This is a genomic window from Paenibacillus sp. BJ-4 (assembly GCF_020404765.1).
Taxonomy (GTDB): Bacteria; Bacillota; Bacilli; order Paenibacillales; family Paenibacillaceae; genus Paenibacillus.
Genome location: NZ_JAIVEM010000167.1, coordinates 1 through 115,343, shown reverse-complemented (window position 1 = coordinate 115,343; position 115,343 = coordinate 1). Strand labels below are relative to the sequence as shown.

Here is a 115,343-nt window from a genome sequence, read left to right as displayed (position 1 = left end):
TTGCATAACAATATATGAAATCAACATGTAAAAGGTGGGGAGGGAACAAGGATGAAAACCGGCGCTCGTTGCAAAGCTGTGGTGGCTGCGGCACTGCTCGGATTGCTGCTGCTCAGCGGGTGCGCACCCAAAGGGGAGCAGACGATTGAGATCAGACTGGGCGAGGTAGCCCGCACGGTCTTTTATGCGCCGCAGTATGTAGCCTTGAGCCAGGGGATGTTTGCTCAGGAAGGACTGGATGTCCAATTGGCGACCATTCCTGGTGGTGATAAGGCAATGACGGCGTTGCTGTCCAACCAGGCGGATATCGCGCTGATCGGCGCGGAAACATCCATTTATGTGTATCAGCAAGGGGCAGAGGACCCCGTTATTAATTTTGCCCAACTGACACAGAAGGACGGAACGTTTCTGTTTGCTCGTCAAACGCAGGGCAGCTTTGACTGGGAAAAGCTGAAAAAACAAAATTTCCTGGGGCAACGCAAGGGCGGAATGCCACAAATGTCGCTGGAATTTACGCTGCGTAAGCACGGCATAGATCCTCATAAGGATCTGAAGCTGATTCAAAATATTGATTTTGCCAACGTGGCTTCTGCATTCGGCTCAGGGACAGGGGATTATGTGCAGTTGTTTGAGCCACAGGCATCTATTTTTGAAAAGGAAGGCCGTGGGCGGGTAGTTGCCTCCATCGGTGTTGAGAGCGGCGAGCTGCCGTATACGGTATATATGGCTAAGCAGAGCTATCTGAACACAAATGCCGAGACCGCGCAAAGATTTACAAACGCTGTATACCGGGCACAGCAGTGGATTGCTACACATTCACCTGAACAGATTGCCGAGGCGATTACACCCTATTTCAAGGATACAGAATTGGCGATTCTTACGAGTAGTATCAAGCGTTACAAGGAACAAGGTACCTATGCTTTGAACCCAATTATTGAGGAAAAGGAATGGAAGAATTTGCAGGATGTCATGACCTCGGCGGGAGAATTAGAAAGTCCCGTTGCACTGGATAAGCTGGTGAATTCGAGCTTTGCACAGCAGGCGATTTCGGTAAACTCTACCGAAAACACTGACTCGTCTGCGAAAGTGAGCGCGACCGAAGCTGTGGATGCAGATGCCGACATTGGAGGTTCGCTATGATCGGGGATCGAAGTGCTCCTCCTTCGGATGTAACCATCCCGATGGTGAGGCTGGAGCAAGTGACGCATGTGTATGTAACGGATCGGGAAGCTTCGCTGGCGGTTGAGCATATCGATTTTTCCGTTGCGACAGGGGAGTTCGTCAGTTTGGTTGGTCCGAGCGGTTGTGGCAAAACGACGATTCTGTCCATGATCGCCGGGCTGCTGCGTCCAGCAGCAGGCCAGGTGCTGCTGCAAGGACGACTGGTAAGCGGCCCGAGTCCGGAGGTCGGCTATATGCTGCAGCAGGACTATCTATTTCCGTGGCGGACGATTATGGATAACGCCTTGTTGGGTTTGGAGCTGGGCAAGAGAGTAGATGAGGCCTCGCGCGAGCGGACACGGCTGCTGCTGGAAAGCATGGGCCTGGGAGGGAAGGAGCATCTACATCCGTCTCAGCTGTCTGGAGGGATGCGCCAGCGTGTGGCGCTGGTGAGAACGCTAGCAACCAATCCAGGACTGCTACTGTTGGATGAGCCGTTCTCTGCGCTGGATTATCAGACCAAGCTGGAACTGGAAGACCTGATTGCCGAAACCTTGCGTGAGCGGAGGAAGACGGCTATTTTGGTTACACACGATTTGGCCGAGGCGATTGCGGTCAGCGACCGAATTATTGTACTGGGCCCTAATCCGGGCCACATCCGGCGTACTTTCGAAATTCCGGAATCCATTCGAGAAGCTCAACCTTTTTATGCACGCGAGCAGCCGGGCTTTAATGAGCTTTTTCATGAAATATGGGGTGAACTGGAGGCTTCGGGAGCAAAGGAGTGAGTTAAACCATGAGGGATGAAGCGGATCGGCTTGATGAACAGCGCTGGATTCAAGAATTGCATCAGAAGTATCGGCGTGGCAGACGTTCGCAGCGGCGATTGGTGACAGGTGTACAGACAGCTATTTTATTGCTTTTATTTGTACTATGGGAAATTGCGGGCCGGATGAAGTGGATTGATGTACTGTTGTTCAGCTACCCAAGCAAAATATTCACTCAGATTGGCAAGGATGCGGTCAGCGGTGAGCTATGGGGGCATGTCGGTGTTACGGTGGGAGAGACCATGGCAGGTTTTTTACTCGGAACGCTGTTAGGCACATTGCTGGCTGTACTTATCTGGTGGTCACCCTTTTTGTCGAAGGTACTGGACCCCTATATGGTTGTGTTCAACAGTATGCCCAAGGTGGCGCTGGGGCCGATTTTTATCGTCATGTTTGGGGCGGGATTTACGGCTATCCTCATGACGACTCTTTCCATTACTGTCATAATTACAACGTTGGTCGTGTATAACAGCTTTCAGGAAGTCGACTCGAATCTGATCAAGGTCGTTCGTACGTTTGGGGGATCGCGGCGCGATACATTCCAAAAGGTGATTTTGCCTGCATCCTTCCCCGCTATCGTTTCTACGCTGAAAGTGAATGTCGGTATGGCATGGGTTGGTGTGATTGTTGGTGAATTTCTGGTGGCCAAAAACGGGCTGGGCTATTTGATCATTTATGGTTTTCAGGTATTCAATTTTACGCTGGTGATGTCCAGTCTACTGATCATTGCCATCGTAGCTACACTGATGTATCAGGCGGTTGTGTATGTGGAGCATCGTCTGTTGGCCGGTCGTCCTCACCGATAAAATAAAATTCCTGAGCATTTGTGTAAAACGTGAAAATACAGTACCATGAAAATGAAAATACTAAAAATTTATGAAAACAGATTTCACCTAGAGAGGACAGAATTTTTTCATGGGCTTTCGTACAATTAAAACGGCTATTGCCGCATTAATGGCTGTACTCATTGCAGATGGTTTTGGCATTCATGGAGCTACATCGGCAGGGCTGTTGGCTATTTTGGGGGTGGATGTCACACGCAAGAGAAGCCTCCGTACCATTTCGGCGAGATTTTTTGCATCCGTTGTGGGGCTTCTTTTTGCTTGTGTTTTGTTTGTTGTTTTCGGATTCCATGATTGGGTTCTGGCATTATATATTTTGACGGCGTTCCCGGTCATTGTACGAGTAGGCTTCAAGGAAGGTATCGTTACGGGATCAGTTGTCGTTTTCCGTGTATTCAGCGGCGGTGTGATTGATATGGAGGTGCTTCTGACCCAGCTGGCCCTGCTGGTAATTGGACTGGGCTCCGCCATGGTTGTCAATTTGGCCTATATGCCGGGTTCCGATAACACGATGCAGCAAATTCGGCAGGAGGTTGATCGGACGTTTTCCGTGATATTCAGAAATATGGCCAATACGCTGCGCAGTCCGGCATACATATGGGATGGCAAGGAAGTTATTGAAGCGAACAGTGTCATCGCCAAAGGGGTAACTGAGGCGGGGCGTTCATTGGAAAATCAGATGCTTCGTCCCCAAGAGGGCTGGAATGTGTATTTTTATATGCGTAGGGAGCAGTTGGATTCGATTCAAAACATGATGCAGTTAATCGCGCAAATGTATCAGCATATGCCGCAGGCTAAGCTTCTGGCCGAGCTGTTCGACCAGCTTAGCAATGACGTTTTGGCCGGACATTATACGGGTCAGACTGAGAAGCTGCTGGAACAGGTTCGTGAGGAATTTAAAGAAATGGAGCTTCCTGCAACACGGGAGGAGTTCGAGATTCGTTCGGCACTATTGCAGCTTACACATGAGTTGGATCAGTATTTGAAAATCGCCAAAAAGGACAAGGCCCCTACTCCGGTCAAAAATTAGAGTAAAGGCCTTAAACGGCTACTGTCTAATGATGGACAGTGGCCTTTTCTTGTTCAGTAATGGCAGAGGCTGTAATCGACAGGGTGCGTTTGTGTCGAATACGTCCTGTGATCCATAAGGCAATGCTGATCAGGCAAGGGTACAGCATTGCCCACCCGACAAAGGGAAAAACGACCGCTGTTGAGATGAACGACACTGAGCTAATCGCGACACCCCAGCGACTGCCCCGTAGAAGCTTAATTCCCGCTGCACAACCGCCTAGGTAGGTCAGAATGAAGGTAGCGTTCGGGAACTGGATGAGGTTGGTGAGTGAAACGGCGCCACTACTGTACAGAGACATAATGATCACGAAGCAAACGGTAAGAAAAGCGATGCCCCCGATAGGGGTATGGAAGCGTCGGGATAACATGCCCATCCAGCGGAAGGCGTGTCCTTGCCGGGATAAAGCAAACGCAACGCGTGAAGCGGCACCAACATAAGCGATAATAGTAGCCGTACAAATAAAGATACCTGTCAAACCCGCGATTACCGCGCCCCATGGACCGATAGCCCGGCTGATCACCCATACAAGGGAAGCATCTGAGCCTCCGGCAAGATAACTTTGTGTCCCGACTGTAGCCAGTGCGGTCAGAAAATAAAGCAGCCCTACGATAACGGCTGCAATGGTTACACCTTTAACAGCGGCCCGCTGGGGGTTGGTGAATTCCTCTGACATATGGGACACGGCCTCCCAACCGATGAAGCACCAGAACAGAATCGCGGCCGCCTGTCCGACAGGGAGCCAGCCATGAGGCACGAAGGGTATGAAGTGTACGGGTTTCATCTGGGGAAGTGCTGCGGCAATAGCGAAAATCAGAACAGCGACGATAGCAATAACGACAGCAATCTGAATGCGTCCGGCCACCTTCATGCCGATCCAGTTGATCACCAGCCCCACAGCCAGCATGGCAGCGGCCAGCATAATACGGCTCTCCTCTCCCCAGCCCATGGCAGCGGTCATATAGCCAGCTCCGGTGAGTGCGGCAACAGGTGCCCCAATCGGAACGGACATGAGAAAAAACCATCCAATATAGGCACCGGCACGTGGTGAAAAGGCCAGTGTGACAAAATGCGATACCCCTCCTGCATTCGGGAATTTGGCGGATAGAAGGCCCATGGACAGTGCCATGGGCAGGATGAGCAGGGTCATAAAGCCCCATGCCAGCAGTGATGCCGGTCCTGCCATTTGGGCGGCAAGACCAGGTACAATTAATATCCCCGAACCCAGCACAGCTCCGATATAGAGCGCAATGGCCTGCGGAAGACCAATGGTGGATTGCAGTTTGTGTTCATTTGTCATGCAGAAAATCCTTCTTTCTCTTGTCATTTGCTTCAGCTTATCAGATAATTGATCTATCGGAAAAACGGAATATAATGATAGATTGCATCGGAAAAATCGATTGAAGGAGCGGATTATGGAATCGCGCCATTTGTTTACGTTTTTAAATGTAGTTGAAGCCGGCAGTTTTACACGAGCGGCGCGTATATTGGATTATGCACAGTCGAGTATCACTGCTCAAATCCAAACGCTGGAAACCGAGCTGGGTACGCCACTGTTTGACCGTATTGGCAAGAAAATCATGCTAACGGATGCTGGACGGCGTCTGTTGCCCTATGCACAGGAAATTTCCAAGATGCATGCCATGGCCAAGGATGCGCTTTGTTCAGAAACGGAGCTAACAGGCACGCTGAAAATTGGAGCGCCAGAGTCGCTGGCTGCTTTTCGGTTGCCGGGTCTGATTCGTGAGTACAGGGAGAGATACTCGAAGGTTAAAATCGTACTTAAGCCCGGCGAATGCTGGGAATTACGCGACATGGTCCGCTCCGGTGAGCTGGATTTGGCCTTTTTGCTTCAGCCTGAGACGGAAGACAGGGAACTGCATGTGACCACCCTCATTCACGAGCCAATGGCATTGGTCGCGCCACTTAAGCATTCGCTGGCTACTTATACAAGGGTAGAGCCTGGCGATTTGAAGGATGAAACCATTTTACATACAGAGTCTGGCTGTACGTACCGTATTCTTTTTGAGCAGTATTTGAATAGACACGGTATTTTTGCGGACCCGAGTCTGGAGTTTTGGAGCATTGAAGCCATCAAGCAGTGTGTCATGGCAGGCTTGGGGATTGCGTTGCTTCCGCTGGTTACGGTACAAAATGAGCTGCGTGAAGGGAAAATGGCACGCTTGGCGTGGGATGATAGTGAGCAACAGGTGGCTACTCAGGTCGCTTATCACACGAAAAAGTGGAAATCCCCGGCTCTCAGCGAATTTTTACAGATCGTAGAGCAGCATGTAGCACATTGGCGTGCATGAGTTCAAGCCATTGCGGCATAAGCTTATACAAATAATATTTTTTCCTTTTCGCCTATTCACTCAACATTCGCCCACAACCTGCATACATATGTATGGAATGATTGATTGTATGGAGGAGGTTCAAGAATGGCATTGAGTCATAAAAATCGTAGAGAGATTATTACTAAAGCGATCTGTGGAAAAGGTCGCAGATTCTCTACCGTAACCCATACCGTAACTCCGCCCAATAATCCGACCAGCATTTTGGGGGCATGGATTATTAACCACCAGTATGAAGCTGTGGCGGCTGGGGACGGCATTGAGGTCGTCGGGACGTATGACATCAATATTTGGTACTCATACGATAGAAACTCGCAGACCGATGTGGCTAAGGAAACGGTGTCGTACGTGGAAAATGTGCCGCTTTCGTATCTTGATCCGAAGCATCGGGCATCTACAGTGGAAGTATCCGCCGAAGCTACACAGGAGCCGAGCTGCGTTGAGGCTAGTGTATCTTCCGGGGGCGGCAGCGTAATGATCCGGGTCGAGCGGGAATTTGCGGTGGAGCTGGTGGCGGAAACGAAGATTGTTGTGGAAGTATTCCCGAATGGCAGTAGTGATGATTTTGAGAAGGATTATGATTTTGGAGCGGAAGAAGGGGACTATGAGGAGCTCGACCCCGACCTCATTGACGACGAGCTCTGACGGAGGTAAACAAAAAGAGGGCCGCTTTACTCTTTGCGCCGGCTGATTTCGCGCAGGGGGCAAAGGCCCTCCTTTTTGTTGTTATGCAGACATAATCCATACGTAAGCCATACGTGAGTCGTAGGGAGGGAAACATGATGCAGCAGCCAGGACAGGCGCTCAGACGCTTTAGACAGATGCCGAATGATGAGAAAAAGCGTAGACTGGAGCGTTCGGGGATATCGGTTCGTTGGCTGGATGGCAGCACAGCAGATTTTGCAATAGGCTATGCAGTGCAGATCCATCAATTACAGGTTCTGGAAATTCAAAGACGTACCATTGAAGGGCGTTCCGAAGTTCGTGCATATGATCTGTCTGCGCTGGATCGTAATTCACAGCTATATATTCGGATGGAGCGACTGGCAGTGCGTGCGCTGTACACGCTTGGTTTAGACAGCGGTGAGGTGGTGCTGACGCTGCTGGGGGAGCGCAGCTGTCAGGTGCGTGATGTTGCGGCACAGCCATGGCTGAACGATAGACGGTTGGATGCGCTTTATGAAGCCGCAGCGCGTGAAGAAGAGGTTCAGGAGGAGGGCTTTCTAGCAGAAAGCGGGACAAATCGACTGCTTATCGGCATGGACCCCGAATTTTTGCTGGTCCGAATGCCAGAGGGGCGGATTGTTCCGGCTTCAAGGTATTTGAGCCGCATTGGTGTGGCAGGCTGCGATGCCGTATCGCGCCGAGGACGGACGCTATATCCAGTGGCTGAACTTCGTCCTGCACCGAGTGGCGATCCAACCCTTCTGCTGAAGCATCTGCGTCAAGCTTTTGCAACAGCAGCCAGGCGCATTGCCGATCGAACGCTCATCTGGCAGGCAGGGGGGATGCCACAACCGGGCTTTCCGCTAGGCGGACATCTGCATTTCAGCGGGGTTCCGCTGAACGGGGCGCTGCTGCGGACGCTGGACAACTATTTGGCACTGCCTTTGGCGCTTCTGGAAGACAAGCGTGCGGCCCGGCGCAGGCCTCATTATGGCAATTTGGGTGATTTTCGCCGTCAGTCGTATGGGGGCTTTGAATATCGAACCCTGCCCAGCTTTCTTGTTTCACCTCAGCTGGCAAAAGGCGTGATAGGAATGGCTTTCCTTATCGCATCTCAATATCCGCGTCTGCAGCGTAAACCGCTGGGGGAGGAGGAGGCTCATCGAGCCTTTTATGAAGGAAACCAGATTTTACTTAAAGAGTATATGGAGCCTCTTATTCCCGATATCGTTTCACTGGAAGTATATCCGCAATATGAAGCTTATATCGATCCTTTGCTGGATAGCCTCCGCAAGGGGAAACAATGGGATGAGTCGCGGGATCTGCGCCCATTTTGGAAGCTTTCGTAAAATCAGCCGGCGACGACCGGGATGCTGTCATGTTATCGACTGTCATTTTTGCTATAATGTAAGTTAATACAAGTTTAGACGGAACAAAGTGTGGGGGTTAGCAAACGATGTCCAAATATACACCGATGATTGAGCAATATCTATCTATAAAAGAGCAGGCCAAAGATGCATTTTTGTTTTTCCGCCTGGGAGATTTTTACGAGATGTTTTTTGATGATGCCATTCTTGCATCCAAAGAGCTGGAAATTACACTTACCGGCCGTGAGGGTGGCGCCACGGAAAAAATTCCGATGTGCGGCGTGCCTTATCATTCGGCGGAAAATTACATACAGCGCCTTATTGAGAAGGGCTACAAGGTAGCCATCTGTGAACAAATGGAGGAAGCCTCAGCTACAAAGGGAATGGTGCGGCGGGATATCGTCCGCGTTGTGACTCCGGGTACGGTAATGGAAGGCAAAGCGCTGGGTGACAAGTCCAACAACTACATGGTCTGTGTTACGGAGACGGACGGGATGCTGGCATTGGCAGCGTGCGACTTGTCAACAGGTGAGCTGTATGTGACCTCCGTGCCGGATTCGAAAGAATGGTTACTGGATGAAATTAACATTTACGAGCCATCCGAGATGTTAGGAGATGGTCACTTGCTCGATTTCGTGACATCCCGTCTGTCGCCTGTTGGACGGCGAGTTGTCTATACGGCTTGGGATAAGTCCAAGGATGATCTTGTAAGGGACCAGTTTGGCGAAGCCACGTGGGCAAGGCTTACGGAAGAACGCAGACAGTGTGTATCACGTCTGATTGCTTATTTGAATGAAACGCAAAAAAGATCGTTAGGCCAATTGACCCAAATATCAGTGTATGAGCCGAATCACTTTATGATTTTGGATCCATTTACCCGTCGCAACCTGGAACTGGTGGAGACGGTCCGTGAACGCTCCAAGAAAGGCTCGCTGCTGTGGCTGCTGGATCGGACGGAGACATCGATGGGAGCGCGTCTGCTGCGCCGTTGGATCGACAAGCCGCTGCTGAACAGCCATATGATCGAGGAACGGCTGGAAGCGGTGGACAAGCTATACCACCAGTTCATTTTCCGTGAGGATGTGCGTGCTCAGCTCAAAGAGATTTACGATTTGGAGCGCTTGGTTGGGCGTATTGCCTTTGGTAGTGCTAATGCACGCGATCTGGTCGCTCTTAAGCTGTCGCTGGCCCGGATTCCGGCTTTGCGTGAGCTGTGCGCCGAATCGCCATCACAGACGCTGAGAAGGATAGCGCAAACGCTGGATAGCTGTACAGATCTGTGTGCGTTGATTGAGGAGGCAGTGACGGATGAGCCGCCAATCTCCGTGAGGGACGGTGGAATCATTAAGGAAGGCTACCATCAGCGCCTGGATGAGCTGCGTGAGGCAAGTGTGAATGGCAAGCGCTGGATCGCCGAGCTGGAGGCCAAGGAACGTGCAGCAACAGGCATCCGGTCACTCAAAATCGGATACAACAAAGTGTTCGGTTATTATATCGAGGTGACCAAATCCAATCTGGCCTCACTACCGGAAGGTCGGTATGAACGCAAACAGACGCTGGCGAATGCGGAACGGTATATTACACCAGAGCTGAAGGAAAAGGAATCATTGATTTTGGAAGCCGAGGATAAAATGGTCGACCTGGAGTACACGCTTTTCTCCGAGCTTCGCAGTAAGCTGAACGAGGAAATTCCCCGTCTGCAAAAGCTGGCAGAGCAGGTGGCTGAAATTGACGTATATCAGTCGATGGCATCCGTGAGCGCGGAGCGCGGCTTTGTGAAGCCTGAGCTGACAACGGGTTACGATTTCGTGGTTGAGCAGGGACGGCATCCCGTCGTGGAGGCTGTAATGAAGGATGGCAGTTTTATTGCCAACGGTACCGCACTGGAGGAAGCGGATGCCCATATTTTACTGATCACCGGTCCGAATATGGCTGGTAAAAGTACGTATATGCGTCAGGTCGCACTTATTGCAATTATGGCTCAAATTGGTTGCTTCGTCCCGGCTGCACATGCTAAAGTGCCGATGCTGGACCGTATTTTCACACGTATCGGAGCAGCGGATGATCTCATTGGCGGGCAAAGTACTTTTATGGTGGAAATGGCTGATATCCAAGTGATGACGGAGAAGGCCACTCCACGAAGCTTGATCATTATCGATGAACTGGGACGCGGTACGTCCACCAGTGAGGGGATGGCGATTGCACAGGCGGTCATCGAATTTGTCCATGATACCATTGGCTGTAAAGCGCTGGTGTCTACGCATTTTCATGAGCTGGCTCATTTGGAGCAAAGTCTGTCTTCGCTGCGGAATTACTCCATGGCCGTACAGGAAAGCGGCGACAAGGTGAACTTCCTGCGTAAGCTCATACAGGGAGCAGCTAGCAGCAGCTATGGCATTTATTGTGCCCGGCTGGCAGGTTTGCCAAGTAACATTATTGAGCGTGCAAATGGGCTATTGCATGGCTTTGAACAAGCTGCAGCTCAAGTTACGGCAGGCACTGAGACCATAGCGGGAGCGAAGGATGAAACAGCTCATCGTACACTCGCTGGGACGGAGGCTGTTTCTTCTGTGAATAAGGACAATTCAGCCCAGACTTTGCGAGAAAAGGGAGCAGCTGTATCACAGGCTCAGCCTCTATCGCAGCAGGCGACCCTTGTAAAAGAGGATACTGTGCAGGCTACGGGAGATTCCAGCGCGTTAGAGCAGGGAGCGACCGGAGTGATACAGCTGTCTATTTTCGGAGAGCAGGAGCTTGCCCCGGTCAAGTCGCAGTCAGATACGGTTGAGGCTAATCCGGTTGTGCGCCAAATTTTGCGCAAGGTGAAAAATGCTGATGTCATGAACATGACTCCCTTGCAGGCGATGCAGCTGTTAAATGACTTGAAAAATAAGGCCAACGGCCTGTAGTAAAAATAATTGACGTATTTAATTTCTTGTTTTTCATCACACTTTGAAGTCAGGAGGAGGTTCAAAGGATGTCGAAAATTCGGGTACTGGATGAGCATATTGCGAACCAGATTGCTGCTGGAGAGGTCGTAGAACGTCCGTCCTCCGTCGTGAAGGAGCTGGTGGAAAATGCGATTGATGCAGGCGGTACGCGTGTGGACGTGTGGGTAGAGGAAGGCGGATTGCAAAGTATCCGGGTTACGGATAACGGCAGTGGCATTGAGCCTGAAGACGTGGAAACGGCGTTTTATCGCCATGCGACCAGCAAAATTGGACATGGCCGCGACCTGTTTCAGATTACGAGTCTGGGCTTTCGGGGCGAGGCGCTGCCGAGTATCGCCGCTGTATCAAAAGTGGAGCTGCTTACGGCAGCCGGAGATGACGGGCGCGCGCGTAAATTGGTGATTGAGGGCGGCAAGCTGATGCTTCATGAGGATGCAGCTGCCCGGAAAGGGACGGATTTTACCGTTCGGGAGCTGTTTTATAATACGCCAGCACGGTTGAAATATATGAAAACGATCCAGACGGAGCTTGGTCACATTTCGGATGTACTGTACCGGATGGCACTCTCGCACCCAGAAGTAGCCTTTACCTTGCGACATAACGGTAATACATTGCTGCAAACGCTAGGCAATGGTGATCTGCTGCAGGTGATTGCTGCGATTTATGGAACTTCTGCGGCCAAGTCCATGCTGCTGCTGGAAGGAGAGAGCCTCGATTACCGTATAAGCGGCTTTGTCAGCCGTCCGGAGTGGACCAGATCGAATCGGAATGCGATTTCAACCGTAGTGAATGGGCGTTTTGTACGCAGCTACGGGCTCAATCAGGCTTTGTTGAAGGCTTATCATACCTTGTTGCCAATCAATCGTTATCCGCTGGCTGTGATCCAACTGGAGATGCACCCTTCATTGGTGGATGTTAACGTTCACCCCGCCAAGCTGGAGGTGAGGTTCAGCAAGGAAGCCGAACTGTTTCAGCTGGTTGAGGATTCGGTAAAAGCTGTTTTAGGCCAACAGGTGCTGATTCCTAAGGCTGTCAAACGCGAAATCGGCGGCAAGGATAGTGGCTCGTTCGTACAAGAGCAGTTCCATTTCTCGAAGGGACATGGTACTGGACATGGTACTGGATACGGCACGGGAAATAATCCGGAAGATTCTGCTTCTTCCGGCGAAGACCGGGGGCAGGCACAGCCGCTTTCCGGGGCCTCGCAAAAGGGACAGGACCCGTGTCAATCCAATCGCTTGAGTGGAAATGAAGAGAGCCGCAGAGTTAGCCTGGATCGTGAACAGCGTCCTTACAGGGATGGCGCTCCTGCTATTGATCGGGCAAAGGCTCTTTCAGGGACAAATGTCAGCGATGAAGAACTGGATGCAGATTTTGTGGATGAAAACAATGGAAGCGGGGGCGTGTCACTTCCTGATTCTGCTATGCAGTCTCCCGGTGCTCAAGAGATGCAAGGCGATGGGGCTGTAATGGGCACATCTTCAGAATACAGCGGAGGCGTTCAGGAAACGGCTGCTTCTGCTGCCTATCATGCTTCTGTGTCTCCAAGTGCGGGAAACGCTCTGGATTCACGCCATTTTGCCGACAAGAAGCCTCAGTCACGGCTGAATGCTGAGCAGCTGGCAGCGGTGTCTGGTGAAGCTCCCGAGCTGCCCGCTTTTCCTGAGCTGAATTTGATCGGTCAGCATCACGGAACTTATCTTATCGCGCAGAACGATCAGGGCTTGTATTTAATTGATCAGCATGCTGCGCATGAGCGGGTCAATTACGAGTTTTATTATGAAAAATTCGGCAATCCCGAATCTGTATCGCAGGAGCTACTCCTGCCGATTACACTGGATTTTACGCCTTCCGAGACGGAAAAGCTGAAAACGAGGCTACATTGGTTTGAACAGGCGGGAGTGTATTTGGAGCATTTTGGCGGTCAAACCTTCCGTGTCACCTCTTATCCATACTGGCTTCCCAAAGGGGAAGAAGCGGATGTCATTGAGGAAATGGCCGGATGGGTACTGGAGGAAAAGGCCATTGATCTTGCCAAGCTGCGCGAGGCAGCTTCAGTTATGTGCTCTTGCAGAGCTTCGATTAAAGCCAACCAGAAGCTGACCGATCGACAGGCCGTCGTTCTGCTAGAGCGTTTGGCAGCGTGCAAACAGCCATACACTTGCCCTCATGGGCGTCCTATCGTCGTTTCCTTTTCCACGTATGATTTGGAGAAGTTGTTTAAAAGAGTAATGTAAGGGAGTATAAATATGTTGCAGGATTGGGAAAACCGTGAAGAAGAGAAGCAGACGAGGCTTCGTGAGAAGCAAGCTGAATTACTGGTGACGACGGGAGATTCTCCCTCGGCTGAGGTTGTGCATCGAGCGGAGCTGCTTGCAGCCGAGCTGGGGGTGCTCTACGCCCCCCGCCGTGGCATATCGGTAGCTAAGCTAATCGCTGCACATAGAGTCCATCAGGCTCTGGTACTGGTGCAGGGCGGAGTGAGGCTGATTGGCCCGGAACAGCCACCGATGGCTTTTCACCCGAGTATGGGCTTCATTCGTGCTAAACGGGTATTAAAAGGTGAGCCTGACCCGATGTTGACTGCCGCCAGGCTCGTTCCGGGCGATACTGTGCTGGATTGCACCGCAGGACTTGGAACGGATTCCCTTCTGTTTTCAATTGGAACCGGAAGTTCAGGACAGGTAACTGCTGTGGAAAGCTCTTTCCCCGTCTATGCATTAATAAAGGGCGGAATGAGACATTACCGTTCCGGTAATTCTGCGGTGGATAAGGCCTTTTCCAGCATTGATGTTCGTTTTGATCATCATCTGCACTATTTGCGAAGCTTGCCGGATCGCAGTATAGATATTATTTATTTTGACCCGATGTTCCGCGATCCTTTGCTCGATTCCAGCGCAATCGGTCCCTTGAGAGGATTGGCTAACCCGGACGCGCTAGATGAGGAAAGTATTGTTCAGGCCAAGCGGATTGCACGGAAAACAATTGTATTGAAGGAAAAACGGGGCAGTGGGGAATTTGCCCGCCTCGGCTTCCATGTGGAGCAACGGGGCACAACGAAAACAGTGTACGGAGTGATTGATATTGACAGCGGCATCTAAGCCTAAACTACTTGTTCTTGTTGGCCCGACTGCAGTCGGCAAGACGAAACTAAGCATTGAGATGGCACGACAATTTGATGCGGAAATTATTTCCGGCGATTCCATGCAGGTGTACCGTCATATGGACATTGGAACAGCCAAAATTTCCAAACAGGAAATGGAAGGAATCAAGCACCATTTAATTGATATTCATGAGCCTGAATACCCATATTCAGTAGCTGCATTTCAGGAAGATTGCCGTCGTCTCATACCGGATATTCATGCCAGAGGAAAATTGCCGTTTATCGTAGGCGGAACAGGTTTATATGTGGAATCGGTCTGCTATGAGTATCAATTTTCCGAGGTGGGAGCAGATGAAGCATTTCGTCAGGAACAGCTTGACTATGCCGACCAGTTTGGAGCCGAAGCGCTACATGAGCGACTACAGGCGGTTGATCCTGAAAGTGCACGTCGTTTGCACCCCAATGACCGTCGTCGTGTCGTTCGGGCATTGGAAATTTACCATGTTAGCGGAACCACACTCAGCTCGCAACTGGCCAGCCAAAAAAAGGAATCTCCCTACCAATTGTGCATCGTAGGTTTGACAATGGATAGGCAAATGCTTTATAAACGTATTGAAGACCGAATCGACGGGATGCTCGATCAAGGGCTTGTTGCTGAGGTAGCCTCCTTAATGGAACGGGGAGTGCGAAGCGATGCCATCTCCATGCAAGGTCTAGGCTATAAAGAGATATCCTCCTGCCTGCGGGGAGAGGTGTCTTTGGAAGAAGCGGTGACTTGGCTAAAACGGGATACGCGTCATTTTGCGAAGCGACAGCTCTCGTGGTTTCGCCATATGAAGGATATCCAGTGGGTAGATGTCACTGATTTCGGAAATTTTTCTGCTCTTGCAGCCCAAATACACGAAATCATAGCAGGAAAGTTCCGGACAGACCTTGAATATACTTCAAAACAATCCAAATGATTATTGGGGGTACGGCTAAAATGAACAAGTCTATTAATATCCAAGATACGTTTCTGAATCAATTGCGCAAGGATTCTATACCTGTCACGGTATACCTCATCAATGGATTTCAGGTGCGGGGAACCATTAAGGCCTTTGACAACTTCACAATTGTTATCGACTCCGATGGGAAGCAACAGCTGATTTACAAGCATGCTATATCCACCTTTTCACCGCAACGGAATGTATCGCTTGTACAGCAACAGGATAATATCAGCGAAAACTGATTAGGGCTTGACGGTCGCCGGGATTGAAACTTTTCGAGCGTCCGTCTCGTCTAACTGTATAGGAATGTGACCGGGAGCAACCTGAACAGGGTTGTTCTTTTCATTCCGTTTTGATTTGATGCTGCCGACTGAAAGATACATGTTCGGCAACATATGATTATTCGCGAAAGGGAGTCAGGGGAATGCCAAACGATTCATTGTCCAGATCCGGCAATCGCAATAGAAACACACCTAAAGAGAAGCCGAAGGGCAAGAAAAAGAAAATTACAGGTAAGCGAATTGGGTGGACGCTGTTTATTACGGCGGCGTTAGCCATATTTTGCGCACTTGCCGGATACTTGTTCGTCATGGTCAATGGCGAGCAGATTTACAAAGCCAACAAGGATAAAATTACAGTTAATGAGACATCGAAGGTTTATGACCGCAACGGTGTGCTCATGGGTGAGCTATCCGTACAAAAAAGCGATCCTGTCAAAAGTGAAGAAATTCCAGATTTGCTCAAAAAAGCTTTTGTGGCAACGGAAGATAAACGATTTTACGAGCATCAGGGTGTCGATATCTGGTCCATTGGCCGGGCGGCTGTTAAGGATATCATAGCCCGTTCGGCAGTTGAGGGTGGCAGTACGCTGACCCAGCAGCTGGCCAAAAACCTGTTTTTGTCGCGTGACAAAACTTTTTTCCGTAAAGCGACCGAGGTATCAATTGCAATGGCGTTAGAGCGGAATTTGAATAAGGATCAAATTATTACGCTTTATTTGAACCGGATTTGGTTTGGACGCTCGTATTCCGGAATTAAAGCAGCGGCAGAAGGCTATTTTGGGCAATCGAACTTAAAAGAATTAAAGTTATGGCAGATTGCTACATTAGCGGCCATTCCAAAGGGACCTTCCAAGTATAATCCGATCAGTAATCCGGAAAACTCGAAGGCCCGGCGTGCGGTGGTTCTCCAGCTGATGTTCGAGCAGGGAATGATTGGCAAGCAGGAGATGGAAGAGGCAAAGGCTGTGAATTACGATTACAAACAGCCGGAAAAGGTTCAAAAATATCAGAGCTTTATGGAATATGTTATGGATGAGGCAGAGGATGCTCTGCCAGGAGTTAGCGGGAATGACCTGATTACTGGGGGCTATAAAATTCATACGACCATGGATGCCCAGGCTCAAAATGCACTGGATCAGGCGATGGCAGATGATGATATGTTCGAAAGAAGCCCAGACGATCAGCCTGTTCAAGCCTCCATGGTGATTATTAACAACCAGACGGGCGGAATAGCCGCAATGGCACCCGGACGGGATTACAAAAAGGGAACCTTTAATCGTGCGACACAAAGCCGTAGACAGCCAGGCTCGGCCTTTAAGCCTATTGTGGCGTATGCGCCAGCTCTCGAATCCGGCAAATTTACCATGGATACCCCTTTGAGTAATGAAAGACAAAGTTTTAACGGGTATAGCCCGAAAAACTTGCACGGCTACTCTTCGACTATTAGTATGATCGACGCGATTACAAAGTCTGAAAATATCCCGCCAGTGTGGTTGTTGAACCAAATCGGCGTGGAAAAAGGAGTTCAATTCGCGGAGAGCCTAGGCATTCCGATGGATAAGAATGATCACTCGCTTGCTATTGCATTGGGTGGATTAAGTAAAGGGACTAATACCCTTGAAATGGCGCAGGCGTACAGCGCTTTTGCCAATAAGGGACAATTTCAAAAGGCTTATTCCATTAAGCAAATTAACAATAGTGAAGATGAAGTGATTTATACTCATGAAGAGGAATCTAAACCTGTAATGAGTGAGAAAACGGCTTATGAAATGACACAGATGATGCAAAATGTAGTCAATAGCGGCACAGGCCGCAAAGCACGTATTGACTGGCCTGTAGCTGGTAAAACGGGGACGACCCAAAGTGGAATCAGCGGCAACAGTGGCAACCGGGACATCTGGTTTGTGGGCTATACGCCAGAGTATACCGGGGCCGTATGGATGGGATATGACAAGCCGGATAGCAAGCATATGCTGAGAAACTATAGCGGGCAGTCTGCAGCCTTTTTTGGCAAGGTTATGGGCGAGGCTCTCAAGGGGCATCCGGTTACGCAATTCTCCCAGCCGAAGGGATATGAGCCGCCGGTTCAAGAGAAACCGACTGATACTGTTCAGGCTGCTGCTCCAAGTGGTTTGAACGGATCTTATAGTCAGGAGACGCAAATTGTATCTCTATCCTGGACTGCAGCAGCGGGAGATAATGTACAATACCGTGTGTATCGTAAAGCTAGTTCAGATGCAGGCTTTACGCCGATTATGGAGGCTATGAAAGGTACGAGTGGTGAAGATACATCTCCTGTAGCAGGAAATACGTATGAATATTATGTAGTCGCCTATGGAGCGGATGGTAAAGAATCCGAACGTTCCAATACCATTAGTGTGGAAGTTCCGGCAGAGGCGACCCCGATAGATCCACAGCAGGGAACCGATCCGAATCAGGGGGAAACTTTACCGGACAACGGTGGAGTTACAGATGGCCAAAATGGCACGGATCAGGGAAATACATTTCCTGGTGGTAATGATAACGGCACCGGCACGGATCAAGTTCCGACGATTCCTGAGGACACCAGTGGAAATGGTACTGGGGGTACAGGCACCGGCGGCTCTGGTAACGGAAGTGATACGAACCAAGGGAATGGTCAGACAACTATACCGGATACAGGGACTACCAATGGTGAGACGACGGTGAATCCGAATGATATCGGTACATCTACTACAGGAACCCCGGTGGATGGAGGCCAGGAGAACAATTTCAACGGCAACTCCAATTCCAATCGTGGACATCGCAATCGAAATGAGTAAGCTTTGTTTGATGTAAGTTGACTTGTTTTTAAGCTAAAGGTATTTTCGGACCGTTTTACGGTCTGAGAATACCTTTTTTTGTTGTAGCAAAGGGTATCTTTTTTGAGTGTACAGTTTAAATATGGTAAGCTGGTTTTACCAATGTTGGAGAGGAACATCATTTATGAAGCGCAAATTCGGAGACCGGGCCAACTGGCGCAGAATAACGAATCGCAAGTTTGCTTGCCGGTATGTAGAAAGTGACGCGTTTACAGGATACGTGACCCTGTATACCATTGTGAGTCTCAAGGAGCCGTTGTGGAAAAGCTACGGTGGTCACACGTTTTGCATAGCCGATAAAGGTTATTCCTGGCTGCAATATTATCCAAAAGGTGAGCATTATGTAGTGACCGCTATGTTTGACAATCGAGAGCAGATCGTGGAATGGTACATTGATACCTGCCGAAATCAGGGTGTAACCGATCAGGGTGTGCCTTGGTTTGACGATTTGTATTTGGATGTCGTAGTGCTTAAAAATGGTGAAATCTTCTTGGTGGATGAGGATGAGCTGGAGGAAGCGTTACAACGTGGGCATATTTCAACGCAAGAGGCAGAATTGGCTAATCGCACAGCGGCTGATGTGCTGCGTCGGATAGATGCCCACATGTTCCCCTATTTTAAAATGTCACTGAAACACCGCGCAGAATGGTTTCACAACGGTGATTTCAAGAGGGATCGGTGAAGGTTTTGCAGTGGAATGGTAATATCGGGCCAAAACGCTCTGATCTTCACAACAGGCTAAGTAGCTCGGGGAAAAGATTTATCCTATTCAAGCGTCTCGTGCTTTGCTTACTGATTGTTATGCTGATCGGATTGGTATGGGCAGGCGCCCGAGTTTGGAAAATGAATACAGCTGCCTCTACGAGTCCACTTCAGCAAGCGCAAATCGGTATCGTACTGGGGGCTTCCATGTGGGGGGCAGAGCCCAGCCCCGGATTAAAGGAGAGGCTGGAAGAAGCCTTGCGGCTATACCGCAATGGGACTGTAAAGCGTCTGATTGTTAGTGGAGGACTGGATAAGCCCGATTTTCCGTATACAGAGGCCGAAGGCATGCAACGCTATTTGGTAGATAGAGGTGTCCCTGCCAAGCATATTGTATTGGAGAGCCATGCTACCAGCACCTATGAAAATCTGCTGTACAGCCAGCGAATTATGAAAGAGCATGGCTGGACCTCGACTGTGATCATTACACATAGCTATCATGGCCCTCGCGCGCTGGAAATTGCTCAATTTTTGAATTTCGATCATCCCCAGCTGGCTCTAACAGAATCCAAAGTGCTGAATATGCCGCTTCATCAATCGAGAGAAGTATTGGCTTACGCTAAATGGACGCTGCAACGGTGGTGGATCAGCGCTCAAACTTGGCTGGGATGAACGTGGAGGAATGCCCTGTGTGCATTCCCGTTACTTTTTTGCTAATAAGGACATGCCGGACCGAATACATTAATAGGGTAAGCTGTGCCTGAAGAAATGTTGAGGTGATGGATGCATGAACGGACGGGGAATCGCCGCGGGCAAGCGGTCGGAGGAGAGACCTTCCAGACAAATCAATGTCGTGCTGCGTAGCCCGGAGCCGACAGCTTCGGTGACTGTAGACGAGAAGGAAGCAGCAGCTTCAGCCAAGTCGCAGGCGCTACCGCAGTATCTCAGTCTTTATCAGGAAATTCAGAAAGAACTCGATCATCTCGTTGGCTTGGATAACATTAAAGACCTGGTATTTGAAGTATATGCTTTTTTGCAAATCACCCATATGCGCACAGATGCGGGATTGCTGAGTAATGCCCACGTATATCACATGATTTTCAAAGGGAATCCAGGTACGGGGAAAACGACGGTAGCCCGCATTATCGCTAAAATGCTGCAAAAAATGGGAGTGCTGAGCAAAGGTCATCTGATTGAGGTGGAAAGAGCTGATCTGGTAGGGGAGTATATTGGGCATACTGCGCAAAAAACGCGGGATCTGGTGAAGAAATCTCTCGGCGGGGTGCTGTTCATTGATGAGGCTTACAGTTTGGCACGTGGAGGGGAAAAGGATTTCGGCAAAGAAGCGATTGATACCTTGGTAAAGGCTATGGAAGACCAAAAAAATCAATTTATTCTGATTCTCGCTGGGTATTCGGGGGAAATGGACTTTTTTTTGCGAACGAATCCTGGTTTGCCTTCTCGCTTTCCGATCCAGTTGGATTTTCCTGACTATACCGTCGATCAGCTTATTCAAATTTCCGAGATGATGGCTAAGGAACGAGATTATATTCTTATGCCCCAATCCATACTCAAAATGAAGGAGCATTTGCTAAACGAGCGTAATGAGAGTCTTCATGCATTCAGTAATGCACGTTATGTCCGTAACGTGATTGAAAAAGCGATTCGCCATCAGGCTGTCAGGCTGCTCAATCAGTACAGAAGCGGGCAGCCCGGAAAGCAGGAATTGATGACGTTGCGTCCAGAGGATTTGAAATTGGACAAAAGATAGGCGATAATAGGAATCTGAATCTCTAAATCACATCGAATTGCACGACATTGAACGGGGCCGGCCTGAATATCAGGTCGGTCTCTGTTCGAGGGTTGATATGAAAATAAAGGAGCAAACAATATGGCGAACTCCACTCATGATACACAAACCGAAATACAGGATAAGGCGGTACTAGTCAGTCTAATTACGGACGAAGTTAAACGTTCTGGCATCAATACGGAATATTCGCTGGATGAGCTGGTGAAGCTGGCTGAGACAGCGGGAGTTGAAGTGCTGAGCGTCCTGACCCAGAATAGGGAGACCAAAGACTCCAAATGGTTTATTGGTAAAGGGAAAGTAGAGGAATTACGTGCGGTAGCCGAGGAACTCGGAGCAAATACAGCTATTTTTGACCAAGAGCTATCGGGAGCCCAAGTACGAAATCTGGAAGAAAGTCTGGATCTCAAAATTATTGACCGGACACAGCTTATTCTGGACATCTTTGCCCAGCGTGCGAAAACACGTGAAGGTATTATTCAGGTTGAGCTGGCACAGCTGTCATATTTGCTGCCTCGTCTGTCTGGACATGGTAAAAACCTATCACGGCTTGGGGGCGGAATCGGAACGCGTGGTCCTGGCGAAAGCAAGCTTGAAACAGACCGTCGTCATATCCGCGACCGTATCAGTGATCTGAAACGTCAGCTGGAAGAGGTAACCCGTCATCGTTATTTACACAGAGAGCGCAGACAAAAGAGCGGTATCGTGCAGGTAGCGCTGGTTGGCTATACTAATGCTGGCAAATCAACGCTGTTAAAGCAACTGACGGCAGCTGACGTATATATTGAGAACCAGCTGTTTGCAACGCTGGACCCTACCTCCAGAACGATGGAACTGCCGAGTGGCAAAGAGGTTATTCTTACAGATACAGTCGGATTTATTCAAAATCTGCCTCATGATTTGGTAGCTTCCTTCCGGGCTACTCTAGAGGAAGCTAATGAAGCTCATCTTATTTTACATGTCGTGGACGCTTCCTCCGATATGCGTGACGAACAAATGAAAGTCGTAGAGACGATCTTGCAGCAGTTGGGTGCTGCGGACAAGCCTCAGATTGTTTTGTTTAACAAAAAGGATGCTTGTACCCCTGAGCAATTGGAAATGCTTCCTTCAGGGGAGGGCTATTTGAAAATCAGTTCCTTCGATGAAGGAGATTTGCTGCGTATCCGTGAGCTGGTTCAAGAGCATTTGAGTGGGGATACACTGAGATTCCGCATTCCTGCGGAACGTGGCGACCTGACATCGGTGCTGTACCGAATCGGAGACGTGCTGCTGACAGAGTATGACGGTAATGATGTCATATATCAGGTAGAAATTCAAAGAGGCGAATATGAAAAGTATGGTCATGCGCTTAGCGAGTTCACAGAAGCTTAACATCTGATGACGTTTTTGGGTCGATAAATGATAAGAATGGCTCATCGTTTAAAGCGAGCAATAATATAACAACAATAGCCTAAGGCTGCGTAAGAGAGAGGGTCAAGAAGGTAAAATGGTAGTTTTCAGTCCGGAAATTCAGCAAATTCAGGAATCGGTAGAACGAAAAATACAGGAACGTATACAGCACATAGATCATATCGTTGATGCAAATCAGTGGAAGGTTATTCAGTCTTTCCAGCGGAAGCAAGTGAGTGATTTTCATTTTGCAGGTTCTACGGGATATGCTTACAATGACCGGGGGCGTGAGGTGCTGGAAGAGGTCTATGCCGATGTATTCGGTGCGGAGGCAGCATTGGTGCGTCCGCATTTTGCCTCAGGAACCCATACGATCGCCACGGCTTTATTTGGTGTGTTGCGTCCGGGGGATGAACTGTTGTATATCACCGGGCGGCCTTATGATACGCTGCACAAGGTGATTGGCAAGCCCGGCGATGGAACAGGGTCATTACAGGATTTTGGTGTTACTTATGGAGAAACAGCCTTAACAGCAGAAGGCAAAGTGGACTGGAAAGCGGTGGAGGCTGCAATTCATGCCAATACCAAGGTGATCGGTATCCAGCGTTCGCGCGGTTATGATTGGAGAGCTTCCTTTAGTGTAGCTGATATCGAGGAAATGACAGCGCGTGTAAAGGCAATAAAACCTGACGTGATTGTTTTTGTGGACAATTGCTATGGAGAATTTACTGAAAAACTGGAGCCTACTCAGGTTGGTGTCGATTTGATGGCAGGTTCGCTGATTAAAAATCCCGGTGGCGGCATTGCCGAAACGGGTGGCTATATCTGCGGTAAACAAGAGTATGTAGAACTGGCAGCCTATCGACTAACAGCACCTGGAATTGGTGGAGAAGTAGGAGCGATGCTGGGTACCACACGAGGTATTTTTCAGGGCTTATTCCTTGCTCCAACACTGGTTGGGCAGGCGGTTAAAGGCAGTGTATTTGCAGCTGCGGTTTTTGAAGAAATGGGCTTTGAGACTAAGCCGGCTTGGAATGAGGAGCGCACGGATTTGATTCAGGCGATCTCTTTTAGCGGACCAGAGCATCTTATTGCTTTTGTGCAGGGAATTCAGCGTGCCGCCGCCGTGGATAGCCATGTGGTACCTGAGCCGTGGGATATGCCAGGCTATGAGCACCCGGTTATCATGGCGGCGGGTACATTTATACAAGGGGGAAGTTTGGAATTATCTGCAGATGCACCGATTCGTGAACCCTATATTGGTTACATGCAAGGGGGCTTAACCTACTCTCATGTGAAATATGGAGTGCTTATGGCCCTGCAAACAATGAAAGAACGTAAATTATTGTGAGTTTTTCTAACATATCATTGACACTTTGCATCAGCTAAATGTACAATAAGGTGAATAATAGATCACTGGAAGGTTGATGACAAATGGGCGACGAAATTCGCAGAAATATGGCCTTATTTCCAATAGGTATTGTCATGAAGCTAACGGACTTGTCAGCACGTCAGATTCGTTATTATGAACAGCATAACTTGATAGTTCCTGCCCGTACATCGGGTAACCAACGTCTTTTTTCTTTTAATGACGTAGAGCGATTGCTTGAAATCAAGGCGTTGATTGAGAAGGGTGTTAACATTGCAGGAATTAAACAAGTCATGAATCCGGTTACCAAAGAATCGGAGGAGGCTACGGTTATTACTGCAGACACGGAAGTCAAACGCCGTGAAATGTCCGATACTCAGCTTCACCGCTTGCTGAAGCAACAGCTTGTGGCAGGCAAAAGACCAGGACAGGTATCCTTGATCCAAGGTGAATTATCACGTTTTTTTAATAAAAGATAATGCTATATCTTACATCTTGAACTTATCATCTAAGAAATTTATGGAACAACTGAATACTGTCGCTACAGAAAGGGAGAGGTTAGTGTGAGTTATACGAGAGAAGATATCCTTCGGATTGCGAAAGAAGAAAATGTTCGTTTTATTCGTTTGCAGTTCACAGATTTGCTGGGCACAATTAAAAACGTTGAAATTCCAGTTAGCCAACTGGAAAAAGCATTGGACAACAAAATGATGTTTGACGGTTCTTCCATTGAAGGCTATGTGCGCATCGAGGAATCTGACATGTACTTATATCCAGACTTGGACACATGGGTTGTATTCCCTTGGGTAACCTCAGATCGTGTAGCTCGTTTGATCTGTGATATTTACAAGCCGGACGGAGTTCCGTTTGCAGGTGACCCACGCGGCATTTTGAAACGTGTACTGAAGGAAGCAGAGGAGTTGGGATATACTTCGATGAATGTTGGACCTGAACCGGAATTCTTCCTGTTTAAAACGGATGAAAAAGGCGAGCCGACCACAGAACTGAATGACCAAGGCGGATATTTTGACCTGGCACCTATGGATCTGGGTGAAAACTGCCGTCGTGAAATTGTTCTTAAGCTTGAAGAAATGGGCTTCGAAATTGAAGCATCCCACCATGAGGTTGCACCTGGTCAGCATGAAATTGACTTTAAATATGCGGATGCGATCAAAGCTGCTGATCAGATTCAAACGTTCAAGCTCGTTGTCAAGACGATCGCACGTCAGCATGGTCTGCATGCTACCTTTATGCCAAAACCTTTGTTTGGTGTGAATGGCTCCGGTATGCACTGCAACCAGTCGTTGTTCAAGGATAATGAGAACGTATTTTATGATGAAACGGACGAACTCGGATTAAGTCAAACAGCCCGCCACTATATGGCTGGTATTCTCAAGCATGCACGTGCAATGGCCGCAATCACGAATCCAACAGTGAATTCATATAAGCGTCTCGTACCAGGTTATGAAGCGCCTTGTTATGTTGCTTGGTCTGCAAGTAACCGCAGCCCGATGATTCGGATTCCTGCATCTCGTGGCCTGAGTACACGTGTCGAAGTTCGTAATCCTGATCCGGCTGCAAATCCTTATTTGGCCTTGGCTGTGATGTTGAGAGCTGGCTTGGATGGCATCAAACGCCAGTTGCCTCTGCCAGCTCCGATTGATCGTAATATCTATGTTATGTCCGAGGAAGAGCGCATCGAAGAAGGCATTCCAAGCCTGCCTGCAGACTTGAAGGAAGCTCTGTCTGAGCTCATTCGGAGCGAAGTTATCTCTGACGCACTGGGCGACCATGCTTTGGCATACTTCTATGAGCTTAAAGAAATTGAATGGGACATGTACAGAACACAGGTCCACCAGTGGGAACGTGATCAATATCTGACGCTTTACTAAAATGTGAAATCCCTTGGCGCTCTAAGCGTTGAGGGATTTTTGCTTTTGTGGGTAGCTAATGAATTTTATAAAGTCGATCTATACTTGCCCCCAAATTGCCCCCAAACTTTTTATTACGAAATAAATTTTCAGTGAAAGACTCATAGTTCTCCATGTTATTCATCTCTATTTTTTGGATATATGTGCATAGATATCCGAAGTTATTTGGATGCTACCATGTCCCAAACGTTCTTGCACATACTTCATTTCAGCCCCAGCTTCTAGTTGCAATACTGCCTGAGTATGTCGAAGTGAATGGATAGGTAAGGGAGAAAGCCTTGTTCTTTTCAAAATTCTGGAAAATGAATTGAACAAAGACGATTTTGGGATCGGACTTCCGTCTGTATGACACATAATTAGATTAAGTTCATGCCTATATATTTCGCCTAAAGTGATCTTGTTTTGATTTTGAACATTTAAGTGATGCTTTAATAAGCCAATAATATGTTACTTATTTTCACAGTTGTTTTTGAGTCGAATGTTTTTGTATCGCCAAATAAATCATTAGGATTCTCCGGGATATCATAATTTAAAGTTTTACGTTTACTGTACCGTTCTTTAGATCAATGTCGGGCCACTGCAATGCTCTACTTCTTAATCCCACTGGTAGTCACACCCTCACACGGATGCTTGTCCAGTTTTCCGAGCGTAAGCGCGGGGTGGTAGCTGAGTAGATTGTCGGGCAGATTGGAAACTTTGTATCCTTGGTAATCGGTAGACGTAATAACGTAACCAAGATCAATACTAATGGATCAGTGCCGGCAACGACGATTATACGATTGCATCGTTCAGGGTAGATATGCAGGGCAACGTAGTTGCCAGATCAATCAAACAACAGGCCAAATTGACAATTCAGAAATGAATGCTTCAGATATCGGAGCCAGTACAGTTAATGTAAGTACAATACGAGGAAGTAAGTTAATCGGTAATGAGATTGAGGGAGGTATTATTACCGGGGCCTTGTTCCGCACAGTCAAAGAAGGTTGCCGTATTGAAATAAACTCTACTGGTCTTACTGCCTATAACTCCCGAGGTGGAGAGTCCATTTCATTAGGGCAATATAATGATGGAGCAGCCTTACTCTTTATGGATAATGGTTCACCAAGAGGGAGTGTATACGGAGATTCAGAGGGATTTCATTTGGGAAGCATGGCCTCTATTATTATTCGATCTGTAGACGATGCTACGTATTTCCAAGGGTGAAGTTGATTTCAATTACGCAACCGTAACCGGACTTGATTTAAATATGCAGAGCATATCTGGTTTGTCTGATAATTATCAGATATTGATAAGCGAATCTCAGAAATTTATAGCGAATTATTCACTGATATGATTACAAACGCATCATTCGATCCGTCAAGTCGAAATCTGAAACTGTACAGTGTCGCCCGCACCATAGCTACAGTGAATATACCAGCTGGAGGAAACTCTAGTAGTTCGACAACATGATGTTTACTGCACCTCCTACTAATGGTAATATTAGGAAATATATACTATGCAGGAGGTACGGATGATGAAAAACTGGTCTTATTTGCTTAGTGGCGTATTAAATGGTGTGATTGTCGCTACAGCAGGTAGTGCATTCGCGGATCAAATTAAGTCTATGATCGGGCAGACAGTGGCGGGGGAATATACAGTCAAGGTTAATGGCAGCTCATTATCAGAAAACGCAATTGTCATTGACGGGAAGGCGCACGTTCCTTTGCGAGCTGTAACCGACTCTTTAGGAGTGAACTTAAAAGTGGATGGAAAGACAATTCAAATTGATTCATCGAATAATTCTTCTTCACAACAAGCGAATGCTGAAGTGAAAACCGTTTCAGGTAAATACCAAGGATGGCCTATTTCCAAGTTGGAAGAGAGGAAATCTGAGCTTGAGAAATTTGTAACAGATACAGAAAGTGACAAAGGAAATATGGTGAAGTTTCTTGAGATTTCTTCTAAGAAGACGGAATCTACTTCAGATAAGTTTGCGGAAATTAGAGAAAAAAATATTGAAGAAACAAAGAAAAATATACAAGAAGCTGAAACTAATATAGCTAAATATAAGACTGATCTAGAAGAAATAAATAAAACTATAGCTTCACTGAAATAAAATCCGTAGTGTCACGGCATTATACGTAAAATAAAATAGAAACGAATAGACCAATAGCGAAGGCATTTAGATGAATAAAAAGATGTATCTGTTTATAGGTGCTTTACTCGGAGTACTGCTAGCTACTTCTGGTGGAGCTGCGGCAGATCAAGTGAAATCATTAGTTGGGAAGACTGTTGCAAGGGAATACAATGTGAGAGTAAATGGAACAACATTGTCTGAAAACGCTATTGTCGTCGATGGTACAGCGTATGTGCCTTTGCGCTCGATCTCAGACTCATTGGGGGCGAACCTTGCGGTGAAGGGAAAAACTATTGAAATTGCAACAGGAACTCCTTCTTCTAATGTGGTTGTTCAAGAGCAATCACAAGCAATAGCTTTGAAAGACAACCCATATGACAATTGGTCCTAGGAACTAATTGTGAAGCATATTGGAACCGTGGAGGAATTGATCGATATATATATAATAATGATATTAAAAAATATGAGAAGTCATTGACTGACACCGATAGAAGAATAGGTGCGGCGGGCGACGATCAAAGACTTATTGAACGCATTGAAAAAAGCGTCACTGAGACAGAGAAAGAATTACAAGAATCCAAAGACAGTTTATTTGAGCATAAAAAAGAGCTAGAACTACTTAATGCAGCATTAGCTACTAAATAAATATGTAGTAACCTAGTAATAAACAAACTATGTACTGTATAAACAAAAGCCCTCCATCCCTATTAAGGGGGCTTTTGTTTATATAAGGGAATAATTATTAGACTGCCTTCAATAATAGAAACAACGGCAGCCATGGGCGAGAAAAAAAAATCCTAGACTGCCGATGTTCTATTGAACTATCGTGTCCCTTTAGTTCAATCTCTTCCCTTTTCATAAAAGTTGTTGTGCAAAGCTTTCTGCCGTTGAAATCATGCCTTACTCCAAGTCACTTTGTAAAATTCTAATCCCTACCGAGTTCAATCGTTTTCGTGGCGACACGGTCATGAAATTCCCGATCATGCTCCACGAATATAATGGTCGGCGTGTACTCAAGCAGCAGCTCCTCAATTTGCATCCGGGAAATCACGTCGACAAAGTTGAGCGGTTCGTCCCAAATATGCAGATGAGCCTCCTCACATAGGCTTCTCGCGATCAGAACCTTCTTCTTCTGCCCGCCGCTAAACGCCGATATATCCTTCTCAAACTGGATGCGGGCAAAATCTAGCTTACGCAACACGGCCTTAAATAAGCTTTCGTCAATTCTGTACTCTGTTGCATAATCGGAAAGCGTTCCTCGCAGATGAGAAGTATTCTGGGATACATAGGAAACGCAAAGCTGCGGCTCCCGCTGAAACGTACCTGTATAGTGTAGCGCCTCAGCGTTGAGCAGGCGGAGTAAGCTAGACTTACCTGAACCATTTGGACCTGAAATTGCAATCCGATCTCCTGGTTCGATCGTCAGACTAACGTTCTTGCAAACCGCTCTTTCCCCGTAGTAAATCGTGACGTGATCCAGCATCGCCAGTTCCGATTTGGGATACACGAGCTGAGAGATCGCAAGGCTTTCTGACTGTTCGATATTTCGGAGCAGTTTCGACTTTTCCTCTAAAGCGGCGTGTTGCCGCTGTTCGATGGATTTCGAGCGTTTCATCATTTTTGCTGCCTTATGCCCGACGTATCCCTTGTCAAGCTTGGAACCGGAATTTCGTGTGCCGTTTTTTGATTTTTCGGTCTCGAAAGACCAGCCGCTAGTACGTTTAGCAGAAGCTGATAAACGCTGTATGTCTTTGTACAGCTTTTCGTTTTGTGCCATTTCAAACGTATCCTGGCGAGTTTTGTTCGTCCACCAGCTCGAGAAGTTGCCTTTTTGGATTTCGATATTCGTTTTGTTGATCGATAGAATATGATCCACGCAGCGGTCGAGAAAAGCTCGGTCGTGTGAAACTAGAATAAAACCGCGCTTTGTATTCAGATAATCGGCGACAAGCTTGCGTGCGTGCAAGTCGAGATGATTGGTAGGCTCGTCGATGAGCAGAAATCGATTGTCTTGGATGAATAGCACGGCCAGCAATACCTTCGTCTGTTCTCCTTGGGACAGCGATTCGAATGGGCGGTACAAAACGTCTTCTGAAACCTTAAGCAGGTTCAGTTCGCGCATCAACTTCCAGTTCTCATAGTTTGGCACGATCTCTTCGACGACGTCTAAGGTCAAATACTCCGGGTGTTTGACGGGAAACGGAAAATAATCAAAGGCGACTGGTGTGGAGATCGTACCGCTGTATTCGTACTTCCCCTGAAGCAGGTTTAAGAACGTCGTTTTCCCCCGACCGTTTCGCCCCGTAAAGCCCAACTTCCAGTCTGTATCAATTTGAAAATGAACATTTTTGAATATGGGGTCATAGCTGCCTGGATAGGCAAAAGTAAGATTGGTTACCTGAATGGCGGGCATGGCAATCATCCTTTCGTTTGGAAATAAAAAAGAGCCGCAAGAAAGGTGCTATCTTGCGGCTCTAATCCATACGAGGAAATACGGCCCCATTCTAAGGGGCCGTATGACTGTCCGGAGAGGGAGCGCAAACGAAACGCAGAGCTTTCTTGCAGAGATGAAATAAAACGACCACAGCCGATCGCTGAGTCCGTTATTTTCGTGATCTCGAAGCAAGAAAGTTCTACATGTATCCGTTCAACTCCCATCATCAAATTACATTCAGTTTATCACAATAGTAATTTAACTACAACCTGCGTAGTCCCGTTTAGGCTGAAGCCTCGCGTAGGTCGACATGCTCCTTAGATTGATTACTGTTATTCAACTATCATGCTCGTTCGTATTAGGTTAATAACATATGGGTTTTTAAAATCTGTAGCGTTATAGCAACAGAACCAATTTAAGATATAAGTATGAAAGCCTCTGATAACTCAGGGGCTTATTTTGAGTTCAAAGAAAGGTGAGATTAGCAATGATATACTTACAATTCACGGAGTACGAGGTTATATTTACAGCAATGGTACAGCATAATTGAATTTAGAGGATGTGTCTCGCGGACTAGGATTCACCGACGGTTCCAAAGGCACAGAGTATGTGAAATGGGACAGGGTGAGGCAGTATTTATCTGATTTAAAATTTTCGACAGAAGTGTCGAAAGATATTTTTATCCCTGAAAACATCTTTTATCGTTTAGCAATGAAGGCAAGAAATGAAACTGTTGAGACATTTCAGGTAAGAGTAGCAGATGAAATACTACCTTCCATTCGCAAGCATGGGATTTATGCTACGGATAACGTGATCGACAACATTTTCAATAATCCTGACTTTGGAATTGAGCTATTGACCAAACTTAAATAGGAACGAGCTGCCAGAGTTGAGGCTGAAAGAACAAATGCAATTCTGATGCATGTTAACAAAACCTATACTGCTACAGAGATTGCCAAGGAACTTGGATTCAAGTCAGCAATTGCGCTGAATAATGATTTAGGAAATCGAAAAATTCAATTCAGGCAGAATGACACATGGTTGTTGTATAGCAGGTATGCGGATTGTGGCTATGTTGAAATCAAACAAGAAGTTCTTGATAACGGTAAAGTTATCTATCACCGTAGATTTACTCAATTAGGACGTGAATAGCTTGTGAAAATTTATAATAAGGAGCAATTAAAGGCATCTGCAAACTAAAGGTGTCTTTTTTTTGTGTCTGAGGGAGATGATGAAACCCGTGGCAAAAATAAAATCTACATTGGATATACAACTGGATCTAACAAGGCCAGTTGAAGAATTGACCGAGGTCATTTCTGCAGTCATTGCTTCGCAACCAGCGCGCCGTAAAGAAATACTTAAAGGATTGGATATAGCAGTAGGAAATGCATTAGCAGAGATACAGGCCCAAGATGAACAGGATCAGAAAACAGACAATGATAGCTCAGGAAAAGTTTCCTGAACGGAGAGACGGGGGAAGAAGGTTGGATAAGTGGGAGGTTTTTAAGTCCAGCACTGCTTTAGGAAGCAGCGCTGTGACGCATTTCTATGGTGGGTGGTCGGGAGTATTGGAGGTGTTGCTTGCACTGGTCATTATTGATTATGTGACAGGGTTGTTCGCGGCAGGGGTCGAGGGTAAGAAGAGGACCGGACCCGGTTTAAAAAGCAAGATAGGTCTTGTGGGCATCGCTCGAAAGGCTTTATTTTTACAATGGTTGCTGTATCCCATCTAATAGATGGAGTCTTAGGCGATTCGCACCTTTTCAGGGATGCGGTCGCTTATTTTTATATGGCAAATGAGCTGCTTTCGATTCTTGAGAACGGCGGCAGGCTTGGAGCGCCAATTCCACCAGTGATCTGGCAGGCAGTGGAAGTTCTAAAAAGTAAAAGTGGTAATCAGGAAGGAGAGAAAGAGGATGCAACAACGAAACAGCCGTAATGCTCAAGGGATCGACGTATCCCGTTATCAAGGAAAGATTGATTGGAAGGCGGTCAAGGCAGATGGTATTTCATTTGCTTTCATTAAAGCAAGTCAGGGGCAACGGTACGTTGATCCAACATTTATCGCCAATGCAAAAGGGGCCAGAACAGCCGAGATATTGCTAGGGGCTTACCATTTTATTGATGCAACCAGTACTGAGGCAGCAAAAGCAGAAGCAAGGCATTTCGCTAAGGTTCTGGATCAGGTTGGCGGTGCGAAAGCGCTGAACCTTCCTGCGGTAATGGATTATGAAAACAACCCCGGTATGCTGTCTAAAACACTTATTAGTGCTGTGGCGTTGGCCTTTCTGCTGGAGCTGGAGCGACTTACAGGACGCAAGCCGATTATCTACACAGGCAATGCATTTGCAGCTAATTTTAACGCCTCATTAGGCGGCTACCCCCTATGGATAGCCCGTTACAGTGATACTCGCGTCCCGAGCGACACAGTGACGTGGAAACGTTGGGATATTTGGCAATACAGCGATAGCGGCAAGGTGGATGGGATAAAAGGTAACGTAGATCTGAACGAATTTGCCGGAACGACGGACGAGCTGCGTAAGCGATTTGGCGCTGTCACGCCTGCACAGGAGACAGAATCCGTTACACCCGGCACATTCCGCGTCAATGGCAAAGAAGCGGGGGAAGCGCTTCTGTATGGGTCCAGAAATTATGTACCACTTCGGTCTTTGGCAAATGTCTTAGGCTTGTCTTATCGTTGGGACAATACCTGCAAGGAAACCTATTTAAACGGGGCCAAGCTACAATCTGTCCAGCTTGTGGAGGATATAGCTTATGTACAACTTCGGCCAATCGCAGAATCTTATGGAGCTGAGGTTTCATGGGACTCTAAGAATAGAATTGCTGCTCTGAAAACGAAAGGGGATAAATAATCATGCAAACAATAATCGAAACTGTACAACCATATGTAAGTACTATTGCAACAGCAGTCGTAGGTGTGCTGACAACCATCATTTTGGCCGGCTTGAATACAGTAAAGGTAAAAGTAAATGGATGGTTGGATGCTCGAACCACAGCGGCTCAGAGAGAAGTAATCCATAAGATTGCTGGAGAAGGCTTCGCCTTTGCTCAAACAGCTTTTAAGCAAGCTGGAGGCGAGCGCAAGCTTCAGGAGGCTTTGCAATATGCTTCACTTACTCTTTCCAGTCAAGGTATCGTAGTATCCCAAGTTGAGTTAAGGTCTGCAATTGAGAAGGCATATCTGGAGTATAAGGCTAAAACAAAGACTGTGTTGGCTACTGAATCACTACCGAGCGAAGAGGTAACACAGGCAGCAGCTAAGGAAGCTGTACCTGGTCTGGCTGCAAAGATGAATGATTTCTTGGCACAAGCTACAGCAGAGGTGTCATCAGGTCAGGCACAGTCTGAGCCTGAGACCATTCCGGTACAAACGCCTGTTACTACGGAATAAGACTAATACGGCTACAGTTTCAAAGTAATTCACTAAAAAAGGACCCTGCTGGTTTGTGCTGTCAGGGTATTTAAAATGTGTTAATTAAGAAAATTAAATTATTTGCATATTATTTTATCTTTGTATCATTGTTAATTGAAATTTAAAGGTGGGCTGTATAATGTTTAATATACTAAGTGTTATAGTAATCACCTTAGGGTTATTTTGTTCTCCAACAGGCATGTTTAGTTTAACCAGTGGTGATTTCTACCAAGAAGTGAAAGTATTAAAGGTTGATAAGAATTATAGGGCATGGCAAGGTGTCGCTTCTGACGGAACACACATTTACATTACATCTGACCGTGATGAAAATTTCAAACTTTCCAATACGATATCTACGTACACAATGGACGGTACTTTTGTAACTGAGAAAACGAATGCTTATGCAGAAACAGATCAGAAAGGGCTTTTTATGTCTTTTGGGGACTGTTATATTACAGATGGGTACCTTTACGCAACGGTATACAATTTTAATTCGGGGCCATCAACAGAGGAACGAATAAGTAGAATAGTAAAGTATAGCCTGCCTGGTTTGAATCAGGTAGATGAGTTCAATATAGGATATGGCACAGCAGAGTCTTTAGCAGAATATAATAATACATACTGGATAGTTTACCATGACTTAAATGAGATCAGGCAATTTGATAAAGATTTTAATCTAATAAAGTCATACCCATTATCGGGAAACTTTGGGACTGACGGTGGTTATCAAGGGATCTTTTTTGATGGGGATGATTTATACGCTAACCTACATGGTTCTAATGAATATGGGAAAAATTATGCACAAGGATTGGATCACTACCATTTTAACGGAAAAGAGTTTAAATTTATTGAGCGGATAAAACCTCCTACATATGGAGCAGGTCAAGGCATTGAAAAAGTTGGCGAACTGTATCTATGGGCTGATCGCCCTGGAAATAGTATAATAGTTACCAAAAAGAATAAGAATTAATTATGTTTCAGTTTGCTAAGATGAATTGAGATGAAAATTTAAAGATATACAAAAAAATTACTAATAAATGTATAATCAGCACAGATACATACGGAAGCACCGTTGTGCAATCCGAAAGCATCGGTGATACCCTGCTGGCATACGCTGGTGGGGTGTATTTACGTTTAGGGGGATGAAATTTGAAGAGCATCAAAGGACTAATAGTAAGCGCAATATTGGCTGTGACTATGGGGTTAGTCGCCTATAACGGGATACCAGTCCCACAAGCTCACAAGGCTCCTGCGGCGTCTGAGCAATCGAAAACAGTGACAACGGGCGAAACAGTGCGATTGGAATTTCCGTCAGGAAAATACCCGGAAACAGCCCAACACATTAAAGAGGCTATAGCAGCCGGAATTCCTAATGTATGCACAATAGATCGTGGTGGTGTATTTAAAAACCGAGAAATATCATTAGAAACCGTGCCAGTCAAAAAGGGGTACAAGCGTGGTCAATGGTCGTTGGCAACTTGTACAGAAAGTAAAGTGGGAGCAGATGTAAGTTATATTAGCCCAAAGGATGATGAGGGGGCTAATTCGTGGATAGATCAGCATTTGGAAGATTACTCTGATGGGACCCGAGTGGAATTTATAATTAAATAGCAAATCCCCGCTTGCCTTAACTGGTCGCCGGGATTGTTTTGTTGAAGATTACCATACCGTTCACCGAAATATCTATCCTGAGGTGATCAGCATGAACCATACATATAAAGTGTTGAAGTCTGATATCGAGTTATTTGCAGCTGCATTAAGCCAAGTGAGAGTACATGTAGTACAGCCGTTGAGTGATTATATGGTGGAAGTTGTAGACTACCTGTTTGCCGCACCTGCGCCACAGCAACTTTTTATTTTGCATTATAAGGGGGAGTGGCAGCGTCGCTGTCATCAGGTGCAATATAGTAAATATATTTGGATTGACAGCACATTTGGACAGCAGTATGCTTGCTAGGGAAATATTGATGTCCTCGTTAGGTGAGGCTCCTATACGAACATAAGCCACTGCCCGGAAACATCGAAAGATGCCAATGGGTATAACAGGAATTGCCGGATTAAGGCTCTTCTTAATGTGGCTAAAGAACTTTGGTTCTTTTACGTCGTTTAGTGCCAAAGCTCAACTTGGGGGAATCGGATATTTGCATGCTTTTTATCTTGCATGCAGAACGACTCCCCTTCAATTGAGCTGAGGGGCGTTTTTATTTTAATGTGTTAGGCATTGTGACATGGTTCCAGTGTGATCAGTAAAATATGGAGCCAACAACATGATAATGGGAGAGGGGTTGAACCATTCTATGAGTAGTCGAAGTTCGTCTGAACCGGATCCAGAACCAGTGAGTCTATTGGCAGTCGGGTTAAAACTAGATACCGTAATTGAGTATGGTTGCAACTCCTCTCCTACGGGGGTAGTATTGGGCCTGACTGCCTTAAAACAAGGAGGCAGTCGACATGTCAAAAATGAATTTTTTTCAAAAAAAGCAGCAAAATAAAAGTACTACTCATATTCAAGGCTTTGATATTGAATTGAATCAGGAAAATACTCGTCGTATTGATCGGCTAGTCGATAGTTACGAAAATAGCATTCTTTCTCATTTAGATGAAGCGTACCAAAGAACGACAAGCTGGCAAGATCGTCTTGCGGATCGGATTGCATCATTCGGCGGTAGCTGGAGATTTATTACTTATTTCGCTATCTTTCTGACCATCTGGATACTCTTGAACAGCTTGCCGTTTACTCGCTTTCATTTCGATGAACCTCCATTTATCTTGTTGAACTTGTGTTTGTCCTTTATCGCAGCATTCCAGGCTCCGGTCATTATGATGAGTCAGAACCGCCAAGCTGCAAGGGATAAGCATGAATCGATCATTGACTTCGCGATCAACTACAAAGCTGAACAAGAGATTGACGATATGCAGAGCCACCTTCATCGGATCGAAGGTGAACTGATTGAGATTAAAAAACTCTTACTTGTTCTAAACAACCGAATGAATGAAGAACACAAATGACCCTTTGGATTATATGGAGGCTCCGTAGAAAAGTTATCGCCCGATATGATTAAGATTGCCGGAGTGTATTATATACGAAATCCGTTTGAATTTAGAGTAGATGTGAAAAAGGACTCCACTGGTATGTAACCAGTATGGAGTCCTTTGTTGTTTTTTTAGTTAAATACATGCTCATTTGAACGTGTATATCGTATTGTAGTTATACGGTCATTATGGATAGAATTGTTATGCCTTTCGAATTAATCAGGTTTGTAAATAGTACCTTGATAGTACGCCACGTATACATTATTTACTAGTGCAGTGTCATACAATGTTAACGATCCACCCCAACCAGTTCCGGGTTCTGTATAACCAATAGTAGTAGGGATTTTATCTCCTTTCTGATATTGACGCGTAATACCGGTTACATATTTCTGGGGAAGACCTTGTAGTGTAAATATAGACGATGTTTGACTATTCGTGGATATTTGATTATCAACGGGTGTTGAAGCAAACGCGGCTGACGAACTTCCTAACAAAGCTAATGACAAAAGGGAAGTGCCGACGATCTTATTCAACTTCGTTCAAAAACATCCTCTCGAATAATATTTGATTACTTATTCAATATATAGTATATATTGTTATTTTTAATGTGATATAAATCGCTTTTAATAAAAGAATTTATATTTGATTAGTGAGAATTAGGTTGACGTAAAGGATTCTGCTGAGTAACTGGCAAGTCTTTTTTTGTTTTGTGACAAGCTATGCGATACTTCGACATGACTCTCCAATTAGTATAGAGAAGATTTAAATACTATGGAGGTGTCGTATGATAAAAGGAATCGCAAGAGGATTAATTGTATTTTTACTGGCGGCTATCTTTTCCGTACAAGGTGTTTATGCAGAACCGACAGCAATCAGTCAACAAGCAGCTGGGTATACATTGGAGTTCCCAAGTTCACGTTACCCTGAAACCGGAGCACATATTAGGGATGCCTTGCAGCCGGACATTCTGCGGTATGTACGATTGACAGGGATGGGGCTGAGGAAAACAGGAAGGAGTCACCCAAGGGCTATCCAACTAAAAAAGGATATGATCGTGATGAGTGGCCAATGGTAATGTGTGCGGAAGGGAGCGCAGGTGCTGATATCAGATACATAACCCCTAGTGATAACCGAGGAGCAGGATCATGGGTAAGTCATCAGTTAGATAAATATGCTGATGGAATAAAGGTAAGATTCATAGTGAAATAAGGTGAGGCTCAAGCAGTGTAGAACTGTTATGAGCTTTTTTAAAACCAATAAAAATTAAATATGCAAAAATATAGAACATATTTATAGATTAGCAAGTTTATGTTTAGACATGATTCGAGGAATATATTACCTTAGTATCTGTTTAATAGATCGAATAGGGGGAATAAACTTTATAAAACAAAATTTAAAAACAAAAATCGGTATGCTGTTCGGAATGTTATTGTACATACTTATTGCCTTTTCACCAACACAAGTATCTGCTGCTTCGGTTGGGGAGGCTTTAACTACACCAGAAAAAGGTTGGATGCGTATTGATGATGCAGATATTAATGCCACTTATTCAAGCGGCTGGGGTGTATCAAGTTATGTAAGGCAAGGTTACAGTTTATATAAAGGTTCTGCTCATTATACTAGAGCCGAGGGAGCAAGTCTAAAATTTAATTTTTATGGAACAAAAATTCGTATTATAGATATTATCCAACAAAATAGAGCTTCTAATAACTCAATAACCATTGATGGAGTTACAGAAAAATATTCTGCTAATGGAGTGTCGGAAGTTAATCAAGCTATTGTTTTTGAAAAAATGAATCTGCCATTGGGATATCATACTGTAACTATTTCCAGCGGAGAATCCGGGTATTATTTACAAATAGATGCAATTGATATTGATGATAACGGTATATTTTTAAATATCAACACTCCAATGGATTTGAAAGCGAATCCGGGTGATAGTCTAGTAACACTAAATTGGAAGCCTGTTGATATTGCTGATAGTTATACAGTTAAATATGGAACAGAATCTGGAAAATACACGGAAACTGTAACGGCTGCAAAAGACGCTTTCGGTAACTTTGTTATTCCGAGTTTGACTAATGGAACAAGATACTATTTTGTTGTAAGTGCTACTGTTAAGGGTAAGGAATCTAGCGTTTCAAACGAAGCAATTGCAACGCCACAAGGTGGTAATCAACCTAATCCAGATCCAACGTCACCTGAGCCAGTATCACCTAATCCAACATCACCCGACATACCAACTACACCCCAAGAACCAGCAGGCAACCGTGCCATTCTGGTAGTCACCATGACAACAGGATTGGAGAAGGAATTTGATCTTAGCATGAAAGAGGTCAATGACTTCATTTCCTGGTATGAGGGCAAGCAGGCTGGTTCCGGATCGGCTTCATACGCCATAAATAAACACGATAACAATAAAGGCCCATTCAGCAGCCGTAAGGATTACATGCTGTATGATCGTATCCTGACGTTTGAAGTAAGCGAATACTCGAAGTAAAATGAAATACCCTGCTTATAGTGGCAGGGTATTTTTTGTGTGTTTAATTAAAATGATTGGCAGTTGATATAACTCAAGGTAATTGTCCAGTGCCTCTGTACTTACCATATTTAGCATCCCATTTGTATGTTGCAAGTGCTGAATCCCATCCACCTACAACTGGGCGGTAATTCTTCCAAAATTCTAAAATCTCACCATTTGGCTCTATACGAACTTCTAAATCACCCATAATAGATAGTTTTGCTTTCAATGTTCCATTTTCCAGTTTGTAGACATATAATTTCGTATTTGACGGATAATAATTATAAGTCACAGCTACATGTTTTTCATTTTTAGCGGGTGAAAATATTTGAATATTAGGTTCTTCAAAATCATCATCTGAATATATTTCATCCTGTATAAATACAATTATCCCTTTTGAGTTTATTAAATAAAGTTTTCCCGATTTCGTTAGAATAAAACTTTCGGTTTTCTTATCGGAATTGATATCTTCTGTTTTAATTAAAGCGATTTTTTCATTAGGGTACCTTTGATTAAACTGGGCTTTGGGATCGGAAGAAGCAAAAGCCCAGTTTGAAGATAATAGAAAAAAGGTAATGAAAATTAATTGGAAAATAGTGGTTCTCATAGTAATCTCCTCAATTTTAGATTGTTAGTTGATCAGCTTCGACAGAAAATTATGTTTTATAGTAGTCTATCAGACCTAGGAAAATTTTTCTATCTGAAATCTCTTGAACGGAACATTTGTTCGAATTATAATTTGTACATAACATTTCAGGAAGCGGATTCAGTTGGTAAAGAAGCTTGAGGGAACGGAATGTTCGAGAGTTCGCGGATCATCATTCCAGAGCACAAGGAAGCAAGCGCTTATAGGGTCCTACAACACACGTCAACCTGTAACACTGGTGGTTTTTAGCCCGTTCGATGACGAAGAACTCACAGGTGTAATCACGTCTACAAATACTGGTCGCAGGGAAGTAAAACTGTTTCGTGGCGAGGATGATTTTAGTTGGATCAAGTTGGAGGATATTATTTCTGCAAAGTACATAAAAAAGGCCCCCAGGTAACGGGGCCACTGAAAAAGTCCTTAAACCCAAAAGCGAGACAGTTCCTCATTTTTTGAGGCGATTGTCTCGTTTTTTCGTTATACTAAACGTATCCAAATAAAGGATGGTGGTACCGGTGCTTCCAACAGCAGCAAAGCATGATCTTAAGTCCATATGTTGAACTATACAATCTGTTGATTCCCAAGGACCACCTATTACGGAAAATGGACGAGTTGGTGGACTTTAGCTTTGTCTACCAGGAGCTAAACGAAAGCTACTGTCACGATAACGGACGCACAGCGGTAGATCCGATTTGGATGTTTAAATATTTGTTACTCAAATCCATCTTCGATTTGTCTGACGTCGATCTGGTCGAACGCTCGAAAACGGATTTGGCCTTCAAGTTTTTTCTACATATGGCTCCAGAGGAAGAGGTCATCGAGCCCAGCCTGTTGACCAAGTTCCGCAAATTGCGGCTCAAGGATATGAAGCTGCTCGATCTGCTGATTGGAAAAACCGAAGGTAATTATTCGCAGCAAAACCATTATTGTCGATGCTCCCCATACCAAAGCTCGCTATACTCAAAGGACACCGCAAGAGGTGCTCCGGGAACGTTCCAAAAAACTGAGAAAACCATATACACGCTGGATGAATCCTTGAAGAACGCTTTTCCAACCAAACCGGTCACGAATGGGATTGAGGATGAAATCCGCTATTGTGAGGAGCTTGTCGCCGCGATTGAACGGGATGAGCGTTTTGCCTTACTGCCCAAAGTGTCTGAACAGTTAAACCTGCTGAAAGAAACCATTGCCGATGACCTGGAGCATCTTCAAACTTCTGCGGACCCCGATGCCAAAGTGGGTCACAAAAGTACAGACTCCTCTTTTTTCGGGTACAAGACTCATATTGCGATGAGTGATGAGCGGATCATTACAGCCGCTACGATCACCACCGGCGAACAACCCGATGGCAAGCAGCTTCACGTCCTGATTGAAAAAAGCAAAGCCGCAGGCATGAAAGTGGAGACCGTCATTGGGGATACCGCTTACTCGGAAAAAGACAATCTGGCGTACATCGAACGAAATGAGATTGAACTCGTGTCGAATTTAAATCCATTGTTTACCCAAGGCAACCGGAAGAAAGAGGACGAGTTTGAGTTTAACAAGGATGCGGGCCTGTACGTGTGTAAGGCTGGGCATCTGGCAACGCGCCGGGCGAGGCAAGGAAAGAAAGGCCAAGGGGAAAACCAGACCGACACCTATTATTTTGACGTCGAGAAATGCAAACGCTGCCCGCTCCGGGAAGGTTGTTACAAGGAAGGCGGGAAAAGCAAGACCTATTCAGTCAGCATAAAAAGTCAGGAGCATCTGGCACAGGCCGCGTTTCAGGAAAGTGAGGCCTTTAAAGCCAAGGCCAAAGTACCTACTCTTTCTTCGCCAGCGGTCCATTTTTTGCGCAAAAATGGACCGCTGGCGAAGAAAAGAACAATTCAGATTAGGTTAATGAAATAATTCTATGGGGTTCCAGCTTGTCGATGCTGGATAATTAACAAAATAGGCAGGGGAATCCCTGCCTTTGGCGTGTTATAATTCTACTTCTGAGAAAAGCGGAGTGGACAAGTAACGCTCGCCTGTATCAGGTAATACGACCACGATTGTCTTACCTTTGTTTTCCGGAAGCTTCGCAATTTGTGTTGCTGCATAAACCGCAGCCCCAGAAGAAATGCCAACAAGCAGCCCTTCTGTTTTGGCAAGCAGGCGCGCAGTATCAAACGCATCTTCGTTTTTAACTTTGAAAATTTCATCCACATATTCTTCATTAAAGTTATCTGGAATGAAACCGGCACCGAGTCCCTGGAGTCGATGTGAACCTGGAGTACCGCCAGAAAGCACTGGTGAATCGAACGGTTCAACAGCTATCACTTTTACAGAAGGGTTGCGTTCCTTTAATACTTGGCCAACCCCTGAAATAGTTCCACCTGTGCCTACACCCGCGATAAAAATATCTACACTGCCGTCTGTATCCTGCCAGATTTCCTCCGCCGTAGTTTTACGGTGAATTTCTGGATTGGCAGGATTGTTGAATTGCTGTGGTATGAAAGAGTTTGGCGTTTGGGCAGCCAAGAGTTCAGCACGCTTGATAGCGCCTCTCATTCCCTCGGCGCCCGGCGTTAACACAAGCTCAGCACCATAGGCAGTCAAAAGCTTGCGACGTTCGATACTAAACGTTTCAGGAAGTGTAATTATAAGTTTATATCCAAGAGCCGCGGCTACGAATGCAAGTCCGATCCCGGTATTGCCACTGGTCGGCTCAATAATAACGGAGTCTTTATTGATTAAGCCTTTCTCCTCGGCGTCTTTTATCAAAGCATATCCAATACGGTCCTTAACACTACCAGCCGGATTAAAGTACTCCAATTTGGCTACCACGTTTGCCTCAATATTTTGGATTTGGCTGTAGTTCAACAGTGCTAACAAAGGAGTGTTCCCAATTAAATCTGTTAGTTTTTGGTAAATCCTAGTCAAATTTATCCCTCCAAACAATTAATTCGTATCTACTTACTCTGATATAGATATTATCACGAATTTTTCCACATAACCATGTCCTGTTTGTAATGTATAAGGAGGGAGGAGTTGGAGGATGTAACAACCTCTTATACAATGCGTCCCCCGATACGTGAAAAGCAATGATATAATAAGAACATACGTTCCGGTTGAGTACTCCGTATGCATTATATTAATGAATGACATAGTCGTGCATAAACAGAACACAGATTCACCAATGGGAACATGATCAATATCTGACGCTGTATTAAAATGTGAAATCCCTTGACGCTCTAAGCGTTGAGGGATTTTTGTTTTGAGGATAGTAGATCTAAAGGTTATTTGTGTTGCAATAACCAAAGAAAGTCCCTTTTTTTAACCAATCTGAAATGCTTGACAAACAAAAGTGGAAATTTCATTGTCGGTTCTACAAGTCTTTTTAGTAGGACCTTTTTTACCGAGGAGCCGTGTCGAAATGTATTCCAATACATACACTTAGAACATGAAGAAGAACAGTATTAAAAAAATAGGAAAGTTCGTTTTGCGTAATCTAATATATATGTTTTAAAAATGTAGAATGGGGGAGATTTTTTGTGCCACGAGCTTCAGTTATACTGCCAGTTTATAATAATGCGGCTTTTGTTTTGGACGCAATACACAGTATTTTAGTTCAAACCTATTCGGATTTTGAGTTAATTATTATTGATGATGGCTCGACAGATGGTTCTGACTTTCTTATTTCACAAATATCAGACCCCAGGGTGATTAAAATCTTCCATTGTACTAATCAAGGGGTGATAGCTACTTTAAACGAAGGATTAAATAAGGCAACTGGCGAATACATCCTTCGTATGGATAGCGATGATATTTCTACGCCAGATCGACTGGACGTTCAAATATCATTTATGGATCAAAATCCGTTAATTGATGTATGCGGTGCTGCTTTTACTACTTCTAGTGGAGGAGTAATGAAGGTGAATCCGGCCAGTCATGACGAAATTAAAACATGGTTGTTATTTCATTGTTGTATGTGCCATCCTGCTATAATAATACGTAATAGCATGATCCATCGGCTAGGCATTCAATATGATAGTAATTATCCCCATGCCGAAGACTATGAGCTGTGGAACCGATTAGCTTCTCAGGTACAAATGGCGAACCTCCCCATAAACTTATTGTATTATCGTCAACATAATGGACAAGTGTCCAATCAGCATAAAGCAATACAGGACGCCACCGCTCGGAGAATTCGACAAAGACAGTTTAGCCAGATGGGCTTGGAATTGTCAGATGAAGAGAATCAGATTATGCTGGATATTCTTGAGTTTAAAATTAATCCCTACGATTATAATAGTTACGTTAAAGCTGCAGGGTTTGCAAACTGGGTGCTGAGCCAAAACAGTAAGTATTTGGTTTACAATCAGGAGCTATTAAACATGGCTTTTTCACGGTGCATATCCCATCTTCCATATTAACAAAGAGATCAGCAACCGACCCGAAATGGGTGACACCCTACTGGCTATGCCGGTGGGTGTTTTTTGCGTTTAGGAAGACGGACATTGAAGGATTAATTTAACAATTCAAACAAAATACTCCATCAAATATTGACTGAGTCTTTTGTTTGAATTGTTACAAGTACTTGTTTTTATGATGGAAAAGCGTTTCGGGATCTGCAGAACCGCCATCACCAAGCCAACGATTAGGACCTGCTAAAGAGAAAGTTTTCCGATCCCAGTTATTTTGATATTAGCGATTTTTCAACCTGGTTTATATCTAGACCCGTCAGTTCTAATAGTAATTTTTCTGATGTCGCCAAGGTTGCTGGTGCTAATTCTTGTTGTATCAGAATTTCCTTATTCAAAGCTTCCGTTGAGTGTAGCGGTAGCATAATCTCCATTAGCACCATACAGAGTTATAGAAATATTTGAATCTGTTCCAGCGTCTTTAAGATTGGCTGTATTAACAGTAGCAACGTATTCACATTAGCAGAAGGTGTAATAGACTCTATGCTTCATGAGCTTTGTATTCTATCTGTATGTGTCGGGTATTCTTATTTTTAATGAACTACGGAATGTTATAAATAATTATAGAAGGATTTTTTGTGTTGAGCAGGAATGAACAACCAGGGTGATCGTCATGAACCATACATATAAGATTTTACAAAATCACCCAAACCGTTGTACACTTTTAACAACACATACGGAAACACTATTGTGCCATTCGAAAGCATCGGAAGCACAAGATAGCATACTTTAGTGGGGTAGTTTTCTATTTAGGGGGAGTACGCACCAATGAAGCCAAATGTTAAAAATTTATATGTTGTGACTGAAAAATTTGAGCAATTTGGCATTAGTTATGCTTTAGGTGGAAGTGGCTTATTATATAGTTTGGGGTTAACAACCTCGGTTTCTGACTGGGACGTAATGACTGAAGCAACTAAAGATAGTGTTATGAATGCCTTGCAGAACTACGAAGTAGAAGAAACAATAAGTGGGGATTACCCTTATGGTACTGAGTATAAGCTATTAGTGCATAATAAAAATCCCAAAGTTGAAATAATAGGTAGGTTGGCGATACATACCAACAAAGGTCTTTGCAGAATGCCATCTATTTCAGTTTCTGAATGGAATGGCATTCAAGTTGCTAGTCCTGAAGTATGGTATGTTGCATATGCACTAATGAATAGAAAGGAGAAGGCGGACTTACTGCTTTCTTTTTTGAAGGGAAAAGGGGCAAATAAAGAAACTATTAAAATACTAATGAATGAACCACTCTCTGATGAGATCATTAAATAAATCGAATGTCTTAACCAAGAATAATCGTTGAAGCTATTATAAAATGATAAATAAAAGCTCTGCTAACCTTAAGTGGTCGATAGAGTTTTTTTCGTTATTATTCTACATTTCAAAATCATTTTATAGTTAGAATTTTATGACGAGATATTTTTACCTGTTTATTCTAATGCTGATTCCTCGAGTTTTCTTTCCTTTGCTAATTTTTGATCACTAGACAAGAGGTAAAGCAGGGTTAAATAAGGGATATTATATCGGCAAGCAAAAAAATCATCTAACAGACAAACAATTTATCCCAGATATAAATAATATTTGGATTGTCACGCATTGATAACAAATGTAGTATTAAAAGTGTGTTTGTTACCAATTATTATGAAGGGGATATGTGTTATGTGGGAGCCTATTAGGTTCTTGCTATTTTCTAGTGTCGAAACATTTGCGGCATTTGTATTAATGCTCACTGTTTTTAGAATCCGAGCTTTAGATTATGTCTGGCCTGCCTTGTTTATTGGCCTGATCATGAATTTGCAGAGTCTAGTGTTGAGAGAAGAGATATCGTTGTCTTTTTTTGCCCCGACCATAAACATTATATTGTTCACATTATTGATTACTACTGTTGTAAGGATGCCAATTATTTGGGCAGCTATTATATCCATGACAGGTACGTTTTTGTATACGTTATTCCAGGCAGTAATTATAGTGATGCTCTTTGGCACATTAACAACAGAAATGCAGAGCTCAGCGGAGGGCTCGTTGGCGCAAGCAGTAACCAGTGCATGGGTGTTAGCTGTTTCGTGGTTTCTATATAAATTTAAAATAGGATTTAAAGCTAATTATGAAAACCTGCGCTTTAGGTGGGAGCATACACTTGTGGTTGTCTTAATAATTGGTCTGCTAGCAGCTTGTACATTTATGTTTTACTTCAACGATTTCTTACTGAGTATTTTATTTATAGCACTAGCATCTGCTATGTTTTTATATTATGCGTTTAAAACGGAGCGTGATTATTATAAAAAGCCTTGACTCCATCGCTCTTGATATTGCAACACATATAAAAACTGTTGTCCCGGATCATCCATCCTCTATAAATGTTTTAAAATATGGAATAGCAGTGGTGATTAATACAGCCTCTATCATTTTTTTAACTATTGGTATTTCTTTTTTTACAGGAAGAGTGCAGGAAACTGTTAGGAGGAATACATTTAAAGAGTAGTGCGGTGTGTATCGTTGTGTCTACAAGTTTACTTACCGCCTTATCTTTCGCGAATTTTAATTATAATTGGATCGTTGTTACGTCGATATTAAGTATTATACTAGTCTTATTTTATGCGCCGTCTCGTATAGAGGGAAGAACTCGTATACCAAAACGGTATTACCCTTTGCTAAAATGTATTGGAGTTACTTTGGTTGCACTTAATTTGTGGATGGCTTTTCCAGTGGTGGCTGCTAGTTTTTTTGCTCAAAGCTTAACACTAATAGGAGGAGGTGTGAAAAATGAAAAAAAATAAGTTAAGTAAATTGAAAATTGGTATGTATTATAATGCCGCAGTTCTACTAACTTCGCTAGCAGTTGCTTCTGTGAGTACAGCAAGTCTAACATGGATTCACAGTCCAGAGCCACCAGAAGAATTGTTAAATTAAGTGGGGTATGATTAACTGGACGCAAGAGACCGTGTGATACGAAGGAATACTTTATGGATTATTAAAACCCCGGATTTTTTTCCGGAGTTATTTGATGTTAATTATAAATAAGTACTATACTGGCTAATAGCTGAGATGAGTTACCGAATATTTACTTAATTCAAAGCGAGCCTTTTATTGCTGACGACTAATAAGGTAACTGGCCTACAGGATGTACCGTTTCTATATTGATAAGCATAAATATTTTAAAAATATTCCAATCTGATTATGTCTAACCTCACACGTACGGAAGCACCGTTGCATCTAGTGACAATAAGATCTCAGCAATAATATAGGCCCATTCAGCAACCGAAAGGATTATATGTTCTATGACCATATCTTTACATTTGGGTAAGTGAATATGCTAAAATTGAAAAGGCTCTGCTAATCTATATAGGGCACCAGAGCTTTTTTGTTCAGTTATTTCTATAGCATTTTTTGAAGTATTCGATAAAATCCTCTACACATGCTAGATAAGCCGTTACCTTTTTCATCGTAAACCCTATAAGTGTGTTTTCTGCTCATTTACAATGTAAAACTTCGCTTCTTTGTAATCCTTGCTGAGATATTATTCATCATCTTTATTTGAAGTATTTATTGTTGTTTTCTCCCAAAAAATACACTTTCAGTATTACTAAAATGCGGTTTTTTGTAAATAAAAAAAATTTACCTTACACAAGTACAAAAATTACCAGTTTACTAGGTTATTTCATTGCCACATCTATTAGTAAAATATACAATAACAACAGAACGAACGCGAGGATGGTGTACCTTTTGTTATCTGCTTTATTATATATTTTACTCGGCATATTCGATGCTTTAGCGATGCTGGTTCTAATTTTGAAATTGTATAGAATGCCGCTTCTAAAATATAAGTATAGAATACTATTATTTGTTGTTTGTATATCAATAATTTCGTATGTGATAAGAGTTGTATTGCAAACACCTAAGTTAGATTTACCGCTTCAGTATGTATTCTTTTTTCTGTTTTTGAGATTCGGGATCCGCTTAAAATTACACTCGGGAGCATTTATTTCTGGCACGGGTATTTCTGCTTACATTACTATTCAACTTATATTATTTTATCTTCTAAATTTAGTTTTTAATATCGACCACAATGTTCTTAATGAAAATACTGGCGGATCGGTGTATGTCATTCAAATTATCTCAATCCTTTCGGCTTATTTGATTGCCGGTCTATTGAAAATTTACAAAGGTGGATTCTCATTTATCTCATATCCGCCTCATGATTTTAAGTTACAAGAAAACTATGGAACTAAAACAAACAAAATGTTACTCTCGGGGTCGATTCTCTCTTTTATTACTATAATTCTTATGGTAGTTATGCTATACGATAGGAATCCACTTATGTGTATATTTTTATCTTTGTTGACATTCGGAATCTCCTACTTTTTGTCGGACAGGGGTGACTACGAGGATGTTAGAGAAGCTATCGAATTATATCGCTACGGAAATAAAGAACGCTGATCCTCATGGTCCGGGAACTGTTGAGGTATTAGAGTATGAGTTGAGTAATCGAATAAATGTGGTAGCAATACTTGTATTGACTATTTTGTGGGGGTGGTTGCTAGGTCATCTTGGAGAATCACTTATTGCAATGCTATCTTTTGCAGTAGCCAGAAAATTCTCAGGAGGGGTTCACCTAAAGTCATTAACTTTATGTGCAATTGTATCTTCTTCTTTATTCGCCGTAATTCCTACAATTTCCTTAAATCAAATACAATTCATAATTTTAAACATAGTTACTTTCATTAGCTTTTTATGCTATGCCCCAAGAGATTTTGATGAACTTAATGTGCAAGTGAATCGAAATAAGACAAAGATATATGCATTACTTTCTTTCTTGCTTGGTTTGCTCTTTCTTTCACCACTTGTAACTCTTTCTTTTTTTATTCAGGCTTTAACTATTCTTCCTATTTGGAATTACTGGAAGGGGGGTGAGAAAAATGAATCATAAATTGGCGAGAATTTTATCAAACACTCTGAACAAGAGTGCAGTAAAGACTTCCAAGAAGCGGAAAAGTTTTATCGGTTCTAAGCCACTGCCGCTCGCTCTGAAAAAGAAGGGATAAGATAACATTTTGGAACCGAAAAGAAGTGACTAGATCCCTATTACTTGTTCGAGGATAGGGATCTTTACAGAATCCAAGTACATCAATGGGAACGCGATAATATGATACTATACCAAGGAATCTCTTGGCGCGCTGAGCGTTGAGGGATTTTTTTTGAGCAAGCACGATTTATGTGAATAGTAGCGTGAGGAGTCTGTGGCAAGGTGGAGAGGGTGACAGAAAAAAGCAGGAAGAATCCCTTCCCGCTTTTTTCTGACCAATGACTATTAGCGTCTGCGTTGTCTATCATTTACGTTAAACAGATTAACTGCCAATGCGTTACCTCTTGCACGCGCAATGGCTCTTTGATTAGACCGGATGTTTAATCTTCTTCTTCTCAAATCGCGTCTAAAATCTCTTCTGCTCATCATATCACCTCCCTTCAAAGAAATGAAGGTATCGTTAAGTCTTAGTGGTGTTTATGCTTACGCTTGGAAATTTTGATATTCAATGCATTGGTTGCTAGTGCATTTCCGCTTCCTGTTTTAGCAGCCGCGGCCTGAAATACTTTAACGACCAGATATTTGTTTTTGCCGATGCGATGCGTATACGTTTTGACTCTATTTCTGATCATCTGCACAACTCCTTTGCTTAGGTCTGCTTTATACATATGTCAATTGTGCTAGTAATGTATAAGCATAAATCTATTAAAAGCAAAAAGAAGCTAATACCTATGATTCTAAGATTTTATGAAAAAACTTATAGATGTAAAATGGGTGGAGAATCCTTTGAAAGAGGGAGGATTTTATAGCAGATAAAATGGTTTAAGCTATAGCATGCGGAAAAAGAAAAGAATAGTTGTTATTTATATGAATGAACATAAAACCAATACAAAACCGGCTTGCCCTAGGCAGCCGGTTTTGAGTTAGTGGATAGAATGACGTGGAAGAAAAAAACGAAAAATCAGTGGAAGTCCCGGAAGAGTCCTACAACCTTGCCCAAAATACTGACGTGTGTCAGGCGAAGTGGTTCAAAGGCTGGATTTTCCGGTTGAAGCCGGATATGGTCTTTTTCTTTGTAGAAGGTTTTAACCGTTGCTTCATCTTCATCTGTCATGGCTACAACAATGTCACCGTTATCGGCAGTCTGTTGCTGACGTACAATTACATAGTCACCATTAGCAATACCTGCTTCAATCATACTTTCGCCTACAACAGATAACATGAATATTTTATCCTCACCAACGAAATGTTGGGGAAGAGGAAAGTAATCTTCAATATTTTCTGTCGCTGTAATAGGAAGACCGGCAGTTACTTTGCCAACAACGGGGACACGACTAATGGAGTAATTAATCAAGTTGCTATTATCCGCCTCGTCTTGACCTAGTAACTCAATGGCTCGTGGTTTCGTTGGATCGCGGCGGATGAGTCCTTTTTTCTCTAAACGATCCAAATGACCGTGAACCGTAGAGCTGGAGGCCAATCCGACAGCCTCGCCTATTTCGCGTACAGAAGGGGGATAGCCCTTTAGACGCACTTCATTGCGGATAAATTCAAGAATGGCCTGCTGGCGGCTCGAAATCTTAGACATACCGTATCAACCCCATTTAGTAACGTTTGGGAAAATTATAGCATAGAACCTCCGTTCGTACAAACATAAGTTCTAAATAATCCCTAAAAATATTTACGAACTTTTGTTCCCTTTTCTATTGAACAAAACAAATGTTCGTGTTATATTGTGAAAAAATATAAGAACAAACGTTTGGAGGACGCTGCCAATGATGAGATATAGCACATATCAAAGTATTTTTCCGATGAATTTAGAAAATATGCAGGAGACTCAAAAGAAAGGGATGAAAGGTTTTATACAGATGATTGCCAATACTCTCTTACTCAAGCTTCTCATTCTAGTGATTGTCGTTTGGATTGCAGGTGCGGGCGTACTGACAGTTTTCGCAGCACCTTCAGTCTCAAAGCTGGAGGTAACTAAGTTGACGGTACAACCTGGGGATACCTTATGGCAGATTGCAGTCAAACATAAACCGGAGCGAATGGATACACGGGTATATATAGAAGGAATTGTGCGGATTAACGGACTGGAAGATCGGGGAGTGCAGGCAGGTCAGGTGCTTAAGCTTCCGCGCTTCTGATCTATACACTATTAGAGCTTGTCAGGGGCATGATGTGGGAACCTTGACAAGCTCTTTTCTACATGTCAAAGTGTATTATATCTTTGCATTTATGGAGGGGACACAATTTGGATATAGACAGCTTGGTACAGCGCATTAACGAATTAGCGCGCAAAGCAAAATCTGAGGGATTGACGGAAGAAGAAACTACAGAGCGCGCCAATCTTCGGGAAATTTATTTAGGTAACATTCGCCGTAATTTTCGGCAACAGCTTGAAACGATTGAATTTGTGGACGATGATACGTCGAAGGGAAATGACGGGCTAAAGCATTAATGTCGCTCAAGCGACTTAATCTATATAGATTAGCTTTCAGGCAATCGATTTGATGCAATATATATATGGGAAGGGAATTGAGAGATGGCCCGATCATTTGAAAGAAAAGTACGCAAAAACACAGCGCATTTAAACAAAACGCGCAAAAAACAAGGAATGCAAACCATTAACGGTACAGGTTCTGCAATGGACATTTTCCGTGGCCGTAATATTACTGTGCCTATCATGTTGGCTGGCCTTGCCGTATTATACATGCTCATGAGTTACTTTCTGACCAAGACCGGCATGAGAGGAATGGATTGGCTTGTATTCGGCTTGTACTTAATGTTGGCTGTTATCTTTTTCATCCGTCGTCCCTATTTGAAGGTCGGGAAGAACACACTGTATATGCTGAAAGGCGGCAGAGAACGTCCCATGACGGCAGAGGATATGAAAGCTATTAAAATAGAAAAGGGCTACGTAACGATTGAAAGAAAAGGTAAGGGCGGCAACTTTATCTTAACAAAAACACTGGGTCGCTATGACACAGATGCCATTGCAGAGCGACTTGAGAAGTTTGCGCTATCCAATCAGGTACAGGTTGACAAGAAATAACAGATATCACCTGTAGCTCTGTATGTAAGGCCGCAAGATGTTATTTCATATAACACGTTGCGGCTACTTGCTTAATATGGGCACATAATATCGGAATGCTTGTAAGCCGTAACTACGCAGAACAGGCGTACATATAACGTAGAAAGAGAGTGGATAATTCAGATGGCGATTCAGGCGGTAATGTTTGATCTTGATGATACGCTTTTGTGGGATGAACGTAGTGTAGAAGAGGCATTTGACGCAGCATGCCAAACAGGCTCCCGGGAAGCAGGTGTTGACCCGAAGGCTTTGGAGGAAGCAGTCCGCAAGGAAGCACGTGCTTTGTATGAATCCTATGAGACCTTTAGTTTTACTCAGATGATCGGCATTAATCCGTTTGAAGGGTTATGGGCGAATTTTACGGCAGGTGAGCAGCCTGAGTTCCGTCAGTTGGAACAGCTGGCTCCTGTTTATCGCAAGGAGTCATGGCGCAGAGGTCTTCAACAACTTGGGATAGATAATGAGGAGCTGGCACAAAAGCTGGCCACCCAATTTGCTGCGGAAAGACGCGCACGTCCCCATGTATATGAAGAAACATTTGAAATTCTGGAGCATTTAAAAGGACATTACAAGTTGTTATTGTTGACAAACGGCTCCCCTGATCTACAACAGGAAAAATTGGATGGAGTACCTCAATTAGCTCCTTTTTTTGATCATGTTGTCATTTCTGGTTCGTTTGGTAAAGGTAAGCCTGATCCGTCTATATTCCAGCATGCTTTAGGGCTTCTTGGTATCAAGCCTGAACATGCTTTAATGGTAGGGGACAAGCTGACAACTGATATTCAAGGAGCTTTGGCAGCTGGCGTGCACTCCGTATGGCTGAACCGAAATTCAAAAACCAATACCACAGAGATCAAGCCAAAGTTCGAAATCAAGCATTTGTCTGAATTGGACGGAATTATTCAATCTTTAAAGTAACAAATTCATAGTTTTTTCCATAGAAACGAGTATTAAAAAACTCCCTCTGCTCAGTATGCTCTGAGCAGAGGGAGTTGCTTTATCTACAGTAGGCTAAGTTCGCGTTATGCTTTAATAAATGACGGATCTTCAAAAGGTTCGGCAATCCATCCATTTTCTTCGATGAACAAGCGGATGGCGACGATCTTCTGATTTTCCATTAAGGTGAAGAAATGAGGGATATTTTCAGGCACGGAAATAACGTCACCTGGTGAAAGCTCTACATTGAAATAGCCAATCTCTTCAGGACCTTTAATGATGAAAATACCTTTGCCAGCCACGATCGCACGGATTTCATCCTCGGTATGAGTGTGAATTTGCTCAAATTTGGCTAGCAGCTCGTCCAGATTCGGCGTTGCTTCGGATAAGGTAATAACGTCCCATATTTTATAACCGCGTCGGGTAGCTAAATCCTTGATTTCAGGTTCAAAGGTTTTGAGAACAGCGGCTTTTTGCTCATCTGTCAGTAAAAAATTTTCTTGCAGTTCCCCGGACAGTTTGGATACGTCCCAATGTTCATATAATACTTCATGACTTTCCAAGAATTCACGAACCTGATCTTCACCGCTAATTCGTTCATTGGTATTGCGAATTAAGATCTTAGCCATGGATTTATCCCTCTTTTCCACTTGGTTTAATGTTGTATAAAGGATATCATGTCTTGAATCGTTGCACAATACAGGATTACAACATTTTATGCTGAACATGATTCTAGCTAAAAATACGGATTTAAGTACTCTTTTTAATGCTGTAAATTATAAAATAGATTTACAAGAGCGGTTATTGCAAAGAGCAGGCTGTATAAAACGTATGTTTTTACTTCAATCTATCTAAATGATACGGTTTCTGCTAAACTAGGATTTAACGTTTTGCGGGGGTGAAGAGATTTTGGACAAAATTAGCTTGCAGGAAGCATTACAAAAAAGAATACTTCTTCTTGACGGAGCCATGGGCACCATGATTCAGCAGGAGGACCTTTCCCCCGATGATTTTGGTGGGGAAGAGCTAGAGGGCTGCAACGAGATGCTGGTCTTAACGAGACCTGACGTCATTCAAGGTATCCATGAAGCATACTTGGAGGCCGGGGCGGACCTGATTGAAACGAACACATTTGGAGCTACATCCGTCGTTTTGGCGGATTATGATATACCAGAACGTGCACGAGAGATTAATCTGGCTGCGGCCAAGCTGGCACGTAACGCGGTGGATAAGTTCAACTCTGCGGACAAGCCCCGTTTTGTTGTAGGAGCGATGGGACCGACGACGAAGACCTTGTCTGTAACGGGTGGTGTTACGTTTGTGGAGCTGGTTGAGAGCTATCAGGAGCAGGCCTTGGCGCTTATTGAAGGCGGCGTGGATGCACTGCTGCTGGAGACATCACAGGATACGCTTAATGTCAAAGCGGGAAGCATCGGAATCCGCCAGGCTTTTGAGCAGACGGGTATTGAACTTCCGCTAATGATTTCAGGCACGATTGAGCCTATGGGCACGACGTTGGCCGGGCAAAATATCGAATCCTTTTGTATATCACTTGAACACCTGCATCCGGTATCGATTGGTCTGAATTGTGCTACAGGTCCAGAGTTTATGCGGGATCATATTCGTTCTCTTTCCGAGATGTCCTCTGCAGCTATTAGCTGTTATCCAAATGCCGGCTTGCCTGACGAAAATGGTCAATACCATGAATCGCCTGATTCATTGGCACGTAAAATGGCTGCATTCGCCGAAAAAGGCTGGCTCAATATTGCAGGGGGGTGTTGCGGTACCACACCTGAGCATATTCGGGTTATGAGTGAACGGATGGCACAATTTGAGCCGCGTCCGCTGGCAGGTCATCATCCCCCTGCTGTATCCGGCATTGAGCCTGTATATATTGAGCAGGATAATCGTCCATATATGGTTGGTGAGCGAACAAATGTTCTAGGCTCCCGCAAATTCAAGCGTTTGATCGTGGAAGGCAAATATGAAGAGGCATCTGAAATTGCTCGTGCTCAGGTAAAAAGTGGGGCACATGTCATTGATATTTGTGTGCAGGACCCGGATCGCGATGAAATGACGGATATGGAAGCATTTTTGAAGTTGGTTGTAAACAAGGTAAAAGTACCTTTGGTAATCGATACCACAGATATCAGTGTCGTTGATAGAGCGCTGCAATATTCGCAAGGTAAGGCAATTATTAACTCCATTAATTTGGAGGATGGTGAAGAGAAATTTGAGAAAATGGTCCCGCTTATTCATAAATACGGCGCGGCTGTTGTAGTAGGAACGATCGATGAACGTGGCCAGGCTATTTCGCGTGAGGATAAGCTGGAGGTAGCCAAACGTTCTTATGATCTGCTGGTGAATCGTTACGGTTTGGCAGCGGAGGACCTCATTTTTGATACGCTCGTATTTCCAGTAGGCACAGGTGATGAGCAATACATTGGTTCAGCAAAGGAGACGATTGAGGGCATTCGCATCATTAAAGAAGCCCTTCCCGGGGTTCATACCATCCTTGGCATCAGTAACGTATCCTTTGGTTTGCCGGAAGCGGGCCGTGAAGTGCTTAATTCTGTCTATTTGTATGAATGCACCAAGGCAGGTCTGGACTATGCGATTGTAAACACGGAGAAGCTTGAACGTTATGCATCGATTCCTGAGCATGAGCGGAAGCTTGCCGAAGACCTGATTTATAGAACGAATGACGATACTTTATCTGCTTTTGTGGCAGCTTTCCGTAACAAGAAAGTAGAGAAAAAAGAAAAGGTATCCAATCTTTCGCTCGAAGAACGCTTGGCTTCTTATGTAGTGGAGGGAAGCAAGGAGGGACTGATTCCGGATCTGGAGCAGGCACTCGCCAAGTATTCCTCGCTGGAGATTATTAACGGCCCACTCATGAAAGGGATGGAAGAGGTAGGGCGCCTATTCAACAATAATGAATTGATTGTTGCGGAGGTGCTACAAAGCGCCGAAGTGATGAAAGCGTCGGTGGCCTATTTGGAACCGTTCATGGAGAAAAATGAATCCTCGGTAAAAGGAAAGATTTTATTGGCTACGGTTAAAGGTGATGTACACGACATTGGTAAAAATTTGGTGGAGATTATTCTATCCAACAATGGTTACCAAATCGTGAATCTGGGTATAAAAGTACCACCAGAACGCATTATTGAAGCTTACCGTGAAGAAAAGGCCGATTTGATTGGCTTATCCGGCTTGCTTGTTAAATCGGCCCAACAAATGGTACTAACCGCCCAGGATTTGAAAAATGCAAATATTGATATTCCTATCATGGTTGGCGGAGCTGCTTTAACACGTAAGTTTACTAAAAACCGTATCCGCCCTGAGTATGATGGTCTGGTAGCGTATGCGAAGGATGCTATGGATGGTTTGGATATTGCCAATAAGCTGATGGACCCTGAGTCCCGAAAAAAAATGGCGGAGGAAATGGAGGCTGAACGAGAGGCAGAAGCGGCAACAGTCGTGGAAACCAAGCAACTCCCTAAGCTTACTCGGGCTGTGCGCTCTAACATTGCTCAGGATTTGCCGGTCTATATTCCACCGGATACGGATCGCCATGTGCTGCGCAACTATCCGTTAAATTATATATTGCCTTATGTAAATATGCAGATGCTGATGGGGCATCATCTTGGCTTGAAAGGAAACGTCGAGAAGCTGCTGACAGAGGGCGATCCCAAGGCGACCCAGCTCAAGGATACGGTGGATAGCATCATGTTTGAAGCTGTTACAGACGGAATTATTCAGGCACATGCCATGTATCGCTTCTTCCCGGCGCAATCGCAAGGAGATCAAATCCTGATCTATGACCCGTCTGATGTGAGCAAGGTATTGCACACCTTTACGTTTCCACGTCAGCAAGTGGAGCCATACCTGTGCTTGGCCGACTTCCTGAAGTCTGTAGAGTCTGGAGTTATGGATTATGTAGGCTTTATGGTTGTGACTGCCGGTCATGGAATACAGCAGCTCTCTACCCAGTGGAGGGAACAAGGAGATTACTTACGTTCTCATGCGCTTCAAGCGGTAGCGCTCGAAGTGGCTGAAGGTTTGGCGGAGCGACTTCATCATATAATCAGAGACAGCTGGGGCTTCCCGGATCCTGCCGATATGACGATGAAGCAGCGGCATGGGGCCAGATATCAGGGCATACGGGTATCCTTTGGTTATCCAGCATGTCCAGACCTGGAGGATCAGGGACCGTTGTTCCAGTTGCTAAAACCTGAGGACATTGGCGTTGAGCTGACGGAAGGGTTTATGATGGAACCGGAGGCTTCTGTATCAGCCATGGTGTTCAGCCACCCTCAGGCGCAGTATTTTAACGTCGAAAAGGTTTAACACCTCTATCAGATAGGATAGCAAAGACCCTCCGAGCTTCGGAGGTTTTTTGCTGGTCAGTAGGAAGAAGGGTTAAGTTATGGAATTTTATTTTCTCGGTACGAATGCAGGGGTGCCGACGATTCAGCGGAATGTAACGTCCATCGCTCTTCGTTTGCTGGAAGAACGAAGAAGCATGTGGTTGTTCGATTGCGGTGAAGGCACTCAGCAGGAGGTACTGCGTTCGCCGCTCAAACTTAGCAGGCTTGAAAAGATATTTATCACCCATTTGCATGGAGATCATCTTTTTGGTCTACCGGGCCTACTGTCGAGTAGGTCGTACCAGGGAGGCACGGCACCGCTGACAGTATATGGACCACCAGGGCTCAAGCAATACATTGAACTATCTTTAGGAATCAGCCAATCCCGGATCAATTACCAGCTGCATATCGTGGAGCATACGGGCGGGATGTTGTTTGATGATGGGCAATTCAGGGTGGAATCAGCTTTGCTGGATCATCGGATCGATAGCTATGGTTATCGAATTGTAGAGATGGATAAGCCAGGCAAGCTCAACCAGGCGTTGCTGGAGCGGTACGGAATCAAGCCCGGTCCGATCTACGGTAAATTAAAGCGCGGTGAAAGCGTGGAGGGGGAGGGTGGAGTCATTCTTCATCCTCAGGATGTTTTGGGTACACCGAAAAGAGGGCGCATTATCACAGTTCTTGGTGATACGCGACCTTGTCCCAATACAGTAGTGCTGGCTCAAGATGCAACAGTTGTCGTTCATGAAGCGACATTTCTGCATGAGCTGGCGGATACAGCGTACGAATATCATCACAGTACAGCGCTTCAAGCAGCGGAAGCCGCAAAAGCCGCAGGTGCGGGACAGTTAATTATGACGCATTTTAGTTCCCGATATAAAGATCAGGAACAGCTTGTGCCATTGCTGGAAGAAGCGAAGAGCATATTTCCCAATTCATTGCTTGCAGAGCAGCATTTGCTGTTACCAGTACCCGATATCGGCTAATTAACGCTTGGAGTGTAGATATGCATGTAGGGTGCCGGAGCTTGCTCCGGTGCCTTTGTTTTTCACCCGAAATTATTTTCCGGGAAAGCGCAGGATGCGACAAGAGACGAGAACAGCCACTTTTTGGAGTGAAGTGAATTTGGGCTACCACATATGGAGACGTGTTATATTTGATTTTCTATATATCGAATTTGAAGGATTCTATTTCTTTGAGAGGGTGAGGAAATACAGGGAAATTTCTTTGAAGATGTGATCACTTCGATGGATTTCGACGATGATGTAAGCTTATTTTATGTGAAAGAGACGGCTTTTATCGAGGAATGACACTATTTTGGACGGTTTACCAGCAATTTATAGACTTCATTAGCATTTTTGACTTAAGATAGATAAGATGAAATGGAGGTGCCAACTTATTTTATAACCTAAATGATTAAGGTGGTTAAATAAGTGGGGGGAACATTCTTCATGGGTTGAAATATCACTTTACAACGTTATGATGATTGATTTGAAGTGGGGGAGGGGATTACGATAAAATCGTTACTGATTGATCTGGATGGCACACTATATCATGGAGATCGGATGATCAAAGGTGCGGACCTATTTATATCCCAATTACGCACAGACCAGATACCCTATGCGTATGTCACAAACAATGCTTCACGCACACCCGAATTGGTAGCAGAGCATTTGGTTGGTATGGGAATTGAAGCAGTCAGCCATGAAGTATATACTTCGGCATTGGCAGCTGCACAATATGTTGCACAGCAAAGTCCGGGAGCACGTGTATATTGTATTGGCGAAACCGGCTTGCGCCAGGCGCTCACAGAGGCCGGGTTGCTGCTTGTTCAGGAGCAGCCTGATTATGTCGTACAGGGGATAGATCGTCAATTTACATATAAAACACTGACCGCTGCCATGCGCTGGATTCGGGAGGGAGCGACTTTTATTTTGACTAACCCGGATCTACAATTGCCTTCACATGATGGGTTAACGCCAGGAGCAGGGACGATTGGCGCTGCGATTGAAGCGGCTTCACAGGTCAAGCCAGTGGTTATCGGCAAGCCTTCGAGCGTGTTGATGAACTATGCGCTGGAACGCTTGAATATTAGAGCGGATGAAGCTCTGGTTGTAGGCGATAATATGCTTACTGATATTGCAGCGGGTGCAGCCGCAGGTTGTAAAACAGCTCTTATTCTGTCAGGTGTAACGACCCGCGCGAATATGGAAGAACATATGCGTGCTATTGGGGGAGAGCCTGACCTGATATTTGAAAATCTGGATGAACTGCAGGACTGGATCAAGGAAGAGTTGAAATGATAACCAACATACATTTGATAAATGGTGAGAATTAAAAGCTATGTAGCTACGAAAGGAAAGATGTTGATATGCCGGAACTTCCTGAAATGGAAAACTACAGAACGTTATTGTCAAAACAAATTTTGGACATTCCGATTACTGGAGTGACGGTTAACCGTGTAAAATCCATTAATACTGACGTGGACACGTTTGAAAAGCATTTGCTGGGAACGACTGTTGTATATTTAGAGCGCCGAGGCAAGCATTTGATTTTTCATTTAAACACGGGTGGGCGGCTTGTGCTGCACCTGATGCTGGGAGGATTGCTGTACCTGGGAACGGAGGAGCAGCGTCCGAACCGTACGGTTCAGATCGAATTGGATTTTAGCGGTGTGAAGCTTTATTTTATGGGGCTGCGCTTAGGTTACTTGCACTTGCTGACAGCTAAAGAAACAGATGAGGCATTGTCAGACCTCGGACCCGACCCGTTGGACCATCGCATGACGTTGGAAAAGTTCACAGCACGTCTAAAGGGACGACGGGGAATTTTGAAGACAACGCTAGTGAATCAACAGATATTTTCGGGTATTGGCAATTGTTATTCGGATGAAATTGCTTATATCGCCGGATTTACACCGGGCTCCAAAGTACAAAACATCGTACAGTCACCGGAAAAAGTGGAAAAGCTGTATCATGCCACTCAATCCGTACTTCGTGAAGCTACTGCGCAAGGTGGTTATATGGAAATGCCTCTGATGGAGGGAGATACATTAACGGGTGGCTTCGATCAGCAGTGCCGAGTATATGACCGTGAAGGTGAACAATCTCCAAGTGGCGGAAAAATTGTTAGGGTTGAGCTGGCTGGGAAAAAAGCATTTTATTGCCCGGTACAGCAGCATGATGCCTAAATTACTCATTGGCGCCCACGTGAGTACGCGTGGTGGCTTTTCCAAAGCTGCTATACGTGCACAAGAGCAGGGGGGACGTTCTTTTCAGTATTTCCCGAAAAATCCTCGCAGTCTCAGATTAAAAGAATGGAGTGCTACGGATGCTGCTGCTTGTAAAGCCTATTGTTCAAGGCACCAGCTTGAATCCATCGCCCATTCACCGTATCCTGTGAATCCGGCTCTTGGGCGTGAGCGTGGTCAGGAGCTTTATGAGCTGATGGTTGCCTCATTGCGGAACGATCTGGATATTGCTGAAGCCTGTGGCTCGAAAGGAATTGTTGTTCATTTCGGGCATATGCATTCGGCTGATCCACTGGAGGGCTACCGAAATATCATTGGCTGTCTGGACGATGTGCTGAAGGACTGGAAGGGAAATGCCAAAATACTGATTGAAAATCAGGCGGGGGATCACGGACCCATGGGAACTACGCTGGAGGAAATGGTGCAAATTCGCCAGTTGTGCCAATATCCTGACAGTATCGGCTTTTGTCTGGACACCTGTCATGCGTATGCAGCAGGATTGTGGAACGGCGGAACGGACGAGACATTGATTGAGAAAGGCGAGCGACTCGGCTATTGGTCAGCCCTGGGTGGAGTTCATTTGAACGATTCCAAATATCCGTATGGATCAAAAAAAGACAGGCATGCGCGTGTTGGGCAAGGCTGTATCGGTTTTGAGGGCATACGTTGGATGACAGAGCAGGAGTCTGTAAAAGGCATTCCTGTCGTCCTGGAAAGTGAAGCGGGAGCTGATGGGACTCATCGGGAGGATATTCAATGGATTCAAAGCTGGGGATAAATCAGGCTGACGAAATCATGGTTATCTTTGAAGCTTATACAGCTTACTTTAGGGGAAAAGGAGGAGATGTTGATGTATTTGTTTATGGACGATTACCGGCCTTGTCCTCCGGGCTTTAAGCTGGCAAGGGACGCGGAGGAGTGTCTGTTACTGCTTCAGGAATATCCGATTTCAGTGCTATCGCTGGACTATGATTTGGGTCCGGGTCAGCTCACTGGAAAAGATGTGGCTGCGGCCATTGCGGGTAAACAGTTATATCCGTCCGAAATTTACCTGCATTCCTCCAGTCCGGAGGGTCGGCGTGTCATGTATGAACTGCTTTATGCCAACAAGCCAGAAGGAGTCACCGTACATAACGGCCCGGTACCCGAGGAACGTATGCGCCAGATCAGAAAAGAGTCGAAACGATGAGGGAAATAGGGCAAAAAGAGGCACGTCGTGCCATATGGGAGGGATGCAAGCTCGCTTTGTTTGTGTACACTCCCATGTGCGGAACCTGCGCGGCTGCCCGCCGGATGCTGGAGGTAGCTGAGCATTTGCTTCCCGAAGGAGCAGTGGTGCAAAGCAACATAAACTATATTCCTGAACTAGTGCAGGAATACCGGATTTCCAGTGTACCTGCGCTTCTTGTATATAACGGCGAAAATGAAATTCCAGAAATCATCTACAAAATGGAATCTGTGGAACATTTGCTGAACAGGATAAGGAGCGTGATGGAGTGATTTCCATAAAGAACATCACATTGCAGCGGGAAGAAAATAAAATTTTGGACGATGTAAGTCTTGAAATACGGGAAGGCGAACATTGGGCAATTTTGGGGCGCAACGGTTCTGGTAAAACAACATTATTGGAAATGATGACAGGATACATGTTTCCAAGTCGTGGCACGGTCGAGGTGCTCGGCCAAACATATGGTCAATGTGACGTGCGGGAAGTTCGCAAGCAGATCGGTTATATTAGCCAGACATTGTTGGAAAAGCTAGCGTTAAAAGATCCGGTATGGGAAGTGGTCGCTACCGGTGCTTATGCTTTTTTGCGTTTTTATCAAGAGATTCCGGCAGAGACAAAGGAAAAAGCCGTATCTTTGTTGGAGGGTATGAATTTAGGCGCTCTGATGCATCAGCCACTAGGAACATTATCTCAAGGAGAGCGTAAAAAGGTTATGCTGGCTCGTTCACTGATGGCGGAGCCTCGTTTGCTGATAATGGACGAGCCTTGTGCCGGGCTGGATCTATTTGAACGGGAAAAAATGCTGGTTGAGATTGATCAGCTCCGTAAACGGGATTTGTCAGTGGTCTACGTAACTCATCACATTGAGGAGATTGTTCCCCTCTTTACGCATGTTGCGTTGATCCGTGACGGCAAGGTAGCAGCAGCGGGACCCAAAAAAGAAGTTTTGACGAAAGAATTGATAATGCACACGTATGAAGTTCCAGTTGAACTGGATTGGGATGGAGAACGTCCCTGGATTCGAGTGTGCACTGGAGGTTAATGTTACTTTGGAGGAAATAAACATGCGTACAGATGAACAGGGTGGGGCCACTCTATCATCGTCAAGATTTGTTTGCACGGCCAATCATGGCTTTGCACCCTATGCTCAAGAGGAGCTAAGAAGATTATTTGGCTCGGTGAAAAGCACAGTGATTGTACCTGGTGAAATTTTTTTGGTTACATTGCCTGCGGAAGCCAGTGAGGCTGTAGGGGCAATTACAGGCCAGCCGCCGATGTTTTTGCGGCACTTGTTCCCTGTGCATTTTCAGGAGGAAGGAACGGACTTGGCTCAGGTGCTGGAGCGACTGGTTGCATTTATCCGTAACCGCCGGGAACTGATAGATCAACGGGTTTCTTTGCAAGTGCGCAAAGGAGCTAATAGTAGCTGGACTGAAAGCGCTGGCGCGCTCAAGCAGGCTTTAAGTGAACAATTAAGCGATTTACCTATGGAACAAACAGTACAAGGGGCTGACGTTATTGTGTCCGTATTTGCGGATACAGATACTTGGTATGCAGGCGTATCACACCCTCAGGACAATCTTTCAGATTGGAGCGGAGGCGCGGTTCGTTTTCAGAAGGAGGAGGGGCAAATCTCTCGTGCCAAATTCAAGCTTTTAGAAGCAGAAGCGACGTTCGGCATTGATTTTGGTGCTTTCCATCAGGGGCTGGATATTGGGGCAGCACCGGGTGGCTGGACTTCCTTTTTACTGGAGCGAGGACTTAAGGTAACGGCGGTTGATCCGGCTAAGATGGAGCCCTCGCTGATGAAGTATGCCAATCTGACTTTTTTGCGCAAAAATGCGAGTGAAGTCAAATTTAAAGAGAACACGTTCGACCTGCTGGTTTGTGATATGAGCTGGAGTCCGAAGCAGATGGCAAGGCTCGTAACGGATTTACTGTATAGTTTGCGGAGTGGTGGTACGGCTATCGTAACAGTCAAGCTAATGCATAAAAAGCCTTTGGCGCTCATTCATGATGTGATGGCTTCATTCGAGCAGTCCGGCATGCAGATTCAGCGGGCTAAGCAGCTATTCCATAACCGAGATGAGATTACCCTGTACATGATCAAGTATGGAAAATAATACTTTACAATGAGCACAGGTTTGCTATATAATAAATCCAAATTGTTCCTTAAAAAATAATAATCACGTTTAAATAAAGGGAAAGCATCCCGCGAAAATCATTTTCATGGTGACATGGAGATTTTGTTTTGCGGCGGCTTTCCCTTTTTTTGCGTTGTTTGCTTATAGAAAGGAGGTAGAAGAATGATGCAGACGCCATCACGATTGGAATACGGGTCTATTGTCGGTGAGCGTTACCGAATTGTCCGCACGTTAGGGACAGGAGGAATGAGCCGTGTGTTCATGGCAGAGGATTTGAAGCTGCCAGGCAAGCAATGGGCGGTGAAGGAGTCGGTTGCCGAGCCGCAAATGATGAGGCTTATACGGACAGAAGCAGAAATGCTGATTTCATTAAGCCATCCACGCCTACCGAGAATTGTTGATTTCTTCGAGCATCCGCCATCGGGTGCAGTATTTCTGGTTATGGATTACATTGAAGGGATGACGCTGGAAGCGTATATGAAAGGTTACAAAGGCCATATTCCACAGGAGCAAATTGTTCCATTCGCTTTGCAGGTGCTGGATGTGCTGGATTACTTGCACACCCGTCAGACGCCTGTCATTTACCGTGATTTGAAACCGACCAATATTATGCTAACCCCGGCAATGGAATTTAAGCTGATTGATTTTGGGATCGCGCGGAGCTATAAGTCTGAACTGAATCAGGATACGGTCAAGCTGGGAACTGTGGGCTTTGCAGCCCCGGAACAATATGGAGCAGGTCAAACGGATGCTCGCTCAGACTTATACAGTTTGGGAGCGTTACTGCTGTATCTCTGTACAGGTGGAAAATATAGCGAGTGGACTGCGGGAGTAGAAGGATATATTCGCGGGGAACTGCCCCGCCATTTGATTCCAGTGATTCGAAAGCTGCTGCGTCAGCATCCTGAGGAACGATTTCAATCTGCCAGAGAGGTTATTGGAGAACTGCGCCGCAGTGCAGATTTTCAGCCTTCTCAACATAGAGTATCCGTTGGTGATACTTCAATTACTTCATTGGAATACGCAGGTACAAGGGTAGTGGCTGTGCTCGGTGTGTCTTCCGGTTCAGGTGCTACACATACGGCCATTGCGGTGAGCCACTATCTATCCCGAAGATCCCGTTCCGTAGCTTTGGTTGAGCTGCATAGTACAGCCAAAGCGTTTGCCCGACTTCAAGCGGTGGTGGAGGGCATACCTGCTGGACGAACGAATTCAAGTCGGCGTTTTGAGGTTGACGGAGTACATTATTGGCGGCAGACATCTCGTGCAGATGTCATTTCTTTGCTGGGCGGCTCTTATAGATTTCTCGTTCTGGATTTGGGGAGTGGGCAGGATAATGAGCGACTGGAAGAATTTTTGAGAGCCGATTACCCGCTGGTTGTTGGTTCAGGAGCAGAATGGAGAGCTCAGGAGATAATCGGGCTGGCCCGATCACTTCAGCGCCATCCGCAGCATAAATGGAATTACTGTTTGCCGTTGGCACCCTCGGAGGCAGTTCACAGGCTACGTAAGGAACTGGATCATGATAAAGTATTTGCGCTACCGTTCCATTCCGACCCATTCGAGCGAGATGATGAGGTGGATCAGGTGCTGGACGAGCTGTTTCGCGGAGCCATTCCGGATACCAGGAAAAAACGCTTCGGATTTCTTAAACGGCAGCGCTAAATCAAAGATATATATCAAAAAAAGGCAGGGGAGAAGCTGTGTGTCCAAGCTAAGAAAAAGCAGTAAGCAAAAGCTATACGCCGGTTGTGTTGGCGCGGGTATAGTTGGCATTATTTTTGCGGGCTACCTTATGATTAACACCCATCAAATGAATGAGGTGAGGAAACAGGCCGAAGTAGATGCAGAACTAAAATGGAAAGCGTACGAACAAGAGCAACGCACCGCGAAAAAAGGTTGGGCTGTTATTCGTGACATATCTCCGGGTGAACAGATTACATCTAATGATTTAAAGGCAGTTACGGTCCCTGGATCTCAGGCTCCAGCAAATTTGGTAGCAGATAAAAATAAAGCTTCTAGTACCACAGCCAAGATTGAGTTGAAAAAAGGGTCTGTACTTACGTCAGCTATGATGACTGATGATGAGCCCACACCTAAAGATTTACGAAACCGTGAGCTAAAGGTAGTGGTATTACCCAACAGCCTAAAGCAGGGGGACGAAGTGGATATCCGTATTCAATTTCCAACGGGTCAGGATTACATTCTATTATCCAAAAAGAAAATTTCAAGGCTGGAAGGTCCTATCGTCTGGGTTACCTTGAACGAGCAGGAGATATTGTCGTTTTCGAGCGCAATTGTTGATGCCTATCTGCATAAAGCATCCATCTATGCGTTGACATATGTCGATCCCCAATTTCAGCCCAAGGCGATCCCGACTTATCCGCCTAATGCCCAAGTGTTAGCACTAATGAATAGTGATCCGAATTTGATACAGGTAGCAGAACAAAAGCTGTCCAAACAGCTGCGGGTTTCTCTTGAAAGTGCAATTGATTCATCAAACAATGTGATTTCAACACCCATAGAAAGAAGTCTGAGTGAGGAAGTTGCAGCTCAGCAATCGGATACGACAATCGAAGATGCATCTGGCGGGAGTAAGGGGGCAGGGAATGGATATGGGGTCGGACAGGATCACAAAGAACAAGAGGAAATTTTGACGCAGGGCGGAAGCTCTGATCCGTATGCCAAATAAATAAAAGTAAAGGAACGGAAGTATGAAAACTTGGATATTTGCCGGACTTTGTGATAAAAGCGATACCTTGTTATACATCAGCAGTATATTAGCAGCTTCCGGCCAACAGGTACTTCTTGTGGATGCTACGCTGAAGGGGCAGTATCGGTACAGCATAGGAATGCTCGACAAACCACTTCCCATTACACAGTTTAGTGGTTTTGATGTGGCAACTGGTTTTACAGCATGGGAAGATTTGAGCATCGGTATGATGGCTGATCAAAAGACAGAGCATGCTTATGACATTGTTATTTTGGATGTAGAGTCAGCGGATTTTTGCCCAATATCTGTTTGGAAAAGGGCGGAACAGCGGATTTGGGTCAGTGATTATAGCCAAATGCAGATGCACAACGGACGGATGTGGCTTGAGCATTTGTTCGGTCAAACTGGATTCCCCAAAAACCTTGAATTTCACAAATTATTTTTACAGGCTGTGGATTGTGGGGTAGAGGAGCCGTACTTGTGGGAATACATGAACGGTTTTCCTGCTTCCTGGCAGCAAGAACCATATGTACTGCCATGGGATGAGGGAAATCTTGCCCTGAAACTGGAAAATGAGCATAAACATCAGCTTCAACTAAAACCGTTATCCAGAATGTATAAGAAAGAATTGTGTCGTTGCATTGGAGATTGGATGGGCTGGGAATTTAAAGAGAGCCGACGTGCGCTAAAGCGTGCGGAAAGGAGGAGAGTATGAGCACCGTTTTGTTTTGGAGTCCTATTAAAGGAGCGAGTGGAAGTAGCTCATTGGCGGCAGCTATAGCAGTTACCATAGGCAATCTATATAGAGGAAGATTACTATTGACCCATCTGGGGCGCAGACATACGGGAATTGAAGCAGGATTCCCCGTACAGGAGCATCGTATGGATGATCCAAGTCTGCGGCTTCAGGAAGGAGGTTGGGATGCTGTCGCACGGTTAGTTTTGCGAGGAACATTGTCTAGAGAAAATATTTGCAATTATACGACACCTGTTCTGGAACAGACTCTGGATGTGCTTGAGGGAACCTCCAGCTTTGGAGTTGCTCCACCACTGTTATCCCAGGGACTTGTACGGACAGTCTTGGACACGGCGGATCAATATTATGATTTGACGCTGGTTGATGCAGGAAGTGGAGCAGGGTGGGGATCTGTACAGCATGAAGCTTGTACGCGAGCCAAGCTGGCTGTTCTTTCGCTGACTCAGAATATGCGAGAGCTGGATGCTTTTTTTGAATCTGTGTCTCCGTTATCCACTTACTCGACATTGCCGTTATTGCTGGTGCTTGGGAAATATGATGTGTATTCTCAAGCAAATGTAGCGAATATCCGCAGGAGATATGGCTACAAGGGGGCACTACATGCGGTCCCTTACAGTACCGAATTTATGGACGCGTGAAACCGCAGGGATGTAGTAGGCCATGTGCAGCGTGGTGTACGAAGCGGGAAGGAGCCGCATCGCAAGCTTTTTACGCCTATCGAATGGGAGCGGAGCATACGGCAAATCAGTAAAGCTATTCTGGAGGCGGCAGAATCCGATCTTCGGCTCAAGGCTTTAGAAAGGGGCGCTTGATGCTGTCCGCTCAATTGATCAATGGAATAATACTTACTTGTATTGTGCTACTGGGTATCGTACTGATTATCGTTAAATATCGAGGAAATATTCACCCCCGTCATTCAATCTCACGAGTCGGTAAAGAGAATGAAGAGGCTACATTGGAGACTCTGATGGAGTATATCAAAAATGCGCTTCATGAACTAAGTCATAGCCAAATGGCGGATGCCGGGTTGCATGAGGAGGAATATAGAAGGCGTATCCATCAAAGAGCGGAGCTGCGCAGGGCACTAAAGGACTGTGCCAATGGCAGTAGTGGTGATAAACGTTTTGTTAAAAATCTGATGGTTGAGCTGCTGATTAATGGCTATGGCTTAAACGAGAAGATCGTAGATTCCCTCATGCCATTTTCCAGACCTGAATTGTTAAATATACAGGATCAATTCGAAATTGTATTTTACCAATACCAGCAAAAGTATGGTGCTGATGCCCTGTCACGTTTACTGGATACTTATGACTTGGCTGAAATGAGATATTCACAGCAACATGAAGAGGATGGAAGTTATCTCGTCACGGGAGAGGATATCCGCTATATCTACGACTGTGAATACCGCGCCCTTTCCTTTCTGGAGAAGGTGGATATTATTGTACAGCGGATTTATCAGCATTATAAAGGCTTTTCCGTCATTGATGATATACGTGATCAGCGGATTGACGGTGTAAGTGGGGGCGTTAGTGGCATGCCGCAAGGAGGTGCCCCAGTATCGGCGGACTGGCCTTCGGATCGGTATAGATTAGAACAGACAGCTGAACCTACTGCAAATGGTTATGAGAGCGTGTGGATTTTTTATAAAGGAAAAACGATTCATCTTTCATTTCTTTCTTTTGGCTCAGCGCGTGAGCTTAAAAGAGTGTGCCAAAATATTTACAAATACAAGTACCCGGGACAGCTTTCCGAGGCCAATGGTTATAAGGTAAACGAAATGAAGGATGGGTCACGAGTAGTGGTAGTCAGACCTCCTTTCTCCGAATCGTGGGCTTTCTTTGTCCGTAAATTTGATATTCAAAGCGCTTCGCTGGAGCAGTTAATTAAAGGTGAAAATGCTGATTTTCCGATCCAGCTCCTTTCTTATTTAATGAAAGGCAGCCGGATTACTGCAATTACAGGCGCACAGGGTTCTGGTAAGACGACACTATTGATGGCGATGGTTAAGCATATCTATGCTTCGTATACGCTTCGTGTACAGGAAATGGCCTTTGAGTTGCATTTGCGTAGCATCTACAGTCGACGTAACATTCTTACCTTTCGGGAAACGGACCATATTTCAGGGCAACAAGGGCTTGATTTGCAGAAAAAGACGGATGGAACCGTCAACATCCTTGGCGAAGTAGCGAGTGATGAAGTAGCCGCTTGGATGATCCAGATGTCGCAGGTTGCAAGTCTATTCACCATTTTTACTCATCATGCCAAAACATTTCGTGATCTTGTATTCTCACTTCGTAATTCATTGCTCAAAACTGGAGTATTTCAGCATGAAGGCATCGCTGAGGAACAGGTAGTTCATGTCATTAACTTTGATGTACATCTCAAGCGTGATGCGGAAGGGCGACGTTACATTGAACGGATTACAGAATGTGTGCCGTGTGACCCGGAACATGTAGATGCTGGCACGAATACTTTGTCGAATTATAGCTATCGGCATGTTATGGAATACCGGAATGGGTGTTATATACCGATGGAACCACTAACCGCAAAAAGCGCAAAGGAGATGTGTGAGCAGATGAATGCCAAGGATGCCAGTGGTTTCCGCAGTTTTTTGACCCGTTATTGGGAGGAAGAATATGAGTCTTAAAGAGGTATTATTGTGGATTTTAATCATTTCAGGTGGGGGCTTTGTACTTTTATATATAGCTTTGTGGTGGCTGCACAAACGCAATAATCATGCAATCCGCAGTGAACGAATTCATTCTGTGCGGGAAGGACGGAAGGGAAAAGCGGTACTGCAACGGGAGATACAAGCCTTATTGCACAAGCTATACACGCTGGGCATGGGAGTGCCTATCATATCAGAATACATTAAGCGCGTACGTAAGCGACTATCCGGTTTGCATGCCTACGATGAGTACAAGCTACGGCTACAGACTATGAAGATGACACTGCTCATCTGGGGGACTTTTATTTGCAGCGGCATTGTGCTGCTGATGATGAAACCCGGATTAGAGTTTGCTGTATTGGCCCTTTTATGTGGAGTGGTAATCAATAGCCTTATTTTAGATGTGGCAATTAGCCGGATGGAAAAAAGGCTGCTTGCTCAGATGATCGAATTGTTTGCCAATGTACGCCACCATTATCATCAGCATGGCATGGTAGAGGAGGCCATTTCTGAAGCGGCCGATGTGGCGGGAGCTGAGGCTGGAAGACACACACGACTCATTCATGAAGCGCTGACAGATGTTGATCCGCATGAAGCACTGGAAAGATACTATGAGTCTGCTCCTAACCGATTTTTAAAAGCCTTTGCTGGTATCTCATATATGGTGATGGAGTTTGGTGACCGGAATGAGGAGGGTGGCTCCATCTATTTGAAGGGACTTGGCAGTCTTGCGCGCGAAATCCAGCTGGAGCTGCTACGGAGAAATAAACTGGACTATTTGCTCAAAAGTTTGAACGTGATCGCACTGGCCCCCGTTTTTTTTACGATGCCGATCGAAAAGTGGGCGAGATCCAGCTTTCCATCCATGGATGACTTTTATCAGGGAAAATTGGGATATATTACTAAATCGACCGTCTATATTGTAATTATCGTATCTTACTTTCTGTTACAAAAGCTGCAACAGACCAACGAAACAGGTTATCGTGCGGGTAGGGGTCGTTATGTCTGGGAGCAAAAGCTATATCGTTTTCCTATCATTCATCATGTGGTAGATGCTTTAATTCCACGGCAGCAGGTATCCTCTTATTTCCAGATAATCCGACTGCTAAAGGAGAGTGGTGCGGAGATAAAACTGGAATGGCTGTACGTACGGAGGATTATTCTTTTTATTACAGGATTGGTGCTCAGCATCAGCACGGTACTTGTTTTACATGGAGCTGAGAAAACACATATTCTTTACGCTCCTGTCCAATCGGGTCAAATGTTTGGACGTTTAAATCCAACTGAAGAAAAAGAAGCTTTAAAGCAGAGTGAGGTTGACCGCAAAGTCATGCATGCACTGAATATGAAGGCGGGAAGCACATATGAGCAGACGTATGCAACCCTGGAGCTTAATGCAGGTGGCACAGCTACTGCGGATCAACTATCTAATAATACACGCCGCATCCTCCAAAAGCTAGAAGCGTGGAACGAGGAATATATCAAGTGGTGGGAGGTGCTGATCGGTTTGGTTGTTGGATATGTAGCCTACCAAATGCCGATGCTTCTGTTATATATGCAGCGAAAAATGCAACGTTTGGATATGAGGCATGAGGTGTATCAGTTTCAAACGGTCATTTCTATTTTGCGGGCCATGGAACGAGTGTCTGTCGAGGAAATATTGGAGTGGTTGAATCGCTTTTCGGTTATTTTCAAGAGACCACTGCAAAAATGCTTGCTTCATTATGAACACGGACCCGAGGCAGCTCTCGGTTTGTTGAAAGAAGAAGCGCCTTTGCCGGAATTTCAACGTCTGGTGGACAAGCTCCATTTGTCTTTGGGCAGAATTACGATTAGTGAAGCCTTTGACGATTTGGATTCCCATATGTTCTACTATTTTGAACAAAGAAAACAGGAGTATGAAAAAATGATAGACAGCAAAGCCATCTGGGGTAGGATGATTGGTTTTGCTCCAATGTACGGTCTTATCTTTTTATATTTGGTGATTCCATTGACCGGCATGAGCTTTGTTCAAATGGATAGCTATTATGAGCAAATACAAAAAATTCAGTAAGTAAGTTCTATTATGGCTAGTACGATATAACAAGCTAAGGAGAGAAGAATAATGAATAACGCATCAACTGCCTTAAAGGTAGCCGCCGGTATATTTTTGACCATCGCCCTCATTACCATTGTAGTCATTCTGTTTATTTCAGCACAGGAGGCGACTAAAACGGCACAAAATAATTTTGCTGATATTCAGACCGAATTGTCTCAAGCCTCATTTACAGTATATGACGGTACAACGATTAGCGGATCTCAGGTAACCAATGCGCTACGCAAGTTTCAGGGGAAAAACCAATTCGGTATTCAGATTAAAACCGGCAAAAATATGGCAGGCCAGTGGTACGGTAATGCTTTGAACATTAGCATGGACAGTGAACAGTATGGCGCAGTGAACGGTGGAAGTGAAAAGACAGGAAAAATAGCGAATACGCTGAATGAGAAAGAAAACGAATACGTGAATCCAAGCGGTAAATTCAAGGCTGAAATTGTCAAAGACAAATCGAATGTTGTACGTGGGTTGTTGTTTACCCAGTCCTAAGCACAAAAGTAAAGATCATAACGATTAGGAGATGGGCATATGTCTGATCACGCTTCAAGCATGCTGCGGCTTGGTGTGTCACTTATTTTGTTTATAAGTGCATGTACAACAGCAGCAGACTTGTCCAGTCAGATGAGTACCACACTGGAATTAAGATCGCAGCAGGAGGAGCATTCCGAGGGACGGATATCCCGTATTGCGGAGGTGGACATACCGGAACAGATTAAAGGGACTCAGGTCATTCAGGCAATTCGCATGAACTTACAGGATGGAATATCGGTTCAAGTCGACGGGACGGAGTACGATGTGTATTCCGAACCATTTGAGCCTGATGTATCGGCTTTGAATGCTTTCTCTTTATATTCCATGTACCCACAACGTAATCAACACGGAGAGATAATATCTGTACGTTTTAAGAAACTGGAGGAGGACTGAAGTGGTTCAATCAATATCCAAGCTGTTGGGGGCTCTGCTCGCTGTATTGCTTTTGTACATCGTACCTGCAGCTCAAGCCGCTGAACGGCAGGATGATATATCGGGGTTAAATGTGTATCACTCAACCGTACGTTTTGTTGATATGGTAAGAACCAAGGGCTACATTACACCGACGATGTATAACGATTTTATGCGTGAACTAGAGCTTACAGGCAATCAGTACGAGGTTGACTTGGAGCATACGCACAAAAAATATGTACCGGAATATGCAGATGCCTCGAAGCCGGACAGTTTTCTGGGCAATTATGAAACGGTATATGATGGGTACTACAATGCGCAAATCTTGCCTGTCCTTTTTCCTGACAACCAGCAGTCAAAGTCTGATCAGACACGTCGATATACTTTGATGTCCGGAGATTATTTTACAGTACGGTTACATAACACGAATCGGACTCCTGCGGATTTGTACAAATCATGGCTTCTGGGCGGGGCCGATAGCGGAAAGTCGGCAGTTACAGCTTCATACGGAGGCATGGTTCTGAATGAAGATTACTGATTTTGCAGTTATATTTATTCTGCTGTTTTTGCCCTTGGGTGTAATCGGTGACTTGAGGGTACAAAATCAGCGTGAAGTGCAGCAATTGGAAATGAAATACACATCGGCTCTCCATACCGCAGTTCAGGATGCAGGTGTCGTGCTCTCCCAGAACGAGCATCAGGAACGGGAGGCCGGGTATGGATCGGACAAGTTTTTTCGTGTCGATAAAGAAGAAGCGCTAAGTACGTTCCTGCATACCCTTTTTCTTAATGTAGGTATTGATGGGGATACAGTAGCACAACGCGCATTATTGGACTATATACCTGCCATAGTGATTCTGGATTATGACGGTTATTATACGTACGCCTCAGAAAGTTACACAGATGAGGATGGACAAGCTGCCATAGGTTCCAAATGGAGTGAAAAAAAGCCTTTTGCTTATGCCGATTCAGCAGGTAATAGTGTAGGATTCACCTTGGATAATTATGTACGTGCGTATGATGCGCAGAATCACAGGTGGGTGGAGGGCTTTCAAAAGGAGCTTCAGGGGCAAACCGGCATTTCGTTGCTAAATAACCCCAAAACTTTTGAGCAAGTACGACGTTCCACCATCGTTCATAGTGTTCAGGAGGACCTGGCCCGCCTGATTAATCTCCATAACCAGAAGGCAGCACGTAACGGCGTAGCCTATAGGTTTACACTGCCGACTATTCCGCAAGAAGAGTGGTATAACACGATAGATGATGTGGGGCTAATGGCGTTTATTCAAGGCATTCCGGTCGGTGACAGATTTTACAATAACTATGGGTTTGGTGGTGGAAGAGTCGTGAGAAAGCAAGCTATTATTGGTGGCTTACAACCGGATACCGGAATGAAATATTTCTACAGAGATTCCTGTCCAGCACCCTTTCAAGCGAGAGAGCGTTTTTCAGATGAAAAATCTGCGGCAGCTGCGGGATACTTTGAGTTTAAATGTAATAACGGTTTACAATAATCACTCTAATGAGTGGTTTTTCTTTTTTTATAGGCAAGTCCGCATTAAAAACATTAAAATTCGCTGTTTTCAATATTCCGATAAGGTTGCTGAATGTGCTACAATAAGGCTTTGAAAGAAAACAAATGATATATGAAATAACAACAGTCGGCATAGCCGATGACAATAAGGAGCCAAAAACAGCGTATGAGTTTATTGACTGTAGAAAATGTATCCCACAACTTTGGGGACCGCGCATTATTTAAAAATGTTTCCTTTCGTTTACTTTCGGGGGAACGTGTAGGTTTGGTAGGAGCTAACGGTGTCGGTAAATCGACACTCATGAACATTTTGACCGGAAAATTGCTTAAGGACGAAGGTAAAGTGGAATGGACTCCACGTGTACGTTACGGCTATCTGGATCAGCACACCAAGCTGACACCAGGCAAAACGGTACGCGATATATTGAAGGATGCTTTTCTTCCTTTGTTGGAATTGGAAAAGGAATTAATGCAGATTACGGATAAAATGGGAGATGCTTCTCCCGAAGAGTTAGAAGTACTGCTGGAACAGATGGGTGAAATTCAGGAGCAGCTGGATATGGGGGATTTTTACCTCATTGATGTGAAGGTTGAAGAAATGGCGAACGGGCTGGGTCTCTCGGCCATCGGATTGGATCGGGATGTCTCTGCGCTTAGCGGTGGACAACGGACTAAGGTGCTTCTTGCGAAGCTGCTGTTGGAAAAGCCAAACGTCCTGCTGCTGGACGAGCCTACCAACTATTTGGACGTAGAGCATATTGAGTGGCTTACGCGTTATTTGAAGGATTATCCCTATGCATTTATTCTTATTTCACATGATACGGAGTTCATGAACCAGGTCGTTAATGTTATTTATCACCTTGAATTTGCCAAGATGACCCGCTATTCAGCTAACTATGAAAAGTTCCTTGAAATGGCGGATCTGAACAAAGCGCAGCATATTGATGCTTATGAGAAGCAGCAGGAATATATTAAGAAGCAGGAAGACTTTATTCAGCGCAACAAGGCGCGTGCATCCACATCAGGCCGGGCGAAGAGCCGTGAAAAGCAGCTTGATCGAATCGAACGTATTGATAAGCCTGAAGAAGCTGCTAAGCCAACCTTTCAATTTAAAGAAGCACGTGCGAGCGGGAAAACGGTATTTGAGGGAATTGATTTTGAAATTGGCTATACTCATGCTCTGTTGCCTAAAATGACCATGACGATTGAACGTGGCGAAAAAATTGCGATTGTAGGCTGTAACGGTGTCGGTAAATCGACATTGCTCAAAACCATTTTGGGGAAAATACCGCCAATCAGCGGAAAAACCTATCAAGGCGATTTCTTGCAGCCGGCTTATTTTGAGCAGGAAGTAAAGGCGGGCAAAATTACACCGATTGACGATGTGTGGAATGAGTTCCCGCATTTGAATCAGCATGAAGTAAGAGCGCATTTGGCACGTTGCGGTTTAAAAAATGAGCATATCACACGTCCTCTATCCGCGCTTAGTGGTGGTGAGCAGGCAAAAGTACGTCTGTGCAAATTGTTAATGCGGGAAAGCAACTGGGTTCTGTTTGATGAGCCTACCAATCACTTGGATGTCAAAGCAAAGGATGAGCTTAAACGTGCTTTGAAGGAATATAAAGGGACTGTATTGCTTGTATCTCACGAACCGGATTTTTACGAGGATTGGGTAACAAAAACGTGGAATGTGGAAGAGTGGTCAAGTAAAGTCAACTAAAGTCAACTAAAGTCAACTAAAGTCAAAGAAATTCAGTTCTGTCATGCTTCACAAAAAAAGTGGGGTTTGCAGAATTAGAAAAATATGCTAAGCTATCTTTAGCTGATACAATATAATAGTCACACTAGGGGAGCCGCCCATGCGGCTGAGACGAAATAAATGGATTTCGGACCCTTTGCACCTGATCTGGGTTATGCCAGCGTAGGGAAGTGAGCGCCGTACAAGCAAGGTAACCACATCATTACTTTTGTTTGTACGTGGGACGATATACGTATACGGATATGATTGTCCGTTCGATTATTGGACGTTCGTAAAACCACTTCCTCTGGGAAGTGGTTTTTTTACGTTTCGTTCGGGTTTACCCGTCGAATCTCCGTATCCGGATTCACATATGATCTCCTTTCATTATTGCTGGTACATGTGACTGGCTCCGTAAGATATTTTGCGATAGGGGGCCGCAACAATATAAGTTCAGCTTATACGATTATTTTATACTACTAGTTCAATGTGAGGTGAACATGAAATCGAATTACACGTAATTACGATGGAAAATGACTCCCATGCATATGTAACCCAAGTGGCTGCTGCTATTTATCCGTATGTTCATTACGTGCACGCACGTCTGAAGCAGAAGGGTGCCTCGAAATTGCTCGGGTTGACCCGAAGCATGGTGGAGCAGGGGGTTCCTGTTCAGCAAATTGTAGTCAATGACCGTGTGGATGTAGCTTTACTTATCTTGGCTGGAGCTGTCCAGCTACCGGCTAATGGGCTACCTGCTCAGGATGTAAAGAGCCTACTTCCAAAGGGAACACGCTGTGGAGTGTCTGTGCATTCCTTGGAAGAGGCACAGATTGCCGAGCGGGCTGGAGCGGACTATGTACTCTATGGTCATGTATATGAGACCCACTGTAAGCCCGGTGTTGTGCCGCGGGGTACAGCTCAGCTTGAACGCATATGCAGGTTGTCCAACATTCCAGTGATTGCACTTGGCGGTATACAACCGGATCATATTCCGGAGCTTTATCATGCTGGAGCAAGTGGAATTGCAGTGATGTCCGGTATATGGGAAGCTGAGTCGCCAATCGCGGCTGCGATGGAATATAGACAAATGGTAGATCAGGTAGTCCGCAGCCGTTGTAAGGAAACGAGAGTAGAAGAATTTCGAAAGCAGTAAGGTCAGGTCAGTGGAGAGGAGATATAACATATGCCTAAAATACACACAGAGGCTACAGTTATAGGACATGCTGAATGCTTGGTTATAGGTGGAGGTGTAATTGGCAGTTCCATTGCTTATCATGTGGCTAGGGAAGGACGCAGCACAATCATGCTGGAGCGAATGATGCCGGGTGAAGGAGCCTCGGGAGCAGCGGCCGGAATGCTTGCAGCGGAGAGCGAAGAGTTCACCGACCCTGAACTGCAACAATTTGCTCGCACAAGTCGGGATGCATTCCCTGAGCTTGTTCGTGAGTTGGAGCGGTTGTCCGGTGTTTCAGTAGAATTTCGTACAGAAGGATTTGTAACTCCTTTCCGTTCGGAAGCTGAGGGTGAAAGACGCTGGAAAGCTGTTAAAACGCGTGAGGATTCTCAGCCTGAGTGGTGGGATGCCCGGGAATTGGCCAGGCGGATTCCGGGCTTGAATCGTCAAGCGATCGGAGCTATATACCGATCGAAGGAGACACAGCTCGTTCCAGTACAGCTGTGCCGTGCTTATGCGGGAGCAGCTACGGTGTTGGGAGCAACAGTATGGTCGGGTACCCATGCGGAGCAGCTGGTCATACAGAGTGGCCGAGTTTGCGGTGTAGTAACAGACAGGGGCTTTTTTTCGTGCAATCAGGTTATTATTGCCGGAGGCTTGGATAGCATGAATTTACTAGAGCAGGTAGGCTTTCATTACCCGCTTGATCCGGTCAAGGGTGAGGTAGTTGCCGTTTCCTTGAAGGATCACCCTTTGGAATATACCATTTATGCCGATGATATTTACCTTGTGCCTAAGCAGAAGAACGAGCTTTGGATAGGGGCCACGAGTCTTCCAAACCGCTATGACAAAGAAGTGACCGTAGAAGGTTTAGAGGGGCTACTGGCACGCGCTTCTGCCTGGCTGCCGCGCGTGCGTGAAGCTTCTTTTATACGCACTTGGGCGGGCCTGCGTCCGCAAGCAGCAGCCGGACGTCCTTTCATAGGGGCTGTTCCCGGTGTAGAGGGGGTATATGTTGCAGTCGGGCATTATCGCAACGGTATCCTGTTGAGTGATGCTACCGGGCGTGCGATGGCAGCTCTGCTTAAAGGGACTGATGCTGCTGAGCTTGGAATAAGCAAATTTTCTTCTACACGTATCAAGGAGGAAAGCTTATGAAGCTGATGATTAACGGCCAGAGCATGAGCTTCTCTAACCGGATCACTCATGTGGAACAATTACTGCATGAGCTTGATTTAAAGGTGAAAACCGTTGTGGTGGAGCTGAATCGCCACATATTGACTCGTGAAGAACATGAGGAAGCGATCCTGAAAGACGGAGACAGCTTGGAAATTGTACATTTTGTAGGAGGCGGTTGATTATGTTAACCATTGGAAAAGCATCTTTTACATCAAGGCTGTTACTGGGAACAGGAAAATTTTCGAATCTGGATATTCAATCCCAAGCTGTAGAAGCTGCTGAGACGGAAATACTGACCTTTGCCGTGCGGAGATTAAATTTGGAGGAACGGGATAAGCAACATTTTCTGGATACGCTAGATTTGAGCCGCTATACACTTCTACCCAATACGGCAGGAGCGACGACAGCGGAGGAGGCCGTTCGTATTGCAAAGTTGGCAAAAGCATCAGGTCTGTGCGATATGATTAAGGTTGAGGTCATTGGTGATGGCAAGACGCTGTTGCCTGATCCCTTTGAAACGCTGAAAGCAAGCGAAAAGCTGCTGGAGGAAGGCTTTATTGTGCTGCCCTACATATCGGATGATGTCATTCTGGCCAAGAGGCTGCAAGAGCTTGGAGTGCATGCCATTATGCCTGGAGCTTCACCGATTGGTACAGGACGCGGCCTGCTCAATCCGTTTGCATTGGAGTTAATTATTGAACAAGCAGAGATTCCGGTCATTGTCGATGCGGGTATTCGCTCACCGAGTGATGCGGCAATGGCGATGCAACTGGGAGCAGATGCTGTTCTATTGAACACAGCCGTTTCGGGAGCGAAGGATCCTGTAAAAATGGCAGAGGCCATGAAGCTGGCTGTTCGCGCGGGTAGATATGGTTTTGAGGCGGGGCTGATTCCCGTAAAACGTTATGCTTCAGCAAGCAGTCCGACAGAAGGTATGGTTCAGGCATGATGGAAACAGAAAAATCCTGTGAAGGAGTACAAGCAGGGGACCGCTATTCCAGACAGGAAAGATTCGCTCCCTTTGGGTCAGAAGGACAACGCCGGCTCGCTTCTTCTCATGTACTAATCATAGGTGTCGGAGCGCTCGGCACAGGTATTGCGGAAACGCTTGTCCGTGCAGGGGTAGGTACGGTAAGCATCGTAGATCGGGATTATGTGGAATGGAGCAACTTGCAGCGTCAGCAGCTTTTTCAGGAGAGTGACGCTGCAGAGAGATGCCCCAAAGCAGTGGCTGCCCAGCGAAGATTAAAGGAAATCAATTCGGAAACGGTCATACACGCACATGTATTGGATGTTGGGGTAGAGGAACTGGAAGAGCTGATCCAGGGAGTTGACCTGATGATGGATGCAACTGATAATTTTGATACCCGACTGCTCATGAACGATATGGCATTAAAGCATCGTATACCGTGGATTTATGGGGGATGTGTAGGAAGCTATGGTGTGACTTATACCATTTTACCGGGGCAAACGCCTTGTCTTCATTGTTTGCTGGGTACCGTTCCGTTTGGAGGTGAGACCTGTGATACCGCCGGGATTATACCACAAGCAGTACAAATGGTCACGGCCAATCAGACTACGGAAGCCTTCAAGCTTCTTGGCGGATATAAGAAAGAACTGCGAGGGAAGCTGTTTTCGTTTGATTTGTGGCGAAACGAGTATGCAGCGATAGCCGTAGACCGCTTGAAAAAAGCGGATTGTCCTTCCTGTGGCAGTCACCCGACGTATCCCTATTTGTCAGCCTCACATCGGCAGAAAACAGATGTGTTGTGCGGTCGCGATACCGTTCAGATAAGACCAGCCAAACCGTTACAGCTGAATCTTAAGGAAACAGCAGATCGACTTGCCTCTGTGGGAGAGGGAAAAGTAGAGCGGAATCCGTTTCTGGTTTCCTATAGTACGGGGGTACATCGCTTGGTCGTTTTTGCCGATGGGCGAGCGTTGATTCACGGGACAAAGGATGTGGCAGAAGCAAAAAGTCTATATCACCGTTATTTGGGCTAACTATAAAAAGCAGAAAACCATTCTTCCAGGAATGATTTTCTGCTTTTTTGTTACACTAAATATAAATATGTTTTAATGACTTACAAACAAATTGTTCTTATCCATATTACAATGCGATGTCCAAACCAGGTGGGTGAAAAGATGAGCCCGTTAATTTTACTTGTGGATGAAAATGAAGCGTCACCTGTAAATGTACATCTATTGGAGCAGGCAGGCTATCAGGTGGGTCATGTCCGAAATATGTCGGAGGGAAGCTCCTACGCAGCCGATCATCCTGTGAGTATGCTGCTTCTGAACGTTGATGAAGAGCAAGGGGATGCACAAGGAATGATTCGGACCGTGCAGCAAAACCATCCTCGTGTACCGTTATTCGTCTTGACCTCATCAGACGATGAGAACCATATCGTTTCCTGTTTTGAGCAGGGAGCACACGATGTGATGGTACTCCCCTTTTCTCCCAAAGTGTTTCTGGCCAGAGTAGCTAATTTAATGCGAATTTTTGGTGCTGCTCATGATGTAGCAAGGGTAATCGAGGCGGGTGATCTACATATAGACAATGCAAGCAGAATGGTAAGTAGAGGGGGACAGAAGCTGGAATTAACTCCAAAGGAATTCGATCTTTTGCTGCATCTGGCTATACATCTCGATCAGGTTTGCAGCAGGCAGCAAATTCTGAAGGATGTTTGGAAACATGATTATATCGTAGATACGAACGTAGTAGACGTGTATATCAGGCATTTGAGAGTTAAGGTAGATAAGGGGCAAAAATTCAAAATGATTCGCACGGAACGAGGCATTGGCTATTCTCTCAGAACACCACCTGAAGAAGAATAGCATGGAGACATATAAAAAAGCCGGGAACTGTTCGTCCCGGCTTACATATTTTAAACGAGTTTCATACTACAGCACGCGACGTGCTTTAATGTATGCTCTTTTCCAGTAGCTGGAGTTCAAATTGGAAATGGTAACACCAGGACTGCCGTAAGTGTGAAGAATCTTACCGCCGCCCATATAGACTGCTACATGGGTAATATTGCGCCCGGTAGAACGGCTACCGCTTGAGAAGAACACTAAGTCACCTTTTTTCAAATTAGACTTGGATACAGCACGTCCAACTTTTGACTGCTGGACAGAAGTGCGCGGCAAATCTACTCCGTATTTTTTGAAAATATGCTTCATAAAAGAAGAACAGTCAAAATAGCGGGTGGTGCTTGTAGAAGCTCCAAATCTATAAGGAGTTCCCATATATCTTTCGCCGTAGTCAATTACTTTTTGACCTACAGAAGTTGAAGTAGTAGCAGCTTGTGCCGTATTTGTTCCCTCAATTGCAAAAGTTCCAAAACCGATAGTGGCTGCGACTCCTGCGATAATTACCTTTTTTATGATCTTCTGCATGTTCATGATGTAAGTACCTCCAAAAATTGATTTGTGCAAAATTTTGCTGAGTTGCTAACTTGCTGACAGCGTTGAGTATAACAGCTTTGTAGCCACCTAATTGTTGGAAGAGTACTCTCAAATGCTTGAGGGACAAGACTTACATGGTGTTTATTAAAAAACGATTAAAAATTACAATTTGTAAAAAAATATAGCGTTTTATGAATCTGAATAAACGAAAAACCCCTTGTAAATCAAGGGGTTTGAGCATCAAAACAGTTTTTATAAAAGTTACAATAATGTCATAACTAATCTTTGCTTTGAATAACAAGCAGTAGTCCGCTTTCGATGGAAATTGTACCTTTTGAAGCGGTTAGCTTGTTGCTGACAGCACGTGATTGTCCCATCTTGAGGGTGGCATTTTGTAATGGGTACATAAATCCTTCCAGGTTTATCCCTGTTACCTCAGCAGTCATAGGAAGCAGCGATGTATATGTATAACCCATGGGCTTGATCTCCAGCGTGGACCCTGTGAGCTCGATATAGTTATGTGCGTCCATAATTGCGCAACTAATATGATGCTGCATCGCGCGTACCAATATTTGAACATTAGCCAGTGTGTGGTCCATTCTGGTGCCGGTCACACCAAGCATGAGTACATGATCTGCCTGTTCGTCTATAGCAATCTCCAAGGCAAGCTCCGTATCTGTCAGGTCCTTCAGTATAGGATCACACGCAAGCATGCGTTTGCTAGCCGATTCAACCCGTTCTTTTTCCTGTGGTGTTATTGAATCAAAATCACCTACAGAGATATGCGGTGTGATGCCATGCTCAATCAGAAAAAGAGCACCTTTATCCGCACCTATAATAAAATCTTCAGGTTGTATTTGTTGTAGATCTCCTTCGCTAAGACGACCACCGGAAAATACAATGGCACGCTTCTTCGTCATATCCAACATCCTTTCTTTCTGTCATACGGTCTATATGGTACCATCAGCTTTTAAGTATAACGCGTTAAATATGGCTTGCACAATTTTGGAGAGCGCGGCTACAATGAAACAGAAAAAGGTAGTGTAACGTGTAATTAGGAAGGAGAACAACATGATTAACGTTCTATTTGTGTGTCTGGGCAATATTTGTCGCTCTCCTATGGGAGAAGCGGTACTAAGACATAAGGTGCAGGAACGGGGACTAAGCGCGCAAATTCAGGTAGATTCGGCTGGAACAGGCGACTGGCATATCGGGAATCCCCCACATGAGGGAACACTAAAGCAGCTCAAGCTGCACGGCATTAGCGAGAAGGGCTTAAAGGCGCGGCAAATAGGGGGCCGTGATTTTGAGGCGTTTGATTATATTGTGTGCATGGATGATTCCAATGAACGAAACATGCGTAAGCTGGCAGGTGGAGCGGACGCTGACATTCTAAAATTCATGGACTTACTTCCCAAAGAACAGCTAAGAGAAGTGCCGGACCCTTATTTCACTGGGAATTTCGAAGAAACCTATCGATTAATGGATGCGGGGTGCGGGGCCTTGCTGGACAAAATCATAGAAGAAAAGCTATAATGTGAACGACAGAAGACGGCAATCATTGCCGTTTTTCATTATATAATTTTTGAAAGCGTAATCATTTTGTGAAAAAGAGGAAAGAGCATAACGACCCTGATCTGGTCGATCAATGCTCAATCCCCGATAGTTGTTTAGTCTTGAACAAGGATACTCATGCGCGATCCAAAAAATACATGAGCGCGTCAGGCAGCTCGTTTTGCCAAAAGCCCCACAAATGCTTGCCATCCTTTTCACGGTAGGAAACCTCGGCGTTCCGTTCGCGCAGTAAATCTGCGCATTGGCGGTTAAGCTCTACAAAGTTATTAATACCGGTATCGCTCTCAAATGCATCCTCCTGGAGGCCGACAATCATCCATATCCGCAGATGGGACAAATCCTTCTCACGGGCGATGATTTCCTGCGAAGCCTCATAGTAAGCGCCGGACAGGCTAATAATGCGGTTGAATAGCTGCGGATACAACAACGCCAAATGCAGAGACACACTGCCTCCCAGTGAATCCCCTGCCAAAATGCGGGACGATGCATCACTTCTTATAGGATACTTTTGTTCTACATAGGGAATAATCTCTTCTGCAAAACAGGCGGTGTACGCCTCGAAACGATGGCCAAAGGGAGCATATTCCTGGGTTCTGATTTTGGTGTTCACTTCGACGCCGACAATAATGAAGGGCTCGACGCCTTCATCGAGGATGAGACGGTTTGCATGAGTTGCAATGCGGCCAAAGTTGAAAAATTCTTCTCCATCCTGACAGTATACGACCGGGTAACTCAATAATTCATTATAGCCTGGCGGCAAGTAAATACGGAGTGTTCTGGTTTCGCCAAGAAAGCGGCTTTCTACTTCGTCTTTAAGGATGGTTCGTTTTAAATACCGGGAATCCGTCATTTTTCGTCACCTTTCTCGGTGTATTATTTTGCATTCGGGATCACAATAAGTTAAGATTACCCTGATTGCAATAGATGTTTAAAATTTCAATCATGTACTAAGCTGTTATAGTAAAAATCATCTCCTGTTACATACACAAAAATGTGGCAAACTCAAAAAAAATAACTAAATCTTTGACGCAAGCAATATAACAGGTGTATAATAATCCTATAACAGCGGAACTTGATATTCAAATTTTTTTGTTGAGGTGAAGAAAATGAGCAAGGTTCCTTATGAAGTGTACACAGAGGAAGTTGAGGCTCTGTCCGTGCTTTCTCCGGATGGTGAAATTATCAATAAAGATAAATTGCCTAAACTTACAGATGATCAATTGAAAGAAATTATGTATCGTATGGTATTTACACGTACTTGGGATGACCGTGCTGTTAACTTAGGCCGTCAAGGACGTCTCGGCTTCTACGCTCCGGTATCCGGACAAGAAGCAACAATGGTTGGTAGCGAATTTGCGCTCCAAAAAGAAGACTTTATTGCTCCAGGCTACCGCGATATTCCGCAACTCGTTTGGCATGGCCTGCCTTTATACCAAGCTTTCTTGTATTCCCGTGGTCATCAACACGGCGGTCAAATACCGGACGGCGTTAACGTATTGATGCCGCAAATCATCATTGGTGCGCAAATTCTACACGCTATGGGTATTGCGATGGGCTACAAACTGAAAAAACAAAAACAAGTCGTCATTACATATACAGGTGACGGCGGTTCTTCTGAAGGCGATTTCTACGAAGGTCTGAACTATGCTGGTGTATACAAGCTGCCAGTTATTTTCTTCGTGCAAAACAATGGCTACGCCATCACGACTCCATTTGCGAAGCAAACCGCTGCACTTTCGATCGCTCACAAAGCGGTTGCTGCTGGTATTAAAGGCGTGAAAATTGACGGTATGGACGTGCTTGCAGTTATCAAGGCTGTTCAAGAAGCCGCAGAGCGTGGACGCAATGGCGAAGGTGCTACACTGATTGAAGCGGTAACATACCGTTTCCGCCCGCATTCCCTTTCTGATGACGCAACGAAATATCGTACTAAAGAAGAAGAAGGCGAATGGAACGCAAAAGATCCAATTGCCCGCTTTGCGAAATACCTTGAGAAAAAAGGTCTGTGGACTGAAGAAGATACAGCTCGTGTAAAAGAAGAAGCTAAAGCGAAAGTGAACGAAGAGATCAAAAAAGCCGAGAAAACGGAAAAAATGACCATTCCTGGCCTGATCGACAGTATGTTCGAAAAAACGCCTAAGCATCTGGAAGAACAAAAAGCTGATTTTAAATAATTGAGCTAGAAAGAGACCGGGCGGCATCCCGATCCGGTCTGCTTTTTAATTGGACCTGAACTGAAACTGATCTGTCAATGTTTAAGGAGGAAATGAAGCAAATGGCACAAATGAACATGAAAGAAGCGATTCGTGACGCACTGCGCGTAGAGTTGAAACGCGACCCTAACGTCCTGCTTTTCGGTGAAGACGTAGGTCATGTAGGTGGTGTATTCCGCGCAACAGAAGGTTTGCAAAAAGAGTTTGGCGAAGAACGTGTATTCGATACTCCGCTGGCGGAATCCGCAATCGGGGGTCTTGCTGTGGGTCTGGGTATCCAAGGCTTCCGTCCTGTAGCTGAAATCCAGTTCGTAGGCTTTATCTTTGAAGCACTCGACCAAATGGCAATTCAAGCATCCCGTATGCGTTACCGTTCCGGTGGACGCTACAATTCTCCAATCGTATTCCGTACACCTTTTGGTGGCGGTGTTAAGGCAGCCGAGCTGCATACAGATTCCTTGGAAGGACTTCTGGCTCAAACACCTGGTATCAAAGTTGTTGTTCCTTCCAACCCTTATGATGCAAAAGGCCTCATGATTGCGTCTATTCGCGATAACGATCCAGTATTTTTCATGGAGCATTTGAACCTGTATCATGCATTCCGTGCTGAAGTTCCTGAGAATGATTACATTGTTGAACTGGGCAAAGCTAACGTGGTTCGTGAAGGCTCCGATGTGACGATCATTACTTACGGTATGATGGTACACACTTCGATTAAAGCTGCTGATGAGCTGGAAAAAACAAAAGGCATCAAAGTGGAAATCATTGATTTGCGTACGATTAGCCCGATTGACATTGATACGATCGTTGCTTCCATTCAAAAAACAAATCGTGCTATCGTTGTTCAGGAAGCTCAAAAGAGCTCTGGCGTAGCTGCTGAAGTGATTGCACAAATTAACGAAAAAGCAATACTGCATCTGGAAGCACCAGTTCTGCGTGTAGCAGGTCCAGATACCGTTTATCCTTTTGCTCAAATTGAAGATACTTGGTTGCCAACGCCAACACGTATCATTGATGCGGTTAATAAAGTATTGGAATTTTAATTAAAGCACACCGTAAATTTGGGAGGTTTTAAACGTGGCAAAATTTGAATATAAATTCCCGGAGCTGGGTGAAGGTCTTCACGAAGGCGAAATCATCAAGATGCACATTAAGCCCGGCGACAAAGTAACAGACGAAGATATCATCATGGAAGTACAAAATGACAAGGCTGTAGTTGAAGTTCCATGTCCAGTCAACGGCACAGTTCAAGAAGTGTTTGCCAAAGACGGAGACATCTTTAACGTAGGTCAAGTCGTAGCTGTAATCGATGCAGAAGGTGAACTTCCTGAACAAGAAGATGCGCCGGAAGCACCAGCTGCAGCAACTGCTAGCCCTGAGCCAAGTGCTGCTGCACAAGGCGGAGCTGCAGGTGCAGCTAGATTTGAATATAAATTCCCAGAGCTGGGCGAAGGTCTTCACGAAGGCGAAATCATCAAGATGCACATCAAGCCCGGCGACAAAGTAACAGATGAAGATATCATTATGGAAGTACAAAACGACAAGGCTGTAGTTGAAGTTCCATGTCCGGTCAATGGTACGGTTCAAGAAGTATTTGCCAAAGACGGAGACATCTTTAACGTAGGTCAAGTCGTGGCTGTAATTGCTGCAGAGGGTGAGCTTCCTGAACAAGAAGAAGCACCGACTGCTGCTAAACAAGAACAGGATGCTGCACAGGGCGGAGCTAACACAAAACCAGCTGCAACTCCTGCTGCAACAAACAAAGACGTGCTGGCTACTCCTAGCGTACGCAAATTTGCTCGTGAGCAAGGTGTAAACATCGCTCAAGTGAGTGGCTCCGGTAAAAATGGTAAAATCACTAGAGAAGATGTAGAAGCTTTCAAAAATGGTGGAGGCCAAGCGGCTGCACCAGTAGCGAAAGAAGCTGCAAAAGCACAAGAACCAGCTAAAAAAGAAGCGAAAGCTGCAGCGCCATCCGCACCAGCAGCAGATCCGCGTGCTGAGGAAGAGCGCATACCGTTTAAAGGTATCCGTAAAGCTATTTCCAATGCTATGGTTAAATCGGCTTACACGGCTCCGCACGTTACGATTATGGACGAAGTGGATGTAACTGAGCTGGTTGCTTTCCGTACTCGTATGAAACCAATTGCTGAGAAGAAAGGCACAAAAGTAACATACCTGCCATTCATCGTAAAAGCTTTGGTTGCAGCTTCCCGTCAATTCCCGGCCTTGAATGCCTCGATCGACGAAGAAGCAAACGAAATCGTCTACAAAAAATACTACAACATCGGTATCGCTACAGATACAGACAACGGCTTGATCGTTCCTGTTATCAAGGATGCTGATCGTAAGAGTATCTGGATGATCGCTGATTCCATTCGTGATCTGGCTGTGCGCGGTCGTGATGGAAAATTGGCTGCGAACGAAATGAGAGGAAGCACCATTTCCATCACTAACATCGGTTCTGCAGGCGGTATGTTCTTTACTCCAATCATCAACTTCCCTGAAGTTGCGATTTTGGGAACTGGTCGTATCAGTGAAAAAGCAGTTGTGAAAAACGGTGAAATTGTTGCTGCTCCAGTAATGGCTCTTTCTCTGAGCTTTGACCACCGTATTATTGACGGTGCAACTGCTCAAAACTTCATGAACTATATCAAACAGCTGCTCGCTAACCCTGAGCTGCTTGTTATGGAGGTGTAATCAATGGTAGTAGGAGACGCTTCTCTGGATATTGACACATTGGTTATCGGTGCGGGTCCTGGCGGCTATGTAGCTGCCATCCGTGCCGCACAATTGGGACAAAGCGTATTGATCGTTGACAAATCTGAGCTGGGCGGTGTCTGTCTGAACCGTGGGTGTATTCCATCCAAAGCTTTGATCTCTGCAGCTCACCAATACGAAGCCGCCAAACATGGCGAGTCCTTCGGTATTACGGCTGAGAATGTAAAAGTAGATTTCGCTAAAACACAAGAATTTAAAAACGGTGTTGTTAAAAAAATGACAGGTGGCGTAAGCGGCTTGCTCAAAGGCAACAAAGTTGAAGTTTTCAATGGTGAGTGCATGTTCATCAACGAAAACGAAGCACGTGTATTCAATGAACACGAATCACCACGTTACCGTTTTAAAAACGCAATTATCGCAACAGGTTCCCGTCCAATCGAACTGAAACCATTCCCGTTTGGCGGACGCATTCTGTCTTCTACAGAAGCTTTGAACTTGCCTGAAATTCCGAAAAGCCTGATCGTTATCGGTGGTGGATACATTGGTGCAGAACTCGGCCAAATGTACTCCAAATTCGGTTCCAAAGTAACCATCATTGAAGGTATGGATACTGTTCTTCCTGGCTTTGACAAAGATATGACTTCAATCGTTGCGAAAAGCATGAAGAAAACAGGCATTGAAATCTTCACTGGCGCTAAAGCGGAAAGTGCGGAACAAACAGATAAAGACGTAACCGTGAAGTTCTCCGTTAACGGCGAAAGCAAAGAAGTAACTGCGGATTACCTGCTTGTAACTGTTGGACGTCGTCCAAACACAGACGGTGAGCTGGGTCTGGATCTGATCGGCGTAGAACTGGATGAGCGCGGAATGGTGAAAGTTGATCACCAAGGACGCACTAGCATTCCTCATATCTTTGCAATCGGTGATATCGTTGCTGGTCTTGCTCTGGCTCACAAAGCTTCTTACGAAGGTAAAGTGGCTGCTGAAGCGATCGCAGGTGAGCCTTCTGTAGTGGACTACAAATGTATTCCGGCTGTTGTCTTCACAGATCCAGAATGCTCCAGTGTAGGCTACACAGAAACACAAGCCAAAGAAAAAGGCTACAACGTCAAAGTCGGTAAGTTCTCTTATGGAGCAAACGGCCGTGCCGTTTCCCTGAACGCTGCTGAAGGCTTTGTGAAAATCGTGGCTGACGCGGATACTGGTCTGGTGCTGGGTACGCAAATCGTAGGTCTGGAAGCTTCCAACCTGATTGCTGAGTTGGGTCTGGCGATTGAAATGGGTGCTACACTCGAAGATATCTCCCTGACTATTCATGCTCACCCTACATTGGGCGAAATCGTTATGGAAGCAGCTGAAGTCGTGCTGGGTCATCCGATCCATGCATTGGCACCACGTCGCTAATCCATTTCATTATCTCGTTTTTGGTTTTTCATACATCTTCAAGAGAGGCAAGGTGCGCAATAACTGCGTTCTTTGTCTCTTTTTTTCATGTTTTAGGATTATCAGGACTTCTATGAAAATTCAAACAGTACATGGTCAATGAAGTGCCGGACATGATAAACTAAATATAGCTATGGTGTAGAGCGAATTTTTCAAGATTAGATTCTAGCGCTGCTAGATCTTTAAAACATGTTTAAAGGGGAGAAAAGAAGTGCGCAACTATTTGGAATTGCTGGAGGATATTTTAGAGAATGGCGTAAAAAAAGAGGATCGCACAGGGACGGGAACACTATCTGTTTTCGGAAGACAGCTTCGCTTTGACCTGGCCAAGGGCTTTCCCTTGGTAACCACCAAAAGATTACATTTAAAATCGGTTATCCACGAGCTGCTGTGGTTTTTGCGGGGGGATACGAATATTTCTTATCTTAAGGAAAATGGAGTTACCATTTGGGATGAATGGGCGGATGAGCAGGGGAACCTGGGTCCTGTATATGGATCGCAGTGGCGCTCGTGGGAAACGACAGACGGGCAGCATATTGACCAGATTGCCAATGTCATTGAGTCGATTAAAAACAATCCGGATTCACGCCGACACATTGTCAGTGCCTGGAATGTGGCGCAAATCGAATCGATGAAGCTGCCGCCTTGTCATTTCGTATTTCAGTTCTACGTAGCTGGAGGAAAACTTTCCTGCATGCTGACCATGCGTTCAGTAGATACCTTTCTTGGACTGCCATTCAACATTGCAAGTTATGCATTGCTAACGCATATGGTTGCACAGCAATGCGGTTTGGAGCCGGGGGAATTTATTTGGTCAGGCGGGGATGTGCATATTTATTCAAATCATATGCAGCAAGTGCATACGCAGCTAGAGCGAGAGCCTTATCCGTTGCCTCAGTTGAAAATTTTACGCAAGCCGGATTCTATTTTTGATTACACTTACGAGGATTTTACTTTTGAAAATTATGAGTATCACCCAGGGATCAAGGCGCCTGTCGCTATCTGATTAGAGGAGGGAAAACATGGGGATTTCGATGATATGGGCAATGGCACAAAATGGTGTGATTGGCCGGGACAATAAGCTTCCTTGGCGTATCCCAAGAGACATGGCTTTTTTCAAAGAGCAGACGATGGGCAAAACTGTACTTATGGGACGTAAGACGTGGGAATCCTTTGGAGGAAAAAGCCTGCCAAACCGACGTAACGTGGTTTTAACCCGGGATCAGAACTACCAGGCAGAAGGTGCGGAAGTGATCCATTTACTCGAAGAGGGGCTCCGATTGGCAGCGGGAGAGGAACTGATGGTCATCGGGGGAGCAGAGATTTATTCACTTTTTTGGCTCCATGCTGATCGGCTGATCGTGACCCGGATTGAGGAGACTTTTGAAGGGGACACCACTTTTCCTGAGCTGGATTGGAATGGCTGGCAAGTAGTCAGTGAGACTCCTGGTGTCAAGGATGAAAGAAACCCATACGACTATCGTTTTGTCGTTTATGAGAGAACGAAGTAAGAAGGGGAACCATTTGACCTCACCGATTTGAAAATTTAATGAACCATATAAAAAATCCTTTTGGCTGTTGATGCAGAAAGTTGCATAAGTTTTCATCACTTTTGTGCTGTATTGTGATACAATAAATCAAATTCAACGAGAATAGACCCTTTCATGATACAAACAGACAAATTCGAATTTGACATAAATTCTGAATGGATGAACGGGGTTCATAAGCGAAGAGATGGGGGAACGTAACATGTCTACACCAACTGGATTTATGGAATACACACGGCAGCTTCCTACAGACCGGGACCCGGCAGAGCGTATTAAGGATTGGGAAGAATTCCATAAGCATATGTCTGAAGAAGAGCTGCGTACCCAAGGGGCACGTTGTATGGACTGCGGAACTCCTTATTGTCATACGGGGATGGATATCATGGGAGCAACTTTAGGCTGCCCGGTCCATAATCTTATTCCGGAATGGAACAATCTCGTATATCGTGGTTTATGGAAGGAAGCGCTAGAACGGTTGCACAAAACGAATAACTTTCCGGAATTTACAGGCCGTGTCTGTCCTGCACCATGTGAAGGCTCCTGTACAGTCGGCCTGATCGGGGAGTCTGTTACCATTAAGACGATTGAGGAAGCCATTATCGAAAAAGGTTTTGAGGAAGGCTGGGTTGTTCCTAATCCACCAGAAAAGCGTACAGGCAAACGAGTAGCTATTGTTGGCTCGGGTCCGGCAGGACTAGCTGCTGCTGCTCAGCTTAACAAAGCAGGACACAGCGTGATTGTATATGAGCGTGCAGATCGTGTGGGTGGATTGCTGATGTACGGAATCCCATCCATGAAGCTGGATAAGAAGGTTGTACAGCGTCGTGTGGATTTGCTAGAGGCGGAAGGTATCCAATTCATCACAAATACGGAAATCGGCAAAGATATCCCTACTGAGCAGTTAATTGCTGAGTATGATGCAGTTGTACTATGTGGTGGATCTACGAAACCGAGAGAATTCAATATTGAAGGCAGCGACTTGAATGGTGTTCATTATGCTATGGATTATTTGAATGGTACCATCAAGAGTTATCTGGATTCCAACCTCGAAGATGGCAACTATTTGTCCTCGAAAGATAAGGACGTTATTGTTATCGGCGGCGGTGATACGGGTTCGGACTGTGTAGCTACTTCTCTGCGTCATGGATGTCGGAGCGTCACTCAATTTGGTACACATGCTAAAGCTCCTTTGGAACGTGACCCGATTGCCAACCCTTGGCCACAATTTCCAAATGTGTACTCTCTTGATTATGCACAGGAGGAAGCAAAGGCGTTGTTCGGGGAAGATCCGCGTGAGTTCTCCATCATGACGACTAAATTTGCAGGTGACGAGAACGGGAATTTGAAAGAGCTGCATACCATCCAAATTCAACGTATTGTTGATGAAACAGGGCGTAAAATCTATCAACCGATTCCGGGTACAGAGCGTGTATTCCCGTCACAGATTGCACTTATTGCGATTGGATTTGATGGACCTGAGCAAACGATCGTAGAGGAAATCGGTTTGGAAACGGACCGTCGCTCCAACGTTAAAGCACGCTACGGGAAATATGTTACGAATGTGGAAAAGGTTTTTGCTGCGGGTGATATGCGTCGCGGACAAAGTCTTGTCGTGTGGGCTATCAATGAAGGTCGGGAAGCCGCGCGCGAAGTTGATAAATACCTCATGGGTGCTACCGTTTTGGTGTAAATCCAAGCTTTATCATTACGGATCATGTCAAAGCTCCATCTTCGGATGGGGCTTTGTTGTGTTTCAAGCTGTATAAAATCATGACCTGAGAGAACCGAGGTATCTATGGCATAATACATGTATAAAAAATTGCTCACTTAACACAACTGGTTAATACCTATAAAGAAGCGATGGATGAATTACGATTAGAGAATACCAAGTATTAGGAATTAATTAACCAACGCTTTGGACATATCGATGATTTGTGAAAAGCTTCATCCAATATTTCAAAATCGAACATATACGCCGCGTCCACCGCAACGAGCGGCTGAAACGTACTGCTGATTGACCAGATATCGTATTGTATGTTGAGACTTAAGTTTAATTTATGATAATAGGGGGTATTCAAAATGAAGATAATGATATGCTTGGATGGTGGCCCATGTCATTATTAAGTGATTCTGAACAAGTGGAGTTATTGATTTCAATTTTGGAAAAACATATTGATCAACTTCCTCATGAAGATGGTTTTGCAAATTATCTTGAAACAATACGATTTTTCTTGAAAACAAGGGCCCTTTATACAAAAGGCGGCTGTCTCTACTAGTGATACACTTATCGAAAATGTAGCTTATAATTTATGCACACAAATCAGCTTAAAGCAAACAGTAGGTGCACTAATAAGCGCTTTCGATAGGGTCGGGTATGCAGATGTAATGGATACAGCTGCCGTCATACTTACATTCGAGGAGCTTTTTGAGCTAATGTCTGAAGAGGAAGCTCAAATGTATATGTCGAACTCTCGGTAACTGATAAAGATGAGCTATCTAAAGGAGAGCTTATAGAGTACTTGGAATCTTATTTAGCCGAGCTCTGTTTGGAACTCCAGCATGATCCGGCTGATCAGTTTGTTCAAGGAAAAATGAAGAGTGTGCAGCATGCCTTGAAATTTGCAAGAATGCATATGGATGCAAGAAAAAACGGGTCAGTTTATTATAGAGCTCTCCAAACACCTGTTATCGAAGCTACTGACCGACCGTGTAAAAGAAATGCATAAGCTTCTCCACGATAGAGAAACAATGTCTGTTTACTCCGATTGTACCGCCATTATAGACCAAAACATTTTAGGTGTAGCAACTTGATTTGTTGAAGATTTTGAGGCTTTCATGAAGCGTTTCTACTCTTCCTATTGAGAATGAAACTGGGTGTGTAGAATAAAAGAAGCTACATGTGGACGATTACGTTACTAGTCGTAAATCGTCCCTTTTTTTTGAAGTCTGCGAAAGTACTGGTCCTATAAATTGAGCAAATATAAATATATGAGTGTGGGAGGATTCTATCTTGATTGCTGGAATAAGAGGCTACCTGTTTCTCATGTTCACTGAGATGGTGTCTGCTATCGGAAGTAGTTTGACAACGTTTGTACTAGCTTACTGGGCTTGGAAAACGTTTGATAGTCCAAGTGCCATTGCCCAAGTAACCATGTCCTTTTTTTTGCCAATGATTGTTCTATCCCCCCTTGTAGGTGTTCTAATCGATCGGTGGAACCGAAAAGCAGTTTTTGTCGTCACTAACATGATTTTGGTATTGATCCTGCTGTTGCTGACGGCACTGATGGCTTCGGATCAACTCCAGCTTTGGCATATTTACGTAACGGCTTTCTTCCACTCCTGCTGCACCACGTTCCGCAATCCAACACTTAACGCTACGCTGGGCATGATGGTCGACAAGGAGAAAATGACCAGAGTCAATGGTTTGACTCAATCTTTAAATGCTACGGCCTTCATCTGTGGTCCCTTAATCGGTGCGATATTGATGGGCCTTCATGGAAGTGCAACCTTGTTGCTGATTAATGCCGCGACCTTCTTAATTTCAGCTGTTGGTGCCCTGGTAGTCGCTATTCCTAGCCCGCCTAGAAGTGGAATAAAACTAAACGTATATAAAGAGATCAAAACGGGTGCGCAGTTTCTTTGGCAAAAACCGACACTTGTTTCATTAATTGCATCCAGCACGGTTTTCAACCTGTTTGGGTCTTTTCTCGTTGTACTCCTGATTCCCATGTCGTCAACTGTATGGCAATATAATCCGGATGCGTCTGTTCTATTACGTATGTTTGAGATAGTAGGGAGATCATCTGGTAATCTGCTTGATGCGCAGATTAGCGGGACTATGCAAGCCGTACTTTTTTTAGGTTCCATTTCAGGCGGTCTGTTGATTGCCAGTTGGGGAGGTTTTAAAGAACGAATTTGGAATGTTGTCGTCGCTTTGCTGCTAGCAAGTGCTTTTGAAGCTTGCGTGTCGGTGAGCAACATCTGGATTGCCGCTGTGTCGTTATTCTTCACTGGTCTTGCCGGGCCTCTTTACAATGCAACTGCTCAAGCTATCTATCTTAGTAAAACCCCCCCCGGAGTTGCAAGGCCGAGTATTGTCGCTGATTTCGCTACTGGCTCAGCTTACTTATCCGGTGGGGCTGTACATCGTTAGCGTATTAAGTGACTTCTTGAATCCAAGTCAGTTGCTGTTCGGAGCGGGAAGCTTGAGTTTCGTATGTTGCACCTTATTTTTTATCTTTTCTAAAGTACGCTATGTCGATCAGGAAGTGCCTAATCACGATGTGGACAATGTGAGTAAGCAGGCGACAGAACAGCGCAATGTTCAAGCTAATTAGTTCTAATCATGTTGTTTAGCGGTTAACTGATATTCCCCCCCACGTTTGTCGGCAACCAAGCGTGGGGCATATTTTGGGAAAGCAAGCTTATCGAAACGGCATAAGATAAAACATCGGGCAGAAGCTTGAATAAGTATTATGCAGAAGAAGGTACCTTGCATAACACAATAGTGTATGATAAGATGTTAAAAAAGGTTTATTTTATCATTCAATCCAATTAAATACTTAGCTTCGCGTTGCCCTATGCTTAGGTAATGTCTGTTTGAACCAACGATTTCCCGGATGCAAACGACTGTCAAAAAGCAGCAGGTTTACAATATCGAAAAGAGGTGAACACGGAGTGATGGAGTGGACTTCTCAGATAAGGAGAGGAATTCTCGAGCTATGTATTCTTCACTTAATTGAACAAAAAACAAGGTATGGATACGACATCTTGCATATTTTTCAACAATGGGGATCTCTCACTATTACAGACGGAACGATATATCCACTCTTAAGAAGATTGCAAAAAGAAAATTATATTGAGTCTTATTGGCAGCAGTCTAATTCAGGCCCGCCTAGAAAGTACTATAGGATTACCCCGTATGGAGTAAAATTAATGAATGAAATGACAAATGAGTGGGAATCAATCGTATCAGCCATCAATGATATTAAAAGCGGTAATTATAGGGGGGGAAAAAATGGATAAAAAACTTAGTTCTACAGCAGAAAAATATTTAAGAGAGCTAAATGATTATCTGCATAAACTACCAAGAGATGAACGAGAGGACTCTGTTAACGAAATCCGAAGCCATATTGAGGAAGGTTTACGTAAAGGGTACGAAGAACAGGTTATTTTTAAAAATTTAGGAAAGCCTTCCGATTTAGCTAGCTCTTTTATTTGGGGGGGCTACCTAAAACGGAATTCATCAAACCCGTTGGCAATATTGGGGAAGATAGGATTCTATTTTTCTGCAAGCTTCATAAGCATGTTTGTCATTCCTATTTTTACTACGTTAAGCATCGGATTTGCAGTTGGTTCTCTGCTAGTTGTTTTCGGAGGTTTAGCACGTACTTTTGGCGCAAATTGGGCGAATATGTCTTGGTTTGGCATGGAAGTTCCTAGACTGCTTAGTTTCCCCGTCTCCTTGCTAGTGGGAATACCACTCATGTTGTTAGCTTGGGGAAGTTGGTTTTTTCTGATTAATTATATGAAATATTTGACAACAAAACATCGGAGAATACGGTTCCGTTAAAGGAATATGCAAAGAGATCAGAGATAAACTGAAATCCCGAACTAAAGAGTCAGTCAAGGTGAAGCCATACTTCGACACCTTGACTGACTCTTATTCTAAACGTGAGCGTCAAATGGCCCCCGCCTAGCAGCGGGAGATGACCTCGGTTATGCTGTAGTTTATTTTTCTTCATCTGACAGTCGGCGGGAGGCGAGTCTGACCAGGGCAGGAAGGATTTAATCGCTTCGGCATCAAGCGAACCGGAAATCTGCGGCAACTGCTCGAAGACAAACGATATGAGAAAAACGGGTAGGGGAAGTGAATGATATTGCAAGAGAGCGATCAATTTGTAAGTCCGGAACGAGCCATGAGATTGTTCTCCACAATGTATAAAACAAACCATTTAATAGTTAAAGAAGTTGAGGAGCAGCTGCAGTTCTTTAATTTAACTCTTGGAAAGTTGTACCTGCTTGTATCGCTCAAGCGTCTTGGAAAGACTGCTCAGCCCTCTGAGCTTAGCGATGCTTTATCCTTAACTAGAGCCAATATAAGTGGTTTACTGAATACGTTAGAAAGTAATTGCCTCGTGAGTCGCAAGGTAGATAGTTCTAACCGCAGACGGATTCTCGTACAGATGACGGATGCAAGTGAGAAGTTGTTTGAGGATGTTTTGCCTGTATATGTGCAAACACTATCAAAACGCATACAAGCAAGATTATCTGACAAAGAGCAAGACCAACTGATTCTCTTGCTTAATAAACTAAGTTGAACTCATTCCTTCCTAAATGATCCTGAACAACTGGAGCAATAAAATAAAAGACTGGAACAGCAAGTTGCCGAACTGTCCATCAAGCTCAAATGGTAGGAGGAGCAGTTTCAACTGGCGCAGCAAAAGCGCTTTGGCGCATCCGGCGAAAGAGCGCATATGGATCGGTTCGAGTTGAATTTGGATCAACGAAGTCGAGGTGCTGGCGACGCCGCCGGGCCGAAGAGCCGCAATGGAGAAAGTGACCTATGAACGGCATACGAGGGCCCGCGAGCGCAAAGAAGACCTCTCGGACCCGCCTGTGGAGACGATTGTCTATATCCTCAAGGGAGGCGAGTAAACATGCACATGCTGCGGTGGATCGCTACATGAGAATCACCGAGTCGCGCAGCGAAATCTCCATCGTGCCATCACAGGTCAAGGTAGTTCGTCACGTGCGGCGGGTCTATGCCTACTGTCACTGTGAGTGCAACGAACTCACACGCCGATCGTCGACAGCGGCGCCGGGCAGGGGTGCAACCAGTCGTGCACGATCGAGCGCAAACTGGTGGAGGCTTCGTCCGAAGAACGCTGTGCCGAGCGGCAAAAGCAGAGTGTTCCGGTGCTGAAGGCATACGTTATGTGGCTGAAGCAGCAACGGTCTCGGACGTTGCCGCAGATTTCCGGTTCGCTTGATGCCGAAGCGATTAAATCCTTCCTGCCCTGGTCAGACTTGCTTCCCGACGACTGTCGGATGAAGAAAAACTAACAACAGCATAACCGAGGTCATCTCCCGCCGCTTGCTCCAGCGGGTAACGCTGGTCAATGACCGAACGCAGCTTGCCTTCCTCGATCAGCTCCTTCAATTACGTCAAATCTTCCGCATTTTCCTTCGATGCTCCGCCGATTACTTTCTTGCCGCTTGTTAAGTTGACCCATAACCCGCGAACAACCGGCAGCGGGCTAATATGTACCGCTCGCAGGTAGAAGCTGTTCGGTGCCATACGTTTGACGTAGGCCTGGAAAGAACTCTTCCCGAACGTCATCTGCGAACTTTTCCTTCGTATAATCTATGACCCGGTCGGCCCCCAGAGATTTCACTAACTCCACATTAGACGTGCTGCATACTCCGGTTACTTCCGCGCTAAAATGATTGGAGAGCTGAACAGCATATGTCCCCATGCTGCGGAAGATCCGTATATGAGGGCACGGCTTCCACGTTGGATGTTACCCTTCCGGAGAAATTGCAAGGCGGTATAGGCTCCGACCGGAACCACGGCCGCTTCTTCGAATGTCATGTTCGCAGGCTTGAGCGCGATTCCGCCGTCTTCGGGCAGGCATTTGTATTCAGCATACGCACCGAAGCCGATTCCCCTGGCTTGAACCGGGTAACATCGCTGCCCGTCGATTCGACCACACCCGCCTTTCGAAACCGAGAATCTTGATTCGCTTCGGTCTCCATAAACCGTTGAATAAACGCGACAGGAAAGGATCTGCCTTGCGAATGCGGCAGTAGCATAGATCTTGATCAACACCACCATCTTTCGGTAACGGTTTGGTGACCTCCCGCAGCTGCAGCACATCCAGCGGTCCGTATCGGTCGTATACAATCGCTTTCATACATTTCTCCCCCATTCAACTTTTGGTAAGTTACCGTTCTATACGATGCAATTTGAATAAGGTGCCGGAATTTCTGGATATTTTTACATTTTTCTGAATGAACATGCCCGCTAGAGTAATGACCTACAACAAGATCTGCGAGGATAATCAGAATCATCAGGGGTAATTATGTACGTATACAGGCCTGTTTACTATCCATAAAATGGTAGAAAAAAAGAACCTTTCCTGTAGACTCGTTTTTACCACCAAACCGATTCAAGAAAATAATCACGATTTTCCAGTCGGGATGAAGTGGAAAATGTCAAAAATAATTGTGAAAATAAACTTGCAAAGGTAAAGGAAATTGAGACCGAACGAAAAGAATTTCAACTTCCTCAACTCTTTAACTTATCTTCCTTGGCCGCAATTTCCACATGTGTATTCTCTCGATTATGCACAGGAAGAAGCGAAGGCGTTGTTCGGAGAAGATCCGCGTGAGTTCTCCATCATGACGACCAAATTTGTAGGTGATGAGAACGGTAATCTGAAAGAGCTGCACACCATTCAAATTCAACGGATTGTTGATGAAACGGGCCGCAAAATCTATCAACCGATTCCGGGTACAGAGCGTGTATTCCCTGCACAAATTGCTCTTATTGCTATTGGATTTGATGGTCCTGAGCAAACGATTGTAGAGCAAATTGGTTTGGAGACGGATCGTCGCTCTAACGTTAAAGCACGTTATGGAAAATATGTTACCAATGTGGAAAGGTTTTTGCTGCAGGTGATATGCGTCGCGGCCGAGAAGCTGCACGAGAGGTTGATAAATACCTCATGGGCGCTACCGTTTTGGTGTAAGTATAAATTTTATGTTACGAATCAGTCAAAGCTCCATCTTCGGATAGGGCTTTATTGTATTTCAAGCTGTATAAAATCATAACCTGAGAGAACCGTGGTATCTATGCTATAATACACGTATATTGTTGAAGCGTTAGACTGAATTAATTTACAAAGGAGCTTTCGTCGGGAGAAAGCTCCTTTTGCATGAGGCCATGCTACCTGTGTTTCCTGTACATCTCATGTATATGTATGATTCGTAGAAGGAAAACAGAAGGCCGTCAGGAAGGAATGGAATATGAATGAAGACGTTGATTATTGCTGAAAAACCGGATATGGGGCGGACGATTGCAGCTGTTATGGAGCCGCGTGCTAAAAATAACCGCACCTATTTGGAAGGGGAGAAATACATTGTAACCTGGGCAATTGGTCATTTGCTGGGTCTGGCTGAGCCGGATGCATACGATGCCAAGTACAAACGATGGAATATTCAGGATCTGCCCATTATCCCTGAGCAGTTCAAAATTGTACCGAATCCCAAAACAAAGGATCAGCTGAAAATGATTGGTGAGCTGGCCAAACGCTGCAATGCCATTGTCAATGCATGTGATGCCGGGCGGGAAGGGCAGTAAATGGGAAGTAAATAATGTAAATCTCGAAACCCCTTATCTTATCTATGGATAGGGGGTGAATTATTGTTGTCAGAATGCAACGTATTGTGTAGAATTAAAGAAAATTATGGAAACATAATTGAGGTGGGGGTGGTCCCTCTATACTCAACTTATACAGAGGAATGAATAAAAATGCTTGGGAGAGGGGGGGAGTGTGTGTATAAAGAGCTTCTGAGCATAGCACAGCTAATGGGGGAAACAATGCGATTGGTTGGGTATGCCCGATACTACAAATCCCTTAACATTGATGGTTTACATTACATACATCAAGTAGAAGGTACCCAAGTGATCGCTATTGTTAAACCAAATCATAGTACTCATCATGAAGCTACAACATTTTTAATGAATCTATTATTAACGGAAAAGCTAAAAATGAATACGGTTACAGGGCATGCCCAGAATCTGAAAAAGTTCTTGGATTACATGATGTTCTGGAGGCTAGAGGAAGATTTTGAACATATCCATAATATCGAAGTAAAAGCAGGTGGACCGTATCCTATTGAAGTAATATTACTGGGATTTGCGGATTACCTTCGATGTATTCCAAAAGGTTACAAGCCATTTGAAGATTTAAAGGTGGCGACTCACGGGATTCATTGGTCTATGTTAAAGAATATCCCCCTTAACAAACATGCAATGGCAGAAGGGAAGCTATCAACCGTAATTCGAAGCAGTCATAACGATTTAAAGAAAACCAACTGGTGTGAGTACCCGTCTGGTGCACTTGCTCCGATCATCTATACTGCATGTGCATATCTGAAGTTCTTGCGTGATAGAACAACAAGATTTAAATACCTGCCATTAGAGCAGGTTCCGAGAAAAGAAATAAGAGATAATCATTCATTAATAGCGGGTACTGCGGGTAGTAGGGTGCGGATAGTGTTTGATGTGGAAAATATTGCTCGAGATTCCGGTACTGCAGGACCTGGAGGAGGGAAGAGCAGGCAAGCCTCTCCCATTAACCACGACAAGGTCTTTAGTGAGACCGAAGCAGACATGTTCTTTGAATTGATCGATCCGTATGAAAATGCTTTGGATCTTCTTCTCTTTGCGATATTGCGTTACTTTGGATTACGCCCTGGTGAAGCAGCTGAGATTCGAATTGAGCCGTCAACAATTCCTTCCAACTTAAACGTGTATCATACAGCAAGAGAGGAATTAACCGAGTCTCTTTCCGGGAACTTGCAGTTTGTAAAAGAACGCGGGTTGCGGGGGAATTGGGTCATTGATACGGGATGGAAAACGAAGGCTTCCTGCAGGGACGTGGCGTTGATAACTCACAAAACAATTGATCCATTTAGCAGGAAAAATATCCGATTTCCAACACAAGAGGAGTTCACTGATCTTCTGTATTGGGCACTTCTTCAGCGGCGGGAACTTTTGTCTTATTACACAAGTGAAGATCATGGCTATCTATTTGTATCAGAGTCAAACAATTCAAAAGGGAAGCCATTAAGTAAGAAAGGCGTTTACAGTAAGTATAATAATTTGGCTGATGACTTATTTCAACGAACTGGGGGAAGCGTAGACCTACGTTCCTACTATCCACACACCTTCCGACACTTATTCGCGACATCACTTCTCCTAAGATATCGCAGATCAATCGAAGAGATCAGCAAGTGGTTGGGGCATTCTTCTGTTGTGATTACGCGCGATACATATATTCATTGGATACCTGAGTCAAATAATGACACAGAAAAAGGTAAAGTAGATCATTTAGGGAGGGTATTTATGCGACAGGCGGAGATCTCAGAGGGAATCCACGCGCATGAGGAGGACTCGGAATGACACTAGAATGGACTCCATTATCGGAATTTCGCAAATTTTTAAAAAACACGCTGCGTTTGAATCATGTGAATCAAGTATTTTCTTCTATAAAAAATCCCGTCCTTCAATTATTTACTACATTTCCGGCCCCGGATAACTGGTTAGCTGTACCGCCTGAAGAGAGACCAACCTTTCGGCATCGCGACAGTCGAGACCTATGGTATGTCATTTTCTGGGCTTGGCATACAGGTTTTTGCAAGGGAAATGATGTAGTAGCACAATATCGTCGAAACGACTTGGTTTGTTACCTGTCAACCAGAGGTCGTGTTAATCTGTCGGATTTCCCCGTCAAAATGGGCCTCCTCAAAAATTCAGAAGCAGAACACATCCGCAAAAAAGACTCAAACCGTATAGGTTTGTTCAACAAACTATCTATACACCTTCTAGGTGTTATGAAACCGCTGGGCGATTTCACGGAAGAAGATATAGCGTTAGCGGATGTAATGCGTCCGAACGACAAACGTTATAACGCCAAGTGTTTAAAGGACATTCTTTTTGAGCTTGGATATTCGGATGAACCAGGAAGACGTAGGCAAAGAATACTGTTTGACGATTGCTGTGAGCATCCAAAGTGGGGGGATATCGCACGTGAGTTTCGCGAGCATTTAAAACGAAGTAATTCGCTAGACTATTATATTCGTAAAGCGGGCAGTGCTTTGCATAAATTTTCCAAATGGCTTGACCAGCACGGGGAGTCGGATGCTTCATCTCTCGAGTATGAAGATTTTCTCGATTTGTTTGATTACATTTCAAAGAATAACGATGGAGAGGAGTTTTCAGCTAAGTATACCGGGAACAATCTTCTACACATAAAGTTATTCTTTGATTGGGGGAAAGGTTCTCATACATTTTTTCCAACATACGTTGACTGGCCCAGTGATTTATATTCTGGAATTCATCGTGAGGCCCAAGAAGAAACATATTCCGGTGATGGCCTCGCTTTTGATGACCCAAACTTCCCGATGCTCATGAAGGAAGCAATTGAAAATTATCATCCCGAAGATGATGTTGAAGTTTTATGTCGCGCTTTTTGGTTAATTATTGCCTCATCACCGGTGCGTAAAACGTATCTGCTCAATCTTCAGGCTGAAGAATGTATGCTGCCATTGCCTAATGCTCCATCAGCGGTAGGATTATACAGCCCATATTCAGGTATTGAGAAAGCTAAACATCGTAACGGCCAATTTCCTATAATTGATTCTGCAGGTCTTAGAGCGGTCGAATTTTTACAGAAAAGATCGAGCGATAAAGCCTTCCGACCGATACGGAACGAAAGAGCGGATGCATCGTATGTGCATCTTTTTCAATTGGAGAAATATCCCTGGATTTTGAATGAAAGACAAATATATAGGTTTTTTGACAAGATAGCAGAATTTATTGGACATGGAGATAAAAAAGGGAAGGCTCATGGTTACAGACACTATCTCATAACTCACATTGCAATCGAAACCGGGAACAGTGAGTTAGCACGACTTGCTGCAGGTCATGAAAATCAAACCATGCTGAATCGATACTTACGAAGTAATCTCTCCCGTCAAGCATTGTTATTTGCTACTATTAAGAAATATCAGGATGGTGAGATTGCGGGACGGTTTATTTGGCGAATCTTCGAAGCACTTGCCAGCGAACAAACTGAGCCTGACGAATTGATAAAAGCTTTGGGATCTGAAGAGCTATCTTTAGATGAATTCTTTGCAAAATTCGGGCTTCCAGCTCCTACAGGTGTAGGAAGATGTTTAATACAGGGGGCTTGCCTTTTTGAGGCAAAGTGTTTTTCCTGTCATCATTTCGCCATACGAAAAAGTGAAGCAGCACAGGCATTTCATACTTTGGCCAGATTAACCAAGGACATGTGGAACATGATGCGAGGCAGTCGGGATTTTACAACCAAAAACGCCAAGGCGGCCGGATTAGCTACGCAAATAGCGTTGCTTGGGGACATGATTCGGCATTTCGGCTATAGTGACGAACAGATTCAAATAGAGGTTATCAGTCGACTAGTCTGAGCTTAGATTGGAAAGAGGTGAAATCGTGTCGCAAATATTAGCTTGGCAATCCCTGAGATTTGGACCCATTACTGTAAGGCGAAAGGGACAATTCGAGAGTAGAGAGCATCTGACAAGATCGGAGTATGAACAATACAGATCGGCAGAGACTTGGGGACGGGTTGAACCTATTTTATCAAGCTCCTTAACGGATTTGGTACAACCCACAATATTTTTCAAGTTACCCGGCACCCAAAGAGATTACGTATTACTGCTTGCCTTTTTACAACGGATCAGTTTGCCTTTAGAGATCGTATTTCCAACCAAGACCGAATTCAATAAATTTCCTTTTCCCGAGTTACCGAATTTTGAGTACTTTGATGCGCTTTACGATAAATACTATCCGGTATTGTATCCGATGGATAGCGAAAAACAACTACAAAAGGCAAAGAAAAGGATTCCTTTGCTTCGAACTGTAGTTTGCTTATGGTTCGCAGGTTACGCCCTTAAGGAAGGGTTAGAGGGTAATCATATTATTACTTCCTCTGTATTAGCAAAAGCAAGTAAGATCGCTAAATATCATAGAAGTAGTTTAACCCTCCTAGGTAAGATGTTAGCTAAAGAAACAGATTCCTTGATTGAAAATAAACCGGTCATACCTTGCGATGAAGCGGAAAGAAGTCTCTGGATAGCCGCGGGAATATATCCAACCCAAACGCCGTTTGAGGAGAGTCTCTATACCTTTGCATTTTCTTACTTGAGGCAACGTGTGAATGATTCAATAACTGATGATTATTACGACGATGAAGGAAATTTACTTTTCAGATACGGTAAAAAAACTATCAGCATAAATTATTGGAAAGCGATAGTCAAGTACATCCGGTATTTTGCAATCAAATGTCGATCAAAAGGTCTTACTGACATAAGCGAGAATTCAATATCAGAAGTATACACAGAGATTTTTGGCCAGATGAAGGGACAAGAAGATAAGACGTTTTTCCGAGTGGCGCTTCGACATTGGCTTAGGTGGCTTATAAGAACTACAAATGCTTCATACAACATAGAACGGATTATGCCAAGACCTAGACGTGTTATGTCAAAAGATCATGGACGAGTATTTAGTATGTCCAAAGCTTATATTCTTGTGCAGACCTTAATGAACGATCAAACTCCTTTAATTAACGAGAACATTCTGATGGACTTTCGTCATAGGCGGGCTTGCCTGTTGATGTTATCAACTGCAGCAAGGCCTCATGAAATAGTTAATTTGCTTCAGAATGCTTTATTTATAGATTCGCAGGATAATTCCTGGATTCGTTTTCACAAAACCAAGACCATTCGCAATCAACCCGATCGAAACGGCTATGAATGGGTTCATCACGCTCTAGTGAAGAGCGATGCTGCAAGATGGTTTAACGAATTGATTCATTTTGCCCCATCAGAACCTATATTTTTTCCAAGAGAGTGGGGTGGGGATGGCCTTACGGAACTTCGTTTACTGGCTTCAAAACATAATGATGGCCCTATACGAACTAGCGGACTGTATAATTTTTTAACTCGCATTCAATCGAAGTTATGGCCTGAACTTAGGAAGCCATATTTCACACCCCATAATCTAAGAGCGCTCCATCTTACTTATCGGCGTATCTTAGGAGACAATGATGAGCTACTAGAGAGGCAGGCCGGACATAGTCATCCTTCCTCAAAAAAGCCTTATACGGAAACAATGCCTGCAGAAGAAGTTGCAAAGTTTGGTCATCTACTTCAAAAAGGCGTTTGGAGAAAGAAACCGGAAGGGGAGGATGCTGATAAGACAGAAGGGGCTGGAATTTCGTCTACTGAATATGTAGCCATTGATGAGATAACCGAAATTTCATCTAAGTTTGAGGTCACGCCTCAAAAGCTAGATGAAGCATATAAATTAACCCAGAAAATTATAGAGGAATCACCACGTTTCCAAGGTAAAGTTATTGATTTGGAAGATGAGTTACACGAGGTTAACGTAGGTGGTTATACGCATAATTGTAATGCACATGTCTTGCTAAACTGTGGTCATACACCCGGGCATTGTAGAGCATGTGATGATTATAGTCCTGATGAGGGTACAGAAGATGCGCACAAGGCCGACATATTTCGTGAAATGTTGCATTATTACTATTGTCTCGATGCAGAGAAAAATTTCAAGTCCACAGGACAACGAAAAATGGTTTTTCAGAAGGCTGAGGATATAAAGGAACGGTTGAACAAAACAGAAAGAAGTCTCTGGGTAAATAAATTTAAAATGCCGCCAAATGAGGCGAAAAAACTGCATTCATTGCTCTTTAAGAAAGCAAAGGCATACTTTCGTGAACAGTCTAAAGAGAAGCCTAATCCAACTAATGCAGAAGTGCTTTGTTATATTTTAAGTGGGGAGGTAAAGTAAATTGGCTCGTCCGGTTTCTTTCAGTAGCAGCGACTTGGCATGGGAATGTGCACAAGTAAAAAGAAAGCTTTTAAATGATGTCAAAAAGGGGCGATTATCGCGTCTTTCAAAATCAGATGTGTACGATATGATTGCAAAACGCCCGCGAATCAGATTGAAAAGCTCGCGAATGTTGTGGACGGGTTCCTATAAGGAATATTTGGAAAAATGGTTCACCAAATTGAATGAGGAAATACAATTAATCCTAGACTCGGCCTCTGAAGGAGAACCAACGATTACAAGTCCTGAGATTGTAGCCCAGGAGCACCGGGAATTGCAAGCCAAGGTTACTCATTTAACACAGCTTATAAGTACGTATAAAGATGCTTTGGACGAATTACGCATAGAGAACGGACAGTACCGAGAATTAATCAGCCAGCGTTTCGGAGATATTGACTTATTCTAATGATCCTGAATGTCCCGTGTACTGATACCCTTCGCATACATATGTGCTCCTCAATGCCGGTCACATTCGTTTGATTTTTCTTCACGACTACAGGTTCAAATTCTACATCACCGTATTCGGAGGTTACGGTTTTCTTACTGTTGTAGCCGTCGCGGCTGTTTCTCGTTTGTTTGTTTTTACATCATGTTTCTCATAACCGGGATGCGTATCCAGTTCGGCTTCTAATGCTTCTTGAAGTACATCTGCAAATAATTCCTTTAATGTCCATTGAATATCTTCTGCCGATTGAAAATTATGCTCTTTTACGAATTGACGTAATTCTTGTTTTGACAATAATCCGCTTCAGGTCACCATGTGCTTATTCCTCCAACTTTGATCTAGTAGTCAGTATTGACAAATTTATCTCAGTTGAAGTAAAGATTATGTCCAAACTAAATTGTTACTTCAAGCCTTGTACGGAATTGAATTACAAATGGGTGAATCTCTCCCGGAGCGACTATTCTTTGGTGTGACGGTTCACTCGCAATTAATGAAAGCAGGCCGCGTGATAGATTTGAGGGCTGAACGCATTCTTATCATTGGAAATAAAACTGTATTTCATGAATATATCCAATCGTTATCGAGAATTGGTAATTTGTTAGAGAAGAAGATCATTGTTGTTTATCTTGGAGGTTTTCCAGGACCGGATAAACGATTTTTTCTTCGGCAAATCCAAGATAAATTTGATAAAAATGGTCTTCAGATTGAAGTTCAGTTTTGGGGCGACATCGATTGGGGAGGGTTCCAAATATTCCGGCATTTGCAAAAATCAGTGTTTCCACAACTACGACCCTATCGTATGGATAAGACTACTTTCCATCAGCATTTGGATTGGGCAGAAACCTTCACTGCAGATTATCAAGTCAAATTGGAGCAGCTACTGGAAAACACGGATAATTCCTAGTTTCACGGATTAATTCGAGAGATGTTGTGTACGGGCAAGCGTTTAGAGCAAGAAGCTATACTATTATAAACTGTATTTCAGCCACTGGTTGTTGCCGAATTCTATAAGATTCGTGGTAATACTTTGTATTGACAGTGTATTTCACAATAGCCGCGACTTTTGCGGCTTTTTTCATTTATTGTTATTAGTTGTTTTCTTGGACTGGGACAAAAATCAAAATTGAGCCTTCTATTTTTACCATAAAAATGCAAGTAAATCCGTAACTGGCCGATCAAGGAAACAAGGTTGTTACCAGGTTGGTGTAGAGCAAGGTAACGTCTGGGTATCTTGGCGGCTTATTTAAATGGGGGATGAAGAGCCAGTTGCAGACTACATTCTCAGTTCCCGGCTACAGCAAGCGATCAAAGCGTGATCGTGTGCTGACACCGGCGGTAAGCTTGTCCCTAGACACCAACAATAAACAGCACGCGATTCTCCAAGACCATGACATCTTCTTTTATTTATTCTTTGTACCCCCGGTTGTTTCAAAAATGTCATTTGTAATCCGATAAATCATGCTGATTTCCTCTAAGCTTTTTTGAATTAGCAGTTCCTGAAGCAGTTGAATGACGGTCATTTTATTTGAACGTATGCTGTCTAGTTGAATATTCTCCAATCTTAGTAACTCCAGCATCGTCACATCCAAAGCCCTCGTTAATTTATCCAATGTCTCTAAAGAAACGTTCACTTCTCCACGCTCGATTTCGCCGATATAGGATTGTGACATATCTACTTTTTCGCCAAGTTGCTCCTGTGACAATGATCTCGCTCTTCTGATTTCGCGGATTTTATAACCAATAATTGTCTTCAGTTCAGACATGTTACTCGCCTCCAATATTAGGTTAGGCAAGAACACCAAAAACTAACATACTGTTATAACATCTGAAATATTGATTTTAATAACTAAAACATCTATATTTAGGGTATAATTTAATTTAAGTGGTAAGGAGCTAAGTTAAAATATGAATGTTTTACCGACACAGTCAGTCATCGAAAATGTTCTGCAGTATAAAATGCGCGGTAAGGTAGCATACCTAGGTCATGTAACGGCTTCAGTTGCTGTTAATTTAACATATGTCAAGCCGTATAACGATCCATCTGGGAAAGGATATCAGAGACCAGTAGATCCCAAACGGTGCCACGATTTTTCGCTTTATTTATCAAAAGGGGACGATGCTTTATTTACTCCCGTTCTACTCAATGCCAATTCACAATGGGAATTTGTAGCGTATGATAAATTTAGATCTTCGTATGGAAGATTAATTTGCAAAGGTAAAGCATCTTTAATGGACGGCCAACATCGCTTGGGTGGGATAACAAAGTACATTAAAGAAACCAATTCTGAGCTTAATGTGCCATTTCTAGCATTTCATTGCTTAGACGAAGACGAAGAAATTCGTTTGTTTGATGTCATCAATACGAAAGCAAAAGGAATTGGTTCGTCTTTAAGTCGATTTCTGCGCAGAGATTCAGATGAGCTAAGTTGGGTCGCTACCGAATTAATGGTTCAGAATAGTAGCCCCTTTTTTAGTATTGGGAGTATAATCGGGAAACGAAATAAAGATAGGCATATCACGCTCCAAAACTTATATAAGACGCTTCATTATCTGACAAAAGAACCGCGAATTGCTTCTTTATCCAAAGAAGAAAAACTATCTTTATCTTTGAGTTATTTTAATTCTATTAGACAAACATTTGAAAACGAATGGAGCAATTACAAGGACTATCGCCTGACACATATCGTTTGTTTGGATGCTTTGTCGATCGCAGGATCTGGAATATTGGATAGGGCAGTACACAATCAAAATAAGCGGTTCGACTACGCCTTAATAGAAAAAGCCGTAAAAAAATTAAAGAGAGTGGACTGGTCGATGAATGGCCCGCTGAAATATCTTAAAGGGCTCCCAGGATCAAGGAGTTTAGCAGAAGAACTTAAGGAACAAATGCTAAAATAATTTGATAGAGGTGTATACATGTCTGGGACGAATAGGAGAGTTGAGTCGCTAGTCATAGTAGATCCAGAGGGGAATCTCCAGCCATTTCATTTTATTGACCATTATAGAGAGAATGACCAATTTTATTGTATTTTACGTCACTATAACGAAATTAAAATTTTCAAGTTGGTTGAAAAAGATGGAGAGTCTGTTTTGTTTATGGCACCATTGTGCGATGATGATTCAACCGTTGTGCCAACTGAATATAAAATTGCCGGCATCAGTTTTGATGCATTAACAACAGATAGTCAATTGTCCTGTAAATTCCAAGTATCACAAAATGGAAAATCAATAAATATACAGGAATATTTATAAAAATAGATGTTTTTCTAGGATTGTCAGCAGGTTCAATGGTTGGGGGACTGATCGTAAACCATTATTCTGTCACGACAAATTCCTGGGTTGGCGGACTGATTGTTATTTTAGCTATCATATCAGCAATCTTCTCCTTAATAACAAAAAGCAAAGGAATTGACCGTTACATCTTAGGAAAATAATAATTGGAACTAACCACACCTAATGAGCCAAACAATAGAGCGACGGTCGGTGTCAGTAAGTGCATAACCGTCGCCCTGAATCTGTGCTGGACTTCGAATCGTTCTAAATACCCGAATAAATAATATTCCTCAACTGGATGACCAGACTTTTGAGCTCTTTCTCTCTTTCCAAATAATAGAGCGAAGCTTGCAGCAACGGGAGATTCGGTTCCGCTTTTCTAACCTCCGTCTGGATAAAATGGCAAAGCTCACTCAGCTCCGAACGATGCTTGGCGCTGGACGAAAGAATGTTAAGGGCCGAATCCATCTCCCGGAACAGTTCGGTAAGGATCTGCTCTTTCTCCCCTTGGCGGTTCCCGAGCCCCCAGTTTAAATACCTCTCGAACGAAGCTTGTTTCAGCAGAGGCTTCGGATCGGAAGCCATCATATGCTTAACGAGCACGTTGAGCTTGTCAAAAATAAACTTTGCCGTTTCCTCGAGCGATAACGACTTTTCTTCATAAACAATCCAAAATAGATACTCCTTCAGAATCGCTCGATAGATGGAAACCAAATCCCACAGATACGGATGGATTTCTTCGCCGTACACATGCAGCAAACACTCACTATGCCATCGGATGAGCCGCCCTCTAACCTTGTGTCTAAGGGGGTGGAACTTGGGATTCTGTTGGATAGGGAGCTCCGTAAATTCGACCAGAATATGCTTGTATTCTATAAAATAACGGAATCGAAGAATGATCTGCTGTATAAACTGCTCTTCCGGCGAGAGTCCAGGAAGGCGCGTCAGCTCATCGACTTGATCAAAATAGTCGTTATGGCATTGATCAAACACCTCGCTGAATAGGTCTTCCTTGGAAGGGAAAAATTTATAGACGGATCCTTTGGCAATACCGCAATCCTCGGCAATATCCTGTATCGTCGTTAAAAGAAAACCCCGTTCCTTAAAAAGCCTCGTCGCCGATTTTAAAACCTCTTCCCTTGTCACACTCATAAACAATGTCTCCCCACTTGACTATTTTTGAATCATGGTACAAAATATAAGACATCAAGTCAAATGACCAAATGTTTAATATTTTAAACTTCAGGTCAAATCCAAAGGGTGAGGAGAACATATAGAATGGAAAAATTATTGGATCCGCAAAAAACAGCGTTAGTTGTCATTGATTTGCAAAAATGGCTTGGTAATCAATACGCCCCTTATTCCGCCGAGCAGGTAGTATCTAACGCTGCCGCCTTGGCAGATGCTTTCCGTGAGCAAGGCTCAATGGTTGCCCTGGTCCGGGTATCTAGCAAAGATCTGAAGGATATCCCGAGACCGAAGTTGGATTCGCCTGCACCACCACTGAATCTGCCTGAAGGATGGGATCAAATCGTCCCGGAAATGCGGGTCGCCGAAACAGACCACATCATTACTAAAAAGCAATGGGGAGCTTTTTACGGAACGGAGCTCGACCTGCAGTTGCGTCGCCGGGGAATCGACACCATCGTCTTATGCGGCATCGCTACCGGGCTTGGCGTGGATACGACCGCGCGGGAAGCGTTTATGAATGGGTATCAGCTGATTTTGGCGATCGATGCCATGACCGGGTTTTCTCAAGCCGAGCACGATCACGTGAAAAATTTTATTTTTCCACGCATCGGGCGTGTTCGGACAACACAGGAAATCATTTCTGCCTTTGCTGAAGTTTGAACCCAAAGGAGATGTGCCCTTGGATTTATCAGGTTCCAGGGGTCGTTTTTTTATTTCAGGAGGTTGGTCTCTATGACCCAAAAGAGAAGTCCCAAGTCCGATAGGATGTACCCCTGGTATGTCTTATCTGTAACCAGTCTCGGAGCGTTCCTGGTTCTGGTCAATATCGGAACGCTTAATGTCGCATTGCCGGAATTAAGCCAGCAATTTCATGCGAATGCGGCAGCTTCCAGCTGGATTTTACTTTCCTATATGCTGGTAAACACTATCCTGATTTTAATCTTCGGACAAATTTCGGATATTTTCGGAAGAAGCCGAATGTATTTAATAGGAATGGCCATCTTTACCGTATCCAGTTTACTACTCGGTTATGCTTTTAATGTAGAGGTACTAATCCTTCTTCGGATCGTACAGGCTGCCGGAGGAGCGCTCGTAGTGACGAACACAACACCGCTGATTACCGATGCGTTTCCCCAATCGCAGCTGGGCACCGGTCTCGGTCTGAATTTATTGTCCGCTTCCGTCGCGCAGGTGCTTGGCCCGGTCGTCGGCGGCGTGGTCACGACCGCCTGAGGCTGGAGGTGGGTGTTCTGGTCTAATGTTCCCTTCGGGATCATTGCTCTCATCTGGGGGCTCTGGATTCTAAGGGTGAAGCCCCTAGCGCAGCTCCATAAAAAAGTGGACGGATATGGAGGCATCATGATCTTTGTCGCTTTAGCGGGTCTAATCATTGCTTTATCCAAGGGGGGAGAACTGGGCTGGGGAGACAAGCAGGTGATCGGAGGTTTTGCGATATTCGCCATATTTACTACTATATTTTTATGGCATGAGCATCGTTCAGCATCACCTCTACTAGATTTAAGCCTTTTTGAAAGCTGGACGTTCAGTATGGGGAACATCGCTACATTCTTTAATTCTTTTGCCCGTACGGCGGTTGCTCTGCTCTTCGCTCTCTATTACCAATTTGCCTTCCACCAAAACGCGCTTAATGCCGGTCTAAGGATCCTTCCAATTACGATAGGGATGTTGGTCATTTCTCCGATTGCTGGCATGTTGACTAAGAAGGCGGCCATTCGAGTTCTGGCCTCACTTGGAATTCTTATTTCTATAGCAGGACTACTACTACTCCTATTCGTGGTCGGTGGAAATTTCTCTTACGGGGTCACCGCTTGCGGCATGTTGTTAATCGGGGTCGGGACCGGTTTATTCCTTACCCCCAATACGACGGAGATCATGTCAAGCGTTCCGGAGCAAAGCCGCGGGGTGGCGAATGGACTGCGGTCCATGCTATATAACTTGGGTCAAGTGCTGAGTACGGCTCTTTCTTTAACCATCGTCGGCGCAGCGCTGCCAGCCCACCTGAAGAACGTGCTGTATTCCGGAAAGAACAATGTGATTTCTGCCGTTGATTTTGCTTTCGTCATTCACGGTTACCGCTGGGTCATCATCGCACTAATAGGGACTTCTCTACTCGCTCTTGCTGCCTCGTGGTTCCGTCCGCAACAGAAAAAAGCTTACGAAAGCTCTTCAGCGGCCTCTTGACTTTGACGCATTGATGCCGCGTCAATCCGTCCGATCCTCATCGATCGGTCCTGCGGCTGCCGCCATAACCCCAGCGCGTCCGGTAAGCCCAAACTTCTGGAGCTAGCGATATATATCCGGCGGGTAGTGGAGCGTTGCGATATACTTTCACACGACAACAAGATATCCTCTTCTCCTAAATTCCGCCTTTTGGAGGCGCGAAAAAGATGAGAGTTCTAAAGTTAGAACATGTAGGTGTTCTAACACATAACGAACATTGTTCTTTACGAACAATGTTCGTTATGGTATAAATATTGTGTGAACGTCCAAATACTGCATATGCGGTAAATGATACAGTAACATATAGTGGAAGTACTTATACCTGTCTTCAGGCACATACTTCCCTTGTAGGCTGGGAACCATCCAATGTTCCTGCTTTATGGAAGAAAGGCGGCAGCGGAACTACGCCACCTACAACACCGCCAACAACGCCACCAACAGGTCCTTCAGTAACAAAGCCTTCCGAAGTTCCAAGCCACATATGGACAT

Annotated in this window: 116 protein-coding genes, 7 pseudogenes and 2 riboswitches; of the genes and pseudogenes, 104 read left to right on the top strand and 19 right to left on the bottom strand. The window is 44.6% G+C overall.

Annotated features, from left to right (window positions below; translation table 11 throughout):
- The first annotated feature begins 51 nt into the window (after window positions 1-51).
- The 4 genes from LCF57_RS25665 to LCF57_RS25650 all read left to right on the top strand — a co-directional run bounded on the left by LCF57_RS25665 (window position 52) and on the right by LCF57_RS25650 (window position 3,860).
- Window positions 52-1,140, top strand: coding sequence for an ABC transporter substrate-binding protein (locus tag LCF57_RS25665; protein ID WP_226003183.1), 1,089 nt, complete (start codon window positions 52-54; stop codon window positions 1,138-1,140).
- Window positions 1,137-1,949: an ABC transporter ATP-binding protein gene (locus tag LCF57_RS25660; RefSeq protein WP_226003182.1), complete on the top strand. Its 813-nt coding sequence runs from the start codon at window positions 1,137-1,139 to the stop codon at window positions 1,947-1,949. The genes LCF57_RS25665 and LCF57_RS25660 overlap by 4 nt, the downstream gene beginning before the upstream one ends.
- A gap of 8 nt (window positions 1,950-1,957) precedes the next feature.
- Window positions 1,958-2,794: an ABC transporter permease gene (locus LCF57_RS25655; protein ID WP_226003181.1), complete on the top strand. Its 837-nt coding sequence runs from the start codon at window positions 1,958-1,960 to the stop codon at window positions 2,792-2,794.
- Between the two features lie 109 nt (window positions 2,795-2,903).
- On the top strand, window positions 2,904-3,860 hold the full coding sequence (locus tag LCF57_RS25650) for an aromatic acid exporter family protein (RefSeq protein WP_226003180.1): 957 nt from the start codon (window positions 2,904-2,906) through the stop codon (window positions 3,858-3,860).
- A gap of 25 nt (window positions 3,861-3,885) precedes the next feature.
- Here LCF57_RS25650 and LCF57_RS25645 read toward each other — a convergent pair whose 3' ends face one another.
- On the bottom strand, window positions 3,886-5,199 hold the full coding sequence (locus LCF57_RS25645; RefSeq protein ID WP_226003179.1) for an amino acid permease: 1,314 nt from the start codon (window positions 5,197-5,199) through the stop codon (window positions 3,886-3,888).
- A gap of 115 nt (window positions 5,200-5,314) precedes the next feature.
- On the opposite strand from LCF57_RS25645, the gene LCF57_RS25640 reads away from it, so the two are divergent.
- From LCF57_RS25640 to glnA, 16 genes are all read left to right on the top strand, one after another.
- On the top strand, window positions 5,315-6,211 hold the full coding sequence (locus LCF57_RS25640; RefSeq protein WP_226003190.1) for a LysR family transcriptional regulator: 897 nt from the start codon (window positions 5,315-5,317) through the stop codon (window positions 6,209-6,211).
- A gap of 126 nt (window positions 6,212-6,337) precedes the next feature.
- Complete coding sequence (locus LCF57_RS25635; protein ID WP_025718186.1) at window positions 6,338-6,895, top strand: outer spore coat protein CotE; 558 nt, start codon at window positions 6,338-6,340, stop codon at window positions 6,893-6,895.
- 134 nt (window positions 6,896-7,029) lie between these two features.
- Entirely contained in the window at window positions 7,030-8,265 is a 1,236-nt protein-coding gene (locus LCF57_RS25630) for a putative amidoligase domain-containing protein (RefSeq protein ID WP_318840806.1), read from the top strand.
- Window positions 8,266-8,372: 107 nt separating this feature from the next.
- Complete coding sequence (gene mutS / locus LCF57_RS25625) at window positions 8,373-11,192, top strand: DNA mismatch repair protein MutS (RefSeq protein WP_226003177.1); 2,820 nt, start codon at window positions 8,373-8,375, stop codon at window positions 11,190-11,192.
- Window positions 11,193-11,260: 68 nt separating this feature from the next.
- Window positions 11,261-13,471, top strand: coding sequence for a DNA mismatch repair endonuclease MutL (gene mutL, locus LCF57_RS25620; protein WP_226003176.1), 2,211 nt, complete (start codon window positions 11,261-11,263; stop codon window positions 13,469-13,471).
- 12 nt (window positions 13,472-13,483) lie between these two features.
- Window positions 13,484-14,335 carry a class I SAM-dependent methyltransferase gene (locus LCF57_RS25615; RefSeq protein WP_025718191.1) on the top strand — a complete coding sequence of 284 codons (852 nt, stop codon included), beginning with the start codon at window positions 13,484-13,486 and terminating at the stop codon, window positions 14,333-14,335.
- Complete coding sequence (miaA, locus tag LCF57_RS25610) at window positions 14,319-15,299, top strand: tRNA (adenosine(37)-N6)-dimethylallyltransferase MiaA (protein ID WP_226003175.1); 981 nt, start codon at window positions 14,319-14,321, stop codon at window positions 15,297-15,299. Before LCF57_RS25615 ends, miaA begins: the two co-directional genes overlap by 17 nt.
- A gap of 20 nt (window positions 15,300-15,319) precedes the next feature.
- Window positions 15,320-15,565: an RNA chaperone Hfq gene (gene hfq / locus LCF57_RS25605; protein ID WP_025718194.1), complete on the top strand. Its 246-nt coding sequence runs from the start codon at window positions 15,320-15,322 to the stop codon at window positions 15,563-15,565.
- Window positions 15,566-15,747: 182 nt separating this feature from the next.
- A complete protein-coding gene (locus tag LCF57_RS25600) occupies window positions 15,748-18,405 on the top strand; it encodes a PBP1A family penicillin-binding protein (protein ID WP_226003174.1) in 2,658 nt (885 codons plus the stop codon).
- Between the two features lie 163 nt (window positions 18,406-18,568).
- Window positions 18,569-19,126, top strand: a complete 558-nt coding sequence (locus tag LCF57_RS25595; protein WP_226003173.1) for a DUF402 domain-containing protein — start codon at window positions 18,569-18,571, stop codon at window positions 19,124-19,126.
- Window positions 19,123-19,818 (top strand): YdcF family protein, encoded by a 696-nt coding sequence (locus tag LCF57_RS25590; protein ID WP_226003172.1) that lies wholly within the window; start codon window positions 19,123-19,125, stop codon window positions 19,816-19,818. The genes LCF57_RS25595 and LCF57_RS25590 overlap by 4 nt, the downstream gene beginning before the upstream one ends.
- A 115-nt stretch (window positions 19,819-19,933) precedes the next feature.
- Window positions 19,934-20,917 carry an AAA family ATPase gene (locus LCF57_RS25585; RefSeq protein ID WP_226003171.1) on the top strand — a complete coding sequence of 328 codons (984 nt, stop codon included), beginning with the start codon at window positions 19,934-19,936 and terminating at the stop codon, window positions 20,915-20,917.
- A 120-nt stretch (window positions 20,918-21,037) separates the two neighbouring features.
- Window positions 21,038-22,324 carry a GTPase HflX gene (gene hflX / locus LCF57_RS25580; protein WP_226003170.1) on the top strand — a complete coding sequence of 429 codons (1,287 nt, stop codon included), beginning with the start codon at window positions 21,038-21,040 and terminating at the stop codon, window positions 22,322-22,324.
- 115 nt (window positions 22,325-22,439) lie between these two features.
- Window positions 22,440-23,693, top strand: a complete 1,254-nt coding sequence (locus tag LCF57_RS25575) for an aminotransferase class I/II-fold pyridoxal phosphate-dependent enzyme (protein WP_226003169.1) — start codon at window positions 22,440-22,442, stop codon at window positions 23,691-23,693.
- An 83-nt stretch (window positions 23,694-23,776) separates the two neighbouring features.
- On the top strand, window positions 23,777-24,190 hold the full coding sequence (locus tag LCF57_RS25570) for a MerR family transcriptional regulator (protein WP_007430683.1): 414 nt from the start codon (window positions 23,777-23,779) through the stop codon (window positions 24,188-24,190).
- 84 nt (window positions 24,191-24,274) lie between these two features.
- Window positions 24,275-25,603 carry a type I glutamate--ammonia ligase gene (glnA, locus tag LCF57_RS25565; RefSeq protein WP_226003168.1) on the top strand — a complete coding sequence of 443 codons (1,329 nt, stop codon included), beginning with the start codon at window positions 24,275-24,277 and terminating at the stop codon, window positions 25,601-25,603.
- Window positions 25,604-25,768: 165 nt separating this feature from the next.
- Here glnA and LCF57_RS25560 read toward each other — a convergent pair whose 3' ends face one another.
- Entirely contained in the window at window positions 25,769-25,996 is a 228-nt protein-coding gene (locus LCF57_RS25560; protein WP_226003167.1) for a tyrosine-type recombinase/integrase, read from the bottom strand.
- Between the two features lie 393 nt (window positions 25,997-26,389).
- Here LCF57_RS25560 and LCF57_RS25555 point away from each other — a divergent pair, with 393 nt between their 5' ends.
- The 4 genes from LCF57_RS25555 (at window position 26,390) to LCF57_RS25540 (ending at window position 28,403) form a co-directional block, all read left to right on the top strand.
- Window positions 26,390-26,845 carry a hypothetical protein gene (locus tag LCF57_RS25555; RefSeq protein ID WP_226003166.1) on the top strand — a complete coding sequence of 152 codons (456 nt, stop codon included), beginning with the start codon at window positions 26,390-26,392 and terminating at the stop codon, window positions 26,843-26,845.
- Window positions 26,846-27,155: 310 nt separating this feature from the next.
- On the top strand, window positions 27,156-27,737 hold the full coding sequence (locus LCF57_RS25550; RefSeq protein ID WP_226003165.1) for a copper amine oxidase N-terminal domain-containing protein: 582 nt from the start codon (window positions 27,156-27,158) through the stop codon (window positions 27,735-27,737).
- A gap of 70 nt (window positions 27,738-27,807) precedes the next feature.
- On the top strand, window positions 27,808-28,149 hold the full coding sequence (locus LCF57_RS25545; protein ID WP_226003164.1) for a copper amine oxidase N-terminal domain-containing protein: 342 nt from the start codon (window positions 27,808-27,810) through the stop codon (window positions 28,147-28,149).
- A gap of 83 nt (window positions 28,150-28,232) precedes the next feature.
- The gene (locus tag LCF57_RS25540) at window positions 28,233-28,403 is read left to right on the top strand and encodes a hypothetical protein (protein ID WP_226003163.1); all 171 of its coding nucleotides are present in this window, start codon (window positions 28,233-28,235) and stop codon (window positions 28,401-28,403) included.
- Between the two features lie 280 nt (window positions 28,404-28,683).
- Here the strand turns inward: LCF57_RS25540 and abc-f are convergent, their stop codons facing one another.
- Window positions 28,684-30,171: a ribosomal protection-like ABC-F family protein gene (abc-f, locus tag LCF57_RS25535; RefSeq protein WP_226003162.1), complete on the bottom strand. Its 1,488-nt coding sequence runs from the start codon at window positions 30,169-30,171 to the stop codon at window positions 28,684-28,686.
- 567 nt (window positions 30,172-30,738) lie between these two features.
- Here abc-f and LCF57_RS25530 point away from each other — a divergent pair.
- The 12 genes and pseudogenes from LCF57_RS25530 to LCF57_RS25475 all read left to right on the top strand — a co-directional run bounded on the left by LCF57_RS25530 (window position 30,739) and on the right by LCF57_RS25475 (window position 39,158).
- Window positions 30,739-31,065 carry a hypothetical protein gene (locus LCF57_RS25530; RefSeq protein ID WP_226003161.1) on the top strand — a complete coding sequence of 109 codons (327 nt, stop codon included), beginning with the start codon at window positions 30,739-30,741 and terminating at the stop codon, window positions 31,063-31,065.
- Window positions 31,066-31,110: 45 nt separating this feature from the next.
- Window positions 31,111-31,344 carry a phage antirepressor KilAC domain-containing protein gene (locus LCF57_RS25525; RefSeq protein ID WP_413232229.1) on the top strand — a complete coding sequence of 78 codons (234 nt, stop codon included), beginning with the start codon at window positions 31,111-31,113 and terminating at the stop codon, window positions 31,342-31,344.
- 88 nt (window positions 31,345-31,432) lie between these two features.
- Entirely contained in the window at window positions 31,433-31,654 is a 222-nt protein-coding gene (locus LCF57_RS25520; protein ID WP_226003160.1) for a hypothetical protein, read from the top strand.
- Window positions 31,629-32,131 (top strand): annotated as a pseudogene (locus LCF57_RS25515) (holin family protein). The gene LCF57_RS25520 and the pseudogene LCF57_RS25515 overlap by 26 nt, the downstream one beginning before the upstream one ends.
- Complete coding sequence (locus tag LCF57_RS25510) at window positions 32,109-33,065, top strand: GH25 family lysozyme (protein WP_226003159.1); 957 nt, start codon at window positions 32,109-32,111, stop codon at window positions 33,063-33,065. The pseudogene LCF57_RS25515 and the gene LCF57_RS25510 overlap by 23 nt, the downstream one beginning before the upstream one ends.
- Window positions 33,066-33,067: 2 nt before the next feature.
- Window positions 33,068-33,604, top strand: a complete 537-nt coding sequence (locus tag LCF57_RS25505) for a phage holin, LLH family (RefSeq protein WP_226003158.1) — start codon at window positions 33,068-33,070, stop codon at window positions 33,602-33,604.
- 160 nt (window positions 33,605-33,764) lie between these two features.
- Window positions 33,765-34,595 (top strand): hypothetical protein, encoded by an 831-nt coding sequence (locus tag LCF57_RS25500; protein WP_226003157.1) that lies wholly within the window; start codon window positions 33,765-33,767, stop codon window positions 34,593-34,595.
- A gap of 179 nt (window positions 34,596-34,774) precedes the next feature.
- Complete coding sequence (locus tag LCF57_RS25495) at window positions 34,775-35,236, top strand: nuclease (RefSeq protein ID WP_226003156.1); 462 nt, start codon at window positions 34,775-34,777, stop codon at window positions 35,234-35,236.
- A 91-nt stretch (window positions 35,237-35,327) separates the two neighbouring features.
- Complete coding sequence (locus LCF57_RS25490; RefSeq protein WP_226003155.1) at window positions 35,328-35,582, top strand: hypothetical protein; 255 nt, start codon at window positions 35,328-35,330, stop codon at window positions 35,580-35,582.
- Between the two features lie 8 nt (window positions 35,583-35,590).
- Window positions 35,591-35,763: riboswitch (M-box (ykoK) riboswitch) on the top strand.
- A 313-nt stretch (window positions 35,764-36,076) separates the two neighbouring features.
- A complete protein-coding gene (locus LCF57_RS25485; protein ID WP_226003154.1) occupies window positions 36,077-36,634 on the top strand; it encodes a DUF1003 domain-containing protein in 558 nt (185 codons plus the stop codon).
- A gap of 808 nt (window positions 36,635-37,442) precedes the next feature.
- Window positions 37,443-37,867 (top strand): annotated as a pseudogene (locus LCF57_RS25480) (sporulation protein).
- A 109-nt stretch (window positions 37,868-37,976) separates the two neighbouring features.
- The gene (locus LCF57_RS25475) at window positions 37,977-39,158 is read left to right on the top strand and encodes a fibronectin type III domain-containing protein (RefSeq protein ID WP_226003153.1); all 1,182 of its coding nucleotides are present in this window, start codon (window positions 37,977-37,979) and stop codon (window positions 39,156-39,158) included.
- 73 nt (window positions 39,159-39,231) lie between these two features.
- On the opposite strand, the gene LCF57_RS25470 is transcribed toward LCF57_RS25475, so the two are convergent.
- Complete coding sequence (locus tag LCF57_RS25470; protein ID WP_226003152.1) at window positions 39,232-39,786, bottom strand: hypothetical protein; 555 nt, start codon at window positions 39,784-39,786, stop codon at window positions 39,232-39,234.
- Window positions 39,787-40,063: 277 nt separating this feature from the next.
- Between LCF57_RS25470 and LCF57_RS28395 the strand changes: the two genes are divergently transcribed.
- Both LCF57_RS28395 and LCF57_RS25460 read left to right on the top strand, forming a co-directional pair.
- Entirely contained in the window at window positions 40,064-40,225 is a 162-nt protein-coding gene (locus LCF57_RS28395) for a hypothetical protein (RefSeq protein ID WP_413232231.1), read from the top strand.
- Window positions 40,226-40,362: 137 nt separating this feature from the next.
- A pseudogene (locus LCF57_RS25460) lies at window positions 40,363-41,622 on the top strand (IS1182 family transposase); the annotation flags it as partial.
- Between the two features lie 165 nt (window positions 41,623-41,787).
- On the opposite strand, the gene cysK reads toward LCF57_RS25460, so the two are convergent.
- Window positions 41,788-42,729, bottom strand: a complete 942-nt coding sequence (cysK, locus tag LCF57_RS25455) for a cysteine synthase A (RefSeq protein WP_226003151.1) — start codon at window positions 42,727-42,729, stop codon at window positions 41,788-41,790.
- 611 nt (window positions 42,730-43,340) lie between these two features.
- Between cysK and LCF57_RS25450 the strand changes: the two genes are divergently transcribed.
- The 6 genes from LCF57_RS25450 (at window position 43,341) to LCF57_RS25420 (ending at window position 49,197) form a co-directional block, all read left to right on the top strand.
- Window positions 43,341-44,222, top strand: a complete 882-nt coding sequence (locus tag LCF57_RS25450) for a glycosyltransferase family 2 protein (protein ID WP_226003150.1) — start codon at window positions 43,341-43,343, stop codon at window positions 44,220-44,222.
- A gap of 816 nt (window positions 44,223-45,038) precedes the next feature.
- Window positions 45,039-45,542 (top strand): hypothetical protein, encoded by a 504-nt coding sequence (locus LCF57_RS25440; protein ID WP_226003149.1) that lies wholly within the window; start codon window positions 45,039-45,041, stop codon window positions 45,540-45,542.
- Between the two features lie 387 nt (window positions 45,543-45,929).
- Window positions 45,930-46,562 carry a hypothetical protein gene (locus LCF57_RS25435; RefSeq protein WP_226003148.1) on the top strand — a complete coding sequence of 211 codons (633 nt, stop codon included), beginning with the start codon at window positions 45,930-45,932 and terminating at the stop codon, window positions 46,560-46,562.
- 125 nt (window positions 46,563-46,687) lie between these two features.
- On the top strand, window positions 46,688-47,047 hold the full coding sequence (locus tag LCF57_RS25430) for an accessory gene regulator B family protein (protein WP_226003147.1): 360 nt from the start codon (window positions 46,688-46,690) through the stop codon (window positions 47,045-47,047).
- Window positions 47,034-47,180 (top strand): cyclic lactone autoinducer peptide, encoded by a 147-nt coding sequence (locus LCF57_RS25425; RefSeq protein ID WP_226003146.1) that lies wholly within the window; start codon window positions 47,034-47,036, stop codon window positions 47,178-47,180. The genes LCF57_RS25430 and LCF57_RS25425 overlap by 14 nt, the downstream gene beginning before the upstream one ends.
- Before the next feature lie 1,477 nt (window positions 47,181-48,657).
- Window positions 48,658-49,197, top strand: a complete 540-nt coding sequence (locus tag LCF57_RS25420) for an accessory gene regulator ArgB-like protein (RefSeq protein WP_226003145.1) — start codon at window positions 48,658-48,660, stop codon at window positions 49,195-49,197.
- A 563-nt stretch (window positions 49,198-49,760) separates the two neighbouring features.
- Here LCF57_RS25420 and LCF57_RS25415 read toward each other — a convergent pair.
- Together LCF57_RS25415 and lexA are read right to left on the bottom strand one after the other, a co-directional pair.
- Window positions 49,761-49,925 carry a hypothetical protein gene (locus tag LCF57_RS25415; RefSeq protein WP_226003144.1) on the bottom strand — a complete coding sequence of 55 codons (165 nt, stop codon included), beginning with the start codon at window positions 49,923-49,925 and terminating at the stop codon, window positions 49,761-49,763.
- A gap of 329 nt (window positions 49,926-50,254) precedes the next feature.
- Window positions 50,255-50,881, bottom strand: a complete 627-nt coding sequence (lexA, locus tag LCF57_RS25410) for a transcriptional repressor LexA (RefSeq protein WP_025716075.1) — start codon at window positions 50,879-50,881, stop codon at window positions 50,255-50,257.
- A gap of 190 nt (window positions 50,882-51,071) precedes the next feature.
- On the opposite strand from lexA, the gene LCF57_RS25405 reads away from it, so the two are divergent.
- The 4 genes from LCF57_RS25405 (at window position 51,072) to LCF57_RS25390 (ending at window position 53,305) form a co-directional block, all read left to right on the top strand.
- Window positions 51,072-51,440, top strand: a complete 369-nt coding sequence (locus LCF57_RS25405) for a LysM peptidoglycan-binding domain-containing protein (RefSeq protein WP_226003188.1) — start codon at window positions 51,072-51,074, stop codon at window positions 51,438-51,440.
- Between the two features lie 107 nt (window positions 51,441-51,547).
- Window positions 51,548-51,754, top strand: a complete 207-nt coding sequence (locus tag LCF57_RS25400; protein ID WP_029517413.1) for a DUF896 domain-containing protein — start codon at window positions 51,548-51,550, stop codon at window positions 51,752-51,754.
- 84 nt (window positions 51,755-51,838) lie between these two features.
- Window positions 51,839-52,348 carry a hypothetical protein gene (locus LCF57_RS25395; protein ID WP_318840802.1) on the top strand — a complete coding sequence of 170 codons (510 nt, stop codon included), beginning with the start codon at window positions 51,839-51,841 and terminating at the stop codon, window positions 52,346-52,348.
- Window positions 52,349-52,510: 162 nt separating this feature from the next.
- Window positions 52,511-53,305 carry an HAD family hydrolase gene (locus LCF57_RS25390; RefSeq protein ID WP_226003142.1) on the top strand — a complete coding sequence of 265 codons (795 nt, stop codon included), beginning with the start codon at window positions 52,511-52,513 and terminating at the stop codon, window positions 53,303-53,305.
- A gap of 104 nt (window positions 53,306-53,409) precedes the next feature.
- Here LCF57_RS25390 and LCF57_RS25385 read toward each other — a convergent pair whose 3' ends face one another.
- The gene (locus LCF57_RS25385; protein WP_226003141.1) at window positions 53,410-53,952 is read right to left on the bottom strand and encodes a 1,2-dihydroxy-3-keto-5-methylthiopentene dioxygenase; all 543 of its coding nucleotides are present in this window, start codon (window positions 53,950-53,952) and stop codon (window positions 53,410-53,412) included.
- Window positions 53,953-54,232: 280 nt separating this feature from the next.
- On the opposite strand from LCF57_RS25385, the gene metH reads away from it, so the two are divergent.
- From metH to LCF57_RS25245, 28 genes are all read left to right on the top strand, one after another.
- Window positions 54,233-57,673 (top strand): methionine synthase, encoded by a 3,441-nt coding sequence (metH, locus tag LCF57_RS25380; protein ID WP_226003140.1) that lies wholly within the window; start codon window positions 54,233-54,235, stop codon window positions 57,671-57,673.
- A 79-nt stretch (window positions 57,674-57,752) separates the two neighbouring features.
- A complete protein-coding gene (rnz, locus tag LCF57_RS25375) occupies window positions 57,753-58,682 on the top strand; it encodes a ribonuclease Z (RefSeq protein WP_226003139.1) in 930 nt (309 codons plus the stop codon).
- 510 nt (window positions 58,683-59,192) lie between these two features.
- Window positions 59,193-59,999, top strand: a complete 807-nt coding sequence (locus LCF57_RS25370; protein ID WP_226003138.1) for a TIGR01457 family HAD-type hydrolase — start codon at window positions 59,193-59,195, stop codon at window positions 59,997-59,999.
- A 68-nt stretch (window positions 60,000-60,067) separates the two neighbouring features.
- Window positions 60,068-60,886 (top strand): Fpg/Nei family DNA glycosylase, encoded by an 819-nt coding sequence (locus LCF57_RS25365; protein ID WP_025716084.1) that lies wholly within the window; start codon window positions 60,068-60,070, stop codon window positions 60,884-60,886.
- Entirely contained in the window at window positions 60,876-61,724 is an 849-nt protein-coding gene (locus LCF57_RS25360) for a deoxyribonuclease IV (protein ID WP_226003187.1), read from the top strand. The genes LCF57_RS25365 and LCF57_RS25360 overlap by 11 nt, the downstream gene beginning before the upstream one ends.
- Complete coding sequence (locus LCF57_RS25355) at window positions 61,703-61,843, top strand: hypothetical protein (protein ID WP_226003137.1); 141 nt, start codon at window positions 61,703-61,705, stop codon at window positions 61,841-61,843. Before LCF57_RS25360 ends, LCF57_RS25355 begins: the two co-directional genes overlap by 22 nt.
- A complete protein-coding gene (locus LCF57_RS25350; RefSeq protein ID WP_025716086.1) occupies window positions 61,797-62,135 on the top strand; it encodes a cyclic-phosphate processing receiver domain-containing protein in 339 nt (112 codons plus the stop codon). Before LCF57_RS25355 ends, LCF57_RS25350 begins: the two co-directional genes overlap by 47 nt.
- On the top strand, window positions 62,132-62,446 hold the full coding sequence (locus LCF57_RS25345) for a thioredoxin family protein (protein ID WP_025716087.1): 315 nt from the start codon (window positions 62,132-62,134) through the stop codon (window positions 62,444-62,446). The genes LCF57_RS25350 and LCF57_RS25345 overlap by 4 nt, the downstream gene beginning before the upstream one ends.
- Entirely contained in the window at window positions 62,443-63,216 is a 774-nt protein-coding gene (locus LCF57_RS25340; RefSeq protein ID WP_226003136.1) for an ABC transporter ATP-binding protein, read from the top strand. Before LCF57_RS25345 ends, LCF57_RS25340 begins: the two co-directional genes overlap by 4 nt.
- A 22-nt stretch (window positions 63,217-63,238) precedes the next feature.
- Window positions 63,239-64,297 carry an SAM-dependent methyltransferase gene (locus LCF57_RS25335; protein WP_226003135.1) on the top strand — a complete coding sequence of 353 codons (1,059 nt, stop codon included), beginning with the start codon at window positions 63,239-63,241 and terminating at the stop codon, window positions 64,295-64,297.
- Window positions 64,298-64,480: 183 nt separating this feature from the next.
- Window positions 64,481-65,983, top strand: coding sequence for a serine/threonine protein kinase (locus tag LCF57_RS25330; RefSeq protein WP_226003134.1), 1,503 nt, complete (start codon window positions 64,481-64,483; stop codon window positions 65,981-65,983).
- Between the two features lie 40 nt (window positions 65,984-66,023).
- Entirely contained in the window at window positions 66,024-67,010 is a 987-nt protein-coding gene (locus LCF57_RS25325; RefSeq protein WP_226003133.1) for an SAF domain-containing protein, read from the top strand.
- Between the two features lie 22 nt (window positions 67,011-67,032).
- On the top strand, window positions 67,033-67,746 hold the full coding sequence (locus LCF57_RS25320; protein ID WP_226003132.1) for a hypothetical protein: 714 nt from the start codon (window positions 67,033-67,035) through the stop codon (window positions 67,744-67,746).
- A complete protein-coding gene (locus tag LCF57_RS25315; protein WP_226003131.1) occupies window positions 67,743-68,426 on the top strand; it encodes a hypothetical protein in 684 nt (227 codons plus the stop codon). The genes LCF57_RS25320 and LCF57_RS25315 overlap by 4 nt, the downstream gene beginning before the upstream one ends.
- 24 nt (window positions 68,427-68,450) lie before the next feature.
- Window positions 68,451-68,600, top strand: coding sequence for a hypothetical protein (locus tag LCF57_RS25310; protein ID WP_226003130.1), 150 nt, complete (start codon window positions 68,451-68,453; stop codon window positions 68,598-68,600).
- On the top strand, window positions 68,600-70,435 hold the full coding sequence (locus tag LCF57_RS25305; RefSeq protein WP_226003129.1) for an ATPase, T2SS/T4P/T4SS family: 1,836 nt from the start codon (window positions 68,600-68,602) through the stop codon (window positions 70,433-70,435). The genes LCF57_RS25310 and LCF57_RS25305 overlap by 1 nt, the downstream gene beginning before the upstream one ends.
- On the top strand, window positions 70,425-72,509 hold the full coding sequence (locus tag LCF57_RS25300) for a hypothetical protein (protein ID WP_226003128.1): 2,085 nt from the start codon (window positions 70,425-70,427) through the stop codon (window positions 72,507-72,509). Before LCF57_RS25305 ends, LCF57_RS25300 begins: the two co-directional genes overlap by 11 nt.
- A gap of 51 nt (window positions 72,510-72,560) precedes the next feature.
- Window positions 72,561-73,040, top strand: coding sequence for an ABC transporter permease (locus LCF57_RS25295; RefSeq protein WP_226003127.1), 480 nt, complete (start codon window positions 72,561-72,563; stop codon window positions 73,038-73,040).
- A 39-nt stretch (window positions 73,041-73,079) separates the two neighbouring features.
- The gene (locus LCF57_RS25290) at window positions 73,080-73,475 is read left to right on the top strand and encodes a hypothetical protein (protein WP_226003126.1); all 396 of its coding nucleotides are present in this window, start codon (window positions 73,080-73,082) and stop codon (window positions 73,473-73,475) included.
- Between the two features lies 1 nt (window position 73,476).
- Window positions 73,477-74,031, top strand: a complete 555-nt coding sequence (locus LCF57_RS25285; RefSeq protein ID WP_226003125.1) for a hypothetical protein — start codon at window positions 73,477-73,479, stop codon at window positions 74,029-74,031.
- On the top strand, window positions 74,018-75,007 hold the full coding sequence (locus LCF57_RS25280; protein WP_226003124.1) for a hypothetical protein: 990 nt from the start codon (window positions 74,018-74,020) through the stop codon (window positions 75,005-75,007). The genes LCF57_RS25285 and LCF57_RS25280 overlap by 14 nt, the downstream gene beginning before the upstream one ends.
- 186 nt (window positions 75,008-75,193) lie before the next feature.
- Window positions 75,194-76,747: an ABC-F family ATP-binding cassette domain-containing protein gene (locus tag LCF57_RS25275; protein WP_226003123.1), complete on the top strand. Its 1,554-nt coding sequence runs from the start codon at window positions 75,194-75,196 to the stop codon at window positions 76,745-76,747.
- A 116-nt stretch (window positions 76,748-76,863) separates the two neighbouring features.
- Window positions 76,864-76,972: riboswitch (TPP riboswitch) on the top strand.
- Window positions 76,973-77,291: 319 nt separating this feature from the next.
- A complete protein-coding gene (locus LCF57_RS25270; RefSeq protein ID WP_226003122.1) occupies window positions 77,292-77,921 on the top strand; it encodes a thiamine phosphate synthase in 630 nt (209 codons plus the stop codon).
- A 30-nt stretch (window positions 77,922-77,951) separates the two neighbouring features.
- The gene (gene thiO, locus LCF57_RS25265) at window positions 77,952-79,100 is read left to right on the top strand and encodes a glycine oxidase ThiO (RefSeq protein ID WP_226003121.1); all 1,149 of its coding nucleotides are present in this window, start codon (window positions 77,952-77,954) and stop codon (window positions 79,098-79,100) included.
- Window positions 79,097-79,300: a sulfur carrier protein ThiS gene (thiS, locus tag LCF57_RS25260; protein WP_226003120.1), complete on the top strand. Its 204-nt coding sequence runs from the start codon at window positions 79,097-79,099 to the stop codon at window positions 79,298-79,300. The genes thiO and thiS overlap by 4 nt, the downstream gene beginning before the upstream one ends.
- Window positions 79,301-79,302: 2 nt before the next feature.
- A complete protein-coding gene (locus LCF57_RS25255) occupies window positions 79,303-80,070 on the top strand; it encodes a thiazole synthase (protein ID WP_226003119.1) in 768 nt (255 codons plus the stop codon).
- Complete coding sequence (locus tag LCF57_RS25250; RefSeq protein WP_226003118.1) at window positions 80,067-81,125, top strand: thiazole biosynthesis adenylyltransferase ThiF; 1,059 nt, start codon at window positions 80,067-80,069, stop codon at window positions 81,123-81,125. Before LCF57_RS25255 ends, LCF57_RS25250 begins: the two co-directional genes overlap by 4 nt.
- A 141-nt stretch (window positions 81,126-81,266) precedes the next feature.
- Window positions 81,267-81,959, top strand: a complete 693-nt coding sequence (locus tag LCF57_RS25245) for a response regulator transcription factor (RefSeq protein ID WP_226003117.1) — start codon at window positions 81,267-81,269, stop codon at window positions 81,957-81,959.
- 66 nt (window positions 81,960-82,025) lie between these two features.
- Here LCF57_RS25245 and LCF57_RS25240 read toward each other — a convergent pair whose 3' ends face one another.
- A complete protein-coding gene (locus LCF57_RS25240) occupies window positions 82,026-82,526 on the bottom strand; it encodes a C40 family peptidase (RefSeq protein ID WP_226003116.1) in 501 nt (166 codons plus the stop codon).
- Window positions 82,527-82,807: 281 nt separating this feature from the next.
- Window positions 82,808-83,449 (bottom strand): thiamine diphosphokinase, encoded by a 642-nt coding sequence (locus LCF57_RS25235; RefSeq protein WP_226003115.1) that lies wholly within the window; start codon window positions 83,447-83,449, stop codon window positions 82,808-82,810.
- Window positions 83,450-83,600: 151 nt separating this feature from the next.
- Between LCF57_RS25235 and LCF57_RS25230 the strand changes: the two genes are divergently transcribed.
- Window positions 83,601-84,065: a low molecular weight protein-tyrosine-phosphatase gene (locus LCF57_RS25230; RefSeq protein ID WP_226003114.1), complete on the top strand. Its 465-nt coding sequence runs from the start codon at window positions 83,601-83,603 to the stop codon at window positions 84,063-84,065.
- Between the two features lie 154 nt (window positions 84,066-84,219).
- On the opposite strand, the gene LCF57_RS25225 is transcribed toward LCF57_RS25230, so the two are convergent.
- Window positions 84,220-84,954, bottom strand: coding sequence for an alpha/beta hydrolase (locus LCF57_RS25225; protein WP_226003113.1), 735 nt, complete (start codon window positions 84,952-84,954; stop codon window positions 84,220-84,222).
- 256 nt (window positions 84,955-85,210) lie between these two features.
- Here LCF57_RS25225 and pdhA point away from each other — a divergent pair, with 256 nt between their 5' ends.
- From pdhA to LCF57_RS25150, 15 genes are all read left to right on the top strand, one after another.
- Complete coding sequence (gene pdhA, locus LCF57_RS25220) at window positions 85,211-86,278, top strand: pyruvate dehydrogenase (acetyl-transferring) E1 component subunit alpha (protein WP_226003112.1); 1,068 nt, start codon at window positions 85,211-85,213, stop codon at window positions 86,276-86,278.
- Between the two features lie 101 nt (window positions 86,279-86,379).
- Window positions 86,380-87,360, top strand: coding sequence for an alpha-ketoacid dehydrogenase subunit beta (locus tag LCF57_RS25215; RefSeq protein ID WP_226003111.1), 981 nt, complete (start codon window positions 86,380-86,382; stop codon window positions 87,358-87,360).
- 34 nt (window positions 87,361-87,394) lie between these two features.
- Window positions 87,395-89,017, top strand: coding sequence for a 2-oxo acid dehydrogenase subunit E2 (locus LCF57_RS25205; RefSeq protein WP_318840799.1), 1,623 nt, complete (start codon window positions 87,395-87,397; stop codon window positions 89,015-89,017).
- A 3-nt stretch (window positions 89,018-89,020) separates the two neighbouring features.
- Window positions 89,021-90,442 carry a dihydrolipoyl dehydrogenase gene (lpdA, locus tag LCF57_RS25200; protein ID WP_226003110.1) on the top strand — a complete coding sequence of 474 codons (1,422 nt, stop codon included), beginning with the start codon at window positions 89,021-89,023 and terminating at the stop codon, window positions 90,440-90,442.
- A gap of 250 nt (window positions 90,443-90,692) precedes the next feature.
- Entirely contained in the window at window positions 90,693-91,487 is a 795-nt protein-coding gene (gene thyA, locus LCF57_RS25195) for a thymidylate synthase (protein ID WP_226003109.1), read from the top strand.
- 16 nt (window positions 91,488-91,503) lie between these two features.
- Entirely contained in the window at window positions 91,504-91,992 is a 489-nt protein-coding gene (locus LCF57_RS25190; protein ID WP_226003108.1) for a dihydrofolate reductase, read from the top strand.
- Window positions 91,993-92,230: 238 nt separating this feature from the next.
- Window positions 92,231-93,718 (top strand): glutamate synthase subunit beta, encoded by a 1,488-nt coding sequence (locus LCF57_RS25185; RefSeq protein WP_226003107.1) that lies wholly within the window; start codon window positions 92,231-92,233, stop codon window positions 93,716-93,718.
- A 403-nt stretch (window positions 93,719-94,121) separates the two neighbouring features.
- The gene (locus LCF57_RS25180; RefSeq protein WP_226003106.1) at window positions 94,122-94,304 is read left to right on the top strand and encodes a hypothetical protein; all 183 of its coding nucleotides are present in this window, start codon (window positions 94,122-94,124) and stop codon (window positions 94,302-94,304) included.
- A gap of 734 nt (window positions 94,305-95,038) precedes the next feature.
- Complete coding sequence (locus LCF57_RS25175; RefSeq protein ID WP_226003105.1) at window positions 95,039-96,181, top strand: MFS transporter; 1,143 nt, start codon at window positions 95,039-95,041, stop codon at window positions 96,179-96,181.
- A gap of 16 nt (window positions 96,182-96,197) precedes the next feature.
- On the top strand, window positions 96,198-96,365 hold the full coding sequence (locus LCF57_RS25170) for a hypothetical protein (RefSeq protein WP_226003104.1): 168 nt from the start codon (window positions 96,198-96,200) through the stop codon (window positions 96,363-96,365).
- Between the two features lie 343 nt (window positions 96,366-96,708).
- A complete protein-coding gene (locus LCF57_RS25165) occupies window positions 96,709-97,053 on the top strand; it encodes a PadR family transcriptional regulator (RefSeq protein WP_226003103.1) in 345 nt (114 codons plus the stop codon).
- Window positions 97,046-97,600, top strand: coding sequence for a DUF1700 domain-containing protein (locus LCF57_RS25160; RefSeq protein ID WP_226003102.1), 555 nt, complete (start codon window positions 97,046-97,048; stop codon window positions 97,598-97,600). The genes LCF57_RS25165 and LCF57_RS25160 overlap by 8 nt, the downstream gene beginning before the upstream one ends.
- 301 nt (window positions 97,601-97,901) lie before the next feature.
- Window positions 97,902-98,348 carry a MarR family winged helix-turn-helix transcriptional regulator gene (locus LCF57_RS25155; RefSeq protein WP_226003101.1) on the top strand — a complete coding sequence of 149 codons (447 nt, stop codon included), beginning with the start codon at window positions 97,902-97,904 and terminating at the stop codon, window positions 98,346-98,348.
- 245 nt (window positions 98,349-98,593) lie between these two features.
- The gene (locus LCF57_RS28390) at window positions 98,594-98,953 is read left to right on the top strand and encodes an IS66 family transposase zinc-finger binding domain-containing protein (protein ID WP_413232228.1); all 360 of its coding nucleotides are present in this window, start codon (window positions 98,594-98,596) and stop codon (window positions 98,951-98,953) included.
- A complete protein-coding gene (locus tag LCF57_RS25150) occupies window positions 98,878-99,093 on the top strand; it encodes a hypothetical protein (protein WP_413232230.1) in 216 nt (71 codons plus the stop codon). Before LCF57_RS28390 ends, LCF57_RS25150 begins: the two co-directional genes overlap by 76 nt.
- Here LCF57_RS25150 and LCF57_RS25145 read toward each other — a convergent pair.
- From LCF57_RS25145 to LCF57_RS25125, 5 genes are read right to left on the bottom strand one after another with little or no spacing between them, the layout of a single operon-like run.
- On the bottom strand, window positions 99,032-99,190 hold the full coding sequence (locus tag LCF57_RS25145; protein WP_226003193.1) for a hypothetical protein: 159 nt from the start codon (window positions 99,188-99,190) through the stop codon (window positions 99,032-99,034). The genes LCF57_RS25150 and LCF57_RS25145 overlap by 62 nt on opposite strands.
- Complete coding sequence (locus LCF57_RS25140; protein WP_226003192.1) at window positions 99,191-99,328, bottom strand: hypothetical protein; 138 nt, start codon at window positions 99,326-99,328, stop codon at window positions 99,191-99,193.
- Window positions 99,288-99,506: a zinc-binding dehydrogenase gene (locus tag LCF57_RS25135; protein WP_226003099.1), complete on the bottom strand. Its 219-nt coding sequence runs from the start codon at window positions 99,504-99,506 to the stop codon at window positions 99,288-99,290. The genes LCF57_RS25140 and LCF57_RS25135 overlap by 41 nt, the downstream gene beginning before the upstream one ends.
- Complete coding sequence (locus tag LCF57_RS25130; protein ID WP_226003191.1) at window positions 99,458-99,622, bottom strand: hypothetical protein; 165 nt, start codon at window positions 99,620-99,622, stop codon at window positions 99,458-99,460. The genes LCF57_RS25135 and LCF57_RS25130 overlap by 49 nt, the downstream gene beginning before the upstream one ends.
- Window positions 99,619-99,843 (bottom strand): hypothetical protein, encoded by a 225-nt coding sequence (locus LCF57_RS25125; RefSeq protein ID WP_226003098.1) that lies wholly within the window; start codon window positions 99,841-99,843, stop codon window positions 99,619-99,621. Before LCF57_RS25125 ends, LCF57_RS25130 begins: the two co-directional genes overlap by 4 nt.
- A 495-nt stretch (window positions 99,844-100,338) precedes the next feature.
- On the opposite strand from LCF57_RS25125, the pseudogene LCF57_RS25120 reads away from it, so the two are divergent.
- From LCF57_RS25120 to LCF57_RS25095, 6 genes and pseudogenes are all read left to right on the top strand, one after another.
- Window positions 100,339-100,781: pseudogene (locus LCF57_RS25120) on the top strand (FAD-dependent oxidoreductase); the annotation flags it as partial.
- Between the two features lie 281 nt (window positions 100,782-101,062).
- Window positions 101,063-101,389: pseudogene (locus tag LCF57_RS25115) on the top strand (toprim domain-containing protein); the annotation flags it as partial.
- Window positions 101,390-101,587: 198 nt separating this feature from the next.
- The gene (locus LCF57_RS28010) at window positions 101,588-103,219 is read left to right on the top strand and encodes a tyrosine-type recombinase/integrase (protein WP_226003097.1); all 1,632 of its coding nucleotides are present in this window, start codon (window positions 101,588-101,590) and stop codon (window positions 103,217-103,219) included.
- Window positions 103,216-105,264: a hypothetical protein gene (locus tag LCF57_RS25105; RefSeq protein WP_226003096.1), complete on the top strand. Its 2,049-nt coding sequence runs from the start codon at window positions 103,216-103,218 to the stop codon at window positions 105,262-105,264. The genes LCF57_RS28010 and LCF57_RS25105 overlap by 4 nt, the downstream gene beginning before the upstream one ends.
- Window positions 105,265-105,289: 25 nt before the next feature.
- Window positions 105,290-107,665 (top strand): site-specific integrase, encoded by a 2,376-nt coding sequence (locus tag LCF57_RS25100; protein ID WP_226003095.1) that lies wholly within the window; start codon window positions 105,290-105,292, stop codon window positions 107,663-107,665.
- A 1-nt stretch (window position 107,666) separates the two neighbouring features.
- Window positions 107,667-108,110: a hypothetical protein gene (locus LCF57_RS25095; protein ID WP_023988780.1), complete on the top strand. Its 444-nt coding sequence runs from the start codon at window positions 107,667-107,669 to the stop codon at window positions 108,108-108,110.
- Here the strand turns inward: LCF57_RS25095 and LCF57_RS25090 are convergent.
- A pseudogene (locus tag LCF57_RS25090) lies at window positions 108,110-108,443 on the bottom strand (transposase); the annotation flags it as partial. The gene LCF57_RS25095 and the pseudogene LCF57_RS25090 sit on opposite strands and share 1 nt — an antisense overlap.
- Window positions 108,444-108,561: 118 nt before the next feature.
- Between LCF57_RS25090 and LCF57_RS25085 the strand changes: the two are divergent.
- Entirely contained in the window at window positions 108,562-109,053 is a 492-nt protein-coding gene (locus LCF57_RS25085) for a Wadjet anti-phage system protein JetD domain-containing protein (RefSeq protein ID WP_141695516.1), read from the top strand.
- 496 nt (window positions 109,054-109,549) lie between these two features.
- Here the strand turns inward: LCF57_RS25085 and LCF57_RS25080 are convergent, their stop codons facing one another.
- Window positions 109,550-109,912 carry a helix-turn-helix domain-containing protein gene (locus LCF57_RS25080; protein WP_069012401.1) on the bottom strand — a complete coding sequence of 121 codons (363 nt, stop codon included), beginning with the start codon at window positions 109,910-109,912 and terminating at the stop codon, window positions 109,550-109,552.
- A gap of 142 nt (window positions 109,913-110,054) precedes the next feature.
- On the opposite strand from LCF57_RS25080, the gene LCF57_RS25075 reads away from it, so the two are divergent.
- Together LCF57_RS25075 and LCF57_RS25070 are read left to right on the top strand one after the other, a co-directional pair.
- Complete coding sequence (locus tag LCF57_RS25075) at window positions 110,055-111,047, top strand: DGQHR domain-containing protein (protein ID WP_226003094.1); 993 nt, start codon at window positions 110,055-110,057, stop codon at window positions 111,045-111,047.
- Window positions 111,048-111,065: 18 nt separating this feature from the next.
- Complete coding sequence (locus tag LCF57_RS25070) at window positions 111,066-111,401, top strand: hypothetical protein (protein ID WP_069012400.1); 336 nt, start codon at window positions 111,066-111,068, stop codon at window positions 111,399-111,401.
- A gap of 285 nt (window positions 111,402-111,686) precedes the next feature.
- Here the strand turns inward: LCF57_RS25070 and LCF57_RS25065 are convergent, their stop codons facing one another.
- A complete protein-coding gene (locus LCF57_RS25065; protein WP_226003093.1) occupies window positions 111,687-112,574 on the bottom strand; it encodes a TetR/AcrR family transcriptional regulator in 888 nt (295 codons plus the stop codon).
- A gap of 126 nt (window positions 112,575-112,700) precedes the next feature.
- On the opposite strand from LCF57_RS25065, the gene LCF57_RS25060 reads away from it, so the two are divergent.
- The 3 genes and pseudogenes from LCF57_RS25060 to LCF57_RS25050 form a co-directional block, all read left to right on the top strand.
- A complete protein-coding gene (locus LCF57_RS25060) occupies window positions 112,701-113,273 on the top strand; it encodes a hydrolase (RefSeq protein ID WP_025723565.1) in 573 nt (190 codons plus the stop codon).
- A 72-nt stretch (window positions 113,274-113,345) separates the two neighbouring features.
- Window positions 113,346-114,815: pseudogene (locus LCF57_RS25055) on the top strand (MFS transporter).
- Between the two features lie 293 nt (window positions 114,816-115,108).
- The coding region (locus tag LCF57_RS25050) for a carbohydrate-binding protein (RefSeq protein WP_413232227.1) at window positions 115,109-115,343 on the top strand (235 nt) is incomplete at its 3' end.

What these genes read in the sequence shown, in the direction of transcription:
- LCF57_RS25415 (WP_226003144.1), bottom strand. Translation starts at nt 49,925, where the DNA reads ATGATCAGAAATAGAGTCAAAACGTATACGCATCGCATCGGCAAAAAC.
- LCF57_RS25335 (WP_226003135.1), top strand. Translation starts at nt 63,239, where the DNA reads ATGCGTACAGATGAACAGGGTGGGGCCACTCTATCATCGTCAAGATTT.
- LCF57_RS25485 (WP_226003154.1), top strand. Translation starts at nt 36,077, where the DNA reads ATGTCAAAAATGAATTTTTTTCAAAAAAAGCAGCAAAATAAAAGTACT.
- LCF57_RS25490 (WP_226003155.1), top strand. Translation starts at nt 35,328, where the DNA reads ATGAACCATACATATAAAGTGTTGAAGTCTGATATCGAGTTATTTGCA.
- LCF57_RS25300 (WP_226003128.1), top strand. Translation starts at nt 70,425, where the DNA reads ATGAGTCTTAAAGAGGTATTATTGTGGATTTTAATCATTTCAGGTGGG.
- hflX (WP_226003170.1), top strand. Translation starts at nt 21,038, where the DNA reads ATGGCGAACTCCACTCATGATACACAAACCGAAATACAGGATAAGGCG.
- LCF57_RS25270 (WP_226003122.1), top strand. Translation starts at nt 77,292, where the DNA reads ATGGAAAATGACTCCCATGCATATGTAACCCAAGTGGCTGCTGCTATT.
- LCF57_RS28390 (WP_413232228.1), top strand. Translation starts at nt 98,594, where the DNA reads ATGAACGGCATACGAGGGCCCGCGAGCGCAAAGAAGACCTCTCGGACC.
- LCF57_RS25225 (WP_226003113.1), bottom strand. Translation starts at nt 84,954, where the DNA reads ATGACGGATTCCCGGTATTTAAAACGAACCATCCTTAAAGACGAAGTA.
- LCF57_RS25405 (WP_226003188.1), top strand. Translation starts at nt 51,072, where the DNA reads ATGAGATATAGCACATATCAAAGTATTTTTCCGATGAATTTAGAAAAT.
- LCF57_RS25365 (WP_025716084.1), top strand. Translation starts at nt 60,068, where the DNA reads ATGCCGGAACTTCCTGAAATGGAAAACTACAGAACGTTATTGTCAAAA.
- LCF57_RS25635 (WP_025718186.1), top strand. Translation starts at nt 6,338, where the DNA reads ATGGCATTGAGTCATAAAAATCGTAGAGAGATTATTACTAAAGCGATC.
- LCF57_RS25510 (WP_226003159.1), top strand. Translation starts at nt 32,109, where the DNA reads ATGCAACAACGAAACAGCCGTAATGCTCAAGGGATCGACGTATCCCGT.
- LCF57_RS25065 (WP_226003093.1), bottom strand. Translation starts at nt 112,574, where the DNA reads ATGAGTGTGACAAGGGAAGAGGTTTTAAAATCGGCGACGAGGCTTTTT.
- LCF57_RS25185 (WP_226003107.1), top strand. Translation starts at nt 92,231, where the DNA reads ATGTCTACACCAACTGGATTTATGGAATACACACGGCAGCTTCCTACA.
- LCF57_RS25600 (WP_226003174.1), top strand. Translation starts at nt 15,748, where the DNA reads ATGCCAAACGATTCATTGTCCAGATCCGGCAATCGCAATAGAAACACA.
- LCF57_RS25105 (WP_226003096.1), top strand. Translation starts at nt 103,216, where the DNA reads ATGACACTAGAATGGACTCCATTATCGGAATTTCGCAAATTTTTAAAA.
- LCF57_RS25160 (WP_226003102.1), top strand. Translation starts at nt 97,046, where the DNA reads ATGGATAAAAAACTTAGTTCTACAGCAGAAAAATATTTAAGAGAGCTA.
- LCF57_RS25345 (WP_025716087.1), top strand. Translation starts at nt 62,132, where the DNA reads ATGAGGGAAATAGGGCAAAAAGAGGCACGTCGTGCCATATGGGAGGGA.
- lpdA (WP_226003110.1), top strand. Translation starts at nt 89,021, where the DNA reads ATGGTAGTAGGAGACGCTTCTCTGGATATTGACACATTGGTTATCGGT.
- LCF57_RS25255 (WP_226003119.1), top strand. Translation starts at nt 79,303, where the DNA reads ATGTTAACCATTGGAAAAGCATCTTTTACATCAAGGCTGTTACTGGGA.
- LCF57_RS25330 (WP_226003134.1), top strand. Translation starts at nt 64,481, where the DNA reads ATGATGCAGACGCCATCACGATTGGAATACGGGTCTATTGTCGGTGAG.
- LCF57_RS25130 (WP_226003191.1), bottom strand. Translation starts at nt 99,622, where the DNA reads ATGACATTCGAAGAAGCGGCCGTGGTTCCGGTCGGAGCCTATACCGCC.
- mutL (WP_226003176.1), top strand. Translation starts at nt 11,261, where the DNA reads ATGTCGAAAATTCGGGTACTGGATGAGCATATTGCGAACCAGATTGCT.
- LCF57_RS25425 (WP_226003146.1), top strand. Translation starts at nt 47,034, where the DNA reads ATGAAAAAAAATAAGTTAAGTAAATTGAAAATTGGTATGTATTATAAT.
- LCF57_RS25615 (WP_025718191.1), top strand. Translation starts at nt 13,484, where the DNA reads ATGTTGCAGGATTGGGAAAACCGTGAAGAAGAGAAGCAGACGAGGCTT.
- LCF57_RS25155 (WP_226003101.1), top strand. Translation starts at nt 97,902, where the DNA reads ATGATATTGCAAGAGAGCGATCAATTTGTAAGTCCGGAACGAGCCATG.
- LCF57_RS25655 (WP_226003181.1), top strand. Translation starts at nt 1,958, where the DNA reads ATGAGGGATGAAGCGGATCGGCTTGATGAACAGCGCTGGATTCAAGAA.
- LCF57_RS25585 (WP_226003171.1), top strand. Translation starts at nt 19,934, where the DNA reads ATGAACGGACGGGGAATCGCCGCGGGCAAGCGGTCGGAGGAGAGACCT.
- LCF57_RS25355 (WP_226003137.1), top strand. Translation starts at nt 61,703, where the DNA reads ATGGATTCAAAGCTGGGGATAAATCAGGCTGACGAAATCATGGTTATC.
- LCF57_RS25390 (WP_226003142.1), top strand. Translation starts at nt 52,511, where the DNA reads ATGGCGATTCAGGCGGTAATGTTTGATCTTGATGATACGCTTTTGTGG.
- LCF57_RS25665 (WP_226003183.1), top strand. Translation starts at nt 52, where the DNA reads ATGAAAACCGGCGCTCGTTGCAAAGCTGTGGTGGCTGCGGCACTGCTC.
- thiS (WP_226003120.1), top strand. Translation starts at nt 79,097, where the DNA reads ATGAAGCTGATGATTAACGGCCAGAGCATGAGCTTCTCTAACCGGATC.
- LCF57_RS25180 (WP_226003106.1), top strand. Translation starts at nt 94,122, where the DNA reads ATGCTTGGATGGTGGCCCATGTCATTATTAAGTGATTCTGAACAAGTG.
- LCF57_RS25575 (WP_226003169.1), top strand. Translation starts at nt 22,440, where the DNA reads ATGGTAGTTTTCAGTCCGGAAATTCAGCAAATTCAGGAATCGGTAGAA.
- mutS (WP_226003177.1), top strand. Translation starts at nt 8,373, where the DNA reads ATGTCCAAATATACACCGATGATTGAGCAATATCTATCTATAAAAGAG.
- LCF57_RS25070 (WP_069012400.1), top strand. Translation starts at nt 111,066, where the DNA reads ATGTCTGGGACGAATAGGAGAGTTGAGTCGCTAGTCATAGTAGATCCA.
- LCF57_RS25595 (WP_226003173.1), top strand. Translation starts at nt 18,569, where the DNA reads ATGAAGCGCAAATTCGGAGACCGGGCCAACTGGCGCAGAATAACGAAT.
- LCF57_RS25250 (WP_226003118.1), top strand. Translation starts at nt 80,067, where the DNA reads ATGATGGAAACAGAAAAATCCTGTGAAGGAGTACAAGCAGGGGACCGC.
- LCF57_RS25545 (WP_226003164.1), top strand. Translation starts at nt 27,808, where the DNA reads ATGAATAAAAAGATGTATCTGTTTATAGGTGCTTTACTCGGAGTACTG.
- LCF57_RS25315 (WP_226003131.1), top strand. Translation starts at nt 67,743, where the DNA reads ATGAGCACCGTTTTGTTTTGGAGTCCTATTAAAGGAGCGAGTGGAAGT.
- LCF57_RS25240 (WP_226003116.1), bottom strand. Translation starts at nt 82,526, where the DNA reads ATGAACATGCAGAAGATCATAAAAAAGGTAATTATCGCAGGAGTCGCA.
- LCF57_RS25555 (WP_226003166.1), top strand. Translation starts at nt 26,390, where the DNA reads ATGGATCAGTGCCGGCAACGACGATTATACGATTGCATCGTTCAGGGT.
- LCF57_RS25215 (WP_226003111.1), top strand. Translation starts at nt 86,380, where the DNA reads ATGGCACAAATGAACATGAAAGAAGCGATTCGTGACGCACTGCGCGTA.
- LCF57_RS25235 (WP_226003115.1), bottom strand. Translation starts at nt 83,449, where the DNA reads ATGACGAAGAAGCGTGCCATTGTATTTTCCGGTGGTCGTCTTAGCGAA.
- LCF57_RS25440 (WP_226003149.1), top strand. Translation starts at nt 45,039, where the DNA reads ATGAAGCCAAATGTTAAAAATTTATATGTTGTGACTGAAAAATTTGAG.
- LCF57_RS25075 (WP_226003094.1), top strand. Translation starts at nt 110,055, where the DNA reads ATGAATGTTTTACCGACACAGTCAGTCATCGAAAATGTTCTGCAGTAT.
- LCF57_RS25125 (WP_226003098.1), bottom strand. Translation starts at nt 99,843, where the DNA reads ATGCTACTGCCGCATTCGCAAGGCAGATCCTTTCCTGTCGCGTTTATT.
- LCF57_RS25630 (WP_318840806.1), top strand. Translation starts at nt 7,030, where the DNA reads ATGATGCAGCAGCCAGGACAGGCGCTCAGACGCTTTAGACAGATGCCG.
- LCF57_RS25230 (WP_226003114.1), top strand. Translation starts at nt 83,601, where the DNA reads ATGATTAACGTTCTATTTGTGTGTCTGGGCAATATTTGTCGCTCTCCT.
- LCF57_RS25660 (WP_226003182.1), top strand. Translation starts at nt 1,137, where the DNA reads ATGATCGGGGATCGAAGTGCTCCTCCTTCGGATGTAACCATCCCGATG.
- LCF57_RS25470 (WP_226003152.1), bottom strand. Translation starts at nt 39,786, where the DNA reads ATGAGAACCACTATTTTCCAATTAATTTTCATTACCTTTTTTCTATTA.
- hfq (WP_025718194.1), top strand. Translation starts at nt 15,320, where the DNA reads ATGAACAAGTCTATTAATATCCAAGATACGTTTCTGAATCAATTGCGC.
- LCF57_RS25295 (WP_226003127.1), top strand. Translation starts at nt 72,561, where the DNA reads ATGAATAACGCATCAACTGCCTTAAAGGTAGCCGCCGGTATATTTTTG.
- LCF57_RS25360 (WP_226003187.1), top strand. Translation starts at nt 60,876, where the DNA reads ATGATGCCTAAATTACTCATTGGCGCCCACGTGAGTACGCGTGGTGGC.
- LCF57_RS25640 (WP_226003190.1), top strand. Translation starts at nt 5,315, where the DNA reads ATGGAATCGCGCCATTTGTTTACGTTTTTAAATGTAGTTGAAGCCGGC.
- LCF57_RS25500 (WP_226003157.1), top strand. Translation starts at nt 33,765, where the DNA reads ATGTTTAATATACTAAGTGTTATAGTAATCACCTTAGGGTTATTTTGT.
- LCF57_RS25525 (WP_413232229.1), top strand. Translation starts at nt 31,111, where the DNA reads ATGCATGTTAACAAAACCTATACTGCTACAGAGATTGCCAAGGAACTT.
- LCF57_RS25505 (WP_226003158.1), top strand. Translation starts at nt 33,068, where the DNA reads ATGCAAACAATAATCGAAACTGTACAACCATATGTAAGTACTATTGCA.
- LCF57_RS25320 (WP_226003132.1), top strand. Translation starts at nt 67,033, where the DNA reads ATGAAAACTTGGATATTTGCCGGACTTTGTGATAAAAGCGATACCTTG.
- pdhA (WP_226003112.1), top strand. Translation starts at nt 85,211, where the DNA reads ATGAGCAAGGTTCCTTATGAAGTGTACACAGAGGAAGTTGAGGCTCTG.
- LCF57_RS25420 (WP_226003145.1), top strand. Translation starts at nt 48,658, where the DNA reads ATGTTAGAGAAGCTATCGAATTATATCGCTACGGAAATAAAGAACGCT.
- thiO (WP_226003121.1), top strand. Translation starts at nt 77,952, where the DNA reads ATGCCTAAAATACACACAGAGGCTACAGTTATAGGACATGCTGAATGC.
- LCF57_RS25645 (WP_226003179.1), bottom strand. Translation starts at nt 5,199, where the DNA reads ATGACAAATGAACACAAACTGCAATCCACCATTGGTCTTCCGCAGGCC.
- LCF57_RS25245 (WP_226003117.1), top strand. Translation starts at nt 81,267, where the DNA reads ATGAGCCCGTTAATTTTACTTGTGGATGAAAATGAAGCGTCACCTGTA.
- LCF57_RS25165 (WP_226003103.1), top strand. Translation starts at nt 96,709, where the DNA reads ATGGAGTGGACTTCTCAGATAAGGAGAGGAATTCTCGAGCTATGTATT.
- LCF57_RS25395 (WP_318840802.1), top strand. Translation starts at nt 51,839, where the DNA reads ATGGCCCGATCATTTGAAAGAAAAGTACGCAAAAACACAGCGCATTTA.
- LCF57_RS25190 (WP_226003108.1), top strand. Translation starts at nt 91,504, where the DNA reads ATGGGGATTTCGATGATATGGGCAATGGCACAAAATGGTGTGATTGGC.
- rnz (WP_226003139.1), top strand. Translation starts at nt 57,753, where the DNA reads ATGGAATTTTATTTTCTCGGTACGAATGCAGGGGTGCCGACGATTCAG.
- LCF57_RS25135 (WP_226003099.1), bottom strand. Translation starts at nt 99,506, where the DNA reads ATGGGGACATATGCTGTTCAGCTCTCCAATCATTTTAGCGCGGAAGTA.
- LCF57_RS25550 (WP_226003165.1), top strand. Translation starts at nt 27,156, where the DNA reads ATGAAAAACTGGTCTTATTTGCTTAGTGGCGTATTAAATGGTGTGATT.
- LCF57_RS25140 (WP_226003192.1), bottom strand. Translation starts at nt 99,328, where the DNA reads ATGGCACCGAACAGCTTCTACCTGCGAGCGGTACATATTAGCCCGCTG.
- LCF57_RS25560 (WP_226003167.1), bottom strand. Translation starts at nt 25,996, where the DNA reads ATGTGTCATACAGACGGAAGTCCGATCCCAAAATCGTCTTTGTTCAAT.
- LCF57_RS25475 (WP_226003153.1), top strand. Translation starts at nt 37,977, where the DNA reads ATGATTCGAGGAATATATTACCTTAGTATCTGTTTAATAGATCGAATA.
- LCF57_RS25060 (WP_025723565.1), top strand. Translation starts at nt 112,701, where the DNA reads ATGGAAAAATTATTGGATCCGCAAAAAACAGCGTTAGTTGTCATTGAT.
- LCF57_RS25305 (WP_226003129.1), top strand. Translation starts at nt 68,600, where the DNA reads ATGCTGTCCGCTCAATTGATCAATGGAATAATACTTACTTGTATTGTG.
- abc-f (WP_226003162.1), bottom strand. Translation starts at nt 30,171, where the DNA reads ATGCCCGCCATTCAGGTAACCAATCTTACTTTTGCCTATCCAGGCAGC.
- LCF57_RS25435 (WP_226003148.1), top strand. Translation starts at nt 45,930, where the DNA reads ATGTGGGAGCCTATTAGGTTCTTGCTATTTTCTAGTGTCGAAACATTT.
- LCF57_RS25275 (WP_226003123.1), top strand. Translation starts at nt 75,194, where the DNA reads ATGAGTTTATTGACTGTAGAAAATGTATCCCACAACTTTGGGGACCGC.
- LCF57_RS25570 (WP_007430683.1), top strand. Translation starts at nt 23,777, where the DNA reads ATGGGCGACGAAATTCGCAGAAATATGGCCTTATTTCCAATAGGTATT.
- LCF57_RS25385 (WP_226003141.1), bottom strand. Translation starts at nt 53,952, where the DNA reads ATGGCTAAGATCTTAATTCGCAATACCAATGAACGAATTAGCGGTGAA.
- LCF57_RS25080 (WP_069012401.1), bottom strand. Translation starts at nt 109,912, where the DNA reads ATGTCTGAACTGAAGACAATTATTGGTTATAAAATCCGCGAAATCAGA.
- LCF57_RS25350 (WP_025716086.1), top strand. Translation starts at nt 61,797, where the DNA reads ATGTATTTGTTTATGGACGATTACCGGCCTTGTCCTCCGGGCTTTAAG.
- LCF57_RS25650 (WP_226003180.1), top strand. Translation starts at nt 2,904, where the DNA reads ATGGGCTTTCGTACAATTAAAACGGCTATTGCCGCATTAATGGCTGTA.
- LCF57_RS25280 (WP_226003124.1), top strand. Translation starts at nt 74,018, where the DNA reads ATGAAGATTACTGATTTTGCAGTTATATTTATTCTGCTGTTTTTGCCC.
- lexA (WP_025716075.1), bottom strand. Translation starts at nt 50,881, where the DNA reads ATGTCTAAGATTTCGAGCCGCCAGCAGGCCATTCTTGAATTTATCCGC.
- LCF57_RS25290 (WP_226003126.1), top strand. Translation starts at nt 73,080, where the DNA reads ATGTCTGATCACGCTTCAAGCATGCTGCGGCTTGGTGTGTCACTTATT.